Genomic DNA, 111,011 nt, shown 5'->3' on the forward strand with positions numbered 1-111,011 from the left:
ATCGCCGTGCCACCGCTCGCAGCCCCGGCCGCGCCGGAGCCTCCCCCCGGGGAGTCGTCGTCGCCCCCGCCGAGCGGCCCGGCCAAGCGTCCCCCGAGGCGCACCTCCGGCACCGACGACCCCGACCCGGACCGGACCCGCAAGCCGAAGTAACGACACGCCGACACCGGACACGCAAGACCGCTGTCGGACGCGCGACAGTCCGTCGGGGCGGCACCGCACCGCCCACCGCCGGACGCTAGTCTGCGCTGGCGAGGGGCGGTAGCTCAGCTGGTTAGAGCAGAGGACTCATAATCCTTTGGTCGTGGGTTCGAGCCCCACCCGCCCCACTTCGGGCAATGCGAAATATTGCCTCCAGGTCTGGCGCGCCACGACCGGGGCTTGCTGGGCTAGCCAGCAAGTCTGTCGACCTTGGTGCGTTCGATGGCCGAGACGCGTTCCTGGCGCACGCTCATGCGCTCACGACCTCCGCCTGCACGCTTCTCGATGCCGAGCCGGGGACGACCGGTGGGATGTTCCCCCTGGCGTCGCGCCCCGGCCCGTACCTACATCGAGACCCTCATATCCGCCGTCCTCGACGGCACCGGGCCTAACGCGTTCCCAGTACACGCTCCAGGGCGTCGGCCAGGAACGTGGTAGCCGCCTGCGGGTTCTCCGGAGCCTCGACGTGCCGGGCCGCGATGTACAGGTCGGGGCGGACCAGGAGTACCCCGCCGTCGTGGATCTCGCGCAGGTCCGCCCACGTGCCGTACGGGTCCTCGATCTCCTGGGCCGGGCCGACCACCACGGTCCGGATCGCCACGCCGAGGCTCGCCGACAGCGCCGCGGCCGCGTCCACCCAGGCCTGACCGCCGATCCCGGTCAAGACGGTGAACTGGCCGCTGCCTGCCAGGTCCAGGGTCGAGATCCGATGCCCGGCGCGGGTCACCCAGGTGTGTGGGAGTTTGGCCCCGGGCCACGTGGTCGGCTGCGCATACAACTCGGAGTCGCGCTCGTAGGCCGGCATGGGCGTGCCGTCCGGGATGACGGCGTCCGACGCGTAGCGCTGGTTGTGTTCGACGCCATGGGCGTTGAACTCGAACGACTTGTAGGCGATCGCTTCCCGTAACGCCGTCCGGATCTTTTCCCCGTCCGGCCCCGGCGCCTCTCGCAGTGCGAGCTGGCGCTCGAGCCGTTCCACGTTGCTGGTGTCGTCCACGTCGAGCGCCTCGATGATCCGGCCGGTGTCGGCGATGCTCTGGTTGGCCCGCTCGACGATCTGCCTAGCGATCGGTGCCCGCTCGGCGTCGTAGGAGTCCAGCAGCGATGGCCGGGCCAGCCCACGGACGACGTGGTGCAGCTTCCAGGCGAGGTTGTACGAGTCCTGGATGGACGTGTTGGAACCCAGGCCGTTGGTCGGCGGGTGTCGGTGCACGGCGTCCCCGACGCAGAACACACGTCCGTTGGCCAGCCTGCTGGCGAACTGGTGGTTGACCGTCCATGGCGAGCTCGACTTGATCCGCATCTCGAAGTCATCGGTGCCGACGAGCTGCACGGCCAACTGGCGGATGAAGTCGTCGGTGAGGTCCGGCGGCCCGGCCGCGACCTCGTAACCCCACATGAGCATCCACTCGGACCAGGGCTTGATCATTCGCAGGACGCCGAGCCCGACGCCTTCTTTCTCCGCCCCGGGCTGAAGCATCCAATACAGCACCGACGGGCGGTGGGCCACGAAGCGGGTCAGGTCTGCCTCGATGATGATGTTGAGCGCCCCGGCCACCGCCCCGGGGCCCTCGAAGGGCAGGCCGGCGTCGGCGGCGACCTTGCTGCGGGCCCCGTCGGCCCCGACGAGATAGAGCGACCTGACGTCGTACTCCGCGCCGGTCAGCCGATCGCGCACCCGAGTGGTGACGCCGTCGGCGTCTTGGACGTGGGAGAGATACTCCGTGTCGAACCGCACGCGCGCGCCCCGGGCCTGCGCCGCCTGCACGAGGATCGGCTCGGTGATGGTTTGCGGGGCGTCGACCATCGTGCAGGGACTAGCCAGCTGGTAGTCGGCATGGCGGCGGATGTCGGTACCCCACGACGAGACCCGGCCGAGTTCGGCACCGACGAGGCTGGTGCAGAACGTGGTGTTACCCATGAGCTCCCACGGTGTCGCCTCACGCATCAGGCGCTCTTCCAGCCCCATGTCCCGCAGGGTCTCCATGGTCCGCTGATTGGTGATGTGCGCCCGCGGGGTCTCGGAGAGCCGCCCGTACTTCGTCAGGATCGTGACGCGAGTGCCATAGGTGGCCAGGAAGAGCGCCGCCGCGGCGCCGGCCGGACCGGATCCGATTACCAACACCTCGGTGTCGACCGTGGGGACTACCGAATCCATGTGCTCCGCCTTCGGCGTCGAAGGGATCCTTGAGGGACCCGTCCGCAGGCCGACCGCTCTGCGGACATCTGTCCGCCATCGTTCGCCCGGGCCTGTGCCGATGTCAATAGCTGAGCGGCGGCGTTACGCGGTCGGGCGGCTCGCGGCGCCATCAGCTGCGATGCGCGCAGGCCTGCGTCTTCGCTGGTCCGCGCAGCGCTACACCCGTGGCGCTCATATCCCTTGGTCGTGGGTTCGAGCCCCACCCGCCCCACCACCAGGCAATACGTGGGGGTCCAGGCGTTCCCCGCCGAAACCGGCGACGATTTTGAGCCTGCCGCCGAGAGCCTGGACGGAGACAGCGAGCGTCCGCAGTGCGCTGGAGTCGACTGGCGCATTTCGGCGAGCCGATGAGCGCGCGGGACGTTGATAAGGGTCTCTGCGCCGGAGTCCGCCTCTCATCGTGCGCGGGCCGTCAATTGGGTCCACGGGGTGGTCCGGCCCGGTTTGAACACCGACAGCGCGGTCGCGGTCCAGAGGACGACGTCGTACAGCGCGAAGCAGACCAGCAGGCGGACGCCGACCGCGGTCGGATCGGCGGCGGTGCGGTCGATCAGCTCGGCGATCCACAGGTGTTGCACCCCGGCCACCATCGGCACCGCGAGCGCGAGCACGAATTTGATCAGCACCCACCAGTGTCGGAACAATCCCCAGCGGGTGAACAGCGAGACGACCAACCCGCTCAGGATCGTGAGCACCACCACCGGGATCACGATCACCAGGTCGAACAGGTGCATGATGCGGTAGACGTCGTGGCGCAGGACGTCGTCCGAGGTGGTCAGCCCGACGACGGCGAGCACGGTCATCGCCATCGCCAGGCCCAGCCAGCCAACCGACAGTCCCACGTGCACGGTCAGCGCGACCTTCCGCGTCCGCGGGCTCAGCCGTCCGGGTCGCGGCCGAAGCGCGACCACGATCGCGACCGACAGCATCAGCCCCAGCAGCGGCACGTTCGACGGCACGCTGAACACGAACTGCGCCGGGATCATCACCGCGTGGACGCCCAGCAGCACGCGCCTGCGCCGGAACAGCGGTGCCGCGGCGGCGAGCAGCGCGCAGACCGCCCCCACGGAGGCCAAGCCGTGGCCGAGCCGCCAGAGCCAGGCGGCGGCCGCGGCCGCATAAACGAGGTAGGCGATCGACAGCGCCCGGGTGATGGTCACGCCGGCTGACGCTACGAACGGCACGGCGCGGGGTCGTCCGGCGAACGAGGGCGGACCCTACATCTTTCGAGTGATGTCCACGCTCAGCCGGGTTCCTAGACTCCACGTTCATGGAGGCGTTCCGACGGCACCGGGCCTCCATGGTGGATGCCCTGCTGGCGTTGATCTGTGCGGTGACGCTGGTGCCGGCGACGGACTCGACGCTGTTCGGCGGCTCGCCATACGGCATCGACGCGGTGCCGCCGGTGCTCGTCGCCCTGGGCGTCGGAGCGGCCGCACTGGTGCGCCGCCGATACCCGCTCGTGCTGGCTGCCGTCGCGCTGGTGGGCTGGGTGCTCGCCGCCGCGTACCCGGTCGTCGTCCTCGCGCAGTACACGCTCGGGGCGCACGAGCGCTCGCGTCGTGTCGTGGTGGCCGCCACGGCGGTGGTGACGGTCGCGGTCGCCGTCCCGTTCCGCCGTCAGGGTCTCGACGCCGTCCTGCCGCTGAGCGTCGCGGTGTGCGTGGCGCCCGCGGTACTGGGGCTGTGGCTGGCGAGCCGCCGCGCCGTGCTCGCCGGGCTGCGGCACCGCGCGGAGCGGGCGGAGCACGAGCAACGGCTGGTCGAGGCTCGTGCCCGGGCGGACGAGCGAGCCAGGATCGCGCACGACATGCACGACGTCGTCACTCATCGGGTGAGCTTGATGGTGCTGCACGCGACCGCGGCGGCGGTGGCCGGCGAACCGGAGAAGGACCGGCTGGTGGAACGGATCCGCCTCATCGGACGGGAGGCGCTCGAGGAGCTGCGGACGCTGGTCGTCGTGCTGCACGACGACGAGGAAGCGCCGCGGGCGCCGCAGCCCCGGCTCGCGGACGTGGAGGAGCTGGCGCGGGAAGCCGGGGTTCGGTACCGGGTGACCGGGGAGCCCGGATCGTTGTCGGTGCTGGTCGAGCAGACCGCGTACCGCGTCGTGCAGGAGGCGCTGACGAACGTCCGCAAGCACGCGCCGGGAGCAGCGGCCGAGGTGCTGATCGCGCACGGCGACGTGCTGGGCGTCGTCGTGATGAACGGCCCGGCAGCGAGGCACCCGGAGCCGCTGCCCGGAGGGAATGGTCTGCTCGGCCTGCGGGAGCGTGTCCGGATCAGCGGCGGGTGGTTCCATGCCGGGCCCAGCGCCGGTGGATTCCGGGTGACGGCGCTGCTTCCGGTCGACGCATGATCGGGGTGCTGCTCGTCGACGACGAGTGGATGGTGCGCGCGATGCTGCGCACGATCCTGGAGTCGGCGGAGGATCTCACGGTCGTGGCCGAGGCGGCCGACGGTGCGGAGGCGGTCGTGCAGGCCCGACGCCATCGTCCGGACGTGGCGCTGGTCGACATCCGGATGCCCGGTGTCGACGGGCTCACCGCGGTGCGGCAGCTGCGCGGCGGGCCGAAGGTCATCGTGCTCACGACGTTCGACCTCGACGAGTACGTGCGCACCGCGCTGCGTGACGGCGCCGTCGGCTTCCTGCTCAAGGACGCCTCGGCCGACGAGATGACGACCGCGGTGCGCGCCGTGGCCGCGGGGGACGCCGCGCTCTCCCCGCGGGTCACGCGCCGCATGCTCTCGACGTTCGCCCGGCCGTCGCCGCAGGACCGGGCACTCGCCAGACTGGCGCCGCTCACCGGCAAGGAACGCGAGGTGCTGGCGACGCTCGCGACGGGACTGGCGAACGCAGACGTCGCGCGGCAGCTGCACCTGAGCGAAGCGACCGTGAAGACGCACGTCAGCCGCATCCTCACGAAGCTGGGGCTCACGAACCGCGTGCAGGCCGCGATCCTCGCGCACCACGCCGGGCTGGTCGACTAGGGGCCTGTCCTGCGAGTTGCGCTGCACCTTTCCGGAGCACTTCCTGCCCGACTCGGAACTACTCCGTCACTATTCCGAGTTAGCAGGATAACTCGGAATAGTGATACCCTTATTCCGAGTAGGAGGTGCCGTGACAACCTGGCCACCGCACCGGCGCGAGGTACGCCCGTGGCGGCAATCCCAGCGTGGCGGACCCAAGGCCGATCGAATCCTGTCCGAAGTCACGGTCTCCCTTCCGCCGGACATCGCCGGCCTGCCGGTGGTGAACGCGCTGCCCGCTTCGGCGATCGCCCAGGGTGAGGACGCGCTGCGCGAAATCGCCGCGCTCGACCAGGCCCACGGTGAGGACCTCGGGGCATTGGGAGTGCTGCTGCTACGCACCGAGTCCGTCGCGTCCTCGAAGATCGAGTCGGTCGAGGCGAGCCTGGACGACTACGCACGGGCGCTGCACGGAAGCCGGGCCAACGCCTCGGCGACGTCAATGGTCGCGGCCACTTCGGCGCTCGGAGCACTACTGACCGAAACCGACGGACGGAAGCGGATCGACGCCGATTCGTTGTTGGCCGCCCACGCCGCGTTGTTGGCCGACGATCCGGCCGAACGCGACTACGCCGGGCGCTGGCGCGACATGCAGAACTGGATCGGCGGCAGCGATCATTCGCCGCGGAACGCGCTCTTCGTGCCCCCGCCGCCGGATCTCGTCGAGTCGTACGTCGATGACCTGCTGCGGTTCGCCAACCGCGATGACCTGCCGACGCTCGCCCAGGCAGCGATCTCCCACGCCCAGTTCGAGTCGATCCATCCATTCACCGACGGCAACGGGCGCATCGGCCGGGCGCTGATCAACGCCATCCTGCGTCGGCGTCGAGCCACCACGCGGGTGGTCGTGCCCTTGGCGTCGGCGCTGGTGGCTCGGCGGGAACGATACTTCGACCACCTCGGCGCCTACCGGGACGGGGACGTGGAGCCGATCGTCCGGGACTTCGCGCTGGCTTCACGGATCGCGGCGGCCGAGTCGCGAACGACGGCTCAGCGACTGACGGAGATTCCACTGGAGTGGGCCGACGCCGTGGGACGGGTACGGGCGGGAAGCGCGGCGGCGAAGCTGTTGGCGATCCTGCCGGCGCGGCCGGTGGTCACGGCCGACGACGTCGCGGTGGCCACCGGTGCGCCGCTCAGCAGCGTCTATGCCGCGATCGAGCGTCTGGACACGGCTGGGGTGCTCCGTCCGCTGACCAATCGGAAACGTGACCAGATCTGGGGGGCAACGCTGATCCTCGAGGAGCTCGACGAACTCGGGGCCCGGATCGCCCGTGCCTGGGGCTGACCCGTACGCAGCGGAGCGGAGTTCGTCGTCGGAGAGGTGTGCGGTGGCTTGGTTGGAGCGTGTCGAACTGTTGGCGTCGGTGGCCGGGCCGTTCGATCGCTGGCTGACGCCTCGGCGTGAGATGTCGTGGGAACCGAGCGCTGCTCCGATTGACGGGCCGGTGGCGAAGCTCGGTGGGCAGCCATTCTGGGTTGACGAGCCGTTCTGGCCGGTGTCGCGGAGTTCCGGGGAACCGATGACGTTCATCGGCCAGTTTCCGTTGCCTGGATCGGGTATCGCGATGGCGTACCTGTTCCTCAGCGATGAGGACGGCACTTTTGATCTGGAAGGCGGCGAGAACGCGTTCCTGATCCAGCCGGGTGGGCGTGTGCCGCCGTTCGTGAGCGGCCAGGTTCGACGTACGGGTCCGACGTTGTGGCGGCGGGGCGCAGACTGGTTCGAACGGCACCCGGTGGAGTTACGTCTCGACCTGAAGGCTCCGGACGAGGCGGCGATTGCGACATTCGAACGGCAGGTCGTCCACCGTGACGCGGCGCTGAACGGTACGCCGATAGAGGAAGACGCCGATCTCCCGGAGCTGGGATGCCGCAACTATGTCGGCGGTGAGCCTCTGTTCTGGCAGCCGTGGACGCCTCCCGCGCTCGATGCCTCGTGGCGGTTCTTCTTCCAGTTGGACGGCGCCGAGGGATGGGGCGATGACGCGTTCGCGCTCAACTTCGGGGGAGGGACTGGATACGCCTTCCTCGACCCCGATCGGCGGGAGGGCCGGTTCTGCTGGGACTGTGTCTGACCGTCGGCGGCCTCCCGGCTCGGTGCGGCCCTTGCGTTGCCGCTACGGCGTGGCGTTGGTACTGCCTGGAGGTGGACGGACTCCGGCGGGTGAGGGGCGGGCGTCTACTCGAAGTTCCGCTGGGTGGGCCGGACGTCGAGGGCGTGCTGGGCCCCGGAAGTGCCGCGCTCCAGTCGGCGCATCGTCAGCAGCCGCAACTCGACCGGTGCCCCACGAGCAGAGCGGCTCGCCCGTGGATCCGGAGCGACTGCTGCGGTGCCGAAATCGGCTGGTGACCTCGTCGAGCGGAAATGTAGGGTCGCTGTCCGGCCGAGTCAGAGGAATTGCCGTTGACCACGAGGATGCACGAACACGAATTGTCGATCGACCAGGCCCTGGTCGAGCGGCTGGTCGCAGCGCAGTTTCCCCAGTGGGCGAACCTTCCGGTGCGGCACGCGTCATCAGCCGGCACCGACAATGCCATGTTCAGGCTCGGTGACACGATGGTCGTGCGCCTGCCCCGGATCGACTGGGCCGCGGGCTCGGTCGACCACGAACAGGCGTGGCTACCGGTGATCGGCCCGCTTCTGCCGGTGGAGACGCCAACGGTGCTGGGCATGGGCGAGCCGGCGCACGGCTATCCCTGGCGCTGGTCCGTCTACACCTGGCTCGACGGCGCGAACCCGACCGCCAAGACCTCACCGAGCCGCTCGTGCGCGATATCGCCGACTGCCTCAATGCCATCCATGCCCTCGACGTACCCGGTGGCCCGGTCAATCAGCGCGGCTTCAATTTTGAGGCGCGGGACGAGGTGACCCGAACGTCGATCTCCGAGATGGCGGGCATGGTCGACACCGCCGCGGTCACCGCGGTCTGGGACGCGGCCTTCACCCTGGAGCCCTGTGAACCTCCGGGGACCTGGATCCACAGCGACACTGCCCCCGGCAACCTGCTGGTGCGGGACGGGCGACTGGTCGGCCTGATCGACTTCTCCGGTGTCAGCCGCGGTGACCCGGCCGTCGATCTCGGCCTCGCCTGGAATTTGCTGCCCGCCCGGCTCCGCCCGGCCTTCCGGGACCAGCTCGACATCGACGACGCCACCTGGCTACGGAGCCGCGCGTGGTCGCTCTCGCAGGCCTGCCTGCAGCTGCCGTACTACCACGAGACGAACAAGCCCTTGGCCGCACAGGCGCGGTACGTGATCAGCGAGGTCCTCGCCGACGCCGCGACCGACTAGGGCTTGTCCTGTGAATCACGTCAGCCAGATCAGGGTCGCGGCGAGGGTGAGTAGCGCGCGGTAGAGGACGGCGCGTTTGGCATACCGGGTGGCGATCGCGCGGAACTGTTTGAGCCGGTTGAAGCAGCGTTCGACGAGGTTGCGCTGCCGGTAGATGACTGGGTCGAAGGCAGGCGGCCGGCCTCCGGCCGAGCCTTTCGCAGCGCGCCGGGCGACCTGATCGCGCCGCTCGGGGATGGTCACCGCGATCTTGCGACGCCGCAGCGCGGCGCGGGTTGAGGGATGAGAGTAGGCCTTGTCAGCCACGACTCGGTCCGGGCGCTTGCGCGGCCGGCCGGGCCCCGGCCGATGCACCGAAATCTCATCCAGCAACGGCAGCAACTGCGGGTTGTCGCCGGCCTGCCCGGCGGTCAGCCGGACGGCCATCGGCCGTCCCCGCCCATCAACCGCGAGGTGGATCTTGCTGCTCAGCCCGCCCCGGGACCGCCCGATCGCTTCATCGACCGCAGCGACCGCGACGCCCGCACGCGCGGCGCCGCGCTGATCGAGGCAGCCCCTTTTGTCGCCGCCTGGGGCCTGCGGGCTCCGGCGGCGTGCTGATGTGCACGAACGACGCTGGAATCGACGTGGAAGGTCCACTCGATCTCCCCGACCGCGTCGTCGTGGACCTGCACGTGTTCCAGGATCCGATCCCAGGTGCCGTCCGCGCTCCAGCGCCGCAGACGTTCATGCGCGGTCTTCCACGAGCCGTATCTGTCCGGGATGTCGCGCCACGGCGCGCCCGTGCGCAGCTTCCACACGATCGCGTTGAGCACCTGCCGGTGGTCTTTCCACCGCCCACCCCTACCCGCGCTGACCGGCAACAACGGCGCAATCCGTTCCCACGCCGCCTCAGTGACCTCGTCCCGACGAACCACCCGAGCATCCAACCAGGCCGGTCACCGATTCACAGGACAGGCCCTAGGTGCCGGTGCTGCCCGACTGCGTCACGTCGGTCGACGGTCCGATCTCCGGCCCCACCTTCTCCGCGAACGGTTCGGTGCTCGGAGGCCAGCGCCTAGGGCCTGTTTGAAAAGCTGGTCACCGTAGCCATTCGTTGATCGCGGCGATGTGCAGCGTCGTGAGAAAGCGGACGGCGAGTTTGTCGTAGCGAGTCGCGACCGCCCGGTAGCGCTTGAGGCGGTTGATCCCGCACTCGACCGCGTGGCGCTGCTTGTAGGTCTCGGCGTTGAACGTCGGTGGGCGGCCGCCGGCGCTGCCGCGACGTCGGCGGTGGGCCAACCGGTCGGCTGGTTCGGGGATGGTGGCGCGGATTCCGCGTCGGCGCAGGTAGACGCGGTTGGCGCGGGATCCGTAGGCCTTATCGGCTAGGACCCGCGCCGGCCGTGTCCTGGGCCTGCCGACTCGACCGGGGACACCGATCGCGTCGATCACCGGCTGGAACTGCGGCGCGTCTCCGGCCTGCCCGGCGGTGACCAGCAGCGACAGCGGACGCTGTCCGCCCTCGGCCGCGAGATGGATCTTGGTGCTCAACCCGCCGCGTGACCGTCCCAGACCATGGTCGTTGGGCTCTGCGGTGCACCCTCCCGGCGGTTGTTTCTGATCGACCCCCTTTTACGGGCGCCCGCGGCGTGCTGGTGAGCCCGGACCACGGTGGAGTCGACGGACACGTCCCAGGTGATCAGCCCCCGGGCCTGGGCGCGGGACTGCAGATCGGACACGATGCGCGCCCAGGTCCCGTCCCGCTGCCAGTCCCGGAACAGCGCATACGCGGTCTCCCACGGCCCATACCGTTCGGGCAGGTCCCGCCACGGCGCCCCGGTCCTCACCCGCCACCGGATCCCATCAATGACCTGCCGCCGCGAACGCGGCGGCCGACCACCCGGCTTAGCCGACGGCAACACCGCCGACAAGACTTCCCACTCCGCATTCGTCAGATCACCACGAGCCACGCATCACCCAACGAACGAAGCGCTTTTCAAACACGCCCTAGCCGGCGTGCTTCTCCTGTGACGTGACCATCCACAGGTGTCCGTCCGGGTCGGCGAAGGTTCCCCCGTATCCCCATGGCTGGCGGCCCGCGCCGGAAACGATCTCGGCTCCGGCCCGGTGGGCGCGCTCGAGAAACGCGTCCACGGCACCATCGGTCTCTGCGGGCAGATCGAGCACGCATTCGCTGATGCCTCGGCTAGCGACGTTCCGGTCTCCGATGACCCAGCCGAACCCACCAGTGGGAATCAGCATCAGGCGCACGCCCTCGTTGAGGGCGAACTGCAGGGGCTCCGGCACGCCGTCGTCGGCGACCTCGCCCACGGGCTCGAAGGCCAAGCCGTCGCGGTAGAACCGGAACGACGTCCGGCGGTCCGCGATCGGAAGGCAGATGGTGACGGGCGTGATGGTCATGAAGTTCTCCTAGGTGAGACGTTTCTACGCCACCGACGAACGGACGCCGTATCGGAGGACACAGGCCGACGGTTCGATCGGCGTGGTGACGGCTGACCGTTCGCCTCCTGGTGCTCCAACGAGGGCGTCGATCCGCTGGTGGAGCACGGCCGGGTTGGAACTCCACGACGACCAACGACCGGCCGCGGTCACTCCTCTGCCGCTGTCCGCGTCGGATCGGCGGCCTGATCCAACCCGTGCGGACGCGCCGAGGGCCGGGAAGCGTGTGCTTCCCGGCCCTCGGCTGTGCTGTGGTTCAGCTGCAGGGGTTGTAGTCCCAGCAGTCGTTGTACCGCTTCTTGTGGTGGCGACGACGGCGCGGCTTGCACTCGTTGTAGTCCCAGTCGTTGCACTGGTTGTAGTCGTAGCAGTCGCTCATGTCGTCCAGCCTCCGGTGTGAGTGTCGTTCGCGGGGTGTGTCCCCGTCCTGGAACCAGGTTCCCGCGAAGCGACGACCCGCTCGATCGCCGGCCCGACTCCAGGAACGTTCGGTTCGCAACACTCGCTCCTGCCGCCGCCCATGCTCTGTCGCCGGCGTTGACGATGCGGCCGAGCGAGGGGCGGCGGGAGGACTCCGGTCAGCCGTAGCTCGGATCGAGCCGCGTCGATGCGAGCACCCGCACCGCGTCGAGATCCGGGTGCTCGATCAAGGCGGTGATCGCCGCCTCGCTCCCACCGACGTAGGTGAGGTAACCGTCGATCTCGGTGGCGACGAGCCAGGCCCGGTCTGCGGGCCACCACAGGTTCGCGCACCGGAAATCGAGCGGTTCGGGCAGCACGGGCGCTGCGGCCACCGGGCCGGCGAGCAGGTGGTAGTCGCGGTGGGGAGCCCGCACCCGCGTGGGGCGGTCCCACAGTGCCTGTGTCTCATCCAGCCCCAAGCCGTCCCACAGGCAGAAGAACGCCTGGTCGGGGGTGGTCGTGAAAGCCGACAGCGTCTTCGCCAGCACGGCTGTCTCCCGGGCGTCCAATCCGCCGTCGGACGGACGGCCCCAGCGATTGGAGCCCGCGACGAGGTCGTCGAACCGGGTGTCGGCGGTGAGCGGTACACCTCGGGCCGTCGCGATCTCCGACCAGCGGTGGCGGCCGTCGTTCTCGGGGGCGTACGTCGGCGGCAGCACACGGGCGTATGCGGCGAACACCGGCGGCACCATCCCGGCGACCGTGAAGCGTGTCGACGACGGCGCCAGCGCTTCCTCCACCCAGGCCGCCGGACCGGCGTCGGACAGGAGCCGCATTCCCGGTGCCCAGGCCAGATTCATGACCTCATCCTTCCTGCGTCCGCCAGCGGAATCCCGCACGACGGGCGCCGGGGGAGCGGCGACGATGGCCACGTCGAACAAGTCCGCGCGCCGCACGGACGCTGATGGGCGTCGTGGCCCGCGAACTGCTCGGCGCGACCGGGCCGTCAGGTGACGGCGTCGACGCCGGTCAGGTTGGCCGACAGCGTTGCGATCAACTGACCACGCGGGCCTGCCGGCCCGCCAGCAAAGCCGGCCACAGCCGATTGATCACGACGAAATGCCCGAGGTGGTTCGTCGCGAACTGTGACTCCCAGCCGTTGCCCACGCGCCGCAGCGGTGGGGCCATGATCTCGGCGGAGGCGATCACCAGGTCCACCGCGGGCTGCGACGTGAGGAAGCGGTCGCGCGGACGATTTGGCCGCCCGAACCCCAGCGAACCCGGACCCAGGCCGGTGTTCCAGACTCTGCGAGGGGGCTACTCCCAGTAGCCCCCTCAGGGACCAGCCGCGCAGTAGCGTCCAGGTCATGGGCAGTTGTCCGACCCGGTGGGGGCACTCGGCCCTGCCGCCCGGTGCCGGAAACCACCGCACTGCGCCCACCGCTGCGCCGCATCCTGGACTCGACGACCACGATCCCCGCGATGGTGCTCAACACCTGCGGGACGGCCGACGTCGCCCGGTTCGTCTTCGCCGACCCGGCATCGCGAACCTTCTGGCACGATCGCTCGGGACACCGCCGGTCTGCTACGCGCGGAGGCCGGCCGCAACCCCCGCGATCACCGTCTCACCGACCTCGTCCGGGAGCTGGCCGCGACCAGCACCGCCTTCCGCGACCAGTGGGCGCTGCACGACGTCCGCGTTCCCTCATCGGGCGTCCGGCGCATCCACCATTCCGTCGTCGGCGACCTGGATCTGCCCTTCGAGACCACTCCGCTGGTGTTCGACCCCGGCCAGACGCTCCTGGTTCACCCCGCCGAGCCGGGTACCCCCACCGAAGACGCCATCACGATGCTGGCCAGCTGGAACGCCCCGCACCCCGTGGCCTACCGGTCGTAGGGATGCTCTCGCCCCCGTATAGGTCTCGTATAGACCCATCGCATTCCATTCTCGACGGCGATCGACATCGACGTTCGATGGGGGAAGCATGCGACGAGCGACCGTACTCCTCACCGCCTTCCTACTGCTCTGGACGGCCGGCGCCGTCCGGCCGGATCCCGCCACCGCCGCCCCGCCCCCTCTCACCGCGGCCAACGGGCGGAACTTCGCGGCCTGCAAGGACGGCCGGTGTGAGGTCATCGTCCGGACCGGTGACCGGCTTCCCACCTCCACCGGCACCGCCCGGGTCGTCGTCGGGCGGGGTGTCGTGCGGTTCACGGTCACCACCGCGAACACGTCGCTCATGGCCAGCGGCACGGCCGGCTCCCGGCTGCAGCTGAACCGGCAGGTGATCGTGGTGCTCAAGGTGACGCGCCTGCAAGCGAGAGTTCGGCTCTCGCGGGTCTGACCGCGGTCATTTGTTACGGGCTGAAGTCTTCCGTTGAACATTGCGTAACGTTTACGATGCGCGCCATGAATCCTTTATGGAGCGGGGCCAGAAGGAGCAAACGGACTGCCGTCGCCGCGTTCGTCACGGCGCTGATCGCGGTCGTCGGCAACATGTTCACCGCGTCGCCGGCCGCGGCCGCCTACGCCGACTGTTACAACTACCTGGGCACGATCTGCCTGGCCGACAACACCGACGTCACCGGGCAGATCTGGCGGCAGTACCCGAACCAGATCGGCAGCTGCCGGAACTTCAGCGCCGAAGGGTTCAACGACAAGGCGTCCTTCGCCTGGTTCAACATCCAGCGCCCCTCGTCGGCGCCGCGGCCGCACGTCGTGCTGTGGCGGCACGCCGGCTGCTCCGGCACGTCCGGCAACCTGGGTATGACGCTCGACCCGGGCCAGCAGTGGCACGGGGAACGTCAGACCAACGGCGAGTTCAACAACCAGATCAGCTCGATCAGCATCTCGTATTACTGATCCGCGAGGGCCTCGGCCGAGGTACCCGTACGCTGTCCGCATGCCGGGCTACCTTGCCGTTGACCTCGGCGCGGAGAGCGGGCGGGTACTCGCCGGGGCTTTCGACGGTGAGCGCCTCGAGGTCCGGGAGATCCACCGTTTCGCCAACCGGCCCGTCCGGGACGGCGACGACCTGACCTGGGACCTCAAGGCTCTGCACGAGGAGACGGTGCGGGGCATCGGGCGGGCGGCGGACCGGGTCGAGGACGTCCGCAGCGTCGGCATCGACGGCTGGGGAAGCGACTTCGGCCTGGTCGACGCGGACGACCGGCTGGTGGCCGCGCCCTGGCACCACCGCACGCCCCGGACCGCCGCGATGGTGGCGGAACTGCAGAAGGCGGTGGAGCCCCAGGCCCTCTACGACGTCACCGGCACGCAGTTCCTGCCGATCACGACCGCCTGCCAACTGCTGGCGATGCGTGGGAGCGGCGTCCTGGACCGCGCGGACCGGCTCCTGATGCTCCCGGATCTGATCGCGGGGCGCCTCAGCGGCGTTCGGCGCACCGAGCAGACGATCGCCAGCACCACTCAGCTCTGGGACATCCGCCGGGGCGAGTGGGCGGCCGGGGTGATCGACCACCTCGGCCTGCCGCGACACCTGTTCCGGGCCGAGGTGGTGCCCGCCGGGACCGCGCTGGCGGACCTGCGTACGCGTCCGGAGCGGCTCGCGGTGGTGGCGGTGGCCGGTCACGACACCGCGTGCGCCGTGGCGGCGATGCCGAGCACCGGCGACGACGTCGGGTTCGTCTCGTGCGGCACGTGGTCGCTCGTCGGGGTCGAGACCACGGCTCCGATCACGACGCCCGACGCCCGGGTGGCCGGCTTCACGAACGAACTCGGCGTCGGCGGCCGGTTCCGGTTCCTGAGCAACGTCAACGGGCTCTGGCTGCTCCAGGAGTCGCGGCGGGTGTGGGCGGGCGAAGGTCGCGACCTCGGCTACCCCGAGCTCACCGCACTCGCCGCCGGATCGGCCCCGTACCGCAGCCTCATCGACCCCGACCACCCGAGCCTGCTCTCTCCCGGCGACGTACCGGGCCGGATCGCCGCCCTGTGCCGGCTGACCGGGCAGCCGGTTCCGACCGGGCCGGCCGAGGTCACCCGGTGCATCCTCGACAGCCTCGCCTGCAAGTACCACTGGGTGCTGACGCGGGCGTCGGCCATCTCCGGGCAGCCGGTGCGGACGGTCCACCTGGTCGGCGGTGGCGCCGCGAACACGGTGCTCTGCCGGCTCACCGCCGAGCTGACCGGCCTGCCGGTCGTGGCCGGGCCGTACGAGGCCACTGCCATCGGCAATCTGCTGGTGCAGATCATGGCCGACGGGAAGCTGAGCGACCTGACCGAGGCGCGCGCGCTCGTCCGGTCCTCGGTCCCGCTGCGCCGGTACGAGCCGACCGGCGATTCCACGGGCGCGGACGACGCCTATGCTCGGTTCCGAGACGTGGTGACGCGTTTAGCCACCGAGACGCTGCGGGATGAAACAAATTGAAATGTTCTGCACTATCCTGGCTCTCGTGACGAGCGCTCGGGACCGGGACGACCGATGCTGATCGCCGAGCGGCGCAGCCGGATCCTGGCGCACGTGCGAGCCCGCGGCTACGCGTCGTTCCGGGAGATCGCCGAGGTGGTGGGCATCTCCGAGTCCACCGTCCGCCGCGACCTGCAGGCGATGGTGGCCGAAGGGCTGGTCAACGCGGTCCGCGGCGGCGTCGGCCGCGCGGAGACCGACCCGGCCCCGGAGAGCACCCGCCCGGAGAGCACCCGCCCGGAGTACGCCCGCACGCAGAGCGCCCGCACGCAGAGCGCCCGCTCAGAGAACCAAAGCCCGGAGAACGCCCGCTCAGAGAGCGCCCGCCCGGCGGTCGGTACCGCGCCGGCCGCGACCCTCGCCGACGACGGCCGAGCCGGTGAGCGCTCCGCCATCGCCCGGTACGCGTCCCACCTGGTCACCGACGGCAGTGCGATTTTGCTCGGGCCGGGTCGCTCGACGCTCGAGCTGGCCCGCAGGCTCACCGGCGTCGGGTCGCTGACCGTCGTCACCAACTCCGTCCCGGTCACCACGGTGCTGCTGGAGCACGAGCACGTCGAGCTGGTCATGGTCGGGGGCACGCTGCGCCGCTCGATCCAGGCCTTCGTCGGCCCGCTGACCGAGCAGGGCCTGCAGGGTCTACGTGGCGCCCAGGTCTTCCTCTCCGGCGACGGCGTCACCGCCGAACGTGGCCTGACCACGCCGAACGTGTTCGCGGCCGCGGCTGACATCGCGTTCGCCGCAGCCGGCAAGCAGGTCGTGGTGCTGGCCGACCACACCAAGATCGGTCAGGAGACGATGTGCCAGACCGTCCCGAGCGACCGGATCGACACGCTCGTCACCACCCCCGGTGCCGACCCCGCGGCGCTGGAGGACCTGCGTGCCGCCGGAGTGGACGTCGTCGTCGTCCCGCTCGTGGAATCTATTGACAAGTAATGGCGAGGAGCGACACGATCTGACTAGTTTCGAAAAGGAGCTAGTCAGAAGGGAACTCGCCTCATGGTCCAGTTCAGACGGCTCGGCGCTACGACGGCAGCGGCGGTCTTACTCGTCTCGCTCGGCGCGTGCACGAAGACCACGCCGAGCACGGCGTCGGCGGGCGAGGACGCTGACCAGCAGGTGCGGTCCACCGCGGGCAGCGGCGACGGCTGCACCGCCGACAAGTACAACGGCGGCGTCCCGAAACGCGACCTGAAGGCGATCACCGTCGGTTTCGCGCAGAGCGAGAAGGAAGCCAATCCCTTCCGGATCACCGAGACCGAGTCGATCAAGGCGGAAGCGGCCAAGCGCGGCATCAAGCTCATCACCACGAACGCGCAGTCGGACCTGAACAAGGAGATCGCCGACATCCAGAGCATGGTCGCTCAGGGTGCGCAGGCGCTGATCATCTCGCCGCTGAACTCCGAAGGCCTGGACCCGGCGCTCAAAGCGGCGCAGGACGCGAAGGTCCCGATCATGACGATCGACCGGCTCCTCACCACCAAGCAGCCCTGCGTCGACTACATCGGCTGGATCGGGTCGGACTTCGTCGAGCAGGGCAAGCGGGCGGCCGACGCGCTGATCGCCGCCACCGACGACCGGGGGGAGACCGCGATCCTCCTCGGCGCCTCCGGGGTGAACGTCACCGTCGACCGCACCAAGGGTTTCAAGGACCAGCTCGCCGCGAAGAACTCGAAGCTGACCGTGGTCGCGGAACAGACCGCCGACTTCACCCGGGAGAAGGGCCGGTCGGTCACCGAGCAGCTGATCTCGGCCAACCCGAAGCTCGCCGCGATCTACGCCGAGAACGACGAGATGGCCCTCGGCGCGATCGCCGCGCTCAAGGCGGCCGGAAAGAAGCCGGGCGACGTCAAGATCGTCACCATCGACGGCACCAAGGGCGCCGTGCAGGGCATCGTCGACGGCTGGATCTCCGGCGTGATCGAGTCCAATCCCCGGTTCGGGCCGCTGGCGTTCCAGGCGCTCGAGGACTTCTACAGCGGTAAGGGCGTCCCGCCGAAGACGATCATCGTCGACAAGGAATACACGAAGGACAACGCGTCCGCGGAACTCGCCAACGCGTACTGACCGATGACGCTGCACGTGGAAGCGGTAAGCAAGCGGTTCCTCGGAGTCCTGGCGCTCGACCGGGTCGACCTCGTCCTGCGGGCCGGCCGGGTGCACGCCCTGGTCGGCGAGAACGGGGCAGGCAAGTCCACGCTCATCAAGGTCATGACCGGAGTCCACCGGCCGGACGGCGGCCGGATCACCTACCGGGGCGAAGAGGTCGGGTTCGCCGCGCCCCGGGACGCCCAGGCCGCCGGCATCAGCACGATCTACCAGGAGCTCAACCTGGTCGCCGCGATGAGCGTCGCCCGCAATCTGTTCCTGGGCCGGGAGCCGCTCAACCGGCTGCGGCTCATCGACTTCCCGGCCATGCACCGCGAGGCGCAGGCCGTGCTGGGCCGCTACGGGGTGGCGGTCGACGTCCGCCGGGCGCTGGGGGAGTTCAGCACCGGGGTGCAGCAGATGGTGGCGATCGCCCGCGCGGTGTCCACCCGGGCGCGGGTCGTGATCATGGACGAACCCACGTCGTCGCTCGAGCCCCGGGAGGTCGACCGCCTCGCCCAGGTGATCGACCTGCTCCGGGCCGACGACGTCGCGGTCCTGTTCGTCACCCACAAGCTCGACGAGGTCTTCCGGCTCTGCCAGGACGTGACGGTCCTGCGCGACGGACGGCGGGTCTTCCACGGCGAGGTCGCCGACATCGACCGGCTCGGGCTCGTGGCGACGATGCTGGGCCGCCCGGCCGACGAGGTCCGTGCGCACGGCCTCACCAGCTTCGGCGACGGAGCCGGGGCCGGGCGGGGCGACGACGGTGTCGCCGTGCTGCGGGCCGACGACCTGACCCGCCGGGGCGCCTTGTCGCACGTCAGCGTCGACGTGCGACCGGGTGAAGTGGTCGGTCTGGCCGGGCTGCTCGGGTCCGGCCGGAGCGAGACGGTCCGGGCCATGTTCGGCGCCGAACCCGTCGACAGCGGCACGATCCTGGTCGGCGGGAAACCGACCGGTCGACGCTGGTCACCGGCCCGGGCGATCGCCGGTGGCATCGGCCTGGTCAGCGAGGACCGCAAGGTCGAAGGCATCGTCCCCGACCTGTCCGTGCGCGACAACCTGGTGCTCGCCGCCCTGCCCCGGCTGGCTCGCGCCGGCTTCGTCTCCCGCCGGCGGTGCGACGCGCTCGTCGACACGTTCGTCCGGCGGCTGCGGATCAAGATGACCGGTCCGGACCAGCCCGTCCGGGAGCTCTCCGGCGGCAACCAGCAGAAGGTGCTGCTCGCCCGGATGCTCTGCCTGAGCCCGCAGGTGCTGCTGCTCGACGAACCCACGCGCGGGATCGACGTCGGCGCGAAGGCCGAGATCCAGGCGCTCATCGACGAGCTGGCCGGCGCCGGTCTCGGCGTCGTGCTCATCTCGTCGGAATTGGAGGAGCTGGTGGAAGGGGCCACCCGGGTGTTCGTGCTGCGCGACGGCGCGGTCGTCGGCTCGCTCGCGGGCGACGCGATAAGCGAGCACCGCATCATGACGACGATCGCCGCCGCGGCCCGCGAGGAGGCGACGAGTGACTGAGTCGGCCGGGCTCACCCTCTCCGCGCGTCCGGCCCCGAGCCCCGGGAACGGCCTGCTCCGCAGGGTGCGCGATCATGGCGTCTACCTCGCGATCGGCGTGCTGCTGGTCTTCAACCTCGTGTTCACGCCCAACTTCGCGACCGTCGGCAACCTACGGCTCCAGTTGGTGCAGGTCGTTCCGATCGCGATCGTGGCGCTCGGGATGGCGCTGGTGGTCGCCACCGAGGGCATCGACCTGTCGGTGGGCTCGGTCATGGCCATCACGGCCGCGATCATCCCGCTCTACCTGGGCTACGGCCCGTGGCTCGCGGTCGCCGCCGGTCTCGCGGCCGGTGCCGTGGTCGGCGCGCTCAACGGAACTCTCGTCGCGTTCTGCGGAGTCCAGCCGATCATCGCGACGCTCGGCGTGCTGGTCGCGGGACGGGCGGCGGCGCTGGTGCTCGCGGACGGCCGGCTGGTCGAGATCTTCGACCCCACGCTCCAGACGCTGGGCAACGGCAGCCTGCTCGGCGTCCCCGTCACGCTGGTGATCCTCGCCGTGCTCTCGACGCTCGTCGTGGTCACCGTCCGCTGGTCGGTGGTCGGCCGGCGGCTGGTCGCGATCGGCGGCAACCGCGCCGCCGCCCGGCTGGCCGGTCTTCCGGTGCGGCGCACGCTGCTGACCGTCTACGTCGTCAGCGGCGCACTCGCCGCGCTGGCCGGAGTGCTGAACACCGCCCGGCTCGGGGCCAGCGACCCGTCGTTCGTCGGCCTGCTCATCGAGCTCAGCGCGATCACCGCGGTGGTGGTCGGGGGCACGCCGCTCTCCGGTGGCCGGATCCGGGTGGTCGGCACGCTGCTGGGGGCGTTGCTGATGCAGCTGATCGCCGCCACCGTGATCCAGCACGACCTGCCGGACTCGCTGGCCCGGATGATCCAGGCCGGCATCATCGTGGTGGCCGTCTACGTCCAGCGGGATCGGGGCGGCGCATGACGACGGTCCGCACCGGACGCCCGCCCGTCACCGGCGCCGGGCTCGCCTCGATCGCGCGCCGCGCCGGTGCGCCGCTCGTCCTAGTGCTGGTGCTGGTGATCGGCGCGACCGCGTTCGGCGACGGGTTCGCCGGGCCGCAGAACATCCGGAACGTCGCCCTGGACAGCTCGTACCTCGTGCTGATCGCGATCGGCATGACGTTCGTCGTCATCAGCGGGGGGATCGACCTCTCGGTGGGATCGGTCTTCGCGCTCGCCGGAGTGCTGGCGGCCATCGGTGCGCAGTGGGGTTCGCTCACCGCGCTCGTGCTGCCGCTCGTGGTCTGCGGGCTCATCGGTCTGCTCAACGGCGTGCTGATCGGCCGGGCCCGGATCGCGCCGTTCATCGTCACGCTGGCCACCCTGCTGTTCGCCCGTGGGCTGGCCTTCGCCGCCTCGCAGGAGGGCAACAAGGTCTACCTGATGCCGCCCGACCTGACCCTCACCCGCGTCGGCCAGGCCCGGACGCTCGGCGTCGGCACGCCGGTGCTCGTCGCGGTGGGGGTGTTCGCGGTGGGACTCGTGGTCCTGAACCGGACCCGCTTCGGACAGGCCGTCTACGCGATCGGCGGGTCACCGGAGTCGGCCGAGCTGATGGGGTTGCCGGTCGCCCGGATCCGGGTCTCGGTGTACGTGCTCAGCGCCCTGCTGGCCGCGCTCGCCGGGATCCTGGTCGCCGCGCAGACGTCGTCCGGGTTGCCGACGATCGGCGAAGGGCGGGAGCTGGAGGCGATCGCCGCGGTGGTGATCGGCGGCACGCTGCTCAGCGGAGGGATCGGCACGCTCACCGGCACGCTTGCCGGTGCGCTGCTGCTGAAGGTGATCCAGAACCTGATCAACCAGGTCGGCACGCTCAGCTCCTACTACCAGCAGGTCGTCAGCGGTGTGTTTCTGCTGCTCGTCGTCCTGATCCAGACGGGCCTGAGCCGCCGCGGGGCCGGCCGGGTGGACGAGGAGGTCACATGAGCCAGCAGGTGCGTGTCGCCGTCGTCGGGACGGGACCGTGGTGGGGACGTCAGCACGCGATCGCGTTCTCCACCCGCACCGACGTGCGGTTGTGCGCGGTCGTCGGCCGCACCCGGCCGCGGACCGAGGAACGGGCCGCCGAGTTCGGCGTGCCCGGTTACGTCGACGTGGACGACATGCTGGACCGGGAGAAACCGGATCTGGTCGCGGTGTGCCTGCCGAACGAGGGCCATTTCGAGCCGACGCTGCGGATCATCCGCGCCGGTTTCCCGCTGCTGGTGGAGAAACCGCTTGTCTTCGACCTCGACCAGGCCGACCAGCTGCTGGCCGAAGCGGCCGGCCGCGGGCTGTTCTTCGCGATCAACTTCAACCACCGGTACGCCAAGCCGGTGCAACTGGCCCGCGAGGCGGTGGACGCCGGTGCGCTCGGCCGGCTGACGTTCGCCACCTGGCGGTTCGGCGGGGAGGCCGGCACCAGCGCCCACCGGCACGCCAACCTGATCGAGACCCAGTGCCACGGGCTGGACATGCTCGAACATCTCTGCGGTCCGATCAGCTCGGTGATGGCGCAGATGACCGACGTCACGGACCGGGGCTGCTCCACGCTGAGCGTCGCGCTGCGGTTCGAGAACGGCGCGGTCGGGTCGCTGCTGGGCACGTACGACTCGTCCTACAGCTATCCCGACACGCATCGGCTGGAGCTGAACGGCCTCGACGGCCGGGTGGTCGTCGAGGACACCGTCCGCCGCTACACGTTCACCCCGGCCGGGCACGAGATCAGCAGCGTCTGGCAGGCCGGGTACTTCAACGACCGGGAGCGCCACTTCCACGCGACGTTCGACCGCCATCTCGACGCGATGCTGCCCGCGTTCGCGGCCGGTGAGCCGCCGCCCGTCCCGGCCACCGCCGGCCGCCGCGCGTTGCGGCTGGCCCACCGCATCATCGACTCGTTCGAAACCGGCACCCGCGTCGACACACCCCGGGATTGAGGCAGGAAAGGCGGGAGGCACGACATTGCTGTCGACGGCGGGGGCCGAGAAGCTGGGTCCGTGTCGATAGTGGTCCAGCGGCGTCTCGCGCTCACCGTCAGTGCCGCCGGGGCGATGATCGTCGCGCTGGACGGCACGATCCTGCTGATGGCGCAGCCCAGCCTGCAGCGCGACTTCGACGCGACCGTGGCCCGGATCCAGTGGACGAGCACCGCGTACCTGGTCGCGGTGGCCGCGCTGCTCGTCATCGCCGGACGCCTCGGTGACCGGTACGGGCATCCGCGCCTGTTCCTCGTCGGGGTGATCGGCTTCGGGGCCGCTTCGGCCGGGATCGCGCTCGCGTCGAGCCTGGGGTGGGTGATCGCCCTGCGTGCCGTGCAGGGCGGGTTCGGCGCCCTCCTGCAGCCCGCGACGCTCGCACTGCTGCGGCTGACGTATCCGGCCGACCGCCTGGGTACGCCGATCGCGATCCGCACCGGGGCGATCGCGGTGGCGGCGGGATCCGGCCCCGTCCTCGGCGGTTTCCTGGTGGCGCAGCTGGGATGGCGGGCCGCCTTCTGGGTCAACGTGCCGATCGTGGTCCTGATCGCCGCGCTCACCGTCGCCGTGCGGACGCCGGCCCCCGAACGTGACCACGCGTCCCGGCTCGACCTGACCGGCGCCGGCCTGCTCGCGACCGCGCTCGCGCTGCTCGTCCACGCGCTGGCCGAGGTGCCGGGGCGGGGCTGGGCCGCGCCGGCGACGCTGCTCGAACTCCTCGCCGTCGCGGGCGTCGTCGTGGTGCTCGTCCGGCACGAGCGCCGCACGGCGTCCCCGATCGTTCCGCCGGCCGTGGCTCGCTCCGCGTCGGTGATCGCCTCGGTGGTGCTGCTGCTGCTCATCAGCGCCGGCCTGTTCGGCGCCCTGTTCACCGGCACGTTCTACCTGCAGGACGTTCTGCGCCTCGACCCGTTCACCACGGGGTTGCGCGTGCTGCCGCTGACCGCGCTCATGGTGCTCGGCGCACCGGTCGCGAGCATCGCGCTGCGCCGGCAGGGTGCCCGGCGCACCGCGACCGTGGGCACGGTCCTGGTCGTGCTCGGCATCGCCGCGCTGTCCCGGGTCGGTCCGGATACGCCGACGCCCGGCCTGGCCGCCGCGCTGGCCGTCATCGGCGCCGGGTACGCCGCGGTGATGGTCACCGCCACCGGCACCGTGGTCGGCGACGCGCCGCCCGGTTACGCCGGCCTGGTCGGCGGGCTCAAACAGACCGCGATGAACATCGGTCCGACGGTGGGCACCGCCGTCGCCGCCGGCGCGATCGGCTCCAGGATCTCCACGATCGGCCCGGCGTTGCTCCTCCTGGGCGCGGTCGCCGCCCTCGGCCTCGGGCCCGCCTCGTGGCTCCCGGGCCGTCCACAGCCGTAAGTTGGCCATTTACATATGTAGATCATCGGCATATCGTTTCCATTATGGATGACCACGCGCTGGAGCGGCGATACGCGCGCGTCCTGCGGCTCTACCCGGCGGCCTATCGGCGCGACCGCGGATCCGAGCTGATGGCGACGCTGCTGGAGTCGGCGGGCGACCGAACGCGCCCCTCGGCGAACGAGGTCGGGAGCCTCCTGCTGGGCGCGCTACGCGCTCACGCCGGGCCGGAGCCCCGCAGTGTCCGGAGCAGCAGGCGGACGGTGTACCGGGTCGCGGCCCTCACGCTCCTGGTCTCGGCGGTCGCGAGCGCGCCGGTGCGGATCGCCGCGGACCTCGCGTCCGGCGCGCCGGTGAACCAGTGGCTCTTCGCCTACGACGTGCCCGATCTGGTCGCGTCGCCGCTCGTTCTGATCGCGCTCGTCGCCGCGCTGCGGGGCAGCTACCGCACCGCGGTGGCGAGCGCCGTCGGCGCGGCCGTCGTGAACGCCTCGTTCGTCGCGCTCACGTCGGCCGGGGCGAGCGGCGAGTTCCTTCTCCATCTCGGCGCCGCCGCGATGCTGCTGCCGCTCGTCGGCGAGGCTCCGCGCCCGGCGTCCGGCCTGCTCCGGTATCTGCCGCTGGCCCCGATCGTGCTGCTGATCGCCGATCGGGTCGCGCTCGGAGCCTCCTCCGAGGTCGCTGCGGTGCTGTACGTCGTCGGGCCGCTCGTGCTCAGTGCACTGGCCGCGCTGTGGGCGGCGGTGGACGAGCGGGTGGCGATGGCCTTCGGGCTCGTCCTCCTGTCCGAACTGCTGCTCCGGGCCGTCGTCCTGGCGGCATTCGTCGCCCAGGCCGGGATGCCGACGACCCCGGCGGAGATCGGCCGGCAGGCGGTCCTGGCGGCCGTCGGGCCCGCCTTGCTGCTGTCGGTCTCCGCCGTCGCCGTCCGTCGACGCGCTCTTCCGTGAGCGGCTCAGCGCCGGAGCTCGCCCCGCAGAACGCTGGTGGCCGAGTGACCGGGGTCGCCGTCGAAGGCCTCGGCCGAGATGTCGATGCCGCGCCACCCGGCTGGGTCCAGACCGGGTGGAAGAGGGAACCGGGCGACCTCACCGGGACGCACCGCGCCCATGGCCTGCATCCGGGTGGTACCCGGCACGAACATCCAGGCCTCGTAGAATCCGTTGGTCAGCGGGAGGTCACGGACGTCGATCTCGAGCGTGTAGCGCTCGCCGTCGCGGATCAGGCGGGCGTCGCCCGTTCCGCCACCGCCGCCGACCGGTGCCAGCGCGCTGGACGCGGCCACGGTGTCCACCGGGGTCGCTGCGGGCCGGATCGCCTGCCAGCCGAGCGTCGCACCGGCACCGAGGACGACACCGAGAACGCATGCCGCCGCGGCGGGCAGGAGGTAACGCAGCCGGCGTGGGGCCGCGGTCCTGCGTTCGACCCGGGTCTCCGCTTCGATCGCCTGCCACACCCGGAGCGGGGGCGGTGGAGGCTGCAGGTCGTCCGGGCCCACTTCCTTGCCCAGCTCGATGACGTCCTGAAATGCGCGGTAATCGGCGAGGCACGTCGGGCACTCGGCCAGATGCGCGCGTTCGTCGTCAGCTCCCGCGAAGTCTTCGTCCAGCGCGAGCAGCGGCAACCGGTCAGGATCGACGTGCTGCATTGTCCACCTCCTCCCACGACTGTCGTAACCGCTCGATACCTCGTCGTAGGTGGGATTTAACGGTGCCGAGCGGTAGCCCCGTCAATCCGGCGATCTGGGTGTGCGTGAGGTCGTCGAAGAAGGCTAGCTGGACGACCCGCCGCTGCTCCGGGACGAGTCGGGCCAGCTGGTCGGCGACGACCAGCCGGTCGAGTATGCGCTCCGGGCCCGGGTGGGACGGAACGGCCGGTTCGGTGGCCTCCACCACCTGCGCCAGGCGCGCGTCGCGCTGCATGGCCCGGAGCCGGTCGACGAGCTGGCGCTTGGCGATCCCGATCAGCCAGCCCGCCAGGCGTCCCCGGTCCGGGTCGAACGTGGCGCGCCCGCGCCAGGCGGCGACGAAGGTCGCTTGGGTCAGGTCCTCGGCGTCGCTGGGGCTGGGCAGGGCCTGACGCCCCAGCCGGTAGACCAGCCCGCCCCACCGTTCGTACATCGCTCGCAGCGCGCGTTCGTCGCCGGCCAGGAATCGGGCCGCGAGCGCCGCCTCGTCGTCGGATCCGGTGCGGTCGGAGTGCGTGAGCGCCAACCGGGGGGCCTGGGGACCGCTCGGCGATCCGGATGTGTCGGGTCCGGAGGCCTCGGACGGGGTCATCAACCGGCCTCCTCGACGGTTGTCATCCTCGGTCATCGTGTGGGTTCACCCATTGATCAGGCACCACGGCGGCGAGGGCCGCAACTCGACGGCGGGGCGGAGACTCGTGGTCGTCCGCCCCGCCGCGAGGATCAGGGCAGGTCGCTCGGGCGCAGGACCCGGTCGATGGCGTGCGCGATCTGCTTGTTGCCCTTGTTGACGTCGGCCACGACGACGCGCGGGTCGCGGTCGTTCCAGTCGGCGTCCACGAGGCGGATGGTCTTCTTCTTCCAGTGACCGTCGACGCACACCTGGATGGTCGCGCCGGCGGCGGTCTTGAGCTTCGCTCCGTTCGACTTCAGCGCGGCGGCCTTGTCGATCGTCGCGCCCGGGATCACGTGGTAGAGCAGCACGGCCTCCACCGTGTCGATGCCCAGCCCGGCGACCGCGGTGAACGCCTGGCGCTCGCTCGTCCAGTGGTGGGTGCCCTTGAGGTCGGCCACCAGCGCCTGGAACGCGGCGTCGGTCGGGACGAACGCCGTGAGCGGCGTCTTGCCGTCGGCCAGCACCTTCACCGGGCTGTTGGGCTTGGCCTTGAGAACCGCCTTGACCGCGGCGGTGAGGATGTCGAAGTCCTTGCTGTTACGGTCGAAACCGCTCTTGTCGGCGGTCAGGACCGCTACTAACGACTTGTTGCCCTTCGGCGTCGGCTTTCCGGTCGCAGCGGCCGGTGCGGCGGCAACGGCGGTGGCGAGCAGAGCGGCGGCCGTGACGGCGACCGCCTGAGTGCCGAGTCGGACGAGCTTCATCGCTGACTTCCTCCCGTAGACACGGTGGCTGGTTGCCACATCCACGTCTACGACCGGCACATCGGTAACGGATGCACCAGACGACGATCAATTTCGACGGGCCCGGCTATCTGCCGATCGGCAGATATCCGCCCGGGCGCGGAGCCGGGATCGTAAGGACATCGCCGCTCGAGGAGGCATCATGTCCCTGGAAACCGCTCACCGGCCCGTCTGCGCCGAGGCCGCTACGGTCCCGCCGCCCTCGACCCGCGCGGTGGTGGCGGCCTACGTGGCCGCGGCCGCGGCCACGGTCGGCTTCATCCCGCTGCACGCGATCTGGGCGCTGGGCATCCCGCTGTTCGCCGACCCCGACCTGTTCCGCCCCTGGTACGAGGACGGCGGCGGGACCTACCTGCTGACGCTCAACCTGCTGGCCCTCCTGCCGGCCGTGCTGGCCCTGGCCCTGGTCCGGCCCTGGGGCCTGTGCTTCCCGCGCTGGGTGCCGATCGTCCGCAGGCGCGGGGTGCCGCGCATGCTGCTGATCGTGCCCGGCGCCGGGCTGTCCGCCGCGCTGCTGGCCTACACCCTGTTCGCCGCCGCCCTGATGCCGTTCCAATGGAACGACCCGGCCGCCATCTTCGACCCGAGGACCGGCGTGTACGGCGTCATCCAGTTCTCGGTCTGGATCACCGGCCTGGCCATCGCCACCCGCTCCTACGCCCGGCGCACCCGTTAGGCGGTGCGTCACGGCGCCGGCTCGGACGTACCCGGGGCGTGCTGAGCGGGGTAGTCCTCGAGGGTCAGGTTCGTGGCCGGCCGGTCGACGATCTTCATCAGCGGCCCGAACAGCGACAGCGCCGAGAAGCCGAGGTTGCGGGCGACGATCCCCGGCTTCGTGCCGGGCGCGAGCAGGCGCCCGGCGTTGATCTTCTGCGAGACCGACGCGTAGTCCCGGTACGTGCTCTCGTACCGGGCGAACGCCGCGACGTGGTCGCCGCCCGCGCGGGCGAGTTCGCCGGCGAGGACGTACGCGCCGACGACGGCCAGCCCGGTGCCGAAACCGCCGAGCGCGTTGCCGTAGGCGGCGTCCCCGACCAGGACGACACGGCCGGCGGAGTAGCGGTCGACGGTGACGCGGCTGATCGAGTCCAGATAGAACTCACGTGCGTGCGGGAGCTCGGCCAGCAGCTCCGGAATCCGCCACCGGCCGCCCCGCAGAGCGTCGGCGAGGAACTGCTTCTGCGCGTCGGCGTCGCCGCGGCCGGCCGGTGACAGCGGCGCCGCGAACACGAAGAACGCGGACGCTTTGGGGCCGCCGAGAGCGGCCATGATGCCGGGCTCGTTGTACATGACCTCGTTGCCGTCGACGTCGAGGTCGGCGAGGGCGTAGTAGTAACCGAGGTGGCGGACGTAGTCCGACTCGGGGCCGAACGCGAGCGCCCGGACGTTCGAGTGGATGCCGTCGGCACCGACGACGAGGTCGAACGTCCGCGGGGCACCGTGTGCGAACGAGACGTCGACGCCGTCACCGGTGTCGGCGAGCGCGGTGACGGAGTCGCCGAAGACGTACTCGCAGGTCTCCGCGGTGAGGCCGTAGAGGATGTTCGCCAGATCGCCGCGCGGGACGTTGATCTCGCCGCCGGCGAACGCACCCGGGACCGAGCCGACCTTGCGGCCGCGAGCGTTGACCAGGATGCCGTCCTCGCTGGGGACGGCGGCGCGCCGGACGGCGTCGAGAATGCCCATCTTGCGTAGTATGCCCAGGTGGATGGGGCCTTTGAAGTCGACGGCCTGGCCGCAGGCACGGACCTGCGGGGCCTTCTCGACGACGGTGACGTCGAACCCGTAGCGGTGCAGCCAGTAGGCGAGCGCGGGTCCGGCGATGCTGGCACCGGAGATGAGGACGCGGGTGTTTGTCATCAGGCGTTTCCTGTCCGTGCGGTGGTGACGGAGCGGAAGGTGCGGTCGAGGTCGTCGAGCGCATCGGTGGCGTCGTGGATCAGGCGTGCGACGAGGGGGTCGGAGCGGTCCGACGCGAGCACGGCCGCACCGATCGCGTCGGTGATCGTCTGGACGACCGAGACCAGAGCGGCGGCGTGGGCCCGGGCCACGATCGTGGGCACCTCGGGGTCGGTGGCGGCGAGCGACGCGGTGATGGCGTCGGCCTGTCGTTCCCGTTCCTCCAGCGCGAACCGCCGGAGCACCGGGCTGACCAGGCACTGCGCCGGGAACTCCCCACGCGCGAGTTCCGGGGGCTCGAGCCGGAGCCGGTCGATGTCCTCCAGGACGAGCGGGCGGAGAGCGGCGGCCGGGCTCGTGCCGGTGGCCCGCTCGCGCACGACGCGGCCGTAGCGCTCCCGGATCTCCTCGGCGCGGTCGAGAACGAGGTCCTGCTTCGTCGGGAAGTAGTTGTAGATCGTCTGGTCGGACACCTCCGCGGCCCGAGCCACGTCGACGACCGACACCTCGTCGTAGCCGCGCGCCGCGAACAGGCCGGCGGCGACGTCGGCGATGCGCTCGCGCGTCTCAGCTTTCTTGCGTTCCCGAAGTCCCACGAATTTAGAGTAACTAAAACTTTTGGCGACGCCAAAAAAGTCGTCCGAGTAGCGGTCAATAGCTGGCCTCTACTGGGCCGATAGTGGTCTGTGGGTGGCCGGAGCGACCGGCGCCACCGGAACAGATGGAGCAGGCCCGTGTCCCTCGCTTTCGACGTCAACTGGCTCGCCGTCCTCATCGCGACCGTGGCCTGCACGGTCCTCGGCGGCCTCTACTTCGGCCTCGCCGTGTCGCGCCCGTACGCCGCGGCGATGGGTCGGGTCGGCCAGCCGGCCTGGAGGCCCCCGGCGTCCGCGCTCGCCGGTCAGACGGTGGCGACGCTGCTCGTCGTGATCACCAGCGCCGTGCTGCTGCGCACGCTCGACGTCCGCGAGGTCGGCACCGCGCTGCTGTTCGGCCTCGTCGTCGGCGTCGGTTACCTGGCCGCGATGGTGCTCAACATCGCGATCAACCCGAACTTCCCCCACCCGTTCCGCTACGCCCTGCTCAACGCCCCGTACTTCCTCGCCTGCAGCCTGCTCACCAGCACGGTGATCGCCCTGCTGGCCTAGGGGGGCGGGAACGGCTCGCGGAACGTGAAGGCCTTGGGGGACGCCCCTCCGGCCACCAGTGCGAGGCGTTCGCACGCCTCCTCCACCGTGGGGAGGTGGCCGGCGGGCACCCACCACAGCACCAGCGACGCCGGCAAGTCGTGCGGCCGGAACCAGTCGCGGCGGCGGCGCAGGTAGTCGAGGTGGGCGCTGCGGTACGAGAACGTGCGCAGCGCCTCGACCGAGTCCCAGACCGACATCGTCACGATCACGTCCGGATCGAGCGGTCGCACGGTCGTCGCGTCGCCCTCGGGGCCTTCGGCCAGCCGCCAGACGAAGCCGGGCGACGCGTCGGCGAGCGCGTTCATCGCGTCGAGGCCGGCGACGAACTCGGACATCACGGGGTCGGTCAGCGGGGCGCGGAGGCGGGCGACGTTGAAGTGGGCCAGACGGTGTGCGCTCGTCATGGCGACCAGCACACCAGATCGTCCTGTCTAACGTCAATCAGAATTGTTTTTAGAAACGACGACGCAGCAGCGGCCGGGAGCGGCGTCCATTCGCGCCGTCCAGTCGGTTCCGTCGAGCAGGCCGGAGATCAGCGCCAGGTTCATGCCGCACACCAGCGGCGGGAACTGTTCGGCCAGCCGGTGGAACGGGCAGTTGTTCAGCCGGAACCCGGTGGGCGTCTCCTCCGGCACGTAGCCGTGGGCGGTCAGCCGGGCGCGGACGTCCCCACCGGACGACGCCCGGCGGCCGTGTTCGCGGGCCACCTCGAAGAGCGCGGTGTCGGCCCCGCTGCGCTCCACCGACTCGGCCAGCAGCTCGGCGGCCGTCCGGTAGTCCCGGGGAGGTGCGCTCACCGCGTGCTCGGTGGCCGACACCCGGTACAGCTTCGCCGGTCGGCCGGCGCCCGGGCCCGAGCGCCCGTTGCGGCGGCCGTAGGACACCTCGAGCAACCCGGCGTCGACGAGTTTGTCGAGGTGGAACGCCGCAAGCGTGCGCCCGACGCCGAGGAGCTCGGCGATCTCGTCGCGCCCGAGCGGCCGGGCCCCGGCCGCCAGCACCGCCTCGTAGGCCGCGCGCCGGGTCGCGTCGGTCAGCGCGGTCAGCGCGTCCAGACCGGCGTCGGGTCCGTCCAGCGCTGTCACGCCGTCATCGTAGGCACGCTAGATGTGCGTCGCGTACACCTCGTCCGGCATCGCGACGTACGCGGTCCGCGGCCGCACCTCGGTCACGATCCCGCTGTCCAAGCTGTACAGCGCGGGCACCGCGGCGATCGTGCCGCGCCACACGGCCACGTCCACCAGCGGGGAACGCTGGCACAGCTGCTCGATCGTGTAGGCCGCGTGCAGCGCGCTGACGTCGGTCGTGTTCACCGCTCCGGCGTGCCGCGCGCGGAGCACGTTGGGGGTGATGCGCTCGGCGATGTCGCGGATGTAGCCGGGCGGCACCTGTCCCTCGTCGACGATCCGGCTCGCCGCGGAGACCGCGCCGCACTCCTCGTGGCCGAGCACGACGATCAGCGACACCCGCAGCACCTCGACCGCGAACTCGACCGACCCGATGACGGCCGAGTCCAGCGCGTGCCCCGCGGTCCGGACGACGAACAGGTCGCCGAGCCCCTGGTCGAAGAGGATCTCGGCCGGCACCCGGGAGTCCGAGCAGCCCAGCACCAGCGCGAACGGATTCTGTGCGCGGCTGATCGCGGCGCGGCGGGCTGCCCCGCGGTCGGCGTCGGCCGTGCTCCGGCCTTCGACCCACCGGGCGTTGCCCTGCAGCAGCCGGGACCATGGGGACGAGGCCACCGGTCCGATTTTGTACACGTCACCCTCCGGATCAGTCCAGGATCGCGCGGGTCACCGCGACCTGTTCGGTCAGTACGCCTCGGATGAGGCCCTGCGTCTGGTTGATCTCTTCGACCGCGGTGTGGATCTCGGCCAGCGACGCGGTGACCTCGTCGACCCGGGCCTGGATCGTGTCGACCTTGCTGCTGACGTCGGTCGTGGCCCGCTCGGTCTCGCTGGAGAGCTCCTTGACCTCGCCGGCGACGACGGCGAAGCCCTTGCCGGACTCACCGGCCCGAGCGGCCTCGATCGTCGCGTTGAGCGCGAGCAGCTTGGTCTGCGCGGCGATCGACTGGATCGCCCGCACCACCTCGTTGATCTCGGCGCTGGCCTGGCCGAGCACCGCGACCTGCTGGTTCGCCTCGTCGGCGAGGTGCTCGCTGCGCTCGGCGACGGTCGCGGCCGCGGTGACGTTGCGCTCGACCTCCGCGATCGATTCCAGCAGCTCGCGGCCGGCGTTCTGCAGCTGCTCGGCGGACGCGAACCGCTCCAGCGCCGATCCGACCAGGAACGCGGTGTTGCGCAGGGCGGCTTCCCGGCCCGGATACATGATCAGCGTCCGGGTCGCGAAGAAGTCCATCGTGCCGACGATCTCGCCGCCGACCCGCACGGGCAGGCAGACGCCCGATTTGACCCCGGCGGCCTGCGCGGCGGGCCGGCGGACGCAGTCGGTCATCTCCCCGAGGTCCTCGACGAAGTAGAGGTCGCCGCGGGCCCAGGTGCGACCGGACAGGCCGACGCCCTTCGCGAACGACGCCTGCCTGGTCACCTCGCGGAACTCCGGGCCGGCGTCACCGGACTCGATCGCGAACCGCAGCACCTGCTGGTCCTGGTCGAGCTGCCAGAACGAGCCGTACTGCCAGTCGAAGTATTGGCGGATCGTCTCCAGCGCGGTCCGGAGGGCCTGGTCCCGGCTCGTCGCCTGGGTCAGCTCCCGGATCACGTGCGAGACGGCCTCGACGTCCTGGGCGGCCTTCTCCTGCCGGATCGCCTCCTGCAGATGGGCCAGCGCGCGCGAGACGAGGTTCCCGACCGCGCGCAGGACCGTCAACCGGCCCGCCGACGGCTGCAGCTCCTCGGTGGCGAAGAAGTCCATCGTGCCGACGACGTGGTCGCCTTCCATCAGCGGGAAGCACACCCCGCTACGCACGCCGGCGCGCGCCGCGGCCGGAGCGCGCACGCAGTCGCTCAGATCCGCGATGTTCGGCACGAACACGAGGTCGCGGGCTTTCCACGCGCGTCCGGACAGGCCGACGCCCTCGGCGAAGGCCGCCTCCAGCGTGACCTTGCGGAACTCGTCGTTGACGCTGCCGCTCTCCTGCGCGAACCGGAGTTCGTGGCCGGACGGGTCGAGTTGCCAGTACGACCCGTACGCCCAGCCGAACAGCTCGCGGATCAGCGTGAGAGCAGCCCCGATGGCTTCGTTCGGGGTTCTGGCCTGCTCCACCGCCCGCATGATCGCGGTCAGCGCCTGTACGTCGGCCTGCGCCTCCGCCAGTTCGGCCTGCGGCTGCGCCGACCGGTCCGACGACGCTCTCCAGCTGAATCCCATGGGTGCCCTTCGCGAGAACGCCGTTTAACAGCCGACGTCCTCTTCGGCGGCGAACCCCTACATCTGAGGGTTGAACCGGGAGAACTCCGCCTCGCTCCAGCGCAGCCCGGCGGCGTTGTCGACCCGCACCACCCGGTCGACGGTGAAGTCGACGAGACGTTGCGCTCCGGGGACGCCTGCGGCGTGGGCCCGGTCCCAGTCGACGACCGCCGAGCCGGTGAGATGGAGCAGCGTGCCGGTGGTCCAGTCGGGCAGCAGGAGGCCGGCGCGCGGGTTGACCTCCAGGTTGCCGAACGTGTTGAACATCGAGTTGCCGGCGTAGTCGGGCCAGCGCAACCGTGTCGGACCCGACGCCAGGAGGAAGCCGGGATTGCCGCCGCGGTGCGAGGCGTCGGTGTTGCCGTCGAGGTCCGCGGTCGTGATGAAGAACGTGTCGGCCGTAGCGATGAAGTCCAGGTCCGCGGGGGTGAGCTCGGTACCGCGCCACGCGACGCCCGGCGCGCCCGGCGTGCGCGTCGGCACCCGGGCCTGGATGTACTTCGGGCAGTTGCCGTACACCTGCGCGAGCTCGACCCGCAGACCGGCGGGGGTGGGGTGGGCGGTGCCGTTCATCCGGACCCGGCGGCGCGTGTCGGGTTCGATCACGATCATGCCGACCGGGACCGGCTCGGTCAGGGCCTCGCGCAACGGGTCGCCGGGGCCGGGCGTCGCGGCGATCGTGAGCGTGGACGGTCCGTCGACGTCGAGGAAACCGGGCGGGCCGGTGAGCAGGGTCGCCCACGGGTCGCCGTCGCGGTCGGTCGCGCCGAGTACGAGCATCGGCTGCTCGGCCAGGAACATGCGTGCCCCGCGGGGGATCGCGGGGCGTTCGAGCATCGGGGCCAGGCGGGCGGCCTCGTGCAGCACGCCCGCGCGCTTCTGCGCGCTCAACTCGCCGCGGTGAAATGTCGTCATCGCCCGCTCCTCGCTCTAACCGGTGATGACAACTTTAGGAGTTAGTCGAGCGATCGGCAACCGATGAAAATCAGTTAACCGGTTAGGATCGACGTCATGGACCCCCGGCCGCTGCTCGGCGAACCCCTTCCGCTGGACCTGGTGAACACGCGGTGGACCGACGACCGGGGCGCCCACGACCTGCTGGAGCTCCCCGGCGGGCTGGCGATCTGGCTGTCCTCGGCCGGTCTGGCCGACACCGTGCCGGAGTCGCCGGAGACCCTCGACGCGCTGCGGGCGACCCGTGACGCGCTGGCGCGGGGAGACGCCGACCGGCTCAACGAGACCCTGCGCCACGGCCGGATCGGGCGCAGGCTCGGCCCGGACGGGCCGGAGAACGTGGTCGAGACCGACACGCCGGGCTGGCTCGCCGCCTGGCTGGCGGCCGAGCACTACCTGCGGCTGCTGGAACAGGACCCGTCCCGGATCCGCGACTGCGCCAACCCCGGGTGCACGCTGCGGTTCTACGACGTGTCCAAGGCCGGTGCGCGCCGCTGGTGCTCGATGGCGGCCTGCGGCAACCGCGCCAAGGCCAGGAGCCACTACGCCCGGCAGCACCGCCGGGCGCAGTGACCGGTCAGGAGACCGCGGTGCCCTCGAGTTCGACCAGCAGCGACGGGATCGCCAGCCGCGTCACGCCGAGCATCGTCGTGGTCGTCGCGGTGCCCAGCCGGGCCGGAATCATCCCGTAGTGCGCGAAGAGCAGGTCGACGTCGGTCGTGTACACGTTCAGCCGGACCAGGTTCGCGAACGTCATGCCGGCCCGGTCGAGTACGGCGGCCAGGTTGTCGAGGCTGAGCGCCAGCTGGGCCGCCATGTCGTCGTCGTGTTGCGGCTTGCCGTCGGCGCTCGTCGCGGTCTGCCCGGAGACGTAGAGCGTGCGGGTGTGCCCGGAGACGAGTTCACCCTGGTGGAAACCCAGCTCCGCCGACCAGGTCGACGGGTTGATCGCGGTGCGTTGGATGTTCATGAAGCCACGCTCCCAACAAAACACGACACCTTGTGTCGTGATTCGATGGCGACGTGCGTGCCGATCGGTTGGTCTCGTTGGTGCTCCTGCTGCGCCGGCACGGCCGGTTGACCGCCGAGACACTGGCCCGCGAGCTGGAGGTGTCCACGCGCACCGTGCTGCGTGACATCGAGGCGCTGTCCGCGGCCGGGGTGCCGGTCTACGCCGAGCGCGGGCGGCGCGGCGGGTTCGCGCTGCTGCCCGGCTTCCGTACCGAGCTCACCGGCTTGAACGACGACGAGGCGCTCGCGCTGCTGGTCTCCGGGGCGCGGCCGGGCGCGCGGGCGTTCGGCCTCGGCTCGGCGCTCGCGTCGGCCATGCGCAAGGTGGTCGACGCGCTGCCCGAGCACCAGCGGGGCGTCCAGCGGCTGCTGCTCGACCCGGAGATCGACCTGTTGTCGCGCCGGGCGGCGCCCGAGGAGATTCCGGGCCCGGTCCTCGCCGAGGTGCGTTCCGCGGTGCTCACCGGGCACAAACTGCGTATCCGCTACGCCGCTCGCGGCGCTGCCCCGCAGTGGCGCACCGTCGACCCGATCGGTCTGGTCACCGTGCGTTCCCAGGGTTACCTCCTGGCCACGAGGGACGGCGCCGACCGCACCTATCGCCTGTCCCGGATCGACGCCGCCGAAGAGCTCCCCGAGGTCGCGGAGCGGCCGGATCACGTCGATCTGGACGCGGTGTGGCGGGAGCGCAGCGCGCGCTTCCGGGCCGGCGGTGACGTCGTCACGGTGCGGCTGCGGATCGACCCGGCCCGCCGCGAGGAACTGGCCGGAACGGCACTGACCGTCGACGACGAACGAACCGAGGACGGCGGCTGGGTGCGGCTGGAAGCCACGTTCCAGGATTCGCGGCACGCCGAATGGGCACTCTGGCAGCTCTCCACCCGGGCGGAAGTACTCGCCCCGCAGCGGCTCCGCGCGGTTCTTCACGATCGGGCCGCTGCACTCTTGCATTTCTACGGTAGCGTAGGTTACGGAAGCGTAACCAGAAGCAGCAGGGAGTTGCCGGAATGACCGATCAGCTGACGACAGCCGGCCTGCTCCTCGAACTCGAGCCGGTCGTCGAGACCAACCTGAACCGCCACCTGGCCACGGCCAAGGAATGGTTCCCGCACGAGTACGTCCCGTGGAGCCAGGGCACCGACTTCGACGGCGTCCTCGGAGGTACGGCCTGGTCCGAGGAGCAGTCCACGCTCAGCGACGTCGCCCGCACGTCGCTCATCGTGAACCTGCTCACCGAGGACAACCTGCCCAGCTACCACCACGAGATCGCGCAGATGTTCGGCCGCGACGGCGCGTGGGGCACCTGGGTGCACCGGTGGACCGCCGAGGAGGGCCGGCACGGCATCGCGATCCGCGACTACCTGCTCGCGACCCGCGCCGTCGACCCGATCGCGCTGGAGCGCGCCCGGATGGTGCACATGGGCACCGGCTTCGAAAACGCCTATCTGGACGACACGGTGCTGCACGGCATCGCGTACGTGTCCTTCCAGGAGCTCGCCACCCGGGTCTCGCACCGCAACACCGGCAAGATCAGTGGGGACCCGATCTGCGATCAGCTGCTGGCCAAGGTCGCCGCGGACGAGAACCTGCACATGATCTTCTACCGCAACCTGCTCGGCGCCGCGTTCGAGCTGGCGCCCGACGCGGCGATGCGAGCGGTGACCGACGTGGTCAAGACGTTCCAGATGCCCGGTCACAGCATCGAGAACTTCGGCCGCAAGTCGGTCCAGATCGCGATGGCGGGCATCTACGACCTACGGATCCACCACGACGAGGTGGTCATCCCGGTGCTGCGTAACCTCAAGGCGCTGGAGACCACGGGCCTGTCCGACGACGGCGAGAAGGCCCGCGACGAGCTGGTGGAGTTCCTCGCCGAGCTCGACCGCCAGGCGACCCGGTTCAGCGAGCGCCGCGACAAGATCGCCGCCAGGAAGGCCGCCCGCTCAGCCTGAGGCCCGCACCGCCCGGCCGGGGAACGCGTCCCGGAGCAACTGCCCGTCGGCCACGACCGGCTCCCCGTTCACGAGCACGTGGACGAAGCCGGTCGAGGGCCGCACGGAGTGCTGGTACGTCGCTGCGTCGGTGACCAGCTCCGGGTCGAAGACCACCACGTCGGCGTCGCAGCCGACCTGGAGCCGGCCCTTGCGGCGCATCGCCGGCGCGGCGTTCTCCAGCACCCGGGCCGGCAGCACCGTGCACTTCGCGAGCACGTCGGTGAGCGGCAACGTGTCCCGCGCGATGCGCAACGTGCGGCCGTACGTCCCGGCGCTGCGCGGGTGGGTCCGCGCGAACGCCGGCGGCGGCCACTGCATCGGGTCGTACGGGTGGCCGTCCTCGATCACGAACGGAACCGCGTCGGACGCGACGACCGCGTGCGGGAGCGCGGTGAACCGCGCGAGCCGGTCGGCCGACTTCACCTCGTCGAACATCCGGATGAACGCCAGCCCCGACGGGTCGGAAGCGCGCAGCTCGAGCAGCCGCTCCACCGAGGCCACGGTCTCGCCGGTGCGGGCGTAGACGACGTCCTGGGGCGTGCCGGTCGCACCGAGGACGTGCAGCCGATCGGGGTGGAAGTAGTCGGCGCCGATCGAACTCATGCCGGTGCCGTACGGGTACACCTCACTCGTGACGTTCGCGCCCTCGGCCCGGACGGTCTCGACCAACGCCTGCACCCGGTCGAGGTGGCGCGTCGACGTGGAGTTGATGTGGCAGTAGTGCATGTGGGCGCCGGTCTCGCCGGCGACCCGGGTGATCTCCTCCGCGCCGTCGACGGCGACGTCCGGGTCCTGCTCGACGAGCGGCCGCGCGTGCGTGAACGTGGGCACTCCGGCCGCGGCGGCGAGCCTCGCGATCTCGAGGTATTCGCGGGGGTCCGTCGCGGCCGCGTAGCCCAGCAGGATGCCGATGCCGAGCGCGCCGTCGGCGAGTTCCTTCTCCAGCAGACCGAGGATCGTCGGCAGCGCGGCCGGACCGCGCCAGGCCGACGACCCGAGGTCCTCGAGCGGCCCCGTCGAACCCTCGCCGAGGGGTGAGCCGCCGGCCACGTGCATACGGATCCGCGCCCACGACGCCGAGAAGCCGTAGTTGATCGGGCGCCCCTCGGCCGCGGCCCGCGCGTAGGCCGCCGACACCGGCGCCGCACCGGCCTCGAGCTCCAGCGCCGTGGTGACGCCGTCGAGCGCCTGGAGGCGGCACTCGGCGATCGCCTGGCCGTGGCTGTGCAGGTCGATGAACCCGGGGGACACTACGAGCCCCCGCGCGTCGATCCGCCGCCGGCCGGTGAGCTCCGCCGCGGAGACCGCGACGATCCGATCACCGTCGATGCCGACGTCCCGGATCCCGTCGAGGCCGGTCTCGGGATCGACGACACGACCTCTGCTGATCACTAAATCAAAACTCACACCGTGGACCGTATCGGTCAGCCTCTAGGGGGCCGGGGTCGAGCGACCCCAGCCCGCGTGGCGGGTGGCGTCGCTCAGCAGGGGCAGGACGCGGTAGGGGATCGGCGTCGAGACCGTGAACGTCGACGTCGTCTTGCGCACCCCCGCCAGCCGCACGATCGCCGCGGTGAGCCGCTGCAACTCCTCGAGCGAGGCGATCGCGACGTGGACCAGCAGGTCCTCGCGCCCGGCCTGGATCCGGACCTCGAGCACTTCGGGCAGTTCCCGGAGCCCGTCGATGATCGTCGGCATCTCCCGCTGATCGATCTCCAGGCTCACCAGGGCCTGCACCGGCAGCCCGATGACCGACAGGTTGATGATCGGCTGGAAGCCGACCAGGATCCCTTCCTCCTCCAGGCGGCGGAGGCGGTGCTGCACGGTCGTCCGGCTCACGCCCAGCCCGGCCGCGAGCTCGGCCACCCCGGCGCGGGCGTTCGTCATCAGCCGCGACAGCAGCTCGACGTCGAGGCGGTCGATCGTTGCCATTCCGCCAACCTCCGGATCGCCCGCTGCGCGCTTATCACGTCACTGTGACTAGTTGTCTGCCGATCAGTTGACGATATCGCTGAGCATATCGAGACTTTGCGTGTCGCGTCGCCAGCATTCCCGGCCGAATGCCCTTCGTTCTGCTCATGCGGAGATCCCGCCTCTGAGCAGGGCGTTCGGGCCCGCACCACCAGGGAGCACACGATGATCCAACTCCTCACCCCCGACGGCGTCCTCGACCGGAGCCACGAGCTCGACGTCGATCTCGCCCGGACCCTCTACCGAGACATGGCCCGGGCTCGCCGCCTCGACCAGGAAGCGCTCGCGCTCCAGCGGCAGGGCGAACTCGCGCTGTGGCTGCAGTCGTGGGGACAGGAGGCGGCCCAGGTCGGTTCGATGCGCGCGCTCGCCGACGAGGACTGGGTCTTCCCCTCCTACCGCGAACACGCGGCCGCCCTGGTCCGGGGCATCACCCCGACCGAGCTGCTGACCCAGTGGCGCGGCTCCACCCACGCGGGCTGGGATCCCGCCGCCTACCGGTTCCACTTCTACTCGCTCGTCCTCGGCACGCAGACGCTGCACGCCACCGGCTACGCGATGGGCACGAAGCTCGACGGCCGCAGCCAGGTCGTCGTCACGTACTTCGGCGACGGAGCCGCCAGCCAGGGCGACGTCAACGAGGCGTTCAACTGGGCCGCGACCAGGAGCCTCCCGGTCCTGTTCATCTGCCAGAACAACCAGTGGGCGATCTCGACCCCGACCGCGCTGCAGTACGGGGCGCCGCTGCACCAGCGCGCGGCCGGCTTCGGCCTGCGCAGCTACCACGTCGACGGCAACGACGTCCTCGCCGTCCACGACGTCACCCGGCGCGCCGCGGCGAGCGTCCGGGCCGGCGAGGGGCCGGCGCTCATCGAGGCGGCGACGTTCCGGATGGGCGGGCACTCCACGTCCGACGACCCGAAGCGCTACCGCGACCAGGCCGAGGTCGACGCCTGGGCGGCGAAGGATCCGCTGATCCGGCTGCGCACGCTGCTGGAACGGTCCGGGGTCCGGCCGGCGTTCTTCGCCGACCTCGACGCCGAGCTGGGGGCGTTCGCGCTCGAGGTCCGCGCCGCCTGCCACGCGATCGAGGGCGGCGACCTCGAGGAGCTCTTCGGCTACACCTACGCGGAACCCCATCCCACGGCCGAACACGAACGCGCCGCCTACCTGGAGCGCTCGGCATGACCGTGACCACGCTCGGCAAAGCACTCAACGCCGCACTCCACCGCGCGCTGACCGACGACGCCAAGGTGCTCGTCATGGGCGAGGACGTCGGTGCGCTCGGGGGTGTCTTCCGGGTCACCGACGGCCTGCAGAAGGAGTTCGGGGCCGACCGTGTGCTCGACTCCCCGCTGGCCGAGTCGGCGATCGTCGGCACCGCGATCGGGCTCGCGCTGAACGGCTACCGGCCGGTCGTCGAGATCCAGTTCGACGGCTTCGTCTATCCGGCCTTCGACCAGATCGTCTCGCAGCTCGCGAAGATGCGGGCCCGGTCGCGGGGCACGGTGACGCTGCCGGTCGTCGTCCGCATCCCGGTGGGGGGAGGAATCGGCGCGGTCGAGCACCACAGCGAGTCCAACGAGGCCTACTTCGCGCACACGGCCGGGCTGCGCGTGGTCTCCTGCTCGCACCCGGCCGACGCGTACCGCCTGCTGCGCGCCGCGATCCGTTCCGACGACCCGGTGATCTTCTACGAGCCCAAGCGGCGCTACTGGGACCGGGGCGAGGTCGACCTCGACGCCGAGCCGGCGTCGCTCGATCGGGCCCGCGTCCTGCGGACGGGCACCGACGTGACGCTCGTGGCGCACGGACCCTCGGTCGGGGTCGCGCTCGAGGCGGCTGACGCCGCGGAGTGCTCCGTCGGGGTGGTGGACCTGCGGACGCTGTCGCCGTTGGACACCACGACGCTGCGCCGCGCGGCCGAGGCGACGGGTCGCCTCGTCGTCGTGCACGAGGCGTCGACGTTCCTGGGTATCGGCGCGGAGATCGCCGCCGCGGTCACCGAGGCCTGCTTCTACTCGCTGGAGGCGCCGGTGCTGCGGGTCGGCGCGTACCACCTGCCGTACCCACCGGCGCTCGTCGAAGACCAGTTCCTTCCGGACGTCGATCGTGTCCTCGACGCCATCGACGCATCACTGTCGTTCTGAGGAGTACCGATGAGCTTCTTGCGGGATCTCCGGGATCGGGACTTCGAGCAGCTGGTGGTGTGCCGCGACCCGGCCACCGGTCTCGAGTCCGTGATCGCCATCCACGACACGACGCTCGGACCCGCCCTCGGTGGCGTCCGGATGCGGAGTTACGCCGACCCGGAGGACGCGGTCCGGGACGCGATGAACCTCGCCCAGGCCATGACCTACAAGTCCGCGGTGGCCGGGCTGGAACTCGGCGGTGGCAAGAGCGTCATCAACGCACCGGCGGACTCCCCCCGGCGCGACGACCTGCTCGCCGCTCACGCGCGGTTCATCGCCTCGCTCGGCGGCCGGTACATCCCGGGCGCCGACATGGGCACCGGAGCGGCGGACATGGACCTGATCGCGCGGTACGTGCCGAGGGTCTCCAGCCGCCGGGACCCCTCGCGGTTCACCGCCCGGGGCGTGCTCCGTGCGCTCGACGCCGCGGCGTCGTGGGCCGGTGTGCCCGTGCGCCGGGTGGCCGTGCAGGGCCTGGGGAAGGTCGGTTCGCACCTGGTGGAGCTGTTGCGGGCCCGGGGTGTCGACGTGGTCGTCGCCGACGTCGACGCATCGCGGGTGCGCGGCCTGGACGCCGTCGGAGTCGACGAGATCCTCGCGGCCGACGTCGACGTCGTGTGCCCGTGCGCCGCCGGAGGTGTGCTGACCGAGGCGGTGATCGACCGGCTGAAAGCCCGGGTCGTGGTGCCGGGTGCGAACAACGCCCTGGCCGCGGACGCGGACGCGGCCATGCTCGCGGCGCGGGGCATCGTGTTCGTCCCGGACTTCGTGGCCAACGCCGGCGGGGTCATCGCCTGCGAGGCCGAGGTGAAGGGCACCGACGACGCGATCGAGGCGAAGATCGACGCGATCGGCGCCACCACCGAGTCCATCCTGGAGCGCGCCTCCCGGCACGGCACCGACCCGCTGACCGAAGCCAGGTCCCTGGCGGCCCGGCGCCTCTCCACCCACCGCCCGTACTTCCCGGCGGGTGACGCCACCCGGTGACCGCTCGATCCGGACTACACAAGGGCACGTAGGTACAAGTCGTGTACCATCACGGCATGAGCATCGATCCTTACGGTGACCGGGCCGTCTACAAGCAGTTGAGTGATCTGTTGGCGGCCGGTATCAGGAGTGGTGAATACCAGCCGGGAACGCCGATCCCGTCGGAGAGCAAACTGATGACGCGGCACAACGTCGCGCGCAACACCGTGCGTCTGGCGATGGGCGTACTACGCGAACGGGGCCTGGTCGTGACCCGCCACGGACGGGGCACGTTCGTCTGCGGCGAGGAGAACGACCAGGAGCAGGATCAGCCCAGCACCTCGCGGAGCCGGGCCGCGAACTCCTCGGGCTTGCCCGCGTAACCGTGCTCGCCGCCGAGGAACCCGCCGTGGTGGCTCGGGAACACGACCGCCTCCTGGCCGAGCAGGGCGGCGGTCGCCCGGGCCGTCCGCGCGGTGTAGGTGTCGGCGGACTCCTCGCCGACGGCGATCACGATCCGCGTCGGCGCCGCGGCGAGCAGCCCCGCATCCGGGCGGTAGTCACTGACCGCCCAGGAGTTCTTCGAGAGCAGCGGGTCGTCGCGCGCGCCGTCGTCCACGTCGGGCATGCCGAACGCAGCCGGGTCCGGGGCCGGTTGCGTGAAGTACTCGTCGGTGAACTCGCCCTGCCAGGACGTCATCACGATGAACGCGGCCATCCCCGCGCCCGAGCCGCGGGTCTCGTAGGCCTCGTTGAACGCCGCCCGTGCCCGCTCCACGGCCGCGGCGTCGGGAAGCACCGCGTTGATCGGTGGCTCGTGCGCCACCAGCGTCACCACGTCACCGGGGAACCGGGACACCAGTTCCAGCCCGGTCACCGCGCCTCCGCTGCTGCCGAACACCTCCACCGGCCCGGCACCGAGCGTCTCGATCAGCAGGTGCAGGTCGGCCGCCTGCTGCTGCGGGGTGTTGTCCAGACGCCCGTCCGAGCGGACGCTCCGCCCGAGCCCGCGGGGGTCGTAGGTGACGACGGTGCGGTCGGCGAAGTGCTGCGCGAGTGAACCGAAGCCCTCGGCGCTCATCGGCTGACCGATCATCAGCAGCACCGGCCGCCCGTCGGCCGGGGGGAGCGGCCCCCGCACGTCGTAGACCAGATCGACGCCGGGCGCGGCAAGCGTGCGTGTCTCGAGCGTGCTCATAGCGCTCACCCTAGGACGCCGAGGCCTCAGAAAGCGTCACGGGCGGCCGATCGGATCACTGTGCGCCCGCTGGCCGTCGGAATCGGGCTGTTCGCACTCGTCGGTGCGGTTCGCAGCGGATGGTTCGCCGAGGGCGACACCTTCTGGCAGATCCAGACCGGCACCGAGATCCGGCACCAGCGCACGGTCTTCCTGACCGACACGTTCTCCTGGTCGGTGGCCGGTCGGGCCTGGCACCCGAACTCCTGGCTGTTCGACGTTCTGCTGTCGCTGGCCTGGACCGGCGCCGGGCCGGTCGGGCTGGCCCTGTTCACGCTCGGTTGCATCACGCTGGTGGGTGCGAGCGTCGCCGTCACCGCGCGGTCGCTGGGGGCGCGGGTGCACGTCACGACCGCGCTGCTCGTCGTCCCACTGCTGCTGTGGCTGAGCGCCCGCCCGCAGACGCTCACCTACGCGCTGCTCCCGCTCGTGCTCCTGCTGGCCGGGCGCCTGCTGGACCGGACCGGGTGGGAACGCCTCGCCGGTCTGGCCGGGCTGTACCTGCTCCTGACGCTCTGGGTGAACCTGCACCTGGCCGCGCTCGCCGCGATCCCCGCCGTCGCGGCCGGCCTCACGCTCGCCCTGATCGCCGCCCGCCGCCGGTCGAATCCAGCGTCGATGCCCACCGCCGCCGCGATCGTGGTCGTCGTCGTCCTGGGCTGCCTCACCTCGCCGTTCGGTGTCGACGTATTGGCCTCCGCGCTCGCCACCCGCGACGCCTCCACCGCGCTGATCCCCGAGTGGGCACCCCTCTGGCGCACCTCCTGGATGGCCGTGTTCACCTGGACCGGCGCCGCGGTCGCGGTCGGCCTCGCGCTCGCGGCCTGGCGGCGGCGCCCGTCCGACCCGCTGCTCGCGGTCGTCGCCGGAGCGTCGGCGATGCTGCTCGTCGCCGGGGTCGAGGCGGCCCGCTTCTCGCCGATGGCGCTCGTCGTCGCGATGCCGGCGGCCGCGGCCTGGGCGACCGGCGTCGACTGGAACGGCGGCTCCGGCCGGCGACGCGTCGCGTTCCTGGCCCGCGGGACCTCGATCGGGCTGGTCGTCGCGCTCGTCGCGCTCACCGTCGTGCGCCTGCCGGAGTACGGACGCCCGGCGCCCGACAGCTACCCGGCCGACACCACCGTCGACGCCGTCCCGGCCGGCTGCCGGCTGCTCAACGAGTACGACGACGGCGGCTACGTGATCCTGCGCCGAACGGCCGACGGGGTGCGCGTGGCGATGGACGGACGCAACGACGTCTACGGCGCCGCGCTCGTCGCGGACCTGCTCGAGCTCGCCCAGGGGCGCCCCGGCGCGCTCGCCGAACTGGATCGCGACGGCGTGCGCTGCCTGCTGCTCGACCCACGCCGCCCGCTGGTGACGCAGGCGCGCGCGGCCGGCTGGCAGGAGGCGGCCGCCGACGACAACCGGGTGCTCCTGCTGAGTCCGACGTCACAGTCAGGCTAAGGCGAGGCTTACCTAAGATGGGGGTGCGCAACGCTCGGAAAGGGAATCATCATGGACCGCCCTCTGCGGATCGCCGTCGTCGGAGCCGGCCCGGCCGGCATCTACGCCGCGGACCACCTGATCAAGGCGTCGGAGACGGCCACGGTCGACATCTTCGACCGGTTACCCACCCCGTACGGGCTGATCCGGTACGGCGTCGCCCCGGACCACCCGCGGATCAAGGAGATCGTCACCGCGCTGTTCCGCGTGCTCGACAACCCACGCATCCGCTTCCTCGGCAACGTCGGGTACGGCGTCGACGTCAAGGCGGACGAGCTGCGCCGCTTCTACGACGCCACGGTCGTCGCCACCGGCGCGGAGAAGGACCGGGCGCTCGACATCCCGGGCATCGACCGGCCCGGCAGCTTCGGCGCCGCGGCGTTCGCGTCCTGGTACAACGGCCACCCCGACGTCCCGCGCGACTGGCCGCTGCACGCCGAGAAGGTCGCGGTGATCGGCGCCGGGAACGTCGCGGTGGACGTGGCGCGCATCCTGGCCAAGACCGCCGACGAACTGCTCGGCACCGAGATCCCCGACAACGTCTACCGGCGGCTGCGTGAGAGCCCGGTCACCGACGTCCACCTGTTCTCCCGGCGTGGCCCGGCGCAGGTCAAGTTCACCCCGCAGGAGCTGCGCGAACTCGACTCCTCGCCGAACGTCGACGTGATCGTGCACCCGGAGGGCATCGAGTTCGACGAGGGCAGCTACGCCGCGATGCGCGCGACGCGTCACGTCAAGATGTGTGTGGACATCCTGCAGAACTGGGCCGTGCGCGAGCCGCGTGGCCGGGCGCGCCGGCTGCACCTGCATTTCCTGGAGGCGCCGGCGGCGGTCCTGGGGGAGGAGCGGGTCGAGGGGCTGCGTACCGAGACCCAGGAGCTCACCGGCGACGGCTGGATCCGCGGCACCGGCCGGTTCACCGACTGGGACGTTCAGGCCGTCTACCGGGCCGTCGGGTACCTCAGCGAGGCGCTGCCCGACGTCCCGTTCGACGCCGCGAGCGGCACGATCCCGCACCGGGCCGGGCGGGTGCTCGACCTGGACGGCGAGCCCGTCCCGGGCCTGTACGTCACCGGCTGGATCAAGCGCGGCCCGGTCGGCCTGATCGGCCACACCAAGGGCGACGCCGGAGAGACGATCACCAGCCTGCTGGCCGACGCTCTGCCGCCCGCCACCGAGCGCGACCGGGACGCCGTGCTGGCCCACCTCGACGCCCGCGACGTCGAGTACACGACCTGGGTCGGCTGGCAGCGGCTCGACCAGCACGAGATCGCGCTCGGCGCACCGCACCGCCGGAAGCGGGTCAAGGTCGTGCCCCGCGACGAGATGATCGCGGTCAGCCGAGGCCCAGTGCCCGCGCGCGGCTGACCGCCTCCCGTCGCGTCCGCACACCGAGCTTGTCCAGCGCCGCGGCGACGTGCGTGTCCACGGTGCGCACCGACAGCACCAGCCGGTCGGCGATCTCGGCGTTGGTCAGGCCGTCGGCGAGCAGCCGGACGACGTCCGCCTGGCGATTGGTGAGGCCACCCGGGTTGCTCCGGGTGGCCGGCTGGGGGCCGCGGGGAACCCGGGTGACGCCGAGCTCGCGCAGCCGGGCCCGCAACCGCCCGGCGAGCGGGGACGCGCCCAGCTCGTCGGCGGTGCGCAGCCCGGCCAGGAGCGCGTCGGGGTCGGACGTGAACGCCGCCGCGAGCGCCGCCGCGTACCGGCACCCGGCCTGCTCCCACTCCGCGGTGGCCTCCCGCCACGCCCCGGCCGACAGCAGCGCGAACGGGCCGCCGGAGACCGTGACCGGCACCCCGCCGGCATGTAACCAGTACTCAAGCTCGGCCAACCCCGGTGCCCGGCCGAAGCCGCGCAAGCGCCGGTAGACGTCGGCCGCCTCGGCCGCGGCCCGCGGCAGGTCGCCCCGGAGCCAGGCGCTCTCGAGCAGCGCGGCGCCCGCGGGACAGACGTGCTGCGGCTCCGCCAGTTCCTGTGCGTGGTCCCAGGCCTCCCGGAGGAGTTCCTCGCCCCCGTCGCGCCCGCTGCGGACCCGGACCAGACCGGCGACGATCCGGGCGTGGCACCGCACGATCGGTTCCTCGGCGTCCAGCAGCGACCGGGCTTCGTGGTCGGCCAGCTCCCACTCGCCGCGCAGCAGCCGGACGTCGATCCGGGAACCACGCAGGTAGCGCTCGTGGCCGAGCAGTTCGGCGTCGGCGGCGAAGGCGATCCCGGCATCCAGGTGGTGCAGGGCCTCGTCCAGACGCAGGTCCTCGATCAGCGGCGAGGCCAGGTTGACGTAGGCGCGGCACGCCTGCTCGGCCTCGCCTGCGGCGAGCGCGACCTCGAGGCTCTCCTCCAGGTGCGCCTGGCCGTCGGGCCAGATGCACGTGCCGAGGGTGTTCAGCGCGTGCGAGAGCAGCCCGGCGTCGTCGAGTGCCCTGGCCATGCCCGCGACCCGTTCGGACAGCTGGATCGCGTCGCGGATGCGCCCGGCCAGCATGTGCAGCTGGGCCTGGTTGCTCAGCGCCACCGCGAGCGCGTGCTCGTCCCCGGCCGATTCCAGCAGCTCGATCGCCTCCGCGCCGCAGCGGTCGGCCTCCGTGCGTGAGCCGGCCCACCAGTGCATCCGCGACAACAACCGCAGGCTAATCCCCAGCGCCGGCCGGTCGCCCCGGGCGCGGCGGCGCCGGACGGCGTCCTCCTGGGCGGTCACCGCCTCCTTGGCCCGGCCGGCGGCCTGGCACTCGATCGCGTACGCCTCCACCAGGTCGGCCTGCTCGTCCGGTGGGTAGGCCGCGAGCCGGTCGAGCACCAGCCGGTAGTGCGCGACCGCGGCACGGTGGGCTCCGCCGGCTGCGGCCACCCGCGCCGCCACCGGGCCGAACCGGAGGATCGGGTCGTCCGCGCCGGCCTCGGCGGCGTGGTGGACGATCCGCGACACGTCGACGTCCCGGTGGTCGAGCAGCGCCGCGAGCACGGCCCGGTTGGCGGCGATGCGGCGCGCGGCCGGCAACGAGTCCAGCACGGCCCGGCGCGCCAGCTCGTGGCCGAACGCGACCCGGACCGGCGAGACGGTGAGCACACCCTGCTGCTCGGCGTCGGCGAGCGCCTCGACCCCGCCCGGCACGACCGCCTCCACCAGCCACGGCTCGGCCGCCGACGGGATCACCGCGAGCTGCTCGACCACCCGCCGGGTCACCGGCGACAGGTGGGACAGCCGCCCGCGGACGGCCTCGGCGACGCTCCGCGGAACCGTGCCCGCGTCTCCGGAGGCGAGCACCTCGGTGACGAAGAACGGGTTGCCCGACGTCACCGCGAACACCTCCGCGGTGTCCAGCCCGGTGTGCGCCCCGAGCCGGCGCACCGCGTCCGACGAGAGCCGGGCCGGGCGCAGGCGCTGGGCGTCGGCCGCGGCCCCGACGAGTCGACGCAGCGCCTGGTCGTCGGTGTTCCGGTAGGTGAGCACCAGGGCGGAGGGCAGACGACGGATCCGGCGTACCAGGAACCGCAGGACGTCGAGCGTCGCCTCGTCGGCCCAGTGCACGTCCTCGACGACGAGCACGGTCGGCCGGGTCAGCTCCGCGAGCAGGGCGTCGAAGACGCGGCCCCGGTCACCCGACTCCAGCGCCTCGGTGAGAGCGGTCGACACGCTGCCGATCAGGTCACGCAACGGCCCCAGCACCCGGGGCGTCGCCAGGTCGTCGCAGTACCCGACGAGCAGCCGCGTCCCGGCCGGGAGAACGTCCGGCAGCGCGTCGACGAGCGTCGACTTCCCGATACCGGCCTCACCGGCGATGAGCACGACCGAACCGGCGCCGACGGCCCCCAGCGTGGAGAGCTCGGTCTCGCGTTCCAGGATCGGACCGGCCACGCGACGATCCTCCCCGATCTCGGTACTCCGGACCACCGACCTCGGTAGCCGCCACGGAATCGGCCGGGCTCAGGTCTCTCTACAACGGAGACATGCCTCGCTACGTGTCACAACTCGATCCCCGCGGGCCGTTCGACGGTCTGCCCGACGTCCGGCGCCTGCTGGTCCTGCGCGGCGCGCGCCGCGCCGGGTGGCCCGCGCCCCGGAGCCCCGGACGGCTCGCCCGCTACCGCGCGGCCGTCGGCGCGGTCTCGTCCCGGACGCTCCGCCAGTAGTGGCCGACGGCCTTCTCCACCCGCCCGACGGGCATCGCGTACGCGCCCAGGTCCAGCACGCGCAGCGCCTCGGAACCGCGGACCGGGCGCAGCGCGCTCGGCCGGGCGACGCCGGGGGCCAGGGAGACGAACAGCGTCCGGCTGCGGCGCCACCCGACCGGGCGGATCTCGGCCACGGCCAGGTCGGCCCACGCCAGTTCGGCGTCCGCAGTGCTCGAACCGGTGGCGTCGATCCGGACCGGACGGTGCCGGAACTGCGCGACGGCGGAGACCAGCGACCCGACGAAACCGGCGACGCACCCGACCAGCACGGCCCACGCGGTCGCGTTCCGGGCGTCGTACAGGACCACCTCGAGCCCCGCGGCGGCGAACGCGGCGCCGATCAGCAGCCGGCCGCCGATCCGCACCAGCGCGTGACCGATCCGCGCCGTCGAGCGGACGACCAGCCGGTCGGGTTCGAACCCGAGCTGAGCCCGGTCGAACGCCCGCGCGGTCACCTGGCTGCCGAACCCGAACACCCCCGCGCCGGCGACGAGCACCACCCCGAAGAGGACGAGCGACCCGGTGTCGGGCAGGAGCTGGTGCCGCTCGCCGAGCACGAACAGCGTCGCGGCCAGGCCGAACAGCGCGAACAACACCGTCGACCCGCCGGCGAGCATCACCGCGAGGCCACGCAGCGCGATCAGCCACGGCCGGGACGCGATCGTGACCCCGGGCGGCTTCACCTCGGCGACCGCTGCGGGCTCCGCGGGCACCGTGTGGAGCGCGCCCTCGGCCACCACGATCTCCGGGTGGTCCAGCACGGTCGGCACGATCCCCAGCCGCCGGTGCAGCAGCGTGGCCACCAGCGGCACCCGGGTCGAGCCGCCGACCAGGAACAGGCCCGCGACCCGGCCCGGGGACGCGTCGATCGCGGCGGCCGTCACGTCGACCGAACGTTCCAGCAGTGGCCGGGCCGCCGCCTCGAACCCCTCCCGGGTGACCCGCACGTCGCGGTCGAGCGACGGGATCAGCACCTCGGCCGACGAGCGGCGCGACAGCGACTCCTTGGCCGCGCGGGCGTCGTCCCAGAGCTGCCGGAACGCCCGGGAACCGGGATCGAACGACACGCCGGTCGCCGCCACGACGAGCGCGTCCAGGTCCACTCCGCCGAGGTCGTCGAGCCCGTCGTACGCGAGCGTCTCGAACGCCGACGAGACGACGCTGACGTCGAACGTCCCGGCGCCGAGGTCGTACACCACGATCGACTGCCCGTCGGGGATCCGGCCGCCCTGAGCCCGCACGTGGTAGGCCGCCGCGGCGACCGGTTCGGGTACCAGCGCCGGCGCGGGCAGGCCCGCGCGCACGGCGGCGTCGACGAGCACCGCGCGCCGGACGGCGCCCCAGGACACGGGGAACGTCAGGACGACCGAACCCGGGGGCGCACCCGCCGTCCGGGTGGCCTCGTCCCAGACGACGCGGAGCGTCGCGGCGATCGCGGCGGCGATCGAGATCTCCCGCTCACCCAGCAGCAGCGTGCCCTCGTCGATCCGCCGTTTCGGGGTGGGCTCGTAGCACTCCGGGCGCACCCGGGCCGCGCGGACGGCCTCCGGCCCGGCCCGCACCGTGCCGTCCGGCTCGAGGTGGACCGCCGACGGGAGGAGCGGCGAGCCGTCGAACAACAGCGGACGGATCCGCTGGTCGGGCCACCGCAGCAGCGCGACCGTGTTCGAGGTGCCGTAGTCGACGGCGAGCGTCGTACCCGACACGGCGGGCAGCCTATCGCTGCCGATCAAGCGGCCGGAACGGCACACTGAGGCCCATGCGCCTCGACCCGGTCGCGCTGTTCCACGACGCCGCCAGGAACGTTCCGGCCTACCGGCACTTCCTGGCCGAGCGGGGCGTGGACACCGCGAGCATCCGCACACTCCTGGACTACGCCGCGCTGCCGGTGGTCACGAAGGAGAACTACGTCCGGGCGTACCCGCTGCCCGAGCGGTGCCGCGGCGGCTCGCTCGACGGCTGCGACACGGTGGCGCTCTCGTCGGGCTCGTCCGGCCAGCCGACGGTGTGGCCGCGCCGGCTCGTCGACGAGCTCGCCGCGACCGAGCGGTTCGCCGAGATCTTCCGGACCTTCGGCGCCGACGAGCACCGCACGCTGGCGGTGATCTGCTTCCCGCTCGGCAACTGGGTCGGCGGCATGTTCACCGCGGCGGCCTGCCGTCACCTGGCGACGCAGGGCTTCCGACTCACGGTGGCCACGCCCGGCAACGTCGTCGACGAGATCCTCCGCGTGGTCGACGCGCTCGGGCCGCTCTACGAACAGGTCGTGCTGCTGGGGTATCCGCCGTTCGTCAAGAACGTCGTCGACCGCGGTTCCGGCTGGCCAGACCGGCGGCTCAAGCTCGTGTTCGCCGGTGAGGTCTTCAGCGAACGGTGGCGCGACCTGGTCGCCGGGCGCGCCGGTATCGCCGACCCGGTCACCCACACCGCCGCTCTCTACGGCACCGCCGACGCCGGGGTGCTGGGCATCGAGACGCCGTCGAGCGTCCGGCTCCGCCGTGAGCTGAGCAGCACCACGTTCGCCGGTGGCCGGCTCCCGACGCTCGTGGAGTACGACCCCGGTCACCGGTACTTCGAGACCGACGGCGACGCGCTGCTGTTCACCGCGGACGGCGCGGTGCCGCTGATCCGCTACGACATCGGCGACGAGGGCGGGATACTCCCCGGCAACCTGGTCTACGTGTTCGGGCGCCGGCTGTTCGCGGTGTCGCTCTACGGCGCGAACGTCTACCCGGAGAACGTCGCCGAGGCGCTGGAGGCCGACGACGTCGTCGGCTGGACGACCGGCCGGTTCGTGCTGCGCACCCCGGAGAGCGACGACGGCGACCGCTACCTGGACGTCACCGTCGAGCTCGCTCCCGGTCACGGCGGCGAGGGTCGCGAAAACCGGGTGGCCGAGGCGATCCGGGCCTACCTGCCCGGGGTGAACAGCGAGTTCGCGCACTACGTCCCGGCGGCCAGGCAACTGCCGACGGTGCGGTTCCGCCCGATCGGCGACCCGGACAACTTCCCGCTCGGAGTGAAGCACCGCTACTCTCGGTGATCGAGAACCCGAAGCGGGGGTCGCGTCGTCTCCCTGGGCGTGAACGGTGTGACAGAAGCTGAGCTCGTGCGCCGGGTCGCCGACGGCGACCGCGCGGCGTTCGACGAGTTGTACCGGCGCACCGCGCCCTGGTTGGCGGTGCGGCTGCGCCGTCGCTGCGCCGACGACGACCTCGTCGCCGACGTGCTCCAGGAGACCTACCTGGCGGTCTGGCGGGCCGCCGGCAGCTACGCGGGCTCGGTGACCGAGGGCAGCGCGGTCGGCTGGCTCTGGACGATCGCCGCCAACCGGCTCGTCGACGCGTTCCGGCGGCGCGCCCGCCAGGAGCGGGTGCCTGCTGTCCCGCTGGTGCCGCGCACCGCGCCGGCCGCCGAGGACGAGGTGATGGCGACCCGCGTCGACCAGGACCTGGAACAGGCGCTGCTGCGCCTGCCCCCGGAGCTGCGTCAGGTGTTGCAGGCGATGGTGCTCGACGGCCTCTCGGTCCGGCAGACGTCGGTGCTGCTCGGCATGCCCGAGGGAACGGTGAAGACCCGCGCGCGGCGGGCCCGGATCGCGCTGCGGGAGGCGCTCTCATGACCCATCCGACCCCCACGATCCTCACCCGCTACGCGCACGGCGGCAACGGGCTCGACGACGCCACGCTCTGGTCGGTCGAGGTCCACCTCGACGGCTGCGCGGACTGCCGCGCGCACCTGGCCACCCCCGCCACCGCGGACCTGCTCGATCGGGTCGCCGCCTCGCTGGACCAGGCGATCCGGACCGGTCCGGCGCCGGCCCCGTACCGCCGTCCGGCCTTCACCGTCCACCGGCGCTGGCTGGCCTGGACGCTGCTGCCCTGGCTCGCGATGACGATCGCCGTGGTGACCTGCGCGGTGGCGCTCGACCGCGTCGCGCCGAGTCTGCCGTCGCTCGTGCTGCTGCTCGCTCCGGTGGCGCCGCTGCCCGGCGTCGCGGCGTCCTGGAGCCGTCGCTTCGATCCGGTCTGGGAGCTGATCGTCACCACGCCGTCGGCCGGGTTGGCGATGGTGCTGCGCCGCACGCTCGCCGTGCTCGTCGTCGTCCTCCCGGTTCTGCTGGTGGCCGGCCTGAGCACCGGCACCTCGCTGGCCCTCACCCTGCTGCCGTGCCTGGCCTTCACCGCGGGCACGTTGGCGCTCGGCGCGTTCGTCGGCGTGCGGCCGGCCGCGATCGGGCTCGGCCTGGCCTGGTCCGGGGCCGTGCTCCTGCCGAGCCTGGCCAGCGAATCCCTCTCCCCGCTCCTCCGGCCGGGCAGCACCGCCCTGTGGGCGGTCGCCGCCGTGGCGTTCGCCGCGCTCGTCCCGCTCGTCGCGACCCACTTCCGCCGCCTGCGCAGCGGCGCGTGAACCCCCAGGAAAGGAACGACCCCATGCGTCCGGTGAGCGCGGCCGAAACGGCCCCCACCCTCGTCCCGTGGCTCGTGCGGGCGGAGAGTCTCCGCGTCCGCGCCGGCAAGCACCTGGCCGTGGACGGCCTCGACCTGACCCTCGACACCGGCGTCCATGGGCTGCTCGGCCCGAACGGCGCCGGCAAGACCACGCTGATGCGTGCGCTCGCCACGGTCGTGAAACCCGCCGGCGGCACGCTGACGCTGCTCGGCGCGTCGGTGGACGGCCGGGCCGACCTCCGCGAGGTCCGGCGCGGCCTGGGCTACCTGCCGCAGCAGTTCGGTTTCTACCCGCGGTTCACCGTCCGCGAGTTCGTCGAGTACATGGCCTGGCTCAAGGAAATGCCCAAGGCGGCCATCCCCGACGCCGTGCAGCGCTCGATCGACCGCGTCGGCCTCACCGCGAAAGCCGACGCGAAGATGAAGACGCTGTCCGGGGGCATGCTGCGCCGGGCCGGCATCGCGCAGGCGATCGTGAACGAGCCGCAGCTGCTGCTGCTCGACGAACCCACGGTCGGCCTCGACCCCGAACAGCGCCTCGACTTCCGCGATCTGCTGCGTGACCTCGGCCGCGACAGCTGCGTCCTGGTCTCGACGCACCTGGTCGAAGACGTCGTCGCGGCCTGCACCGACGTCATCCTGATGAACGAGGGCCGGCTCCTGTTCCAGGGCAGCCCCGACGACCTCGTCGCCCGTGGCGGCCCGAACGACGCCGGTGACAGCCCCGCCGAGCGCGGCTACTCCGCCCTCCTGCGTCAGCACCGGAGCAACGCATGAGCCGCATCCTGGGTATCGAACTCCGACGCTCGGCCGCGTTCGGCGCCGCGCTGCTGATCGCGGTCGCCGGCTCGATCGTCCTCCAGGCGACCTCGGGGCGCTGGTCGTCGGGCTGGATGGCGCTGGTCATGGTCCAGCGTGAGTACCTCATCGTCGTGGTACCGCTCACGATGGCCGCCGGGGCCTGGCAGTCCTATCGCGAGCACCGCGCGAACGTCGCCGAGCTCTTCGCGACCGTGCCCCGGCCGCGTCCGCTGCAGGTCGTCCCGGTGCTGATCGCGACCGGGCTGGCGGCTCTGGTCGCGTACCTGGTCGCGCTGGCCGCGGCGGTGCCACGGATCATCGACACCGCGAGCTACCTGCCGGCCGCCGCGTTCGTGGTGGTGGCGGTCGGCGTGCTCACGATGGTCGTGGCGTTCTGGCTCGGGCTGGGGCTCGGGCGGCTGCGTCCGGCGCTGGCCACCGCACCGGCGGTGGCCGTGGCGGGGTTCGCGCTGCTCGGCTTCGGGCCGCAGTTGTTCTCCGACGAGGCGCCCGCGACGGCGTTCTTCCCCGGGTCCGGCATGGGTACGTTCAGCGCCTACGACACGATCAGCGGGCGGATCAGCGCCACCCAGACCGTGTGGCTGGTCGCTCTGGCCGCGGCCGCGTTCGTGCTCTTCGCGGTCCGCCACCGCCGGTTCGCGGTGGCCGCGCTCGTGCCGCTGGTGGTCGGCGCGACGCTCACCGCGTTCGCGATGCCGACCGATGACGCCTACGACCGGGAGAAGCTCGACCCCGTCGCCCAGCAGCTGGTGTGCACCGAGGACGCCGGCCCGCGGGTCTGCGTGAGCCGGGCCAACGAGTCGCTGCTGCCCGAGGTGACGCCGAAGGCGCGGCACGTGCTGAAGCTCCTGGCCTCCACGCCGATCGTCGAGGCGCACGAGGACACCTCGACGTTCTTCCCGATGACCAAGCCGGCCGAACGGCCCGACACCGTGCTGATGAACGTCCAGGTCGACCGGCACGGGCACCTCGCGTTCCCGGGACGACTCGAGCTGCAGATGCTGACCGGGGTGTTCGGCGGCCCGGTGCGGTGCGGGGACAGCCGGAGCTACACGGCCGGCACGGTCGCGGCGTTCTGGTTGCTCGGCCGCGAGCCGGCCACCGGCCTCGACGGCATGGAATTCGAGGATCCCGAGTCCGTCCAGCTCTACCGCGACCTCAGAGCACTGCCGAAGGCCGAGGCCGACGCCCGGGTCGCCGCGGTGTACCCGGCCGCCGAGAAGTGCCGGGACACGCTGCCGATCCTGACCGGCGGCGCCCGGTGAGGTGGCTCGTGCTCTACGCCCGTTCGCGCCGGGTGCCGATGGCGCTCGGCGCGGCGGCCGCGGGCACGTTCCTGAGTTGGCTGATCGCGTCGACGACGAGCGATCAGGACCCGGTGGGCAGCACGGCTCTCCTGTTGGCCGTCCTCCTGCTGATCGCGATCGCGACCGCCACGCTCGGCGGCCCCGACGCCAGCCTCGACCGGACGGCCGCGCGTCCCTGGGCCCGGCTGCGGGCCTCGCACCTGATCGTGGTCCTGGGCTGCGTGACGCTGCTGCTGCAGGCCACCGAGGTGACCGGTACGCGGTTCGGGCCGATCGGGTTCGTGGTCCGCAACGCGGGTGGCCTGCTGGGGCTGACCGCACTGGGGGCGGCCGCGGTCGGGGCCGCCCGCGCCTGGATCCTGCCGCTGGGGTGGACGCTTCTCGCGGCGACGTTCCCGGGCCACGGCCGGGTCGGCGAGGCGCTGACCTGGCAGATCCAGTCCCCGGGGAGCCGACCGGCCACGGTGGTGGCCGCGGTGCTCGGGCTCGCCGGGCTGGTGGCCTACACGCTCCGCGGCCCGCGCCCCGGCACATCGCCCGAGAACCCTTAGTTGCCCACTGCCAGTTGCGCCATCATCGGGGTGGGGTAGCGGTCGCCGCGGGCCGAACCGGCGGGGACGGCCCGCTCGATCGCGGCCAGGTCATCGGCGGAGAGCTCGAGTTCGAGCGCCGGCAGCGCCTCGGCCAGGCGCTCGCGCGTGCGGGCGCCGATCAGCGGCACGATGTCGGCTCCCTGAGCGGCCACCCAGGCGATCGCCAGTTGCGCGGTCGTGCAGCCCTTCGCGTCGGCGACGCGGCGCAGCGCGTCGACGAGTGCGAGGTTGTGGGCGACGTTCCCGGCCGAGAACCGGGGCATCAGGTTCCGGTGGTCGCCGGCGGTGCCGGGGCGCCAGTGCCCCGACAGCAGGCCGCGGCTCAGCACGCCGTACGCGGTCAGACCGATCCCCAGCTCGCGCAGCACCGGCAGCACCTCGGCCTCCGCCCCGCGGGAGAGCAGCGAGTACTCGATCTGCAGATCGGCGATCGGCGTCACGGCGTGCGCCCGGCGGATCGTCGCGGCGCCGACCTCCGACAACCCGGCCGACCGCACGTACCCGGCGTCGATCAGGTCCCGGATCGCCCCGACCGTGTCCTCGATCGGCACCGCCGGGTCCAGCCGGGCCGGCCGGTAGACGTCGACGTACTCGACGCCCAGCCGGCTGAGCGAGTGACTCAGGAAGTTCTTCACCGACGCCGGGCGGCCGTCGAACCCGAGCATCGTGCCGTCGGGGTCGCGCAGCGCCCCGAACTTGACGCTCAGCACGTAACCGTCCCGTGGACGGCCCCGCAGCGCGGAAGCCAGCAGCAGCTCGTTGTGTCCGTTGCCGTAGAAGTCGGCGGTGTCGACGAAGGTGATGCCCGCGTCCAGCGCCGCCTGCACGGTGGCGATGCTCTCCGCGCGGTCGCTCGTTCCGTAGGCGTCCGACATGGCCATCGCGCCCAGTCCGAATGTGTTCATGACGCCGACCCTGCCCGCGGCGGTGGAACCCCGAAATCGGAGCGTTCATCGTGGGAGCGCCGCTCCCTGGCTCGTCGGCCCTCGCCGGGGGAGCATGGCCACATGCAGCGTGAACAGCTCGCCGACTTCGTGCGCCGCCGCCGCGAGGCGATCCGGCCGGCGCAGGTCGGGCTCGCCGACGGCCCGCGCCGGCGCACCGGTGGCCTGCGCCGCGAGGAGGTCGCGATGCTCGCCGGCATGTCGGTCGACTACGTCGTCCGGCTCGAGCAGGGGCGCAGCAGCCAGCCCTCGCCCCAGCTGCTCGGTGCGCTGGCCCGCGCGCTGCGCCTCTCCGACGACGAGCGCGACCACCTCTTCCACCTGGCCGGCCAGCCGCCACCCCCGTCCGACGGGGTGGCCCGCCTGGCGCGCGCCGGCCTGCTGCGCCTGCTCGACCTGCTCGGCGACAACCCGGCGATGGTGATCTCCGACCTGGGGGAGGTGCTGGCCCAGAACCGCATGTCGACGCTGCTGGTGGGCGACCAGACCGGCCACAACGTGCTCCTCCGGTGGTTCGCTGAACCCGCCGCCCGCGCCGCGCACACTCCCGCGGAGCAGGAGCGCCACTCGCGCCAGCACGTCGCCGACCTGCGCGCGGCGGTGGGCCGCCGGGCCGGTGACCCCGAGGTGGCCGGGCTCGTCGCCCGGCTCGAGGCCGTGAGCGCCGAGTTCCGGCAGCTCTGGTCCGAGCACGAGGTGGCGGTCCGGCGCGCGGACCGGAAGACGCTCGTGCACCCGCGGGTCGGTCCGCTGCTGATGGACTGCGAGACGCTCGTGACCCCGGACCTGGGCCAGCAGCTGGTGGTGCTGACCCCGGCCGACGCCGACGCCCGCGAGCGCCTCGACCTCCTGCGTGTCGTCGGGCTGGAGGAGTTCCCGGCTCAGGCCGAGATGTGAGCGAGCAGCTCCTCCCGGCTCACCCGCGTGCCCGACCAGCTGAGCACTCCCCGGGTGAGCACGTGGAAGCGGTCGGAGAGCGCGAGCAGCTCGTCGATGTCGTCGGAGACGACCAGCACGGCCGCACCCGCGTCCGCCCGTTCCCGGAGCAGGTGGTGGATCTGGGCCTTGGTCCCGACGTCGACCCCGGCCGTCGGCTGGTCGACGATCAGCACGTCTGGCGCCGCCGCCAGCGCTTTGCCCAGCACCACCTTCTGCTGGTTGCCGCCGCTGAGCGTGCCCGCGGGCGCGTCGATGTCGGCCGGCGAGATCCGCAGGTCCGCGACGAGACCGCGGGCCAGCCGCCGGACCGGACGCCGGCGCACCACCCCCCACCGGCCGAGGCCACGAGACAACGCGGTCAGCGCCAGGTTGCGCATCACCGAATGGCTCAGGCAGAGACCCTGGTGCCGCCGGTCCTCGGGGATGTGGACGACGCCCGCCGCGACTGCGGCCCGCGGCCCGGCGAAACGCGTCGGCCGGCCCCGCAACTCGAGCCGCGCGGGGGCTGCCCCGCTCAGCGCGCGACACAGGCGGGTCCGTCCCGAGCCGACCAGCCCGGCCACGGCCGTGATCTCGCCGGCCCGCAGCTCCACGTCCGCCGCCGTACCGCGGAGCGCGAGCACGACCGGGCGGGCGTCGTCGGCGCGGTGCGCGGCCCGCTCCGCGGTGAGGGTCTCCCGCAGTTCGTCGCCCACCATCAACGCCGTGATCTGCCCGACCGACAGGGCCGCGGTGGGCGCCGACGCGACCACCCGTCCGTTGCGCAGCACGGTCAGCTGGTCGGTGACCTCGCGGACCTCGTCGAGGAAGTGCGAGATGAAGATCATCCCGACGCCCCGGTCGGCGAGCGAGCGCACGACCGCGAACAACGATCGGCGTTCGGCCTCGGAGAGGCGGGCGGTCGGCTCGTCGAGCAGCAGCACCCGGACGTCGGCGGCGAGCGCTTTGACGATCTCGATCCGCTGCCGGACGGCGGGGCCCAGCTCGGCGACCCGGGCGGTCAGCGGGGCGCCGATCTCCACCTCGACCGACTCGAGAAGCGTCCGCGCCCGGGCTTCGGTGCGGCGCTGCCGGTATCCCCACCGGCCGGGCTCGCGTCCCAGCAGCAGGTTCTCGGCCACCGTGAGCTGGGGCACCAGGCTGAACTCCTGGTGGATGACGCCGATGCCTTCGGCTCGGGAGGCGCGTGGATCGGACAGCGCCGCGACCCGCCCGTCGACCGTGATCCGGCCCTCGTGATCGGGGTAGAGCCCGGAGAGGATCTTGACCAGCGTCGACTTGCCGGCGCCGTTCTGCCCGACCAGGCCGTGGACCTCACCGGCACGCACCCGGAGGGTCACGTGGTCCAGGACGGTCGTGCCGCCGAACCGCTTCGAGACGTCGTCGAGTACCAGCACGTCAGCCCCACTCGGCGGGGTTGGCGGCCACGTTGGCCCTGGTGATCGCCGGCAGCGGGATCAGCGACTCCTTCGGTACGTCCTTCCCGGTCAACTTCCGCCAGGCGAAGTCCGCGGCGCGTTGTCCCTGCAGCACCGGGCTCTGGTCGACGGTGCCGTACAGGGCACCCGACTTGATCGCGGCTTCGACCTGCTTGGAGTAGTCACCGGCGATGAAGACGACGTCGTCCCGGCCGTTCTTGCGGGCGTACTCGGCGCCGACGTACATCTGCGGCCCTTCGGCGACGATCGCGTCGATCGTGCCCCGGGGGTACTTGCTGAGCAGGTCCTGGGTGACCGCGAGGTTCCGGCTGTTGTCGAACCCGTCCGACGGTGTCGCCACGATCCTGATCCCGGGGTGGGACGCCAGCACGGATTTCATCCCGGCGAGGCGCTGGACGGTGGGGGAGTCGCCGGGCGGGCCGAGGACGATCGCCACGTCACCGCCATTCGGCAGGGCTTCGACCAGCAGCTTCGCCTCGCCCTGCCCGTACTGGTAGTCCGAGCAGCCGACGTAGCTGACCAGCTCGGCGCCCTCGTCGAGCTTCGCGTTGAGCGCGATCACCGGGATACCGACGCGGTTGGCGTGCTTGATCGCCGGGATCACCGCGGTCGGGTTCGACGACACCACGACGATCAGGTCGACCTGCTTGGCGATCAGCGTCTCGATGTTGGCGGCCTGCTTGGCGTTGTCGAGTTCGCCGTTGAGGATCACGGTCTTCATGCCGTGCTCCTTCGCCCGGGCGGTGAACGCGTCGTCCATCACGGCCAGGAACGGGATCGTGGTCGAGGCCTCGGCCAGACCGATCGTGTGGTTCTCGTCGGCGTCGACGACGTCGCAGCCGGCCACGGTGGCGGCGGCGAGGACGGCGGTGGCGCTCAGGAAGGTACGGCGTCTCATGGTGTGACCTCTCATCCGACGAGGGCGGTGGGACGGGACGGTTCGGCGGGGTTCCCGGCGCGTCGGCCGGGCGTGCGGCGGCGGTTGTACTGGTCGAGCACCACGGCGACGAGGATCACCAGGCCGGTGATCGCGGGCTGCCAGTACGGCGAGACGTTCAGCTGGTTGAGCCCGTTGGCGATGACGCCGAGCAGCAGGGTCGCCGCGAACACGTCCTCGATCCGGCCGACCCCGCCGGTGAGCGCGACCCCGCCCACGACGCAGATCGCGATCGCGTTCAGCGGCCAGGCCTGCGCGGCCGAGGGCTGGCCGACCTGCGTCTGGCCGAGCAGCAGCAGGCCCGCCGCGCCGGCCAGCACGCCCCCGGTGGCGAACGCGAAGATCTGCACGCGCTGCACCGGAACCCCGGAGAGGTGGCTGGCCTCGGCGTTGCCGCCGACGCTGTAGACGTAGTGCCCGAACTTCGTGCGGGTCAGCACGAACCAGGTCGCGGCCAGGACGGCGACGAACACCAGGAAGAGCGTCGGCACGCCGAGCACGCGTCCGGTCGCCGCGGTGGTCAGCAGCGCCGGTGCCCCGACGTGGGACTGCGCGTCGGTGACCGTGAACAGGACGCCCGACACGATGTTGCTCATCGCGAACGTGGCGACGAACGCGTTGATCCGGACCTTCGCGATCAGGTAGCCGTTGGCGAATCCGAGCGCCAGACCGACGAGCAGCCCGGCGACGAGCGTGAGCGGGCCGCCGACGTGTGCGGCGACGATCGCGCCCACGACGGAGGCGGAGGCGCCGACGGCACCGACCGAGAGGTCGAAGCCGCCGGAGATCATCATCACGGCCATGCCGCAGGCGACGATCCCCAGCAGCGAGGTCTGCTCCAGGACGTTCTGCGCGTTGAGCACGGTCCGGAACGTGGGCGAGGCGATCGCGAGCAGCAGCGTGACGGTGGCGAGCACGAGCCAGAGGCCGAGGCGGCGCAGTCGGGTCATGGTCAGCGACCTCCGAGGGGGTGGACGGGCTCCGGCCGGCCGGTGGCCGCCGAGGTCGACGCGGCTTCGGCCACGGCGAGGGAGCGCAGGGCGGTCCGGTCGGGCGGGCGCCGTTCCCGGATCGCGTCGACGAAGTCCGCGAGCAGCAGCGCGTCGAGATCGAGGTAGGGCGCCGACGCGGTGCGCGTCGCGTCGTAGCCGGTGAGTTCGTCGGCGAACGGATCGAAGTGGACGCTCCCGCCGCTGCCGTGCAGGGTCAGCGACAGGCCGCCCCAGCGGGGGAAGCCGGACGGTTCGCTCCAGCTGCAGTCGATCGAGGCGACGAACCCGTCGGCGTGGGTGACGACGAGCAGCCCGCCGGTCTCGGCGTCGCCCCCGGCGCCGGCCACGATCCGGTTGGCCTGCGCGTACACCTCGACCGGCGGAGCGTCGACCAGCGCGGTCAGCAGGTCGGCCAGGTGCACGGTGTGGTCGAGGATCGCGCCGCCGCCGGACGCGGTGTCGGCGAACCAGCCCCCGGGCGCGATGCCGGTGTTCACGCCGACCGCCGAGTAGAGCCGTCCCGGCCGACCGGCCCGCAGCGCCGCGAGCGCCGGGTGGAAGCGGACCGGGTACGCGGTCGCCAGGTGGACGCCCGCGCGTTCGCAAGCGTCGATCATCGCGACGGCGTCGGCCACGTTCGTCGCCAGCGGTTTCTCGCAGAGCACGTGGACGCCGGCCGCGGCGGCGCGCTCGGTGAGCTCACGGTGCCGGTGGTTCTCGGCGCAGATCACGACGCCGTGCGGAGCCCAGGCCAGGAGCTCGTCGAGCTCGGCGACGCGCAGCTCGACATCCGGTCGTCGGCTGAGCGCGGCGGCGTAGGACGCGCTGTGCGGATGGGCGGTGGAGGCGATCCCGATCCGGATCGTCATGCCGCGACCTCCTTCGGATCGACCGGCCGGTTCTCGCGGACCGACCGCACCGCGGCGAGCGCGACGTCGAGCGCGGCCAGGCTGTCCTCGGGAGTCACCCGGGCGGGTGCCCCGGTGCGGAGCGCGGTGACGAAGTCGGCCAGCTCGGCGCGGAACGGCGAGCCGGTCGCGTCGAAGGCCGGTAACAGGGCGTCGGCCGGTGGTTCCGGCTCCCAGCGCAGCGGGGCGGTGTCCCGCGAATCGTGGTCGAGGCCGCCGGAGCTGCCGCGGATCGCGAACGACGTCCGGAACGCGGTGCCCGGCCGACCCCACTGGCCGGTGACCTGGGTGAGGGCGCCGCTCTCGTGGCGCAGCAGCGCGTGGCCGGTCCAGGGTGGTCCGCCGGTGAGCCGGGCGAAGACGTCGACGACCGGCCCGGCGATCCACCGGGCGAAGTCGAAGTCATGGATCATCTGGTCGACGAGCACGCCGCCGGAGCGGGCCGGGTCGGTGAGCCAGGGCGCCGAGGGCGTCATCGTGGTCCGGCTCAGGCGCGTGACCGCGACCCGGCCGACCGTGCCCTGCTCGGTCACCAGCCGGTGCGCGGCCGCGTACGCCGGGAAGTAGCGCACGACATGACCGGGGAAGAGGCGGACGCCGGCGTCGCGGCACGCGTCGATCAGCCCGGCCGCGGTCCGGTGGTCCAGCGCCAGCGGCTTCTCGCAGACGACGTGCAGCCGGCGGGCCGCGGCCGCCAGCACGATCGGTGCGTGGGTGGGGGTGGGCGTGCACACGTCCACCACCTCGACGCCGTCGAGGCACTCCTCGAGCGTGTCCACCGCGGTGCCGCCGTAGGCCCGGGCCAGCGCCGAGGCGCCGTGCGACGAGTGGATCCGGACGTGTGCGCCCAGTGAGGTCCAGGCGGCGACGTGCGGCCGGGCGATCGCTCCGGCCCCGATCACGGCGACTCTCATGCGGCCTCCTAGTTTGATAAAGAAATTGCTTTTTCAAATTGGCGAGCACTGTAAGCGCGGTTCGGAGGGGAGCGCAAGAGGGTGGTTGGTACCGTGCCGCTCGTGACCACCTGGCCGTTCGGCGACGACGCCGGAGCCACGGCACCCGCGGTGGTGGGCGTGGGGGACCTGCGTACGGCCAACGCGGCGGCCGTACTGGCGTCGATCCGGACGGCGGAGGACCCGCCCCGCGTCGCCGAACTGGCCAGGAGCACCCGGCTGTCCCGCCCGACCGTCGAGCTGATCGTCAACGACCTGCTGACGAGCGGTCTGGTCGAGGAGGAGCAGGCACCACCGGCGCGCGGTGTGCAGTCACCCGGCCGGCCCGCCCGCCGGTTGCGGTTCCGGCCGCGGGCGGGGTACGTCGTCGGGATCGACGTCCGGAGCCGGTCGCTGGCGGTGGGCCTCGCGGATCTCGACGGCGAGACCGTGCTGATCCGGCGCCGTACCGTCCGCCGGGACCTGACCGGCGCGGCTCGGGCGCGCGCGGTGGTGGAGGCCGTCCGCGCCGCACTGGCCGAGGCCGGCGTCGACGCGCACCGGGTGTGCGCGGCCACGGTCGGCACGCCGGGCTGGGTCCAGGACACCACCCGGCTGCGTTACGTCGACAACCTGCGCGACTGGGCCGACGTCGACATCGCGGCGATCCTCGGCGACGAACTGCGGTGCCCGGTCGCGGTCGACAACGACGCCAACCTGGCCGCGCTGGGCGAGCAGTGGCGCGGGGGCGCCGCCACCACCGGCGAGATGGTCTTCATCCTGCTCGGCGAACGTCTCGGCGCCGGGATCATCACCGGTGGCCGGCTTCTGCGCGGGCAGCACGGCGCGGCCGGCGAGATCGGGTTCATGATCTTCCCCGACGGCAGCCCGCTGGCGGCCCGCGCGATCGGCGAGCCCGGCGTCGGGCGTCCCGGCATCGAGCCGAGCAGCATCTACAGCGACGCCGCGATCGTCCGGGGCGCCGCCGACGGCGACCCGGACGCCATCCGCGCGCTGGAACTGGTGGGGGAGCGGCTGGCCGACGCGCTGGCGCCGGTCCTGCTCGCGCTCGACCCCGCAGTGGTCGTCCTGGGCACCAGCCTGTTCGCGCTCCCGGACCTGGCCACCGCGTGCGAGTACGTGCTGCGCGCGGCGGAGCGACGTGCGCCGGCGCTGCTCGTCGACCCGCCCGGCTGGCGGCTGTCGACGCTCGGCGACGACGCGATCCTGATCGGCGCGGTCCGGTTCGGGCTCGCGGCCGTCGAGCGGGTGCTGCGCACTCGTCCGACGGAGCTCGGGCTCAGCCCGGTTCGCTGAGCTCCGGCACCGGTTCGGGCTCGGGTCGGGGCTCGGCCTCCGGCGGACGCCGGTCGTCGGCGCGCGCGGCCCGCGTCAGGGCGTCGCGCATCGGTCGGGTGCACATCAGACGTTCGCCCGTCGCGCCCGGTACGGCGCGGTGACGACGATCGACGTGCCGCGGTGGAGCTGTCGCCAGTCCATCGGTACCTCCGGGAAGACGCGGGTTGATGCCGGTCACGCTAGGTGCGCGCGACCGGCCCGTGCTTCTCGATTCCTGACCGGTTAGAGGCCGAGGCGGGCGAGCTTCTCGTCGTACTGGATCTCGATGTCGGCGAGGTCGGCATCGGCGGCCCAGATCGCTTCGAGCGACGCCTTGGTCGCGTCGTCGAGCGCGTCGTAGCGGTCCCGCCAGGTTTCCGCTCCGTCGGTCCAGTACCCGACGGCTTTGTACGCCCCGGCCGGCAGTCCCAGCTCGCGGCGTAAGTACTTGCGGACGTTACGCATCTCGCGGGTCTCGCCGGCCACCCAGACGTAGCCGGTGCCGTCCGGGCGTGGCATCGAGCGCACGCACTGCTCGAGCCGGCTCGCACCGTGCCCGTTGCCGCCGTGCAGCCAGGTGATCTCGGTACCCGGCCGGACGTCGAGCGGGATGTGGTGTTCCGGGCCCGGGACCTCGAGGACCGCGCGCGTCCGCACCCCGGAGGGGGTGTTCTCGAGCAGCCGCGCCGCGGCCGGAAGGGCGGCGAAGTCCGCGACGAGCAGCTGCCAGGCCAGGCCGGCAGGCGGGTCGTACATGCCGTCGGGGGTGTTGATGCCGACGAGGTCGCCGGGGGCGGCCTTCCGGGCCCACTCGGCGGCGACACCACCGTCGTGGACGACGAAATCGATCGAGACCTCGGTGGTGACCGGGTCGAAGGCACGCACGGTGTACGTGCGCATCGTGTCCAGATCGATCGACCCGTAGTCGAGGTGACCGTCGGTGACCGTGGGGAGGATCGGTTCGCGCTCCCCGCCGAGCGGGAAGATCAGCCGGACGTACTCGTCGCCGACGCCCGTGGTGGCGTAGCCGGCGAGCCCGCGGCCGCCGATGACGACGCGACGCAGGGCCGGGGTGAGGTCTTCGGTGCGGACGACTTCGCCGGTCCACACACGCATGGGCAGCGTGGTTCCGCTCATGTGCTTAGGTTAGGCTAACCAGCCTCTTCGGGGCTACGGTCGCCGCTTTTGTCGGCCGGCGCCGGGGCGTCGTCCGCACGCAGCGGGACCTCACGGAACGTGAGCAGTGCCAGCACGATCGCGCCCAGCACGAGCGCGATGTCGGCCACGTTCCCGACGAAGAACCCGTTGTAATCGATGAAGTCGACGACGTGTCCCCGCGCGAACCCGGGCTCCCGGAAGAGCCGGTCACCCAGGTGCGAGGCCGCGCCCCCGAGCACCGCGCCGAGCGCCAACGCCCAGCCCAGCGACGTCACCCGCCGCGCGTAGTACAGGATGCCGACGACCGCGGCCGCCGCCGCGATCGCGAACACCCACGTCATCGATTCGCCGATGGAGAACGCGGCCCCGGGGTTGTAGACCAGCCGGAAGTCGATGAGCGGCGGGATCACCTCGATCTCACGCCCGTCCGAGAGCGTCCGTTCCGCCCAGTACTTGGTCGCCTGATCGACCACTAGTACAACTGCCGCCCAGACCAGGAACCACCGATAGCGCGATCTCACGGTCCCGACGATACGGTCGCCGCCCTCCACCGTCCGGAGGCCCCTGGGCTACTTCTGCGACATGCCGGCGTCCACCGGGAGGGACACCCCGGTCAGGAAGCGGCCGGCGTCGGAGGAGAGGTACATCAGCGCCTCGGTGACGTCGTCGACGTCCACCCACGGGATCGGCAGCATGTTCATCGGGGTGGCGGCCTCGGCGAACTCCTCGCGCGAGACGTCCGGCCCGCCGAACAGCGCCCTGGTCTCGGTGTTCTGGATCATCACGGTGTCGACGTTCGTCGGGTGGACGGTGTTGACCCGGATGCGGTGCGGCGCGAGTTCGTTCGCCAGCGACCGCGCGAGGCCGACCAGGCCGTGCTTGGCCGCCGAGTAGTGGGGGAGGTTCGCCATGCCCTTGAGCCCGGCGGTCGAGCTCGTGAACACGATCGAGCCGCCGTCGCCCTGCCGGATCAGGTGCGGGATCGCGGCCTGCGCGGTGAAGAACTGCCCGGTCAGGTTGACGTCGATCATCGTCCGCCACATCTCCTCGGACATCTCCGCGGCCGGGGCGAACGTGGCGATGCCGGCGTTCGAGCTGACCACGTCGACGCGTCCGAGCTGCGCGACGCCCTCGTCGACCGCGGTGAGCAGACCGGCACGGTCACGGATGTCGACGACCGAGGCGACGATCCGCCGGTCCAGCGCCTCGACCAGCCGGACGGTCTCGTCCAGGTCGGCCCTGGTCGCGCCGGGGTAGCCGACCGTCTCGACGTCGTGGGCGACGTCGACCGCGATGACGTCCGCGCCCTCCTGGGCGAACCGGATCGCGTGGTTGCGCCCCTGGCCGCGTGCGGCGCCGGTGACGAACAGGACCTTGCCTTCGAAACGTCCAGCCATGTGGCTTCATCTCCTCAGCTCACGGCAATTATGTCACTGAGTGCAGGAATCGCCACGTCACGAACGGGGGGGCTGCGCCGTCCTAGCGGTATGAGATCGATGCGCGTCGGGCTGGTCGTCCTCGCCGTCCTCGACGGGACCGTGGGCGCCTGGCAGTACTTCTTCCCCCGGTCGTTCTACGACGACTTCCCGACCGTCTCGAACGATCCGCCGTACAACGAGCACCTGATGGCCGATGTCGGCGGGCTCAACCTCGCGATCGTCACCGTGCTGGTGATCGCCGCGGTCGTCCTCGAGTACCGCCTGGTGATGGCCGCGCTGGCCGGCTTCGGCGTGTACTGCGGCACGCACTTCGTCTATCACGTGACGAACTTCGAGGGGTTCGGAGTCCGGGACGCGGTGGCAGTGGGCACCGGGCTCGGGATCGAGTTCGTGCTGACGATCGCGCTGCTGTTCCTGGGCTACCACCTGCGGACCCGCTCGCTGAGGCGGGCACGCTCCGATCCGTTCTGAAGCGTGCTCGCCTCCGCCGAGCGGTCAGGCGGTCGGGCGGGCGGCATCGCCGTAGAACTCACCCGGGTCGCGGGAGAGCGAGGCCTTGACCCCGGCGCTCCACTCGTCGACGACGACCTCGAGCGCCCCGGCCTCGACGCCGTCGAGCACGGTCCGCACCACGTCGGCCGGCGGTGTCTTCGGCATGTCGAGACCCGCGGCCATGTCGGTGTCGGCCAGCCCCAGGTGCACGCCGGAGACGAGGATGCCGCGGGGTGCCAGCTCCAGCCGGATCGAGTTGGTCAGGTTCCAGGCGGCGGCCTTCCCGGCGGAGTACGCCCCCGAGCCGGGGTAGGCGAACCACGACAACGCCGAGAGCATGTTGACGATCGCGCCACCCCCGTTGCGCTCCAGCACCGGGGCGAACGCGCGCACGGTGTGCAGCGGCCCGTAGAAGTTGGTCTCGAGCTCCCGGCGGATGTCGGCCAGGTCACCCTGGAGCAGCTCGGTGCCGGTCGAGATGCCGGCGTTGTTCACCAGCAGCGTGACGTCGCCCGCCACCGCCGCGGCGGCCTCGATCGATGCCGGGTCGGTGACGTCGATGCGCAGCGTCTCCACGCCGGGGATGTCGATGCTCTCGGGCGTGCGCGCGGTCGCGTAGACCTTCGTCGCCCCGCGCTCGAGCAGCTGGGTGGCGAAGTGTCGGCCGAGGCCCCGGTTCGCGCCTGTGACCAGGGCAACTGCGCCAGCGATCTTCATGATTCCTCCGTCGGTTCGGTTCTGCCGCTACGCTAAAACCTGACGTTGACGTCAGAGGCAAGTGTTGTGGGAGAGGTCTCAGCCGTGCGTATCGGAGAGCTCGCGTCGAAAGCCGGGGTCAGCGTGCGTGCGCTGCGCTACTACGAGGAGCAGCACCTGCTGGCGTCCGAGCGCACGCCCAGCGGCCAGCGCGTCTACGCGGCCTCGGCGGTGGACCGCGTCCGCTTCATCCAGCAGCTCTACGCCGCGGGGCTCCCCAGCAAGGCGGTGCTCGAGATCCTGCCGTGCGTCCACACCGGCGTCGTCACGCCGGAGCTGATGGCCCGGCTCACCACCGAGCGCGACCGCATCGACCACCAGATCGCCGAGCTCACCGCCACCCGCGACCGCCTCGACGGCGTCATCCGCACCACGATCGCCTACCGGGACACCCAGCAGCCCTGCTCGGCCTAGAACAGCGCCATCTGGTCCGGCGAAGGCTCCCGCCGGGCCCGCACGGTCCGCGGGTACTTCGGCGGCTCCGACTGCGCGCCCTTCTCCGGGGGCTCGGGGGGCGGAGTCCGCCCGGTCAACGCCCACAGCGACGGCCCGAGGATGATTCCGCGCCCGGCCAGCGCCTGACGCATCACGCCGTACGAGAGCGGCAACCGGGCCGAGTCCAACGGCGGCAACTCCAGATCGGCACGCATGCGCATCAGCCGCCGGTTGACCGCCACCCGCTCCCGCGCCTCGTCGGTCGCGAGACTGCGCGCCGCCACCTCACCCACTACGGCACGCACGTCGTCGAACCCGGCCGCCCACGCGGCCTCCACGCTCCCGAACGTCCCCAGCAGCCGCGCGGCCAGGATCGTGCCGAACCCCCGCACGCCCGGCAGGTTGTCGGACGGATCGCCGCGCAATGCCGCCAGGTCGCCGTAGAGCGCCGGCGTCACCCCGTAGAGCTCCTCCAGCGACGCGGGCGTCATGAGCACCGCCTCGTCCAGGCCGCCGTTACGCAGCCGCAGCACCGAGGTCTGCTCGTCGATGAGCGCGAACGCGTCCCGGTCGCTCGTCACGAGTACCGAGCGCCACCCACCACCGCGTGCCGACGCCGCCGCGCTCGCCAGCACGTCGTCGGCCTCGAAGCCGCTCGGCACGACCGTGCAGAAACCCGCCTCCCGGAGCAGGTCGGGCGCCGCCGTGATCTGTTCCGACAGATCCGCGGCCTTCTCCGGCCGATGCGCCTTGTACTGCGGGTAGTCGACCTGCCGGGTCGAGCGCTCGGAACAGTCGAACCCGACCACCACCGCGTCCGGCCGCAGCTTCGCCGACGCCCGCGCGACGTAGCCCACCAGACCCTTCAGCGCCCAGACCGGCCGGTCGTCCGAGTCGAGCAGTTTCCCCGTCGCGGCCGCGTGGTAAGCGCGGTGCAACAGACTGTTGCCGTCGAGCACGAGCAGCAGCGGTGGGGAAGACACGCACCCAGCCTAGGAGGTCCGGGATGACCTTGCGGGCGGTGCGGAGAGCGATCACCGCCGGCTTCCTCGCGACCGTGCTGCTCTTCGGCGGTCTGGTCGGCGACGAACGGCTCGAGACCCGGCGCCCTCTCGGCTTGGACCCCACCCAGCTGACGCCCCGCGACGACCGGCTGGCCCGCGAACTGCTGGCCGCGGTGAACGAGCGCAGCTTCGTCGACCTGGTCGACGTCCGCTTCCTCGGCCTCCCGCTCCCACCGGTGTTCGGCCTGGTGCCGAATGTGGACACGACGGTGATCGAGCTCGACGCTTCGGGCCGGCCCGTCGCCGCCGCGACCGTGTTGCTCAGCGCCCGCTTCCGCGACGGACTGATCATCCCGCTCGACGAGAACCTCACCACTGACGCCGTCCGCTGGCGCCGCTGGGACGACACCGCGTGGAGCGGCAACGCCGGCCAGGGCAGCGTCGACCTCCACCCGGGACACACGGGCGCACCGGTCGACTTCATGTCGCCCTACCCGGCCTCCGTCTTCAAACTCATGGTGACGTTCGGCGTGCTGCGCCTGGTCGACCAGGGCCGGGTGGAGCTCGACGAGCCGTACACGTACGCGCCGGACGGCGAACCCAGCCCGATCTGCGAAGGAGCACGCACGGCGCCGGTGCGCACCTTCCTCGACGAGATGCTCACGATCTCGTCCAACCCGTCGGCCTGCGCGATGGTGCGCCTGCTCCACCAGCACCGGGCGATCCCGCGCTTCGACGACCTCGGCCTACCGACGCTGCGCCTCGGGGGCACCGACCCGCGTACCGGCGGGAACTGGACCAACGAGATCACGATGACCTCTCCGGACACCGCGAAGCTGCTGCTCCTCCTCGTCGGAGGACCGGGCACGCTGTGGCGGACGCCGGAGGGGAAGCCGGTCACCCGTGACGTCCTCCGCCCCGCCTCGCGGGCCTTCTTCCTCCGGACGCTCGGCGAGCAGGGCCTGAACCAGGTGCTGTCCACGACGAACTGGTGCGACCGTCCGTACCCGGCCGCGGGCATCCCTCAGCTGACCCCGGTCCGCTGGACCGATCCGACCGACGGCACGGTCCGGTTACCCGAGCACCGCTACGGAGAGGACGTCCGCCCGTGCAACGAGGCCGCCGAGGTCACGTTCGCCCACAAGACCGGTCTGGCCGAAACCGCCGGCGGTGACGCCGGAATCGTGCGCTCGCTGCCGGGTAAGCCGTGGCGCCACTACATCGTGGTGGTGCAGACGAATCTCGGGAGCCGATTCGTCGATCCGGCTCGGCCGAAGGACCCACCCGGGGTCGATCCGGTCGAGTACTCGGAGAAGTTCGGCGAACTGGGCCGGGCGATCGACGTCGCGGTCACCGCTCACCACTACGCGGGCACCGTGACCCCGCGTTCGTGACTGTCTGTTCTTCTCCGTCTACGCCGCGCGTAGCACGGCATGCGGCAGGATCTGCGCCCTGACCCGAGCTGACCAGCGAAAAGATAGGTGACGGACCGGAGTTGTTCACTGTGTGTCCACCGCCACGGTTAATCGGTTTGCGCAACCGCCGATGTGTCGCGTAGATTTCACAAGGCCCGCAGGGGAGACGGACACGCACCGGACGCGCAAGCGAACGGGTGGACGGCCCGCGGGGAAGCAGCTCGAGCCACACCGGCCGGAAGGTCGGGGCGAAATGCTGCGCCGGGCGAAGCGGCCGATTTGGCGCCGCGAGAACGACCGGATACGCTGGAAAACGCAAGACGCCGAGCGATTTAGTTCGGCGGTAAGGCCCCGATAAGGAAACAGAGCGAATTTGGTTCTGGAAATCGGATCGGGTACAGTAAGAAACGCAGGACAAGCCCTGAGTGAGGCTCGAGAGAGCGGATCCGGTGCGCGTGTGTTGTTTGAGAACTCAACAGTGTGTTTAAAAGTTAGTGCCAAGTGTTTGACCTCGGCTCACTATTTTTGGTGGGTTCTAGGTTCCTTTGGTTGGACTGACTAGCCCCTGCCAACGTTGGGGTGATGTTGGTTCTGCTAGGTAAATGGATTCTCTAAGGGTATTGGCACCGTTGCCTTCGCCGGCTGGTGCTGATGAAAAACCTTGATGGAGAGTTTGATCCTGGCTCAGGACGAACGCTGGCGGCGTGCTTAACACATGCAAGTCGAGCGGAAAGGCCCTTCGGGGTACTCGAGCGGCGAACGGGTGAGTAACACGTGGGCAATCTGCCCCTCGCTCTGGGATAACTCCGGGAAACCGGGGCTAATACCGGATACGACCACTTTAGGCATCTTCGGTGGTGGAAAGTTTTTCGGCGAGGGATGAGCCCGCGGCCTATCAGCTTGTTGGTGGGGTAATGGCCTACCAAGGCAGTGACGGGTAGCCGGCCTGAGAGGGCGACCGGCCACACTGGGACTGAGACACGGCCCAGACTCCTACGGGAGGCAGCAGTGGGGAATATTGCGCAATGGGCGAAAGCCTGACGCAGCGACGCCGCGTGAGGGATGACGGCCTTCGGGTTGTAAACCTCTTTCAGCAGGGACGAAGCGCAAGTGACGGTACCTGCAGAAGAAGCACCGGCCAACTACGTGCCAGCAGCCGCGGTAATACGTAGGGTGCAAGCGTTGTCCGGAATTATTGGGCGTAAAGAGCTCGTAGGCGGCTTGTCACGTCGACTGTGAAAACCCGGGGCTCAACTCCGGGCCTGCAGTCGATACGGGCTGGCTTGAGTGCGGTAGGGGAGACTGGAATTCCTGGTGTAGCGGTGAAATGCGCAGATATCAGGAGGAACACCGGTGGCGAAGGCGGGTCTCTGGGCCGTAACTGACGCTGAGGAGCGAAAGCGTGGGGAGCGAACAGGATTAGATACCCTGGTAGTCCACGCCGTAAACGTTGGGCGCTAGGTGTGGGACCCTATCCACGGGTTCCGTGCCGCAGCTAACGCATTAAGCGCCCCGCCTGGGGAGTACGGCCGCAAGGCTAAAACTCAAAGGAATTGACGGGGGCCCGCACAAGCGGCGGAGCATGCGGCTTAATTCGATGCAACGCGAAGAACCTTACCAAGGCTTGACATACACCGAAAACTCGTAGAGATACGGGGTCCTTCGGGGCGGTGTACAGGTGGTGCATGGTTGTCGTCAGCTCGTGTCGTGAGATGTTGGGTTAAGTCCCGCAACGAGCGCAACCCTCGTTCCATGTTGCCAGCACTTCGGGTGGGGACTCATGGGAGACTGCCGGGGTCAACTCGGAGGAAGGTGGGGATGACGTCAAATCATCATGCCCCTTATGTCTTGGGCTGCACGCATGCTACAATGGCCGGTACAGAGGGCTGCGAAACCGTAAGGTCGAGCGAATCCCAAAAAGCCGGTCTCAGTTCGGATCGGGGTCTGCAACTCGACCCCGTGAAGTCGGAGTCGCTAGTAATCGCAGATCAGCAACGCTGCGGTGAATACGTTCCCGGGCCTTGTACACACCGCCCGTCACGTCACGAAAGTCGGTAACACCCGAAGCCCGTGGCCCAACTCTTCGGAGAGGGAGCGGTCGAAGGTGGGACTGGCGATTGGGACGAAGTCGTAACAAGGTAGCCGTACCGGAAGGTGCGGCTGGATCACCTCCTTTCTAAGGAGCACTCGGCACCGGTCCTCTTTTGAGGCGGTGTCCAGATGCCGTTTATCGAGCGCGACCTTGTTCATGTAGGGATGAGGCAAGTTTCGATGCGGTTGCTCGGGTGGATCACTAACTAGTTCGAGTGCATGGATGTAGAGGGTCGTTTAGTACAGCATCTTTGGGTGCAGGAACGGGGCCGGCTAGATCGATGGCTTGTAGAACACACTGTTGGGTCCTGAAATAACACACGCAGGGTGCTCTTTGCTGAGCGGCGTTGTGGGATTTCAGCCGGACCATTCCACACCACATCGACGGACACTGGGTTTTGGGTGTTTGGGCTGGTGGTGAGCGCGGGGTGGGTGCTGGTCGTTGTTTGAGAACTGCACAGTGGATGCGAGCATCTTATCTTTGTGGTCAAGTTGTTAAGGGCGCACGGTGGATGCCTTGGCACCAGGAGCCGATGAAGGACGTGGGAGACCGCGATAGTCCTCGAGGAGCTGTCAACCGAGCTGTGATTCGAGGGTGTCCGAATGGGGAAACCCGGCAGCAGTTATGTGCTGTCACCCGCACCTGAACACATAGGGTGTGTGGAGGGAACGTGGGGAAGTGAAACATCTCAGTACCCACAGGAAGAGAAAACAAGAGTGATTCCGTGAGTAGTGGCGAGCGAAAGCGGATGAGGCTAAACCAGTGACGTGTGATACCCGGCAGGGGTTGCGTCGTTGGGGTCGTGGGACGGCTATTCGTCAGTCTGCCGGCTGATGGGGAAGTAAGAAAATCATGTGGTTAGTCGAAGGTTCTGGGAAGGACCGGCGTAGAGGGTGAGACTCCCGTAGACGAAAACCTGTGATCTTCCTTTAGTTGTTCCCAAGTAGCACGGGGCCCGTGAAATCTCGTGTGAATCTGGCGGGACCACCCGCTAAGCCTAAATACTCCCTGGTGACCGATAGTGCACTAGTACCGTGAGGGAAAGGTGAAAAGTACCCCGGGAGGGGAGTGAAATAGTACCTGAAACCGTGTGCCTACAAGCCGTCGGAGCAGATCTTCGGAGATGTGACGGCGTGCCTTTTGAAGAATGAGCCTGCGAGTTAGTGGTACGTGGCGAGGTTAACCCGTGTGGGGTAGCCGTAGCGAAAGCGAGTCCGAATAGGGCGTGTGAGTCGCGTGCTCTAGACCCGAAGCGGAGTGATCTATCCATGGGCAGGGTGAAGCGCCGGTAAGACGGCGTGGAGGCCCGAACCCACCAGGGTTGAAAACCTGGGGGATGACCTGTGGATAGGGGTGAAAGGCCAATCAAACTCCGTGATAGCTGGTTCTCCCCGAAATGCATTTAGGTGCAGCGTTGCGTGTTTCTTGCCGGAGGTAGAGCACTGGATGGCCTAGGGGGCCCACAAGCTTACTGAAGTCAGCCAAACTCCGAATGCCGGTAAGTGAGAGCGTGGCAGTGAGACTGCGGGGGATAAGCTTCGTAGTCGAGAGGGAAACAGCCCAGATCTCCAGCTAAGGCCCCTAAGCGTGTGCTAAGTGGGAAAGGATGTGGAGTCGCAGAGACAACCAGGAGGTTGGCTTAGAAGCAGCCACCCTTTAAAGAGTGCGTAATAGCTCACTGGTCAAGTGATTCCGCGCCGACAATGTAGCGGGGCTCAAGTACACCGCCGAAGCTGAGGCATTGACACGTATAGTCTGGTTTGAATTCCTGCGGGACTCTTATTGGATGTGTTGATGGGTAGGGGAGCGTCGTACGACGGAGGAAGCTGCCGAGTGATCGAGTGGTGGACGTCGTGCGAGTGAGAATGCAGGCATGAGTAGCGAATGACGGGTGAGAAACCCGTCCGCCGAATGACCAAGGGTTCCTGGGCCAGGCTAATCCGCCCAGGGTGAGTCGGGACCTAAGGCGAGGCCGACAGGCGTAGTCGATGGACAACGGGTTGATATTCCCGTACCCGCGAAGGATCGCCCATGATGAACCTACTTTGTGCTAACCACCCAAGCCGGCCGATTCCTTCGGGAAGGAGCTGGGGAGGCTGGGATCCCGGGTGGTAGTAGTCAAGCGATGGGGTGACGCAGGAAGGTAGCTCATCCCGGTGAATGGTGGTGCCGGGCTAAGGGTGTAGGACGAGGCATTGGTAAATCCGTGCTTCATATAGTCTGAGACCTGATGGGGAGCCGTTGTGGCGAAGTGAGTGATCCTATGCTGCCGAGAAAAGCCTCTAGCGAGATCCGAGCGGCCCGTACCCTAAACCGACACAGGTGGTCAGGTAGAGAATACCAAGGCGATCGAGCGAACTGTGGTTAAGGAACTCGGCAAAATACCCCCGTAACTTCGGGAGAAGGGGGGCCGGAGACGTGATCCCACTTGCTGGGGGAGCGTTGTATGGCCGCAGAGACCAGGGGAAAGCGACTGTTTACTAAAAACACAGGTCCGTGCGAAGTCGTAAGACGATGTATACGGACTGACGCCTGCCCGGTGCTGGAACGTTAAGGGGACCGGTTAGTCCGTAAGGGCGAAGCTGAGAACTTAAGCGCCAGTAAACGGCGGTGGTAACTATAACCATCCTAAGGTAGCGAAATTCCTTGTCGGGTAAGTTCCGACCTGCACGAATGGCGTAACGACTTTCCTACTGTCTCAACCACAGGCTCGGCGAAATTGCACTACGAGTAAAGATGCTCGTTACGCGCGGCAGGACGGAAAGACCCCGGGACCTTTACTATAGCTTGGTATTGGTGTTCGATTCGGCTTGTGTAGGATAGGTGGGAGACTGTGAAGCGGGCACGCCAGTGTTCGTGGAGTCATCGTTGAAATACCACTCTGGTCGTATTGGATGTCTAACCCGGGCCCCTGATCGGGGTCGGGGACAGTGCCTGGTGGGTAGTTTAACTGGGGCGGTTGCCTCCTAAAATGTAACGGAGGCGCCCAAAGGTTCCCTCAGCCTGGTTGGCAATCAGGTGTTGAGTGCAAGTGCACAAGGGAGCTTGACTGTGAGACTGACAGGTCGAGCAGGAGCGAAAGCTGGGACTAGTGATCCGGCACTGGCTGGTGGAAGCGGTGTCGCTCAACGGATAAAAGGTACCCCGGGGATAACAGGCTGATCTTCCCCAAGAGTCCATATCGACGGGATGGTTTGGCACCTCGATGTCGGCTCGTCGCATCCTGGGGCTGGAGTAGGTCCCAAGGGTTGGGCTGTTCGCCCATTAAAGCGGTACGCGAGCTGGGTTTAGAACGTCGTGAGACAGTTCGGTCCCTATCCGCCGTGCGCGTTGGAGATTTGAGAAGGGCTGTCCCTAGTACGAGAGGACCGGGACGGACGAACCTCTGGTGTGCCAGTTGTTCCGCCAGGAGCATGGCTGGTTGGCTACGTTCGGAAGGGATAACCGCTGAAAGCATCTAAGCGGGAAGCCTGCTTCGAGATGAGGTCTCCCACCACCTTGAGTGGTTAAGGCCCCCGAGTAGACGATCGGGTTGATAGGCCGGATGTGGAAGCCTGGTAACAGGTGGAGCTGACCGGTACTAATAGGCCGAGGGCTTGCCCACAAAGTATGACGTTGAAAGTAAGTAGTCGCATCCACTGTGTGGTTCCCAGACCACGAACAGCATTGGTTTCTGTTCAGTAGGTCTGATCAGGTTCCGGTGGTTATAGCGAGGAGGAAACGCCCGGTCCCATTCCGAACCCGGAAGCTAAGCTCCTCAGCGCCGATGGTACTGCACTGGTGATGGTGTGGGAGAGTAGGACGCCGCCGGACTTTTCTTCGAGAAATGCCGCTGCCCATAGAAGGGCAGCGGCATTTTTTGTGTTCCGACCCATCTCCCGATCGGATAGGTCTGAGCTCAAACTGTCGTTGGACGAGATGCCAACCCCGGCGCACGCTCGAACCATGCGAACAAGGCACCACCTTGGGTTCTGGCTCATCGCCGGCGCGTTCCTCACCGCCATGGCGTTCTCCACCGTGCCGACCCCGCTCTACGTCCTCTACCAGCGCCGAGACGGCTTCTCGTCGTTCGTCGTCACGGTGGTGTTCGCGACCTACGCGGTCGGCGTCGTGATCAGCCTGCTCCTCGCCGGGCACATCTCGGACCGGGTCGGGCGCAAGCGCGTTCTCCTGCCGGCCCTGGGCCTCGAACTTCTCGCGGCGCTGATCTTCCTGTCCTCGGCCGGGCTCCCCGAGCTGCTGCTCGCGCGCTTCGTGTCCGGGCTCGGCGTCGGCATGATCGCGGCGACGGCGACCGCCTACTTGAGCGAGCTCCACGCGCTGAGCCGCCCCGGTGACGGGACCGGCCGGTTCGAGATGGTCTCGACCGCGGCGAACATCGGTGGGCTCGGCGTCGGACCGCTGGTGGCCGGTGCGCTCGCGCAGTACCTGCCGGCGCCCCTGCACACGCCGTACCTGTTGTTCGCGGTGTTGCTGGTGCTGGCGATCATCGGGGTCGGGTTCACGAAGGAGACCGTCGACCTGTCGTCGGAGCGGCCGGCCTGGCGTCCGCAGCGGATCGGGATCACCGGCACCGACCGGCGGGCGTACCTCGCGGCGGCGGTCACCGCGTTCACCGCGTTCGCGGTCTTCGGGCTGTTCAACTCGCTCGCGCCGGGGTTCGTCGCCGGAACGCTGCACCACCCGAGCCGGCTGCTCGCCGGCGTCGTCGTCTTCGTGGTGTTCGGGGCCGCGGCCACGGCCCAGACGCTCACCAGCGGTCTGCGTCCGGCGGCGCGGTTCGGGCTCGGTGTGAGCGTCGAGGCGCTCGGGCTGCTGGTGCTGGTCGCCGGTATGGCCACCGGGAACCTCGCGGGATTCCTGGTCGGCGGGGCGCTGGCCGGTGCCGGCAGTGGCGTCGTGTTCAAGTCGGCGATCGGAGCGGTCATCTCGTCGGCGGCCCCGGCCGCCCGCGGTGAGGCGCTGGCCGGCTTGTTCCTGATCGGCTACCTGGGGCTGATCGTCCCGTCGCTGGCCCTCGGCGTCACCACCCGGTTCGTCGACGCCACCACGGCGATGTACTGGTTCACCGGTGCGCTGCTCTTCCTGCTGGCCACCGGCGCCTGGCTGCACGGCGCCGAGTCGCCCCGCCGCCTGGTGACCACGTCAGGGAGTGTGCTGGGGAAGTAGGGCCAGGAAGGCCCGCGCGGCCGCACTGGGTCGGCGGAGCGTGGACGTGGCGGCGGAGAGAGGCCAGCGCATGTCCGCGTCCGTCACCGGCAGGGACCGCAGGTCGCTCCGCCCGGGGATCAGGAAGCGGGGGAGCAGCGCCACCCCCATGCCGTGGCGGACGAAGTCGGCGCCGGTAGCGATGTTCACGATCTCGATCGACACCGAACGCTGCAGCCCGGCGGCGGCGAACGCGCGGTCGGTCACCGCGCGGTTGCCGTAGCCGTCCGGGAAGTCGACGAACGGCTCGTCGGCGAAGTCGGTGAGCCGCACCGACTCCCGGGCCGCGAGCGGGTGCGCGGCCGGCACGACGAGGTCCAGCGGCGCGTCGGCGAGATCGCGCAGTGCGATGCCGGGCGGCGCGCCCCCGGGCATCGACACGAACGTGACGTCGAGCTTTCCCTCGGTGAGCGAGTCGACGAGCCCCGCCGACCCGGACGGTGCCGCGCTGAGCCGCAGGTGCACGGCCGGGTGGCGGCGGTGGTAGTCGGCCATCAGCGCGGGCAGATCGATGAGGTCGATCGCGGTGAGCGTGCCGATCCGCAGCGTGCCCCGGATGCCCCCGCGGACCTCCTGCACGGCCTCGCGGGCGTCGCGAGCGGCGTCCAGGGCCGCGCGGGCCTTGGGCAGGAACGCCGCACCGGCGTCGGTGAGCTCGATCTGCCGGCCGGACCGGTCGAACAGCGCGGCCCCCAGGTCCTTCTCGAGCGCCTTGATCGCCGACGACACCCCGGACTGCACGATCCGCAGACGCGTGGAGGCCTTCGTGAAGCTCTGCTCCTCCGCGACCGCGACGAAGAACTCCAGGTGACGCAACTCCATGCGCCGACTATCTCAGCCGCGCGGACCGGCGTCGGCAACGAAGACGGCCGCCGTACGGGCGGGCACCGTGAACGCGCCCGAGCCGACCACGAACGACGCGGTGCGGACCACCGGGTCCGGCCCGGACGCCTGCACCGGGTGCAGCGCGAAGTCCGCCCCGGCTGCGGCCGGCACGAACTGCGTGGTCGCGAACGGCGTCGCGTTGAACACCACCACGAGCGCCGTCCCGGTGGAGCCCGGACGGTCGTCGATCATCATCACGATCACCCCCGGCGCCGACGCCGGGAACGACACCGAGCCGGGGTCGCGCAGCCGGAACAGCGGCGTCGACGCACGCAACCGCAACAGCGTCTCGGCGGACGCAGTCGCGGCCTCGACGTCCTCGGCGGTGGGACGCAGCGCCGCGTCGGCGAGCAGCGGGCGCGCGTACTTCCACCACGCGGCGTTCTTCGCGGCCGGCGGCAGACCGCGGCCGAAACCATGTGTCACCCCGGTCGGGTCGTAGACGTTGAACCAGTCGCCGGAGTTGTAGCTGTCGGCGTCGAACGACTTGCTGCGCAGCGACTCGACCCCCGCGTGCCAGAACGTCAGCCCCGGCCCGACCGCGGTCAGCGCCAGCGCCAGCGTGTTCATCCGGATCCGGTCGGCCATGCTCGTCGTCGGCGGCAGCTTGTAGGTGAGCGCGTCGTACAGGGTGAGGTTATCGTGCGCGTCGACGTAGGTGACCGCGTCGGCGTTCGTCAGCCCGCTCCGGATCCGGTCCTGCAGCGCGGACAGTTGGTCCCGGGACGACGGCGACACCCCGTTCGGATCGGTGAACAGACCGCTGGCGAAGCCCTGGACGCGCGGGTCGTCGTCGAACGGGGAACCGCCCCGGACGGCGTCACGCAGCGAGTCGTCGAACGTGCTGACCCCGGTGCCCACCATGTTGGCCTGCGAGGCGTTGACGAACAGCGCGTTGCCGGCGACCTCGCCGAAATCCCAGCCCTCGCCGTACAGGAGCCCGTCGTAGCGCTCCCGGAGCTCCACCAGCAGCGCCCGCGGGTGGTGGCCCATGAGGTCGAACCGGAACCCGTCGACGCCGTAGGCGCGCGCCCAGGTGAGCACCGAGTCGATCAGGAGCTTGCCCGCCATCGTGTGCTCGGTGGCCGTGTTCGGGCAGCACGTGGACGTGTACACGACGCCGGTGTCGTCGAGACGGTGGTAGTAGCCGGGCACGATCCGGTCGAGGTTGTTGGTGCCACCCTGTCCGGCGGTGGCCGTGTGGTTGTAGACGACGTCCAGAACCACACGCAGCCCGACGCGGTGCAGCGCGTCGACCATCGCGCGCACCTCCGCGGTGCGGGCGTCGGGATCGACGGCGTACGAGCCCTCCGGAACCGTCCAGTGCAGCGGGTCGTAGCCCCAGTTGAAGCCGTCCTCGTCGGCCACCGCGGTGACGCGTTCCTGCTGCTCGGCGCCGTCGGGAGCGAAACCGTGCAGATCGCCGGGTCCGGCCGAGCGCACGTCGTCCACCGAGGAGAAGTCCGCCACCGGCAGCAGGTGCACGGTGGTGAGCCCGGCGCGCGCCAGCCGGGCCAGGTGGGTCATGCCGACCGAGTCGGGGTGGGTGAACGCGAGGTAGGTACCGCGGTGCTCGGGCGGCACCGACGTGTCGCCGATCGAGAAGTCGCGGACGTGTAGTTCGTAGATCGCCCGGTCGGGGCCGGGCGGCGACGGGGTGCCGGTCCACTCACCGAGGTCGACCAGCCGGCTGTGGGTCGAGTTGACCGCTAGACCGATCGAATACGGATCGGTCACCCGGTTGTGCTCCACCCGCCCGGTCTCCGGCACGAACACCTCGACGTCGAACCGGTAGTCACGGTCCTTCCACGTGGGCTCCCCGGTCACGGTCCAGACGCCGTCGCCGTCCCGGCGCATCGGGTGGACCCCGTCGCCGATCCGGACGGCGACGCTCTTCGCGGTCGGGGCCCACAGCGAGAGCGACGGGACGCCGTCGCGCCAGACCGGGCCGAGCGTGCGTGTCGCGGCCCCCGCGTACAGGTCGTCGAGCACACCGGCGATCTGCACGCCGGTCGCGTCGACGAGTTCGTCGTCGGCGTCGTAGGCGGCGACGACCAGCTGGCCGGTCAGCAGCTCACGCACCGGCAGGTCGGGCACCCGCAGGCCGGGGAGCAGGTCGACGCCGGTGCCGCCGGTGACGCGGCCGCCGGTCACCGCAAGGCCGCCGCGCGGAGCGGTGTGCAGGCGTACGCGGTCAGCCGGTCTCCAGACGATCCGGTCGGTGGAGATCCAGCGGGCCGCGGCGCGGGCCAGATCGACGTCCATCACCCTCGGTGCTACCCGTTCAGCGGCGGAAGAAGTATTCCCGGGAGCCGGTCGTGCCGAGCAGGATCAGCACCGCGATCGCGGCGACCGACGGACGGTGGTCGAACACGGCTGCCAGCACTGCGCCGACGAGCGCGTACGCCGCGGCCATGACGTACGCGACCCGGTTGCCGCGGAGCAGCCCGGCGGCGATCAGCGCGGCGCCGACCACACCGAGGCCGAGCGTCGCGGCGGTGGCCGAATCGCGCTCGGTGACGTGCAGGAGCGCCGACAGTGCGAACACCATCGCCTGCAGGCCGACGAGGGCCGCGGCCCAGAGCACGTAGGTGGGTTTGTGGTCGCGCCGCTTGTACATCAGCGCGGCCGCGAGGGCGGACTGGTCGTTCATGGCTTCTCCAAGGACCGGAACGGGGTGCTTTCCAGCCTGCGTTCCGTCCCGGCGCCGGTCCGTCCCTCCGCCGACCTCGGGGGTGTCACCGCCCGAACAGTTCCCCGGCCAGGCGTTCGAGTACCCGGAGGACGTCGGAAAGCGACTCGGCGAACGGCTGCACGAGCACCTCGTCGGCGCCCGCTTCCCGGTGCGCGTGCAGCCGCGCGGCGATCGCGGCCTCGTCGCCCCAGGCGAGCAGGTCGTCGACCAGCCGGTCGCTGTATCCGGCCACGAGGTCGTCGTCGCCGTACCCGAGCCGCCGGTAGCTGCGGACGTACGGATTGTCCGCGGCCGGCATCCGCCCGAACACCGCGCGGAGGCGGGCGCGGGCGGCGTCCGGGTCGGTCTCCAGCACCGCGGCCTGGTGCGGTACCACGAGCGCTCCGGGCCCGACCGCGTCCCGGGCGACCCGGGTGTGCGCCACCGGTTGCAGGAACGGGTGGACCCCGTCCGCGCGCTCGGCGGCCAGCCCGAGAGCTTTCGGCCCGAGCGCCGCGAGCACCCGGGGGTACCGGACGTCCGGCAGCAGCGGAACGGCGTCGAACTCGTCGAGGTAGGCCCGGAGCGCGCTCGGACCGGCCGCGCCGCCGAGGCCGAGCACGTACCGGCCGGGGAAGGCCTCGGCCAGTGTGGCGGCGGCACCGCGCATCGTCGCCGGACCACGGGCCGCGACGTTCGCGATGCCGCTGCCGACGACCAGCCGGTCGGTCGCGGCGAGGGCGATCGCATGGTGGCTGAAGATCTCCCTGGCCGGCGCGACCGTGGCCGCGGCCGGGGCGGGTTCGCCGGTCCAGAGCGAGTGGTAACCGAGCTCCTCGATTCGCGCGAACGCCGTCCGCTGCTCGGCGATCGTCGAAGTGAGGAACGGAGCGGGGGCCAGCCAGACGCCGATCACGGTCGCCTCCTAAACGGGGAATGTCTCCGGTTAAGATACGGAGACAGTCCCCGGTTAGCAAACGGGTTGCGCCGCGAGGTAGGAACGGGGCATGACAACACTTGGCGTCGTTTTCCGTCCTCAAGTACCCCCGGAGCGGCTGCGCGCGGTGGCCCGTGCGGCGGACGACGCCGGCCTCGAAGAGCTCTGGCTCTGGGAGGACTGCTTCTGGCAGAGCGGTATCGCCGGAGCCGCGGCGGCGCTGTCGGCGACCGAGCGGCTGCGTGTCGGCATCGGCCTGATGCCCGTCCCGTTCCGTAACCCGGTCCTGGCCACGCTGGAGGTGGCCACCCTCGAGCGGATGTTCCCCGGCCGCTTCCTGCCGGGCTTCGGTCACGGCGTCCAGGACTGGATGGGCCAGGTCGGCGCACGGGCGGCCTCGCCGTTGACCCTGCTCCGCGAGAACGTCGACGCGATGCGCGCGCTGCTGCGGGGTGAGGAGCTCAGCGTTTCCGGCCGGTACGTGAAGCTGGACAAGGTCAAGCTCGACTACCCGCCGGAGCAGGCGCCGCCGATCCTGGTCGGTGCGGTCGGGCCGAAGACCCTGCGGCTGGCCGGCGAGCACGCCGACGGCACGATCCTCGACAGCCAGAAGACGGTCTCCGACGTGCGGGAGGCGGTCGCGATGATCGGCGAGGGGCGGGCCGCGGCCGGTCGCACCGACCCCCACTCGATCGTGTACATGGGCGTGGCGGTGACCGGTCCGGATGCCGAGGCCCGGCTGCAGGCCGAGCTCGACTACTGGAAGTACGACCCGGCGTCGGGGCTCGGGGTGGCCGGCGGCGCCGAGGCGTTCGCGGCCGAGGCGGCCAAGTTCGCCGGGGCCGGCGCGGACACGATGATCTTCCAGCCGCCCGCCGACGAGCCCGACCTGGAAGGGTACGTCCGCTTCGTGGCGCAGGAAGTTCGTCCGCTGGTTGGATGATTCTTCGAACGTCTGTGCGATGATCGCTGGGTGTCCTCGGAGGCGAGCATCCTGCATGCCGATCTCGACGCGTTCTACGCGTCGGTCGAGCAGCGGGATGATCCGCGCCTGCGTGGGCGCCCGGTGATCGTCGGCGGCGGGGTCGTTCTCGCCGCCAGTTACGAGGCGAAGGCCTGCGGCGTCCGTACCGCGATGGGCGGGCGGATGGCGCGGGCGCTGTGCCCGCAGGCGATCGTCGTCCCGCCGCGGATGAGCGCCTACAGCGAGGCCAGCCGAGCGGTGTTCGAGGTGTTCCGCGACACCACCCCGCTGGTCGAGGGCCTCTCGATCGACGAGGCGTTCCTCGACGTCGGGGGCTTGCGCAAAGTGAGCGGTTCGCCGGCCGACATCGCGGCCCGGCTGCGTGTCGCGGTACGCGAGCGGGTCGGGCTCGCGATCACGGTCGGGGTCGCGCGCACCAAGTTCCTCGCGAAGGTCGCGAGCGGCGTCGCGAAGCCCGACGGGTTGCTCGTCGTGGAGTCCGGCACCGAGCTGGCGTTCCTGCACGAGTTGCCGGTGGAGCGGCTCTGGGGCGTCGGGACGGTGACGTCGGCGAAGCTGCGGGCGCGGCGCATCGTCACGGTCGGGCAGGTGGCGCGGCTCGGCGAGGCGTACCTCGTGTCGGTGCTCGGGCAGCATGCCGGGCGGCACCTGCACGCGCTGGCGCACAACCGTGATCCGCGGCCGGTGGTCGTGGGGCGTCGGCGGCGTTCGATGGGCGCGCAGCGGGCGCTCGGGCGGGGGCCGCACGGCACGCCGGATCTGGAGGCCGCGCTGGCGGGGCTGGTCGACCGGGTGGGTCGCCGGATGCGGAAAGCGTCGCGGTCCGGGCGCACGGTGACGTTGCGGCTGCGCTTCGACGACTACACCCGCGCTACCCGGTCGCACACGCTCACCCGGCCGACGTCGGCGACGGCGGTGTTGCTCGGCGCCGCGCGTGATCTGCTCGCGGCCGCGCTGCCGCTGATCACCGAGCGGGGTATCACGCTGATCGGGGTCGCGGTCGGCAACCTCGACTCGCAGGGGGAGCAGCTGCTGCTGCCGCTGGAGGGCCCCGACGACGGTGGGCTGGACTCCGCGCTCGACGCGGTGCGGGAGCGGTTCGGCTCGTCCGCGGTCACGCGGGCCACGCTGCTGGGGCGCGGCGAGGGCGTTGCGGTTCCGCTGCTGCCGGACTGAGCTGCGTCTTCGGCGTCCGGTCCGGCGGGTCGGGGACGAATCGCGGGCTCGGCGGGGAATCCGTTGTGCTCGGGCCTATTCTCAGTGTGTGGCCACGCTTCCGGAACCCACCTCGCGCCCGGATACCGACCCGGCCTCCGGCCGGCTCTCGGCACCGGTATCACCCGCCCCGCCGCCCGAAGCCCCGCAGGCACCGGTAGCCTCGTCGTCGTTCGCCGCTCCCGAGCCGTCGGCTCCCGCCGCTCCCGAGGCGTCAGCTCCGCCCGCTGCCCCGGAGCCGCAGGCGGCGCCGGCGCCCGCCTTCGAGCCGCTGGCGGCCGAGCCGTTGGCTCCGCCGGCCCCGGCCTTCCCGGAATCGGCCACCGCTCCGTCGGCGCCGGGCGCGGAGGCGGCGGTTCCCCCGGCGCCCACGTCGGGCCCGGGCGCCGGGGCGCCGGGGCGGATGGACATGCGTGCGTCCAACACGGACCGGGAACGGGTGGCCGCGGCCCTGCACGAGGCCGCCACCGAAGGCCGCATCGACCTCCACGAACTCGACGCCCGCCTCGCGCAGGTCTACTCGGCCCGCACCTACGGTGAGCTGATCCCGCTCACCCGGGACATCCCGATGCCGCGCGCGGAGTTCACCCCGGAACCGACCACGAACACCGCCGCGCACCCGGTGCTCCCGCCCTCCACCTGGGCGGCCGCGGTGATGAGCGGCTTCAAGCGCTCCGGTCCATGGACCGTGCCCGAGAAGTTCGAGTGCATCGCCTTCTGGGGCGGCGGCGAGGTGGACCTCCGGGAAGCCGTGTTCACCAGCTCCACGGTGACGATCCGCGCGGTGGCGATCATGGGCGGCATCGAGATCACCGTGCCGGAGAACGCGACCGTGCACGTCAACGGCATCGGCATCATGGGCGGTTTCGACGACAACGCGACCGGGCCCGGCGTACCCGGCGCCCCGGTCATCATCGTCACGGGCCTGTCGTTCTGGGGCGGCGTCGACGTGAAGCGCAAGCCTCCGAAGGCCGAGATCGAACGCCGCCGCCTGGAACGCAAGCGCCTCAAAGCCGACAAGCGAAACCGCCGCGACCTCGACGACTAACTGAACCGGGGCGCGGAAGCACCGGTCAGGTGACCGGCGGGGACCTTCCGGCCGGCCAGCACCAGGAGCAGGTCGGTGGCGTGGCCGGAGAGCGGTTCGCCGTCGCCGACGCTCCAGTCCAGGTCGTCGGCGCACAGCCGGACGCCGGTCAGGTCGACGCCGAAGTACTTCTGGCCGTGCTCGACGTCCCAGGCGTCCAGCACCGCGCGCACCGTCGGTTCCGGCACGGGCCAGTCCACGCCGAGCGGCACCATGACGTCGAGCGCGTGCACGGTCTCGTGCGTGAGCGTCGTCGGGTACCCGGTGCCCGGTGGCTTCCACGGGTGGTGGACGTTGTCGCGGATCGACGCGGTCAGCTCGGCGCTGGAGAGCGCGGCGGCGTCGGCGGCCGCGCGGCGGTCGTTCAGCCGGTGGAAGTTGAAGCCCGCCAGCGCGAAGTGCCAGAAAAACCGGCCGGCGGGGTAGCGGAACTCCATCGCGACGTGCGCGATCACCTCGCGGACGCGCCAGCCGTCGCAGAGCGTCGGGGCGTCCCAGCTCGCTTCGGGGAGCGACGTGAGCGTGTCGGCGAGCTGTACTCGCTGCGCGGCGATGAGGGTGCGGATCATCGGGGGGACATCCTTTCGGAGTGCGGTCTTCACCCCACCGACGAACGGCCACCGCCCACCGAGGACAGGCGCCGCCGGAGAAATTTCCGCTCCGGTTCGGTCGCGGCCTTCCGGATCGCCTCGCGGTAGGCGTCGGCGGCTTCGGTCGTGCGGCCCAGACGCCGGAGGAAGTCGGCGCGGACGGCCGGGTGGAGCGGGTAGTCCGCGAGCGCGTCGCCGAGGTCGTCGAGGAGCGCGAGCCCGACCCGCGGACCGTAGGCCATGCCGACCGCGACCGCCTGGTTGAGCGCGACGACCGGCGAGGGCACCTGTTCGCGCAGCGCCCCGTAGAGCACCGCGATCTGCCGCCAGTCCGTGTCCGCCGCGGTCGGCGCCGTCGCGTGGCACGCCGCGATCGCCGCCTGGATGACGTACGGCCCGGAGCCACCGGCGGTCTCGAGAAGGCGTTCGGCTTCGGCGATCCCGGCGGCGTCCCAGGTGGAGCGGTCCTGTTCGTCCAGCGGCACCAGCTCGCCGTCGGCGTCGACCCGCGCCGACGAGCGGGAATCGTGGAAGAGCATCAGGGCCAGCAGGCCGGCGGCCTCGGGTTCGTCGGGCATCAGGTCGCGCAGCAGCCGGGCCAGCCGGATCGCCTCGCCGGTCAGCGGGCGGCGCACGAGTTCGGTCCCCGCGGTGGCCGCGTAGCCCTCGGTGAACAGCAGGTACAGCACCGCGAGCACGGCCGGCGTCCGCGACGGCAGGAGATGCGCGGGCGGCACGCGGTACGGGATACCGGCGTGCTTGATCTTCTGCCGCGCGCGGACCAGACGCTTGGCCAGCGCGGCCTCCGAGGTGAGGAAGGCCCGCGCGATCTCCGGCACCGACAGGCCCGCGAGCGTCCGCAACGTCAGCGCCACCCGGGCGTCGAGGGCGAGCGCGGGATGACAGCAGGTGAACATCAGTCGGAGCCGGTCGTCGGCCACGTCGTACCCGGCCGGTTCGTCGACCGGTTCCCGCGCCAGTTCGCGGAGCTTGGTCGCTCCGACGGCCTCCCGCCGCAACCGGTCGATCGCGCGGTTGCGGGCGGTCGTGGTGAGCCACGCGCCGGGGTTGCGCGGCACCCCCTCGGCGGGCCACCGCGCCAGCGCCTGCGCGAACGCGTCCTGCGCGGCCTCTTGGGCGAGCTCCCAGTCCCCGGTCACCCGGATGAGCGTGGCGACGATCTGCCCCCACTCCTCGCGGAACGCGCGCTCGACGGCGTCCGCGGTCACAGGAGCGGCCGCACCTCGATGGAGCCGTACGTGGCCGCAGGGTGTTTCGCGGCGATCTCGAGCGCCTCGTCCAGGTCGGCGCACTCGATCAGGCAGAACCCGCCGATCTGTTCGCGGCTCTCCGCGAACGGCCCGTCGGTCAGCAGCGTCTCGCCCTCGCGGACGCGGACGGTGGTCGCGTCCATCGGCGGGTGCAGGCCGGCGCCGCCGACGAGCACACCGCGGGCGAGCATCTCGGCGTCCCAACCGCCGCACCCGTCGTTCGCGTGCCCGGCGGCGGTCTCGTCGCCGGCGATCAGCAGGACGTACTTCATTTTCGACCACCTATCGCCAGGCGAAGACCGGCTGTTCGAGGTGCGCCACCGAGGTGGGGCGTCCGTGCAGCGCCACTTCGCGGAACTGGTAGAGCACCGCGGCCGTCGGCGCGTGGATCAAGCTACCCACCAGCGGCAGCTGGATCACCGGATCGTCGGACTCGGGGATCCGCAGGTAGCGCGGTTCGACGTCGAGGTCGGCCAGCGGGATCGTGTACAGCTCGGCGACCTCGGCCGGGTTCGGCACCGGCGGCGGAACCACGCCGAGCGCGAGGACGACCGGGGTGATCACGTACCCCGACCGGGTGGCGTAGTCGTCGAGCGTGCCGATGCAGGTCGACCGGTCCGCGAACACGCCCAGCTCCTCGCCGAGCTCGCGCAGCGCGGCGTCCACCGCGTCCTCGCCCGGGTCGAACCGGCCGCCGGGCAACGCGAACTGGCCCGGGTGGGCGCGGAGTTCCGAGGTGCGGCGGGTGAGCCAGATGGCCGGCCGGTCCCCGGCGATCGCCAGCGCCACGGCGGCGCGGCGCAGCCCCTCGGACGGGAGGGAAGTGGGGCGAAAGGCGCGAACGTTCAGGAGAATCGCGTCCACATCCATGATGTCTAGACACTACGTCAACCGAAGTGGACAGTCGGATACTCTGCTCGACCATGGATGCTGACACCAGCGCGCAGCTGGACACCGGCACGCCGCATCCGGCCCGGGTGTACGACGCGTTGCTCGGCGGCAAGGACAACTTCGCCGCCGACCGCCAGGTCGCCGACGCGATCCGGGCCAACCCCGCCGGGGAGATCGGCCCGCTCGCGAACCGCGACTACCTGCGCCGGGTCGTCACGTTCCTGGCCGGCGAGGTGGGCATCGACCAGTTCCTCGACGTCGGCACCGGGCTGCCCACGTCGCCGAACGTCCACGAGGTCGCGCAGAGCGTCAACCCGGCCGCGCGCGTGGTGTACGTCGACAACGACCCGATCGTTCTCGTGCACGCCCGCGCGCTGCTCGTCGGCGGCACCACCAGCTACGTCGACGCCGACATCCGCGACCCGGAGACGATCCTCGCCCACGCGCGGGTGACCCTCGACTTCCACCGGCCGGTGGCGCTGCTGCTGCTCGCGATCGGCCACTTCCTGGACGACGAGGACGACGCCTACGGGGTGGTCCGGCGTCTGGTGGACGCTCTACCGCCGGGTTCGTACCTCGCGATGTCGCACCTCACCGGCGAGTTCCAGCCCGAGGAGACGAAGAAGACCGAGGCGATGTACAAGGCGCAGGGCATGACGCTGCGTGCCCGGACCAAGGACGAGTTCACGCGGTTCTTCGACGGCCTGGAGCTGGTGGAGCCGGGCGTGACGCTCACCCACCGGTGGCGGCCGGACGCGCTGGACCGCGTCCCCGCCGACACCCCGGGGGAGCAGGCACCCGGCTACGGAGCCGTCGCCAGGCGCTAGGTGGGCCGTGTCCCGCGGATCCGGACCCGGCCGCCGGCCGCCGGCCTAGAACTTGTCGCGCCAGCTTCGCTTCGGACGCCAGCCGAGGAGCCGTTCGGCCTTGGCGCAGTCGATCCCGCTGGCGTCGGGGCGCGTGACCGGACGCAGTTCCGTCGGCGCATCCGGGTACACCGCGCGCCAGGTCGCGTGCAGGTCCCGGCCGCCGATCGTGTCCGCGGCTGCGATGTAGAGCACCTCGTGACCGGGGACGTCGGACTCCGCGGCCAGCACGATCGCGTCGCCGAGGTCGTCGGCGTCGACGTAGGACCAGCCGGTGAGGCTCTGTGCGTCCGGGTCCTCGAGCATCGGACCGAGGTTGAGCGGGTAGCTGGCGTCGTTCTGCACCCAGGTGGGGCGCAGCGACAGGATCTTGACGTCGGAGCGCTGCACGGCCGCGTCGCACAGCTGCTCGCCGAAGAACTTCGAGAGCCCGTACGGGTCGTGCGGTGTGCACGGGTGCTCTTCGTCCAGCGGCAGGTACCGCGGGTAGGCCGGACGCTCGGCGAAGTGGAAGCCGGTGGCGGTCTCGCTGGAGATGTTCACCAGGCGGGGCACGCCCCAGCGCACGCAGGCCTCGACGACGTTGAACAGGGCGCCGATGTTGTTGGTGAAGACCGTGGCGGGCGCGTGGCTGCCGGGCGCCGGGATCGCGGCGGCGTGGACCACAGCGTCGTAGCGGCCGCCCTTCGGTCCCTCGCCCGCGCTGATGCCCCCGACCAGCGCGTACGCGTCGCCGGCGGCGCCGAGGTCGGCGGTCACGTACGGCACGCGGTCGACCGGAGCGGCGTCCGGAGCCGGTCGGTTGAAGCTCGGTGGCGTCAGGTCCGACGCGGTGACGTCGTGCCCTGCGGCGACGAGCGCGGCGACCGCGGCGGCGCCGACTTTGCCTCGTGCGCCGGTTACCAGAATCCTCATGTGTTACCCCCTAGGAATGCGCCTCGTGATCATGGCCGATACGCACGTGCCGAAACGCGCCCGGGACCTTCCGTCCGCTCTCTGGGCCGCCGTCGACGACGCTGACCTGGTGATTCACGCGGGCGACTGGGTGGATGCCAGGCTCCTGGACACGCTCGGGGAACGGAGCGCGCGGCTCGTCGGTGTGTACGGCAACAACGACGGACCGGCGTTGCGGGCACGGCTGCCCGAGGTCGCCCGGCTCACGCTCGACGGCCTGCGCCTCGCGGTGGTGCACGAGACGGGGGCGGCGGCCGGCCGGGAACGCCGGTGCGCGGCGGCCTACCCCGACACCGACGTGCTCGTTTTCGGGCACTCGCACATCCCGTGGGACACCACCGCGCCGAACGGCCTGCGCCTGCTCAACCCCGGCTCACCCACCGACCGGCGTCGGCAGCCCTACGCGACGTTCCTGACCGCGCGCGTCGAGGACGGGGTGCTCACCGCGATCGACCTGCACCGCGTCGAGCGGTGAGCACCCCGGGCGGCCCACCGGATCAGGCCGGGTTGCGCCAGGCGCGTCCGTGCCGCCCGATCAGGCGATCGGCGTCCGACGGCCCCCAGGACGCCGCCTCGTACGTCGGGATCGGGCTCTTGTCGTTCGCCCAGTGCTCGATGATCGGGTCGACGATGCGCCAGCACTGCTCGACCTCGTCCGTCCGGATGAACAGCGTCGCGTCGCCGAGCAGGGCGTCCAGGATCAGCCGCTCGTAGGCCTCCGGCGACTCCTCCTGGAACGTCTGGTCGTACGAGAAGTCCATGCTCGCGGTACGCACCCGGAACGAGTGGCCCGGCACCTTCGCGCCGAACCGCAGCGAGATGCCCTCGTTGGGCTGGATGCGCAGGATCAGCGCGTCGGCTTCGAGCTCGGTGAGCTGGTTGCCGGGGATCGGCAGGTGCGGGGGACGTTGGAACGTGAGCGCGACCTCGGTGACCCGGGCCGGTAGCCGCTTGCCGGTGCGGACGTAGAACGGCACGCCCGCCCAGCGCCAGTTGTCGACGTCGAGCCGGAGCGCGGCGTAGGTCTCGGTCCGCGAGAGCGGGTCGACGCCCTGCTCGTCGCGGTAACCGGCCATCAGCTCCTCGCGGGTGCCGCCCCGGGTGTACTGACCGCGAACCGCCACGTCGGCGACGTCCCGGTCGGTGGGCAGCCGGATCGCCTGGAGCAGCTTGACCTTCTCGTTGCGCAGCGCCTCGGCGCCGAACGAGGCCGGCGGCTCCATCAGGGCCAGCGCGAGCACCTGGAGCACGTGGTTCTGGACGATGTCACGCATCGCGCCCGCGGTCTCGTAGAAGCTGCCCCGGGTGCCGACGCCGAGCGTCTCGGCCACCGTGATCTGCACCGAGTCGACCCAGGACCGGTCCCAGATGGGCTGGAAGATCGAGTTCGCGAACCGCAGCGCGAGGACGTTCTGGACGGTGTCCTTGCCCAGGTAGTGGTCGATGCGGAAGACCTGGGGCTCCTCGAACGCGCTGTGCACGGTCGCGTCGAGCTGCCGGGCGCTGTTCAGGTCGCTGCCGTACGGCTTCTCGATGACGAGCCGGGAGAAGCCCTCCTCGGTGCGCGCCCGGTTGAGGCCGGCGAGCGCCAGCCCGTTGATGATCGGGCTGAACGCCTGCGGCGGCGTCGAGAGGTAGAACAGGTGGTTGCCACGGGTGCCGCGCTGCTGGTCGAGCTCGTCGAGCAGCGTCGCGAGGGTCTTGTACGTCTCCGGGTCGTCGTAGCCGCCGGAGACGTAGCGCAGCCCGCCGCCGGCCAGTTGCTGCAGGTCACCGAGCCCGTTGCCGCCGAGGATCGACTCCTGGAACTGCTCGTCGCTCATCGGCGTCCGCGCGACGCCCACCAGCGCGAACTCCTGCGGCAACCGCCCGTGACGAGCCAGGCTCGCGACCGCAGGGATCAGCTTGCGCCGAGTCAGGTCACCCGACGCACCGAAGATCACCAGCGTCGACGGCGGCGCGCTCCGGTCGTTCGAGTAGTGCGGACCGATGTCCATCGTCTTTGAACCTCTCCGGCGTGGTCTTTATCGATGCAATCGATAGGTGCGTTGAACGTATTCCTGCGTTGTGAACCACGGACGACTGGCGCGTTCGGTTGAACACCGCACCGAACCGCCTGGGAGGCTGCTTCCCGTGCCGGCCCTCCTGACCTTCGTTCGGACGCTACCCGGGGCGACATTTCTGGGGAGCGTCGCCGTGTTGCTCGTCACGACGGCGCTGGCCGTCTCCGGGGCGCCGCTGGGCCCGGACCTCGCCGCGGCACGCGCGCTGTCCCGGGGCGACGGACCGGCCGCGCTGGTGACCCAGCTCGGCTCGGGCGCGGTGCTGTACCCGGTGCTGGTCCTGGTGGCGTTCGGGCGCCGAGCCGGCGGGGCGTCGTGGCGGAGCGCGGTGCTGCCGATCGTGATCCTCGCGGCCGCGCAGACGCTGGAGGCGGTCACGTTCGTGACGCTGGCCCGCCCTGGCCCCGGCGGCGGCACGGTGTCGTTCTCGTCCGGCCACGCGATGGCCGCGGTGCTGGGCTGGGGCCTTCTCGCGCGGGAGTTCCGGCGCCGTGTCGGTTACCTGCTGGTCGCGATCGTGGCGCTCGTCGTCGGGCTCAGCCGCGTGGCGCTGGAGGTGCACTGGCTGAGCGACGTCGTCGCCGGGTGGGCGTTCGGGGTTCTCGCCCTGGTGGTGAGCCGCTGGGTGGTGGTTCCCGACGTCGCCCCGAGCCCGCGGCTGACGTCCTCGCGGTGGGCGTGGGCGCTGCCGGCCTTCGCGGTGTCGGTACCGGTGGTTCCGCTGTTCACGGTGCCCGGCGACGACCGCATGAAGGACCTGCTCGTCTACTACGGCGCGGGTTCGTTCGCCGGGACCGGGTCCGACGTCTACGAGTTCCGCACGGTGTTCGACATGCCGTTCACCTACCCGCCGTTCGCGGCCCTGCTCAGCGAGCCGCTGTCGCGGGTGCCGCTGGGGCTGCTGCAGGTGCTCTGGGCGGTGGCGTCGCTGGCCGCGCTGGTGGGGGTAGCGCGGATCGGGATGCGGCCGGTCGTCGAGCGGATCGGGTTGCCGGTGACGCTCGCGGTGCTGCTGGTCTCGGCGCCGGTCCGCAGCCATCTGCGGTTCGGGCAGGTCGGGCTGTTCCTGGTGCTGCTGGTGGCCGCCGACCTGCTGCGCGCACACCGTCGTCGGGGCGGAGGGCTCGGCGTCGCGATCGCGGTGAAGCTGACGCCCGCGGTGTACGGGCCGTGGCTGCTCGTCACCCGGCAGTGGCGGGCGTTCTGCTGGGCCGTCGGCGTATCGGTCGCCGCCACGGTCGCGGGGCTGCTGCTGCTCTGGCCGAGCGCGGAGGAGTACCTCTGGCGCGCGCTCTGGGACAGCGACCGGTTCGGCGCCAACGACGTGGTCGGCAACCAGTCGGTACGCGGGATGCTGCTGCGCAGCGGCCTGCCGGAAGTGCCGCTGCTCTGGCTCGCGTCGGCGCTGGTGCTCGTCGTCATCGGGACGTACGGCGCGTGGCGGTTGGAGCTCAGCGGAAATCGCCTGGGTGCGGTGGGGGTGCTGGCCGCCTTGTCGGTCGCGGTGTCCCCGACCTCCTGGGTGCATCACCTGGTGTGGTTCGTGCTGCCGCTCGCGGCCCTGGTGGCGGCGCGCCGGTACTGGTTGTCGCTCGCCTGGGCGGTGGTGCTCACCGTGAGCCTGCCCTCGATCGGCGCGTCCGGCCTGCGCGCGGGTACCGCCCACCCGGCCTTCTGGCATCTGGTGATCGACGCCCAGGGCCTCACCGCGGTGGCGACCGTGCTGTTCCTGCCCCTGCTGGTGCGGTCCCGCTCCGATCGCGAGCTCGAACCGGCCGTGCCCGGCCGCGGCGAGGTTCGCCGGAGCGCAGCGGTCAGCGAGCGTCGATCACCGCGGTAGTCGGCCGGTGGCCGCGACGAGCTGGTCGAAGGGCGGCGCGTCGGCCGCGACCCGCACGCGTGGGCCGAAGAGCCCGGGGATGCCGTCCGGGCTGCCCTCGACGGTGGCGCTCACCCAGGCGTAGGCGCTCCCCACCGCGTCGGCCAGGGCGGGGTCGTCGCCGGGATAGCGGCGGCCGAGCGCGACGGCCAGGTCCCATCCGTGCACGAGCACCTCGTTGAGCGCGACCGCCCCGGCCTGGTCGCCCGGCAGGTCGAGACCACCGGCGCGGGTGGCGCCGGTCCAGGCCTCCGGGGCGGCCCAGGCGTCGCCGAGGGCCACCAGCCGAGCGGGGATCCGATCGCGCCAGTCGTCGCCGAGCTGCGACGAGTCCGGAGCGGGCGGCGGGCCCGACGTGCCGAGACCGGTCTTGGTGGCCGCGTCGGTGAACGCGCCGGCCAGTGAGTCGAGGTGAACCAGCAGCTCGGCGATCGGGATGCCGCCGGACGGCGTCCGCTCGCCGAGCTGGTCGTCGCGGACGTCGCGGACGAGACCGGCCAGGATGTCGGTGGCGGGACGCAAGTCGGTGACCATGCGTCACCTTGGCACAAATCCGCTGGCGCCGGGAGCTACCCTCGAGGTGGTCGAAATTCCGACGAACGAGAGGAGCCCGCTGTGTCCACGCGTGCCGTCCTCCGGTCGCCGTTCGACGTGATCCTCGTGTCTCCGGCCCTTCCGGCGTTCCAGCCGCGCGGCTGACGCCGTCACGCCCGCTCGCCGGGCGTCCACATTGCGCAGTTCACGGAGCCCAGCCATCGAAGGCCCTTCACCATGCGCACCGTCCGAAATCTCGGCATTCTCGCCCACGTCGACGCCGGCAAGACCACGATCACCGAACGGATCCTCTATGCGACCGGAACCACCCACAAACGCGGGGAAGTGCACGACGGAACCACCGTCACCGACTTCGACCCCCAGGAGCGCGACCGCGGGATCACCATCTTCTCCGCCGCGGTCAGCTGCGTCTGGAACGACCACCGGCTGACGCTCATCGACACGCCGGGCCACGTCGACTTCGCGGTCGAGGTGGAACGGGCGCTACGCGTGCTCGACGGCGCGGTCGCGGTGTTCGACGGGGTCGCCGGGGTGGAGCCGCAGAGCGAATCGGTCTGGCGGCAGGCCGATCGGTACGGCGTGCCGCGGATCGCGTTCGTCAACAAGCTCGACCGGGCCGGCGCGGACTTCGACGCGACGGTCGAGTCGATCCGGACGAAGCTCGACGCGGTGCCGCTCGTCGTCCAGCTGCCGATCGGACGCGAGGACGGGTTCGCCGGTGTGGTCGACCTCGTCGCGATGCGTGCGGTGCGCTGGCCCGAGGAGGACGGGCCGGTCGTCGGACCGGTGCCGGACGGGCTGCTCGCGGACGCGGCGGCCCGGCGGCGCCAGCTCGTCGAAACCGTCGCCGAGCGGCATCCGGCCGCGCTCGCGGAGTTCCCGGACGTGTCCGACGCGACGCTCGTCGCCGCGCTGCGCGACCTGACCCGCGCCGGAGCGGGCGTGGTCGTGCTCGGTGGGTCCGCGTACCGCAACCGGGGCATCGAGCCGCTGCTCGACGCGATCGTCGCCTACCTGCCCTCGCCGTCCGGAGAGGCGGCGGCACCGCTGGCCGCGCTCGTGTTCAAGGTCGCGGTCACCGCGACCGGCCGGCTCACGCACGTCCGGATCTACTCCGGGACGCTGGAGAAGGGAGACACCGTGCTGGACGCCGCAACCGGACGCACCGAACGGGTCGGCCGGATCCTGCGTGTGCAGGCCGACCGGCACACCGAGGTGCCGCGCGCGGCCGCCGGGGACATCGTCGCGCTCGTCGGTCCGAAAGCCGCCGCGACCGGGGCGACGCTGTGCGCGCCGGACGCTCCGCGGCTGCTCGAACCGGCGGCGTCGGTCGACCCGGTCGTCTCGGTGGCGGTCGAAGCCCGCCGGGGCGCCGACACGCAACGGCTGGCCACCGCACTGTCGCGGCTGGTCGCCGAGGACCCGGCGCTGCGTGTCCGTACCGATCGCGAGACCGGCCAGACGCTGCTGTCCGGGATGGGGGAGCTCCACCTCGAGGTCGCGGTGGAGAAGATCCGCCGCGATTCGGGGCTGTCGCTCGGTGTCGGGCGGCCGCGGGTAGCCCATCGCGAGACGGTGGTGACCGGGGTGTCCGGGTTCACCTACCGGCACGTCAAGCAGGACGGCGGCGCCGGACAGTTCGCGGTGGTGACGTTCGACGTCGAGCCGGGTGCGGACGGTTTCTCGTTCGAGTCGGCGGTCGTCGGCGGCGCCGTGCCACGGGAGTACGTCCGGGCGGTCGAGGCCGGCTGCCGGGACGCGCTGGCCGAGGGACCGGTCGGTGGGTCGCCGGTGATCGGCGTCCGGGTCCGGCTGGTCGACGGCGCAACGCACGCCAAGGACTCGTCGGAGCTCGCGTTCCGAACGGCGGCCGAACGCGGTCTGCGTGCCGCGCTGCGCGCGTGCGTCGTGTCCGTGCTCGAACCCGTCGTCGAGATGACCGTGACGGTGCCCGCCGATGCCGTCGGCGGCGTACTCGGGGACCTCGCCGCGAGGCGGGGGCGGGTCGTGGACTCGGTGGCCCGGGGCAGCACGATCGTGGTGACCGCGGTCGTTCCGCTGGCCGAGCTGTTCGGGTACGCGACGAAGCTGCGTAGCCGGAGCCAGGGCCGGGGCACGTTCACGTCCCGCCCGAACGGTTACGCACCCGCGGCGTGAGGTGGTGGCCGGGGCGTCCTCGCGACGCCCCGGCCTTCCGTCACCGGAGCAAGCGGAGATCCTCGGTGGTCACCGTTCGGCGGCGCACCAGCAGGTGCGCGACCTCGTAGTAGTCCGGCAGCGTCAGCTCCCGCCGTCGTTGCGCCTCGTCGTCGGGGCCGGGCACCGGCGCGAAGACCCGAATGCCTTTGTGGACGGTGGTCGGCGCGGCCGGCAACCCGAGCTCCCGCTCCTCCAGCTGTTTGCGGGCCGCGACGCGGTCACGCAGTTCCGGGAGCTCGGTGAGGTACAGCTCGCAGAGCCGCCGGACGTGGTCGCGGATCTGGTTGCGGGTCCGGCCCGGCAATCGCCGGTGCACCTCCTCGTAGGAGGCCGGCAACCGGCGCCCGCGGATCAGCGGCTCGCAGAGCGCCGCCGCGACCGGCCGCAGCTCCGGGGGAACGGGCGGCATCGTGGTCGTCGGCCGGTCGTCCCGCACCGCGGGCAACGCGGGCTCGGCGCGTTGCTGGGCCACGACGAGCACACATCCGTCCGGCCCGTGGACGTAGGCGAGCTCACCGGGGACCGACTGCGCCGCGCCCGGGTCGCGGCGCGCCGGATCCCGCGGTGGCAACGGCGGTAGCGGCGGCATCCCCGGCTGGGTGATCCACAGCTCGTGTTTGTCGGACAGGTTGCGGACCCAGAGTTCCCCCTCCATCCGCCAGATCGTCCCGGCGACCCGGGATAGTGACTCTCCGTTGATCGCGGAGAAAATGATCAGGTCGCACTCGTCGTCGCGTCCGAACGTGATCCGGTCGCCGTCCCGGGCGAACGTCCGGACTTCGTCCGGTTCATAGAAGTACCAAACCGCTAATACGGGATCCTCTCCCATGATCAACCCCCCACAGGTGTTCCCCCATTTTGCGCTTCGGAGGCAAGTGGGAAATCACCCAGTGTGGTCAGCGGGGGCGCCAGCGCTTCCAGAGCGCGGCGGCGGTGGCGCGGACCTTGCCGTCCCAGATCAGTTCGACGTCCGCCGTGATCTGCGGTTCGGTGGCCGACGTGACGACCGCGCGCAGCTCGACGGTCTCCTTCAGCGGCGCCGGCCGCAGGTAGCGCACGTCGAGCCCGGCCGTCACGTACGACAGCGGCACGCCCGGCAGCGGCGGCCACCCTTGCCGCTCCGCCTCGAGCATCACCGCCGCGGCGCTGTGGCAGTCGAGCACCGTCGAAATGATTCCGCCGTTGAGGAATCCGAGACCGTTGTCGTGCTCGAGCCAGGGCGTGAACTGAGCGGTGACGTATCCGTCGGCCGGATAACTGCGCAGTTTGAGGCCCCTGTCGTTCCCGTGGCCGCACCCGAAGCACGGAAGGTCGGGATAGAGGCGTTCCTGGATGCTCTCGGTCATGAAAGACGACGGTAATTGAATTGTCGCGGGTGTTCCCGCTGCTTACCGTGGTTTCCGACAGCCCTTCATTTAAAGGACTTTTCGGATCCCACGGAAGGAGACCCGGTGGACGTCCTCGTTCTGAACGCCGATCTCGGCCCGCTCCACCGGGTCAGCTTCCGGCACGCCGTGCGGATGCTGGTCCGCAGAGTCGCCGAGGTGCACGAATCGCATCCCGGTCGGCTGGTGGGAAGCTACCCGGCGCCCCGGGTGGTGCGGCTGGTCACCTACGTGGTGACGCGCTGGCGGCACAGCCGCGGTCCGGGCTGGTCGCGTCCGGGTGTGCTGGTGCGTGACCGCCGGTGCTGCGCGTACTGCGGACGTCCGGCGTCCACCGTCGACCACGTCCTGCCGCGCTCGCGCGGTGGTGCCAACAGCTGGGCGAACACGGTCGCGGCCTGCGGGCCGTGCAACCACCGCAAGGGCGATCGGACCCCGGCCGAGGCCCGGATGCCGCTGCGGTTCGCGCCGGCCGCGCCCACCTGGGCCGCACTCGGGATCTGACGGGCCCCCGGAGGGGTGGGGCCCTACGCCGTAGCCGAGCACGAATCGCGGGGCACGGCCTAGGCTCTTCCGATGTGACCCGCGCCCCCGGTGACCTGCTCGTGCACCTTCGCCGAGCCCGGGACCACGCCGACCGGCACTACCGCGAGCCTCTCGACCTCGAGAGGCTCGCGGCGGTGGCGGGCCTGAGCAAGTACTACTTCGCGCGGATGTTCGCCGCCACGTACGGCATCACGCCGGCCGCGTACGTCTCCCGCCGCCGCGTCGAACGCGCTCAAGACCTGCTGCGCGCCACGAACCTCACGGTCACCGAGGTGTGCGCCGCGGTCGGCTTCGCCAGCCTCGGATCGTTCTCCAGCCGGTTCCGGGAGATCGTGGGGGAGACGCCGAGCGAGTTCCAGCGCCGCTGGGCGGCCACCGGCGCACCCCACATCCCGGGGTGTTTCGTCTTCATGTGGGGGCTGGCCGAGACCTCCGCAAGCCAGGAGAAGCGCCCGGACGCCGACGGCTCCTAGCCTGGTCCCATGATCACAAACATCGCCATCACCAGCGTATTCGTGAAGGACGTCGACGCGTCCAAAGCCTTCTACCTCGACGTGCTGGGTTTCGTGGAGAACGCTGACATCACGCTCGCCGACGGCTCCTACCGGTGGTGCACGGTCAGCCACCCGAGCCAGCCCGAGCTCGCCGTCCACCTCACGGTGCCCGGTCCGCCGCACTCACCCGAGATGGTGGCGGCGATCAACCGCGCTCTCGACGAGGGCGGCATGCACGGCCTCGGCCTGAACGTCGACGACTGCCGCAAGACCTACGATGACCTGCGCGCGAAGGGCGTCGAGTTCATCCAGGAGCCCGAGGAACGGCCCTACGGCGTCGAGGCCGTCGCCCGCGACAACTCCGGCAACTGGATGGTGCTCGTCGAACACAAGGCGTTCAGCCCGGCCGACTTCGGGTAACTTCCTGTTCCGTGCGGAACCTTGTGGTGGTCATGGGCGTGACGGGCTGTGGGAAGAGCACGGTCGGGAAGCTCCTCGCCGAACGGTTGGGCGTCGACTTCGCCGAAGGTGACGACCTGCATCCACAGGCCAACATCGACAAGATGACCGCCGGTCACCCGTTGACCGACGAGGACCGGTGGCCCTGGCTGGCCAAGATCGCCGACTGGCTCGCCGATCACGCCGCCGAGGGCGGCGTGATCCCGTGCTCCTCGCTCAAGCGCAGCTACCGGGACCGGTTGCGGCAGGGCGCTCCGGACGTCTGGTTCCTGCACGTCGACGTCGATCGCGACACGATCGTCAAGCGGGTCTCCGAGCGCAAGGGCCACTTCATGCCGGCGACGCTCGTCGACTCGCAGTTCGCCACGCTCGAACCGCTCGTGGCCGACGAGGCCGGAGCGCCGATCGACGGCACGCAGACGCCCGAAGAGATCGTGGAAGACGCCCTGCGCCGCTTGAATGGCTGACATGGAGCTCGACGGGGTTTCCCTGACCAACCTCGACCAGCCGCTCTTCGACGGCGCCGACGCGACGAAGCGCGACCTGGTCGAGTACGTCGACGCCCTGCACGAGCGGATGATCACGCACCTGCGCGACCGGCCCCTCTCGGTGATCCGGGTGCGGCCGGGCCAGCAGCCGTTCATGCAGAAGAACGTTCCGAAGTACACGCCGGAGTGGGTGCCGACGGTCGAGCACTGGGCCGAGTCGTCGCACCGGCAGATCTCGTACGCGCTGGCCAACGACCGCCGTACCCTGCTCTGGTTGGCCAACCAGCGGGCCATCGAGTACCACCCGGCGCTGGTGCGTGCCGGGCAGTGGCACACCCCGACGCACCTGATCATGGACATCGACCCCCCGGAAGGGCGGCCGTTCGGTGTCGCGGCGGCGGCCGGGCTCCTCGTCCGCCGTGCGCTGGAGGACCTCGGGCTGACCGGGGCCGTGAAGACCAGCGGGGCGAAAGGGCTGCACATCTTCGTCCCGCTCGACGGTTCGTCCGGGCCCGAGGACGTGGCCGCCGCGACCAGGGCGCTGGCGGCCCGGGCCGCCCGGCTCGACCCGTCGCTGGCCACGACCGCGTTCATCCGCGAGGACCGCGGCGACAAGGTGTTCCTCGACTCCACCCGGGCCGGCGGCGCGACCGTGGTGGCCGTGTACAGCCCGCGGATCCGGCCGGGTGTCCCGGTGTCGTTCCCGGTCGCGTGGGACGAGCTGGAATCGGTGACGCCGGGCGATTTCACGCTACGCACTGCTGTGGGCCGGTTGGGTGAACTGGATCCGTGGGCCGAGGCGATGCCCGCGCCGCAGGCGTTGCCGGCGGATCTGATCGCCGAGGGACACACGATCCCGATCGCCCGCGTGCAGGCAATGCACGAGGGGAAGCGCCGCAAACGAGCGGCTGAGAAAGGTGCTGAGCCGGGCGTCTGAGCGGGCGGGTCCGGGGTTGGAGCCGGGACGCTCGCGGGGGGACGGGCCGACCGCGTCCGGCGGTCGGTGGTGAGGATTGTCGGGCGTGCTCGGCCAGGGCGAGCGTCCACGCCGGGTTGTCACCATCGTTCATCGCTCGGCGTAATCGAACGGACGCGCCCGCTTCAGGGGTGCCGGAGCGGTGCTGCTGCTGCAGGGACGCCGTACGGGCGCCGTCGCCGTCGCCCCAAGGCGTGGTGAGGGGCGTCTCGGGCTTCGGCGGGCCTTGAGCTAGGCCGTGTCCTGCGGATCTCGCTCGCAGCGAGGCACCGCTCAGGCGTCGTCGGGCAAGGCGGAGGAGCATCCGGCTGCCGCTGGCTAGTGGGCAGTTGTTGTATCCGGATGGTCCGGCAACTCGGCCTGGCGGCGGCTGAGCGGAGCCGCGGCCGAGCACGGATTCGCAGGACACGGCCTGCGGGTGAACTGGATGCTGGCCCGGCTCCGGGCGAAGGGTTGACCGAAGTCGTCGCGTTGCTTTCCGGGGCTACGGCGAGGCCGATGACGGTGGGTGTAGGCGCAGCGTCCGGCGTAGGTAGTGGTTCGGCCGGACCCGAGGAACGTGATCGAGGGGATGGCCGGAAGTCGACCCGTGTCTTCGATGACTGTGGGCATGCGCACGGGTTGGTGGGGCCGGCGGTTTCGCTCCCGTGGCGGGCGGTTTGCGGTGTTTATGGGCGGGAATTCCGGTTCTATGACTGCTCATGATCTCGACCTCGAAGCGGTCGACTTTCTGCTCAATCAGCACGCGCAGATCCGGGCGGGCCTGCGTGAAGTGGCGGGTGCGCACGGCCCGGCGAAGGCGGCAGCGTTCGCGGATCTGCGTCGGCTGATCACCGTGCACGAGACCGCGGAGCAGGAGGTGTTGCACCCGCGCATGCGTGAGCTGGTGCCGGGACCGCCGGATGCCGGTGCGCGACCGGCTCGAGAGCGGGAGTCTTCGGCAGCGGAGTCGTCCGCGCCGGGGTCGTTCGGGTCGGGGTCGTTCGGGTCAGGGTCGTTCGGGTCGGGGTCCTCTGCGCCGGCCGGTGCGGCTTCGGCGGCGGCGCGGCTCGATGTGAACTCCCTGCTCGGGCAGGAGCGGCACGGCACCGAGCTGCTGGCGGAGCTCGACCGGCTCGACCCGGCGTCACCGGAGTTCGACAAGCGCTTCACCCGGCTGGCGGTCGAGATCATCGCGCACGCCGACCACGAGGAGCTCGAGGAGTTCCCGGTGGTGCGCGAGCGACTGGACCTCGACGAGCGGCTACGCATGGGCCACGCACTACGGGTGGCCGAAGCCGCCGCCCCACGCCATCCCCAACCCGCCGCCACCCCGGCCTCGGTCGGCGCGATCGTCGACCGAGTCCGCACCGCCCTCCGCGACGTCTTCACCTCCCACTAACCGCCCAACCAGCCCTCTCCGCCGTCGCGTAGGCCACTTGATCCGCCGCCGTGCTCACTGACGCACCCCCCATGGCCCCGGCCATCCCGAGTCGCGCACGCCAGTTGATCCGATGGTCGCGTACGCGGACTTCCGCCCCGGCAACCCCTCCTCTTCCACGTTGTGCACGCGGGCGCACGCCGGTCTCGTCCGTACGGTGGGCGCTGACTCGTCCGGCGTTGGGCACGCCAGATGGGTCGGCTTCATGCGCGCCGGCTGTATCGGCGTCGTGCACGGCAGTTGAATCGGCGTAGTGCGCGCCGGTGGAATCGGTGCGGGGCTATTCGGCGTCGTGGACCACCAGGGCTACCTGGACTCGGTTGGTCAGGTCGAGCTTCGTCAGGATCCGGGTCATGTAGGCCTTCACGGTGGCTGTGCTCATCAGGAGTTCGCGCCCGATTTCGCTGTTCGTGCGGCCCAGGCCGACCAGCGCCGCCACTGCTCGTTCGCCGTCGGTGAGGCGCCCGAGCAGGCGTCGGGCCTCGTCGCGCCGGGGGTCGCGTTCCGGCTCCGCGGCGAAGGCCATCACCCGCCGGACCACGGCCGGTGACAGTATCGGCTCGCCCGCGGCGACCTGCCGGATCGAGCGGGCGATCTGCTCCGGGGGCGTGTGCTTGAGCAGGAACCCGCTCGCACCCGCGCGCATCGCGCGGCGGATGTGCCGGTCGGTGTCGAACGTGGTCAGCACGATCACCTCGGGCGGATCACGGCGCGCGCGGAGCTGTTCGGTCGCGGTGAGCCCGTCGATGAGCGGCATCCGGATGTCCATCAGCACGACGTCGGGGTGCAGGCGGTTGACGGCGGGAAGCACGTCGGCGCCGTCGCCGACCGCGCCGACGACCGTCAGGTCGTCGAACTGGCCCAGCATCATCTCCAGACCGGCGCGGACCAGCGCGTCGTCGTCCACGATCAGCACCGAGACGGTCACGGCGCACGCTCCGGTACCCACGCGCACAGGCGGAACTCGCCCGACCGGGTGCGGCCGTGCTCGAGCGTGCCGCCGAGGAGCTCCATGCGTTCACGCAGGCCGATCAACCCGCTGCCGGCCCCGGGCAACGCCGCCCCGTTCGCGGCGCCGACGGGGTTGGTGATCTCCACGGCCAGGCCGCCGTTCCGCTCGGCCAGCACGACGCGAACCGGTACGTCGGGCGCGTGTTTGCGTGCGTTCGTCAGCCCCTCCTGAATCACCCGGTAGACGTGCCGCCCGGCGCCGTCCGCGGCCGCGGTGAACTCCGGCCGCTCGAGCGTGACCTCGGTGCCGGCCTCGCGGGACTGCTCGACCAGCGCGGGGACGTCGGCGAGTGTCGGCTGCGGACGGTCGGCGTCGGCGTCGTCGCTGCGGAGCATGCCGATGACCTCGCGCAGATCCTCCAGCGCCGCGTAGGCGGACTCGCGGATCACCCCGGCGGCCCGGCGTTCGTCCTCCGGTGCGCTCTTGCGGACCTCCAGCGCCCCGGCGTGCACGGCCAGCAGCGAGATGCGGTGGGCGAGCACGTCGTGCATCTCGCGGGCGATGCGTTCGCGTTCGGCGTGCCGGGCCTCGTCGACGCGCAGGCGCTGGCCCTCCTCGGCCTCGCGGGCCCGCACCTGCCAGGACTCGACGAGGAGCCGCTGCGACCGCACGAGCTTGCCGCTGGCCACGACGGCGGCGTCGATAGCCACGACCGCGACGATCGCGACCGGGTACTCCGGGTCGTGGCGCGCGATCGCGGTGAACGCCCCGACCAGGAGGAACAGGTGCAGGCCGACGACCGCGAGCGTGGCGGGCCAGCGGCAGCGCCGGGCGACCACCCCGAGCGCGACCGCGGCCGGCCCCATCGAGAGCGTCGAGACCGTCATCAGCGGGATGAGCGCGATCGCGATCGGTATCGTCCAGCGGCGCCGGGCGACGACCATCGCGGCGACGGCGAGGAGGCCGACGACCACGTCGACGACCGGGCGCGCCGGCTTCTCGTCGGCCAGGAAGAACAGCCCGACGACGACCGACAGCACCGCCAACCCGAGGTCCGACCGCCATCGCATGGGTTCACCGTAGGCGGGGGGTGTGACGCTCCGCCGCGTCCGAGCGGCGATCTGTGGATAGACCTTGGTCGACGCCTAGCGCTCGTCCGCGGGGCGGGAGTCCCAGCGCCAGCCGTCCTTGCGGTCGGGGTGGCCGGGCAGCGAGCCGCGGCCGGTGGCCCAGAGCAGCGCCGGCCAGGGTTCGGCCTCCGGCGGCGCGTCGGGGAACAGCCGGTGCAGGGCGCGGGCGCACAGGTCGGCCGGCGGCTCCCAGGGCCGCTGCAGGCCGCGGGCGAGATCCTCGCCGTGCACGAGCGTCTCCACGACCCCCATCGCGGCGAAACCCTCCGGGTCGGAGAGCCCGAAGCTGTGATGGGCGCGCCGGTCGGGCGGAGCGTCGCGGACCGCGCTCCCGAGGAAGACCCCGCACACCTCGAGCGCCTGCAACAGCCCGGCGGTGCCCGCGTTGGCCTGGAGGAACAGGCTGTTGGCCGGACCGCCGTCGCGGGCGGAGTGGTAATCGAACGGCACCAGGTCGTCCCGCGGTGGATTCGACGCGGCGACCTGGATCGCGTACGTGAACAGGTCGTCGATCAGGTGCTCCAGCGTTTCCCAGCAACTCCAGCGCAGGCCCCCGGCGGGTACCCGCCAGGCGCTGTCGGGCACGTCGGCGAAGGCCCTCCGGAGCAAATTGACGCTGAGGGACACGTCGTTTCCGGTGACGGGTTCCATGGGCGGGACTGTACGTGCTGATCCCCGTTTCGGTGGAGGCCTTTTTCGAACGTAAAGGTGAGCTTCAGGAGGCTCTTCGCAGTGACGACACCGGCGACGGGACACTCGCCCCGTGCTCATCTACGTCACCGCGATCACCGCGAGCCCGGGCCGCATCTGGAACGCGTTGATCGACCCCGCGCGCACCGCCCGGTACTGGGGGCACCACAACGTCTCCACCTGGACGACGGGCGAGCGCTGGGAACATCGCCGGGTCACCGACGGCGGCGCCGAGACGGTGGGCGAGGTGCTGGAGATCGACCCGCCGCGCCGGCTCACGCACAGCTGGGCCCGGGCCGGTGAGGAGCACGACCCGGCGCGGGTGTCGCGTGTGACGTTCGACCTCGAGCCGGTGGGGCCGCGGGTGCGGCTCACGCTCACCCACGAGGGCCTGCCCACCGACCAGGTGGCCGGGGTGGGCGCGGGATGGCCGTTCGTGCTCGCGAGTTTGAAGGCCTATCTCGAAACCGGATACCCTCATCTCGCTCGGTGAGATACCTATCGCGTCCGCAAATTCGTGGTGCGAAATGAGGCGTCGAAATGCGTCATTGTTATTCGACTCCGATTCGGCGTAGTGCGGCGAGTGATTCGCGTCGGTCGCACTCGATACGCGCATAGGCCACGGCCTCGGCCATTCGCTCATTACCCGAGGTGACCGCGCGAAAGAGTTGCCCGTTACCGGCGGCCGGATCGGGGGAGTCGGGTTCGGTGGTGAGGTAGAACAACCAGGTCATTCGGCCGGACACCGGGCGCATCAGCGTCGTCATCAACGCATTTCCGGTGAGCTCGACGATCGCGTCGTGGAAGCCGGCCCTGGCCTGGGCGACCTGGTAGGCGTCACCGTCCGTGGCCTCGGCCCTGGTGCGTTCGAGCGCGGCGGCCAGCGGCGCGGTGTCGGCGCCGGCGGCGACCTTGCGGGCCGCGTACACGGCCGCGCCGACCTCGAGGTAGAGACGCAGGTCGAACAGGTCGTCGGCGGCCGCGACCGACCACGTGGAGACCACTGTGCCCCGTCGGGGCAGCGTCCGGACGAACCCGTCCCTCTCGAGTAACGGCACCGCCTCGCGCAGCGGTACGCGGGACACCGCGAGTTCCTCGGCCAGGCGTTGTTCGGCCAGGCGGGAGCCCTGTGCGTACTGGCCTCGGATAATGCCCTCGCGGAGGGTGGCATAGATCTGCCGGGAGAGAGATTCCGGCTTCGACAGCGATCCGGTGGGTTCAGCCATCGCATTCCTTGCGAGCATCCGGGCGCATGTCTCTACTATCCCGGATTCCGAATCAGACGCGACCATCGGATTGGGTACGAGCGACCCCATACCTCGGGGGTAGAGGTATTCGATACCTCGGCGGGACGCTGGCCGGAGGGATAAGGCGCACGCTCGGTACCGGACGGATCGACCGGCCGTTTTGCCGATCAACGAGGTGCGTGATGGTGCAACAGTCTTTGGTTCGAACTGATACAGGAGTGTCGCCGGGTGCGGAGCGGCCGCCACGGGTGGTGCGTGCGGCCACCGTGGCGTGGGTGGCCGCCGTGGCCGCTGGGGCCGTCGAGGCGCTGGGAATGTCAGTGGCGTGGGCGCTGGGTGAGGTGCCCGGCCTGAGCGGCGGATCGCTCGCGGCCGGCCTCGGGGTGCGAGCGGTCGTGTACACGGTCGTGCTGCTCGTCGTCGCGCGGTTCTGGCGCGGGCGGAACTGGGCGCGTCTCACGCTGGCGGTGGGGTTGGGCGTCGTCGGGATGCTGTCGCTCGTCCTGGAGCCGGTCAGCTGGCTGGCCGACGGCCACTCGCTCGCGGACGCGCTCAGCGAGGGCGGCCTGGCGCTCGCGTTGACGATCGCGATCAGGGCGCTGCACGTCGCGGCGGTGCTGGTCGGGCTCGCGCTGATGTTCCGCCCGGAGGCTAACCGGTACTTCCGGGACGCCCGGCGAGGGCTTCGCGCGCGTGGGTGAGGAACGCGGCCGCGGCGGGGTTCGTGGGGCCGGACGCCCGCCAGGCGAGCGCGAGCTGGCCGCGCAGCGCGGGTTCGACGATCGCGATCGGACGGACACCGTGGGGTGGGGGCGTGACGACCGACGCCGGCAGGACGGCGAGGCCGAGCCCGCGGGCGGCCAGCTCGGCGAGGAGGAACGGATCGCTGGCCTCGAACGCGATCGACGGCGCGAACCCGGCGGCCGCGCACGCGTCCTCGAGCCGCGACCGGATGCCGGTGCCCTCCGGGAGGCTGATCAGCGGCGACGCACGCAGTTCGGAGAGCGCCAACAGGTCGCGTCCGGCCAGCGGATGGTCGGCCGCGACCACGCCGACCAGGGGTTCGTCGGTGACGAGCTGGGTGGCGAGCCCGGGTGGGGCGGTGCTCGGGAGGCCGATGATCGCGGCGTCCAGGGTGCCGGCGCGGACCGCGAGCGTGAGCTCGTCGGAACCGTCCTCGGTCAGCGTGACCTCCACCGCCGGATACCGCCGGTGGAACTCGGCGAGAATGCCGGGCAGCCCCAGCGGCCCGCAGGACGTGATCATCCCGAGCGCGACCCGGCCGCGGAGCAGACCGGTGAGCTCGTCCACGGCCTGCCGGGCCGCGTCCACGGCCGCGAGCGCCGCCCGCGCGTACGGGACGACCGCGGTGCCGGCCTCGGTGAGGCGGACCGACCGGCCCGAGCGGTCGAGCAGCGGCTGGCCGAACTCCCGCTCGAGCCGGCGGATCTGGGCGCTCACCCCGGGCTGAGCGACCCGGACCCGGTCGGCGGCCTTGGTGAAACTGCCGGCGTCGACGACCGCGAGGAAGTACGCGAGCTGACGAAGTTCCATAACCGCTGATTCTAGAAGCGAGAAGAAACTGCTCTTTGACGTCTGGATGCGGGCGCGGAACGGTGGGGACATGACTACCGCTGCTACCCCCGAAGACCTGGCCCGGCTGTTCGTCGAGCGGTGCAACGCGAACGACGCCGACGGAATCGCCGCGCTGTACGAGCCCGACGCGGTGCTCGGGTACCCCGCCGGATCGACCACCGTCGGACGGGACGCGATCCGGGCGCTGTTCGAGAAGGCCGCGCCGATGATGCCGGAGATGACCGTCGAAGAGCCGCGGCCGACGCTGTACTTCGGCGACCTGGCGCTGACCGCCACCCGTCCCGCCGACGGCACCGGGGGCCGCGCCCAGGTGGCCCGCCGCCAGCCGGACGGAACCTGGCTGCGCATCCTGGACCGGCCCGAAGCCTAGGCTTCAGCGCGCTTGATCAGCGCGTAGACGAGGGTGACGAAGCTGGCGGTGGAGAGCACCGCTCGCACCACGTTCCAGCGCACCCAGGACGTTTCGAAGGCGGCCCGCACGGCGTGGAGGTCGGTGATGCGTGCCGGGTCGCCGGCGCGGTCGAGCTGGTCGTTCAGCGGCACGTTTATCGCGAACGTGATCAGCAGCGTCGCCACGTAGAGCACGACGGCCACCGCGATCCACAGCGCCACCGCCCGGGTGCCCGCCCGCCACTCGACGACCGCGGCGAGCACGGTGAGCAGCAGCGCGCCGCCGAAGCTGAACGCGAACCACCCGTTCAGGATGGCGACGTTGATCCGCTGCATGGCGTCGACGAAGGATCGGTCGTCGGCCTGGCGCAAGCCGGGCATGACCGCGATCGCGAACGAGTAGAACAAGCCGGCCGCGAGACCGGACGCCGTCGTCGCGGCGACCAGCGTGATGTTCCTGAACAGCATTTCCGCCTCCGTGCACCGTGGACCGTTGTGGTCTCCAGTGAACGGCCGGACGCCGGTCGCCGACCATCGCCGCGCAGCTCACGCACATGCGCGAGCGTCCACGGCCCTAGCCGAACGCCTTCTTCGCGGCGGCCGAGCCGTCACGGGCGGCCGCGAGGAAGCCGAAGGTGCCCTGGTCGCGGAACTCGGTGGCCGCGTCGACGGCGGCCTTGAGGGCCGCGAAGGCGAAGCTCCCGCCGACCGAGACGCGGCTGACGCCGAGCTCGGCCAGCTCGGCCACGGTCGGGCCGGACGGACGGGCGAGCACGTTGACCGGCCGGTCGACCGACGTCACCACCGCGCGGATGTCCTCGGCGGTGGTGAGCCCGGGCGCGTAGAGCACGTCCGCGCCCGCCTCCTGGTAGGCCTGCAACCGGGCGATCGTGTCGGCCAGGTCGGTGCGGCCGTACAGGTAGTTCTCGGCCCGCGCGGTGAGCACCAGCCGTACCGGCCCGGCGTGGGCCGCGTTCGCCGCGGCGGCGATGCGTTCACCGGCCAGGCCGAGGTCGTAGATCGGGGCGTCGTCGCGTCCGGTGGCGTCCTCGACG

The 111,011-nt window shown here is 71.1% G+C and carries 111 protein-coding genes, 1 tRNA gene, 3 rRNA genes and 2 pseudogenes (2 of these 117 only partly in view); 62 read left to right on the plus strand and 55 right to left on the minus strand.

Going from position 1 to position 111,011, the window contains the following annotated elements:
• On the plus strand, positions 1-153 hold the end of the coding sequence (locus CRYAR_RS08195; protein ID WP_035849549.1) for a hypothetical protein. Its footprint begins 999 nt before the window's first position; 153 of the gene's 1,152 nt are visible here — the last part of the coding sequence; its start codon lies beyond the left edge, outside the window; it ends in the stop codon at positions 151-153.
• A 102-nt stretch (positions 154-255) separates the two neighbouring features.
• Positions 256-329 (plus strand) — tRNA-Ile (locus tag CRYAR_RS08200).
• 260 nt (positions 330-589) lie between these two features.
• Here CRYAR_RS08200 and CRYAR_RS08205 read toward each other — a convergent pair.
• Both CRYAR_RS08205 and CRYAR_RS45055 read right to left on the minus strand, forming a co-directional pair.
• Positions 590-2,359, minus strand: coding sequence for an FAD-dependent oxidoreductase (locus CRYAR_RS08205; RefSeq protein WP_035849551.1), 1,770 nt, complete (start codon positions 2,357-2,359; stop codon positions 590-592).
• Positions 2,360-2,796: 437 nt separating this feature from the next.
• On the minus strand, positions 2,797-3,561 hold the full coding sequence (locus tag CRYAR_RS45055) for a hypothetical protein (protein ID WP_051569923.1): 765 nt from the start codon (positions 3,559-3,561) through the stop codon (positions 2,797-2,799).
• A gap of 110 nt (positions 3,562-3,671) precedes the next feature.
• Here CRYAR_RS45055 and CRYAR_RS08215 point away from each other — a divergent pair, with 110 nt between their 5' ends.
• The 5 genes and pseudogenes from CRYAR_RS08215 (at position 3,672) to CRYAR_RS48525 (ending at position 8,725) form a co-directional block, all read left to right on the plus strand.
• On the plus strand, positions 3,672-4,760 hold the full coding sequence (locus CRYAR_RS08215) for a sensor histidine kinase (protein WP_211247333.1): 1,089 nt from the start codon (positions 3,672-3,674) through the stop codon (positions 4,758-4,760).
• On the plus strand, positions 4,757-5,392 hold the full coding sequence (locus CRYAR_RS08220; RefSeq protein WP_035849555.1) for a response regulator: 636 nt from the start codon (positions 4,757-4,759) through the stop codon (positions 5,390-5,392). The genes CRYAR_RS08215 and CRYAR_RS08220 overlap by 4 nt, the downstream gene beginning before the upstream one ends.
• 130 nt (positions 5,393-5,522) lie before the next feature.
• Positions 5,523-6,719 (plus strand): Fic family protein, encoded by a 1,197-nt coding sequence (locus tag CRYAR_RS08225; protein ID WP_035849557.1) that lies wholly within the window; start codon positions 5,523-5,525, stop codon positions 6,717-6,719.
• 43 nt (positions 6,720-6,762) lie between these two features.
• Positions 6,763-7,509: a hypothetical protein gene (locus CRYAR_RS08230; protein WP_063725679.1), complete on the plus strand. Its 747-nt coding sequence runs from the start codon at positions 6,763-6,765 to the stop codon at positions 7,507-7,509.
• Positions 7,510-7,991: 482 nt separating this feature from the next.
• A pseudogene (locus CRYAR_RS48525) lies at positions 7,992-8,725 on the plus strand (aminoglycoside phosphotransferase family protein).
• Between the two features lie 15 nt (positions 8,726-8,740).
• Here the strand turns inward: CRYAR_RS48525 and CRYAR_RS45060 are convergent.
• The 6 genes and pseudogenes from CRYAR_RS45060 to CRYAR_RS46895 form a co-directional block, all read right to left on the minus strand.
• Positions 8,741-9,642, minus strand: a protein-coding gene (locus CRYAR_RS45060) for an IS5 family transposase (RefSeq protein ID WP_425389363.1) whose coding sequence is annotated in 2 segments (ribosomal slippage) — positions 8,741-9,276 and positions 9,276-9,642 — 903 coding nt in all. Because the reading frame shifts where the segments join, the coding sequence is not laid out codon by codon here.
• 163 nt (positions 9,643-9,805) lie between these two features.
• Positions 9,806-10,677 (minus strand): IS5 family transposase gene (locus CRYAR_RS45065; protein WP_169744990.1). Its coding sequence is split into 2 segments (ribosomal slippage): positions 9,806-10,288 and positions 10,291-10,677, totalling 870 coding nucleotides; the frame shifts between segments, so codons are not numbered across the junction.
• 37 nt (positions 10,678-10,714) lie between these two features.
• A complete protein-coding gene (locus CRYAR_RS08260; protein WP_157017500.1) occupies positions 10,715-11,128 on the minus strand; it encodes a VOC family protein in 414 nt (137 codons plus the stop codon).
• Positions 11,129-11,423: 295 nt separating this feature from the next.
• The gene (locus CRYAR_RS50105; RefSeq protein ID WP_281174558.1) at positions 11,424-11,546 is read right to left on the minus strand and encodes a hypothetical protein; all 123 of its coding nucleotides are present in this window, start codon (positions 11,544-11,546) and stop codon (positions 11,424-11,426) included.
• Positions 11,547-11,745: 199 nt separating this feature from the next.
• Positions 11,746-12,429, minus strand: a complete 684-nt coding sequence (locus CRYAR_RS08265) for a hypothetical protein (protein ID WP_211247336.1) — start codon at positions 12,427-12,429, stop codon at positions 11,746-11,748.
• 196 nt (positions 12,430-12,625) lie between these two features.
• Positions 12,626-12,814: pseudogene (locus tag CRYAR_RS46895) on the minus strand (oxidoreductase); the annotation flags it as partial.
• 142 nt (positions 12,815-12,956) lie between these two features.
• On the opposite strand from CRYAR_RS46895, the gene CRYAR_RS45070 reads away from it, so the two are divergent.
• The 12 genes from CRYAR_RS45070 (at position 12,957) to CRYAR_RS08325 (ending at position 24,928) form a co-directional block, all read left to right on the plus strand.
• Positions 12,957-13,466 (plus strand): MmyB family transcriptional regulator, encoded by a 510-nt coding sequence (locus tag CRYAR_RS45070; RefSeq protein ID WP_169745168.1) that lies wholly within the window; start codon positions 12,957-12,959, stop codon positions 13,464-13,466.
• A gap of 88 nt (positions 13,467-13,554) precedes the next feature.
• On the plus strand, positions 13,555-13,914 hold the full coding sequence (locus CRYAR_RS08275) for a hypothetical protein (RefSeq protein ID WP_051569924.1): 360 nt from the start codon (positions 13,555-13,557) through the stop codon (positions 13,912-13,914).
• Positions 13,915-13,979: 65 nt separating this feature from the next.
• Positions 13,980-14,432, plus strand: a complete 453-nt coding sequence (locus CRYAR_RS08280; protein ID WP_035849564.1) for a hypothetical protein — start codon at positions 13,980-13,982, stop codon at positions 14,430-14,432.
• Between the two features lie 40 nt (positions 14,433-14,472).
• Positions 14,473-15,957: a rhamnulokinase gene (locus tag CRYAR_RS08285; protein WP_051569925.1), complete on the plus strand. Its 1,485-nt coding sequence runs from the start codon at positions 14,473-14,475 to the stop codon at positions 15,955-15,957.
• A gap of 54 nt (positions 15,958-16,011) precedes the next feature.
• Positions 16,012-16,932 carry a DeoR/GlpR family DNA-binding transcription regulator gene (locus CRYAR_RS47960; protein ID WP_035849565.1) on the plus strand — a complete coding sequence of 307 codons (921 nt, stop codon included), beginning with the start codon at positions 16,012-16,014 and terminating at the stop codon, positions 16,930-16,932.
• Positions 16,933-16,995: 63 nt separating this feature from the next.
• The gene (locus CRYAR_RS08295) at positions 16,996-18,063 is read left to right on the plus strand and encodes an ABC transporter substrate-binding protein (RefSeq protein ID WP_035849566.1); all 1,068 of its coding nucleotides are present in this window, start codon (positions 16,996-16,998) and stop codon (positions 18,061-18,063) included.
• Between the two features lie 3 nt (positions 18,064-18,066).
• Entirely contained in the window at positions 18,067-19,605 is a 1,539-nt protein-coding gene (locus CRYAR_RS08300) for a sugar ABC transporter ATP-binding protein (RefSeq protein WP_035849567.1), read from the plus strand.
• The gene (locus CRYAR_RS08305) at positions 19,598-20,578 is read left to right on the plus strand and encodes an ABC transporter permease (protein WP_035849569.1); all 981 of its coding nucleotides are present in this window, start codon (positions 19,598-19,600) and stop codon (positions 20,576-20,578) included. Before CRYAR_RS08300 ends, CRYAR_RS08305 begins: the two co-directional genes overlap by 8 nt.
• Positions 20,575-21,582, plus strand: coding sequence for an ABC transporter permease (locus CRYAR_RS08310; protein WP_035849571.1), 1,008 nt, complete (start codon positions 20,575-20,577; stop codon positions 21,580-21,582). Before CRYAR_RS08305 ends, CRYAR_RS08310 begins: the two co-directional genes overlap by 4 nt.
• On the plus strand, positions 21,579-22,571 hold the full coding sequence (locus CRYAR_RS08315) for a Gfo/Idh/MocA family protein (protein WP_035849574.1): 993 nt from the start codon (positions 21,579-21,581) through the stop codon (positions 22,569-22,571). Before CRYAR_RS08310 ends, CRYAR_RS08315 begins: the two co-directional genes overlap by 4 nt.
• A gap of 114 nt (positions 22,572-22,685) precedes the next feature.
• Positions 22,686-23,978, plus strand: a complete 1,293-nt coding sequence (locus tag CRYAR_RS08320) for an MFS transporter (protein WP_051571961.1) — start codon at positions 22,686-22,688, stop codon at positions 23,976-23,978.
• 44 nt (positions 23,979-24,022) lie between these two features.
• Complete coding sequence (locus CRYAR_RS08325; protein WP_035849578.1) at positions 24,023-24,928, plus strand: hypothetical protein; 906 nt, start codon at positions 24,023-24,025, stop codon at positions 24,926-24,928.
• A 5-nt stretch (positions 24,929-24,933) separates the two neighbouring features.
• On the opposite strand, the gene CRYAR_RS42860 is transcribed toward CRYAR_RS08325, so the two are convergent.
• From CRYAR_RS42860 to CRYAR_RS08340, 3 genes are all read right to left on the minus strand, one after another.
• Positions 24,934-25,626, minus strand: a complete 693-nt coding sequence (locus CRYAR_RS42860) for an anti-sigma factor (protein WP_051569926.1) — start codon at positions 25,624-25,626, stop codon at positions 24,934-24,936.
• Positions 25,607-26,257, minus strand: coding sequence for an RNA polymerase sigma factor (locus CRYAR_RS08335; RefSeq protein ID WP_084700247.1), 651 nt, complete (start codon positions 26,255-26,257; stop codon positions 25,607-25,609). Before CRYAR_RS08335 ends, CRYAR_RS42860 begins: the two co-directional genes overlap by 20 nt.
• A 131-nt stretch (positions 26,258-26,388) precedes the next feature.
• Positions 26,389-27,045, minus strand: coding sequence for a fasciclin domain-containing protein (locus tag CRYAR_RS08340; protein ID WP_051569927.1), 657 nt, complete (start codon positions 27,043-27,045; stop codon positions 26,389-26,391).
• A gap of 181 nt (positions 27,046-27,226) precedes the next feature.
• Between CRYAR_RS08340 and CRYAR_RS42865 the strand changes: the two genes are divergently transcribed.
• The gene (locus CRYAR_RS42865; RefSeq protein WP_051569928.1) at positions 27,227-27,760 is read left to right on the plus strand and encodes a hypothetical protein; all 534 of its coding nucleotides are present in this window, start codon (positions 27,227-27,229) and stop codon (positions 27,758-27,760) included.
• A gap of 8 nt (positions 27,761-27,768) precedes the next feature.
• On the opposite strand, the gene CRYAR_RS08350 is transcribed toward CRYAR_RS42865, so the two are convergent.
• Positions 27,769-28,944, minus strand: a complete 1,176-nt coding sequence (locus tag CRYAR_RS08350; RefSeq protein ID WP_035849586.1) for an FAD-dependent monooxygenase — start codon at positions 28,942-28,944, stop codon at positions 27,769-27,771.
• A complete protein-coding gene (locus CRYAR_RS42870; RefSeq protein WP_051569929.1) occupies positions 28,944-29,579 on the minus strand; it encodes a TetR/AcrR family transcriptional regulator in 636 nt (211 codons plus the stop codon). The genes CRYAR_RS08350 and CRYAR_RS42870 overlap by 1 nt, the downstream gene beginning before the upstream one ends.
• 138 nt (positions 29,580-29,717) lie before the next feature.
• On the opposite strand from CRYAR_RS42870, the gene CRYAR_RS08360 reads away from it, so the two are divergent.
• Entirely contained in the window at positions 29,718-30,131 is a 414-nt protein-coding gene (locus tag CRYAR_RS08360) for a DUF1761 domain-containing protein (RefSeq protein WP_035849587.1), read from the plus strand.
• Here the strand turns inward: CRYAR_RS08360 and CRYAR_RS08365 are convergent.
• The 5 genes from CRYAR_RS08365 to CRYAR_RS08385 are packed head-to-tail and all read right to left on the minus strand — an operon-like array spanning position 30,128 to position 34,460.
• Positions 30,128-30,577, minus strand: coding sequence for a DUF3291 domain-containing protein (locus tag CRYAR_RS08365; RefSeq protein ID WP_035861358.1), 450 nt, complete (start codon positions 30,575-30,577; stop codon positions 30,128-30,130). The two genes, CRYAR_RS08360 and CRYAR_RS08365, sit on opposite strands and share 4 nt — an antisense overlap.
• Positions 30,578-30,610: 33 nt before the next feature.
• Positions 30,611-31,249 carry a helix-turn-helix domain-containing protein gene (locus CRYAR_RS08370; RefSeq protein WP_035861360.1) on the minus strand — a complete coding sequence of 213 codons (639 nt, stop codon included), beginning with the start codon at positions 31,247-31,249 and terminating at the stop codon, positions 30,611-30,613.
• Between the two features lie 27 nt (positions 31,250-31,276).
• Positions 31,277-31,924: a carbonic anhydrase gene (locus CRYAR_RS08375; protein WP_157018602.1), complete on the minus strand. Its 648-nt coding sequence runs from the start codon at positions 31,922-31,924 to the stop codon at positions 31,277-31,279.
• A gap of 22 nt (positions 31,925-31,946) precedes the next feature.
• Positions 31,947-33,506 (minus strand): GAF domain-containing protein, encoded by a 1,560-nt coding sequence (locus CRYAR_RS50110; protein ID WP_035849589.1) that lies wholly within the window; start codon positions 33,504-33,506, stop codon positions 31,947-31,949.
• A gap of 57 nt (positions 33,507-33,563) precedes the next feature.
• A complete protein-coding gene (locus CRYAR_RS08385) occupies positions 33,564-34,460 on the minus strand; it encodes a pyridoxamine 5'-phosphate oxidase family protein (protein WP_035849592.1) in 897 nt (298 codons plus the stop codon).
• A gap of 96 nt (positions 34,461-34,556) precedes the next feature.
• Here CRYAR_RS08385 and CRYAR_RS08390 point away from each other — a divergent pair, with 96 nt between their 5' ends.
• A complete protein-coding gene (locus CRYAR_RS08390) occupies positions 34,557-35,072 on the plus strand; it encodes a CGNR zinc finger domain-containing protein (RefSeq protein WP_035849593.1) in 516 nt (171 codons plus the stop codon).
• A gap of 4 nt (positions 35,073-35,076) precedes the next feature.
• Here CRYAR_RS08390 and CRYAR_RS08395 read toward each other — a convergent pair whose 3' ends face one another.
• Entirely contained in the window at positions 35,077-35,463 is a 387-nt protein-coding gene (locus CRYAR_RS08395) for a Rid family hydrolase (RefSeq protein WP_035861365.1), read from the minus strand.
• Positions 35,464-35,522: 59 nt separating this feature from the next.
• Here CRYAR_RS08395 and CRYAR_RS08400 point away from each other — a divergent pair, with 59 nt between their 5' ends.
• Entirely contained in the window at positions 35,523-36,521 is a 999-nt protein-coding gene (locus CRYAR_RS08400; protein ID WP_051569931.1) for a helix-turn-helix transcriptional regulator, read from the plus strand.
• On the plus strand, positions 36,518-37,462 hold the full coding sequence (locus CRYAR_RS08405; protein ID WP_035849595.1) for an acyl-ACP desaturase: 945 nt from the start codon (positions 36,518-36,520) through the stop codon (positions 37,460-37,462). Before CRYAR_RS08400 ends, CRYAR_RS08405 begins: the two co-directional genes overlap by 4 nt.
• Here the strand turns inward: CRYAR_RS08405 and CRYAR_RS08410 are convergent.
• Both CRYAR_RS08410 and CRYAR_RS08415 read right to left on the minus strand, forming a co-directional pair.
• The gene (locus CRYAR_RS08410; RefSeq protein WP_035849597.1) at positions 37,454-38,911 is read right to left on the minus strand and encodes an amidohydrolase family protein; all 1,458 of its coding nucleotides are present in this window, start codon (positions 38,909-38,911) and stop codon (positions 37,454-37,456) included. The genes CRYAR_RS08405 and CRYAR_RS08410 overlap by 9 nt on opposite strands.
• A gap of 24 nt (positions 38,912-38,935) precedes the next feature.
• Positions 38,936-39,436 (minus strand): Lrp/AsnC family transcriptional regulator, encoded by a 501-nt coding sequence (locus CRYAR_RS08415; protein ID WP_035849599.1) that lies wholly within the window; start codon positions 39,434-39,436, stop codon positions 38,936-38,938.
• Positions 39,437-39,640: 204 nt separating this feature from the next.
• On the opposite strand from CRYAR_RS08415, the gene CRYAR_RS08420 reads away from it, so the two are divergent.
• Genes CRYAR_RS08420 through CRYAR_RS08435 form a run of 4 tightly spaced genes read left to right on the plus strand, consistent with a single transcriptional unit; the run spans position 39,641 to position 43,016 of the window.
• Positions 39,641-40,663, plus strand: a complete 1,023-nt coding sequence (locus CRYAR_RS08420) for a thiamine pyrophosphate-dependent enzyme (RefSeq protein ID WP_035849601.1) — start codon at positions 39,641-39,643, stop codon at positions 40,661-40,663.
• A complete protein-coding gene (locus CRYAR_RS08425) occupies positions 40,660-41,625 on the plus strand; it encodes an alpha-ketoacid dehydrogenase subunit beta (protein ID WP_035849604.1) in 966 nt (321 codons plus the stop codon). Before CRYAR_RS08420 ends, CRYAR_RS08425 begins: the two co-directional genes overlap by 4 nt.
• Positions 41,626-41,634: 9 nt before the next feature.
• Positions 41,635-42,654 carry a Glu/Leu/Phe/Val dehydrogenase dimerization domain-containing protein gene (locus CRYAR_RS08430; protein ID WP_035849607.1) on the plus strand — a complete coding sequence of 340 codons (1,020 nt, stop codon included), beginning with the start codon at positions 41,635-41,637 and terminating at the stop codon, positions 42,652-42,654.
• 56 nt (positions 42,655-42,710) lie between these two features.
• Complete coding sequence (locus CRYAR_RS08435; protein WP_084701798.1) at positions 42,711-43,016, plus strand: GntR family transcriptional regulator; 306 nt, start codon at positions 42,711-42,713, stop codon at positions 43,014-43,016.
• Here CRYAR_RS08435 and CRYAR_RS08440 read toward each other — a convergent pair.
• Entirely contained in the window at positions 42,962-43,831 is an 870-nt protein-coding gene (locus CRYAR_RS08440) for an alpha/beta fold hydrolase (RefSeq protein WP_035849611.1), read from the minus strand. The two genes, CRYAR_RS08435 and CRYAR_RS08440, sit on opposite strands and share 55 nt — an antisense overlap.
• A 60-nt stretch (positions 43,832-43,891) precedes the next feature.
• Between CRYAR_RS08440 and CRYAR_RS08445 the strand changes: the two genes are divergently transcribed.
• Positions 43,892-45,316 carry a hypothetical protein gene (locus CRYAR_RS08445; RefSeq protein ID WP_035849613.1) on the plus strand — a complete coding sequence of 475 codons (1,425 nt, stop codon included), beginning with the start codon at positions 43,892-43,894 and terminating at the stop codon, positions 45,314-45,316.
• 51 nt (positions 45,317-45,367) lie between these two features.
• Entirely contained in the window at positions 45,368-46,723 is a 1,356-nt protein-coding gene (locus CRYAR_RS08450; protein ID WP_035849615.1) for an FAD-dependent oxidoreductase, read from the plus strand.
• Here CRYAR_RS08450 and CRYAR_RS08455 read toward each other — a convergent pair.
• Positions 46,692-49,214 (minus strand): ATP-binding protein, encoded by a 2,523-nt coding sequence (locus tag CRYAR_RS08455; RefSeq protein WP_035861370.1) that lies wholly within the window; start codon positions 49,212-49,214, stop codon positions 46,692-46,694. The genes CRYAR_RS08450 and CRYAR_RS08455 overlap by 32 nt on opposite strands.
• 92 nt (positions 49,215-49,306) lie before the next feature.
• On the opposite strand from CRYAR_RS08455, the gene CRYAR_RS45075 reads away from it, so the two are divergent.
• A complete protein-coding gene (locus CRYAR_RS45075; RefSeq protein ID WP_035849618.1) occupies positions 49,307-49,489 on the plus strand; it encodes a hypothetical protein in 183 nt (60 codons plus the stop codon).
• On the opposite strand, the gene CRYAR_RS42875 is transcribed toward CRYAR_RS45075, so the two are convergent.
• Positions 49,441-51,237 carry an Hsp70 family protein gene (locus CRYAR_RS42875; protein ID WP_051569932.1) on the minus strand — a complete coding sequence of 599 codons (1,797 nt, stop codon included), beginning with the start codon at positions 51,235-51,237 and terminating at the stop codon, positions 49,441-49,443. The two genes, CRYAR_RS45075 and CRYAR_RS42875, sit on opposite strands and share 49 nt — an antisense overlap.
• A gap of 53 nt (positions 51,238-51,290) precedes the next feature.
• Here CRYAR_RS42875 and CRYAR_RS08470 point away from each other — a divergent pair, with 53 nt between their 5' ends.
• The 6 genes from CRYAR_RS08470 to CRYAR_RS08495 are packed head-to-tail and all read left to right on the plus strand — an operon-like array spanning position 51,291 to position 56,662.
• Positions 51,291-52,574 (plus strand): phenylacetate--CoA ligase family protein, encoded by a 1,284-nt coding sequence (locus tag CRYAR_RS08470; RefSeq protein ID WP_035849620.1) that lies wholly within the window; start codon positions 51,291-51,293, stop codon positions 52,572-52,574.
• A gap of 48 nt (positions 52,575-52,622) precedes the next feature.
• Positions 52,623-53,153 carry an RNA polymerase sigma factor gene (locus CRYAR_RS08475; protein WP_245620420.1) on the plus strand — a complete coding sequence of 177 codons (531 nt, stop codon included), beginning with the start codon at positions 52,623-52,625 and terminating at the stop codon, positions 53,151-53,153.
• Complete coding sequence (locus CRYAR_RS08480) at positions 53,150-53,941, plus strand: cupin domain-containing protein (protein ID WP_035849625.1); 792 nt, start codon at positions 53,150-53,152, stop codon at positions 53,939-53,941. Before CRYAR_RS08475 ends, CRYAR_RS08480 begins: the two co-directional genes overlap by 4 nt.
• A gap of 23 nt (positions 53,942-53,964) precedes the next feature.
• Positions 53,965-54,759, plus strand: a complete 795-nt coding sequence (locus CRYAR_RS08485; protein ID WP_035849628.1) for an ABC transporter ATP-binding protein — start codon at positions 53,965-53,967, stop codon at positions 54,757-54,759.
• The gene (locus tag CRYAR_RS08490) at positions 54,756-56,069 is read left to right on the plus strand and encodes an ABC transporter permease (protein WP_035849631.1); all 1,314 of its coding nucleotides are present in this window, start codon (positions 54,756-54,758) and stop codon (positions 56,067-56,069) included. Before CRYAR_RS08485 ends, CRYAR_RS08490 begins: the two co-directional genes overlap by 4 nt.
• An 8-nt stretch (positions 56,070-56,077) precedes the next feature.
• Positions 56,078-56,662, plus strand: a complete 585-nt coding sequence (locus CRYAR_RS08495) for a hypothetical protein (protein WP_211247339.1) — start codon at positions 56,078-56,080, stop codon at positions 56,660-56,662.
• Here the strand turns inward: CRYAR_RS08495 and CRYAR_RS08500 are convergent.
• Positions 56,659-57,609 carry an aldo/keto reductase gene (locus CRYAR_RS08500; RefSeq protein ID WP_035849637.1) on the minus strand — a complete coding sequence of 317 codons (951 nt, stop codon included), beginning with the start codon at positions 57,607-57,609 and terminating at the stop codon, positions 56,659-56,661. The two genes, CRYAR_RS08495 and CRYAR_RS08500, sit on opposite strands and share 4 nt — an antisense overlap.
• 102 nt (positions 57,610-57,711) lie before the next feature.
• Between CRYAR_RS08500 and CRYAR_RS08505 the strand changes: the two genes are divergently transcribed.
• Positions 57,712-58,545, plus strand: coding sequence for a helix-turn-helix transcriptional regulator (locus tag CRYAR_RS08505; protein WP_035849639.1), 834 nt, complete (start codon positions 57,712-57,714; stop codon positions 58,543-58,545).
• Here the strand turns inward: CRYAR_RS08505 and CRYAR_RS08510 are convergent.
• Genes CRYAR_RS08510 through CRYAR_RS08530 form a run of 5 tightly spaced genes read right to left on the minus strand, consistent with a single transcriptional unit; the run spans position 58,530 to position 63,777 of the window.
• Positions 58,530-59,984: a sugar ABC transporter ATP-binding protein gene (locus CRYAR_RS08510; protein WP_051569934.1), complete on the minus strand. Its 1,455-nt coding sequence runs from the start codon at positions 59,982-59,984 to the stop codon at positions 58,530-58,532. The two genes, CRYAR_RS08505 and CRYAR_RS08510, sit on opposite strands and share 16 nt — an antisense overlap.
• Before the next feature lies 1 nt (position 59,985).
• Positions 59,986-60,924 (minus strand): sugar ABC transporter substrate-binding protein, encoded by a 939-nt coding sequence (locus CRYAR_RS08515; RefSeq protein WP_035849641.1) that lies wholly within the window; start codon positions 60,922-60,924, stop codon positions 59,986-59,988.
• Positions 60,925-60,935: 11 nt separating this feature from the next.
• A complete protein-coding gene (locus CRYAR_RS08520; RefSeq protein WP_051569935.1) occupies positions 60,936-61,913 on the minus strand; it encodes an ABC transporter permease in 978 nt (325 codons plus the stop codon).
• Positions 61,914-61,915: 2 nt separating this feature from the next.
• Complete coding sequence (locus CRYAR_RS08525) at positions 61,916-62,824, minus strand: Gfo/Idh/MocA family protein (RefSeq protein WP_035849644.1); 909 nt, start codon at positions 62,822-62,824, stop codon at positions 61,916-61,918.
• Entirely contained in the window at positions 62,821-63,777 is a 957-nt protein-coding gene (locus tag CRYAR_RS08530; protein WP_035849646.1) for a Gfo/Idh/MocA family protein, read from the minus strand. Before CRYAR_RS08530 ends, CRYAR_RS08525 begins: the two co-directional genes overlap by 4 nt.
• Positions 63,778-63,879: 102 nt before the next feature.
• Here CRYAR_RS08530 and CRYAR_RS08535 point away from each other — a divergent pair, with 102 nt between their 5' ends.
• The gene (locus CRYAR_RS08535; protein WP_169745012.1) at positions 63,880-65,112 is read left to right on the plus strand and encodes an ROK family transcriptional regulator; all 1,233 of its coding nucleotides are present in this window, start codon (positions 63,880-63,882) and stop codon (positions 65,110-65,112) included.
• 264 nt (positions 65,113-65,376) lie between these two features.
• Here the strand turns inward: CRYAR_RS08535 and CRYAR_RS08540 are convergent, their stop codons facing one another.
• The 3 genes from CRYAR_RS08540 to CRYAR_RS08550 are packed head-to-tail and all read right to left on the minus strand — an operon-like array spanning position 65,377 to position 67,688.
• The gene (locus tag CRYAR_RS08540; protein WP_211247340.1) at positions 65,377-66,270 is read right to left on the minus strand and encodes a siderophore-interacting protein; all 894 of its coding nucleotides are present in this window, start codon (positions 66,268-66,270) and stop codon (positions 65,377-65,379) included.
• Positions 66,271-66,284: 14 nt separating this feature from the next.
• Positions 66,285-66,812, minus strand: coding sequence for a signal peptidase II (lspA, locus tag CRYAR_RS08545; protein WP_063725885.1), 528 nt, complete (start codon positions 66,810-66,812; stop codon positions 66,285-66,287).
• Between the two features lie 48 nt (positions 66,813-66,860).
• A complete protein-coding gene (locus tag CRYAR_RS08550; protein ID WP_035849649.1) occupies positions 66,861-67,688 on the minus strand; it encodes a mycofactocin-coupled SDR family oxidoreductase in 828 nt (275 codons plus the stop codon).
• Between the two features lie 90 nt (positions 67,689-67,778).
• Between CRYAR_RS08550 and CRYAR_RS08555 the strand changes: the two genes are divergently transcribed.
• A complete protein-coding gene (locus CRYAR_RS08555; RefSeq protein ID WP_063725681.1) occupies positions 67,779-68,201 on the plus strand; it encodes a hypothetical protein in 423 nt (140 codons plus the stop codon).
• A 24-nt stretch (positions 68,202-68,225) separates the two neighbouring features.
• On the opposite strand, the gene CRYAR_RS08560 is transcribed toward CRYAR_RS08555, so the two are convergent.
• Positions 68,226-68,939 carry an SDR family oxidoreductase gene (locus CRYAR_RS08560; protein WP_035849651.1) on the minus strand — a complete coding sequence of 238 codons (714 nt, stop codon included), beginning with the start codon at positions 68,937-68,939 and terminating at the stop codon, positions 68,226-68,228.
• A gap of 84 nt (positions 68,940-69,023) precedes the next feature.
• Between CRYAR_RS08560 and CRYAR_RS08565 the strand changes: the two genes are divergently transcribed.
• Positions 69,024-69,392, plus strand: a complete 369-nt coding sequence (locus tag CRYAR_RS08565) for a MerR family transcriptional regulator (protein ID WP_035849654.1) — start codon at positions 69,024-69,026, stop codon at positions 69,390-69,392.
• Here CRYAR_RS08565 and CRYAR_RS08570 read toward each other — a convergent pair.
• Positions 69,389-70,396 (minus strand): 5'-3' exonuclease, encoded by a 1,008-nt coding sequence (locus CRYAR_RS08570; protein WP_035849657.1) that lies wholly within the window; start codon positions 70,394-70,396, stop codon positions 69,389-69,391. The two genes, CRYAR_RS08565 and CRYAR_RS08570, sit on opposite strands and share 4 nt — an antisense overlap.
• Positions 70,397-70,419: 23 nt before the next feature.
• Here CRYAR_RS08570 and CRYAR_RS08575 point away from each other — a divergent pair, with 23 nt between their 5' ends.
• From CRYAR_RS08575 to CRYAR_RS08595, 5 genes are all read left to right on the plus strand, one after another.
• The gene (locus CRYAR_RS08575) at positions 70,420-71,811 is read left to right on the plus strand and encodes a serine hydrolase (RefSeq protein WP_051569938.1); all 1,392 of its coding nucleotides are present in this window, start codon (positions 70,420-70,422) and stop codon (positions 71,809-71,811) included.
• A gap of 682 nt (positions 71,812-72,493) precedes the next feature.
• Positions 72,494-74,008: ribosomal RNA gene (locus tag CRYAR_RS08580) — 16S ribosomal RNA — on the plus strand.
• Between the two features lie 400 nt (positions 74,009-74,408).
• Positions 74,409-77,528 (plus strand): 23S ribosomal RNA (locus tag CRYAR_RS08585).
• A gap of 92 nt (positions 77,529-77,620) precedes the next feature.
• Positions 77,621-77,737: ribosomal RNA gene (gene rrf, locus CRYAR_RS08590) — 5S ribosomal RNA — on the plus strand.
• The 16S, 23S and 5S rRNA genes sit together here, the layout of an rRNA operon.
• 132 nt (positions 77,738-77,869) lie before the next feature.
• Positions 77,870-79,093: an MFS transporter gene (locus tag CRYAR_RS08595; RefSeq protein WP_211247341.1), complete on the plus strand. Its 1,224-nt coding sequence runs from the start codon at positions 77,870-77,872 to the stop codon at positions 79,091-79,093.
• On the opposite strand, the gene CRYAR_RS08600 is transcribed toward CRYAR_RS08595, so the two are convergent.
• From CRYAR_RS08600 to CRYAR_RS08615, 4 genes are all read right to left on the minus strand, one after another.
• Complete coding sequence (locus tag CRYAR_RS08600; RefSeq protein ID WP_035849660.1) at positions 79,070-79,954, minus strand: LysR family transcriptional regulator; 885 nt, start codon at positions 79,952-79,954, stop codon at positions 79,070-79,072. The two genes, CRYAR_RS08595 and CRYAR_RS08600, sit on opposite strands and share 24 nt — an antisense overlap.
• A gap of 12 nt (positions 79,955-79,966) precedes the next feature.
• Positions 79,967-82,282: an alpha-1,6-glucosidase domain-containing protein gene (locus CRYAR_RS08605; RefSeq protein ID WP_051569940.1), complete on the minus strand. Its 2,316-nt coding sequence runs from the start codon at positions 82,280-82,282 to the stop codon at positions 79,967-79,969.
• 19 nt (positions 82,283-82,301) lie between these two features.
• On the minus strand, positions 82,302-82,670 hold the full coding sequence (locus CRYAR_RS08610) for a hypothetical protein (protein ID WP_035849663.1): 369 nt from the start codon (positions 82,668-82,670) through the stop codon (positions 82,302-82,304).
• 85 nt (positions 82,671-82,755) lie between these two features.
• Positions 82,756-83,607 (minus strand): TIGR03620 family F420-dependent LLM class oxidoreductase, encoded by an 852-nt coding sequence (locus CRYAR_RS08615; protein ID WP_035849666.1) that lies wholly within the window; start codon positions 83,605-83,607, stop codon positions 82,756-82,758.
• 91 nt (positions 83,608-83,698) lie between these two features.
• Here CRYAR_RS08615 and CRYAR_RS08620 point away from each other — a divergent pair, with 91 nt between their 5' ends.
• The 3 genes from CRYAR_RS08620 (at position 83,699) to CRYAR_RS48530 (ending at position 86,876) form a co-directional block, all read left to right on the plus strand.
• Entirely contained in the window at positions 83,699-84,571 is an 873-nt protein-coding gene (locus tag CRYAR_RS08620) for an LLM class flavin-dependent oxidoreductase (RefSeq protein WP_035849669.1), read from the plus strand.
• A gap of 30 nt (positions 84,572-84,601) precedes the next feature.
• Entirely contained in the window at positions 84,602-85,789 is a 1,188-nt protein-coding gene (gene dinB, locus CRYAR_RS08625) for a DNA polymerase IV (RefSeq protein WP_035849673.1), read from the plus strand.
• Positions 85,790-85,877: 88 nt separating this feature from the next.
• Positions 85,878-86,876 (plus strand): DUF1707 SHOCT-like domain-containing protein, encoded by a 999-nt coding sequence (locus tag CRYAR_RS48530; RefSeq protein WP_211247342.1) that lies wholly within the window; start codon positions 85,878-85,880, stop codon positions 86,874-86,876.
• Here CRYAR_RS48530 and CRYAR_RS08635 read toward each other — a convergent pair.
• Genes CRYAR_RS08635 through CRYAR_RS08650 form a run of 4 tightly spaced genes read right to left on the minus strand, consistent with a single transcriptional unit; the run spans position 86,873 to position 89,646 of the window.
• Complete coding sequence (locus CRYAR_RS08635) at positions 86,873-87,484, minus strand: maleylpyruvate isomerase family mycothiol-dependent enzyme (RefSeq protein WP_035849677.1); 612 nt, start codon at positions 87,482-87,484, stop codon at positions 86,873-86,875. The two genes, CRYAR_RS48530 and CRYAR_RS08635, sit on opposite strands and share 4 nt — an antisense overlap.
• A gap of 29 nt (positions 87,485-87,513) precedes the next feature.
• A complete protein-coding gene (locus CRYAR_RS08640; RefSeq protein WP_035849679.1) occupies positions 87,514-88,734 on the minus strand; it encodes an RNA polymerase sigma factor in 1,221 nt (406 codons plus the stop codon).
• Entirely contained in the window at positions 88,731-89,048 is a 318-nt protein-coding gene (locus CRYAR_RS08645) for a YciI family protein (protein ID WP_035849681.1), read from the minus strand. Before CRYAR_RS08645 ends, CRYAR_RS08640 begins: the two co-directional genes overlap by 4 nt.
• A 10-nt stretch (positions 89,049-89,058) precedes the next feature.
• Entirely contained in the window at positions 89,059-89,646 is a 588-nt protein-coding gene (locus CRYAR_RS08650; RefSeq protein WP_035849684.1) for an NUDIX hydrolase, read from the minus strand.
• A 53-nt stretch (positions 89,647-89,699) separates the two neighbouring features.
• Between CRYAR_RS08650 and CRYAR_RS08655 the strand changes: the two genes are divergently transcribed.
• On the plus strand, positions 89,700-90,494 hold the full coding sequence (locus CRYAR_RS08655; protein WP_035849686.1) for an SAM-dependent methyltransferase: 795 nt from the start codon (positions 89,700-89,702) through the stop codon (positions 90,492-90,494).
• 45 nt (positions 90,495-90,539) lie between these two features.
• Here the strand turns inward: CRYAR_RS08655 and CRYAR_RS08660 are convergent, their stop codons facing one another.
• Positions 90,540-91,448 (minus strand): NAD-dependent epimerase/dehydratase family protein, encoded by a 909-nt coding sequence (locus CRYAR_RS08660; protein ID WP_035849688.1) that lies wholly within the window; start codon positions 91,446-91,448, stop codon positions 90,540-90,542.
• Between the two features lie 16 nt (positions 91,449-91,464).
• On the opposite strand from CRYAR_RS08660, the gene CRYAR_RS08665 reads away from it, so the two are divergent.
• Positions 91,465-91,962: a metallophosphoesterase family protein gene (locus CRYAR_RS08665; protein WP_035849690.1), complete on the plus strand. Its 498-nt coding sequence runs from the start codon at positions 91,465-91,467 to the stop codon at positions 91,960-91,962.
• A gap of 22 nt (positions 91,963-91,984) precedes the next feature.
• Here the strand turns inward: CRYAR_RS08665 and zwf are convergent, their stop codons facing one another.
• Positions 91,985-93,484, minus strand: a complete 1,500-nt coding sequence (zwf, locus tag CRYAR_RS08670; protein WP_035849692.1) for a glucose-6-phosphate dehydrogenase — start codon at positions 93,482-93,484, stop codon at positions 91,985-91,987.
• A gap of 199 nt (positions 93,485-93,683) precedes the next feature.
• Here zwf and CRYAR_RS08675 point away from each other — a divergent pair, with 199 nt between their 5' ends.
• Positions 93,684-95,390, plus strand: coding sequence for a glycosyltransferase 87 family protein (locus CRYAR_RS08675; protein WP_157017506.1), 1,707 nt, complete (start codon positions 93,684-93,686; stop codon positions 95,388-95,390).
• Here the strand turns inward: CRYAR_RS08675 and CRYAR_RS08680 are convergent.
• Positions 95,379-95,963, minus strand: a complete 585-nt coding sequence (locus tag CRYAR_RS08680) for a TIGR03086 family metal-binding protein (RefSeq protein ID WP_035849696.1) — start codon at positions 95,961-95,963, stop codon at positions 95,379-95,381. The two genes, CRYAR_RS08675 and CRYAR_RS08680, sit on opposite strands and share 12 nt — an antisense overlap.
• Positions 95,964-96,200: 237 nt before the next feature.
• On the opposite strand from CRYAR_RS08680, the gene fusA reads away from it, so the two are divergent.
• Entirely contained in the window at positions 96,201-98,141 is a 1,941-nt protein-coding gene (gene fusA / locus CRYAR_RS08685; RefSeq protein ID WP_051569941.1) for an elongation factor G, read from the plus strand.
• Between the two features lie 40 nt (positions 98,142-98,181).
• On the opposite strand, the gene CRYAR_RS08690 is transcribed toward fusA, so the two are convergent.
• Together CRYAR_RS08690 and CRYAR_RS08695 are read right to left on the minus strand one after the other, a co-directional pair.
• Positions 98,182-99,012, minus strand: a complete 831-nt coding sequence (locus tag CRYAR_RS08690; protein ID WP_035849700.1) for an FHA domain-containing protein — start codon at positions 99,010-99,012, stop codon at positions 98,182-98,184.
• Positions 99,013-99,079: 67 nt separating this feature from the next.
• The gene (locus CRYAR_RS08695) at positions 99,080-99,529 is read right to left on the minus strand and encodes a PaaI family thioesterase (protein WP_035849702.1); all 450 of its coding nucleotides are present in this window, start codon (positions 99,527-99,529) and stop codon (positions 99,080-99,082) included.
• A gap of 105 nt (positions 99,530-99,634) precedes the next feature.
• On the opposite strand from CRYAR_RS08695, the gene CRYAR_RS08700 reads away from it, so the two are divergent.
• The 6 genes from CRYAR_RS08700 to CRYAR_RS08725 all read left to right on the plus strand — a co-directional run bounded on the left by CRYAR_RS08700 (position 99,635) and on the right by CRYAR_RS08725 (position 103,912).
• Positions 99,635-100,072, plus strand: coding sequence for an HNH endonuclease (locus CRYAR_RS08700; RefSeq protein WP_035849704.1), 438 nt, complete (start codon positions 99,635-99,637; stop codon positions 100,070-100,072).
• Positions 100,073-100,146: 74 nt separating this feature from the next.
• Entirely contained in the window at positions 100,147-100,587 is a 441-nt protein-coding gene (locus CRYAR_RS08705; protein ID WP_035849706.1) for a helix-turn-helix transcriptional regulator, read from the plus strand.
• A gap of 9 nt (positions 100,588-100,596) precedes the next feature.
• Positions 100,597-101,028: a VOC family protein gene (locus CRYAR_RS08710; RefSeq protein ID WP_035849708.1), complete on the plus strand. Its 432-nt coding sequence runs from the start codon at positions 100,597-100,599 to the stop codon at positions 101,026-101,028.
• A gap of 32 nt (positions 101,029-101,060) precedes the next feature.
• Positions 101,061-101,534, plus strand: coding sequence for a gluconokinase, GntK/IdnK-type (locus CRYAR_RS08715; RefSeq protein ID WP_035861403.1), 474 nt, complete (start codon positions 101,061-101,063; stop codon positions 101,532-101,534).
• Positions 101,527-102,492, plus strand: a complete 966-nt coding sequence (locus CRYAR_RS08720; protein WP_035849711.1) for a DNA polymerase domain-containing protein — start codon at positions 101,527-101,529, stop codon at positions 102,490-102,492. The genes CRYAR_RS08715 and CRYAR_RS08720 overlap by 8 nt, the downstream gene beginning before the upstream one ends.
• 730 nt (positions 102,493-103,222) lie before the next feature.
• Entirely contained in the window at positions 103,223-103,912 is a 690-nt protein-coding gene (locus CRYAR_RS08725) for a hypothetical protein (RefSeq protein ID WP_035849713.1), read from the plus strand.
• Positions 103,913-104,231: 319 nt separating this feature from the next.
• Here the strand turns inward: CRYAR_RS08725 and CRYAR_RS08730 are convergent, their stop codons facing one another.
• The 3 genes from CRYAR_RS08730 to CRYAR_RS08740 all read right to left on the minus strand — a co-directional run bounded on the left by CRYAR_RS08730 (position 104,232) and on the right by CRYAR_RS08740 (position 106,684).
• Positions 104,232-104,879, minus strand: coding sequence for a response regulator transcription factor (locus CRYAR_RS08730; RefSeq protein WP_211247343.1), 648 nt, complete (start codon positions 104,877-104,879; stop codon positions 104,232-104,234).
• Entirely contained in the window at positions 104,876-105,973 is a 1,098-nt protein-coding gene (locus CRYAR_RS08735; protein WP_051569942.1) for a sensor histidine kinase, read from the minus strand. Before CRYAR_RS08735 ends, CRYAR_RS08730 begins: the two co-directional genes overlap by 4 nt.
• 75 nt (positions 105,974-106,048) lie before the next feature.
• Entirely contained in the window at positions 106,049-106,684 is a 636-nt protein-coding gene (locus CRYAR_RS08740) for a maleylpyruvate isomerase N-terminal domain-containing protein (protein ID WP_035849715.1), read from the minus strand.
• A 112-nt stretch (positions 106,685-106,796) separates the two neighbouring features.
• Here CRYAR_RS08740 and CRYAR_RS08745 point away from each other — a divergent pair, with 112 nt between their 5' ends.
• Complete coding sequence (locus CRYAR_RS08745; protein WP_035849717.1) at positions 106,797-107,216, plus strand: SRPBCC family protein; 420 nt, start codon at positions 106,797-106,799, stop codon at positions 107,214-107,216.
• A gap of 58 nt (positions 107,217-107,274) precedes the next feature.
• Here CRYAR_RS08745 and CRYAR_RS08750 read toward each other — a convergent pair whose 3' ends face one another.
• Positions 107,275-107,949 (minus strand): GntR family transcriptional regulator, encoded by a 675-nt coding sequence (locus CRYAR_RS08750; RefSeq protein ID WP_035849719.1) that lies wholly within the window; start codon positions 107,947-107,949, stop codon positions 107,275-107,277.
• A gap of 305 nt (positions 107,950-108,254) precedes the next feature.
• On the opposite strand from CRYAR_RS08750, the gene CRYAR_RS08755 reads away from it, so the two are divergent.
• Complete coding sequence (locus tag CRYAR_RS08755) at positions 108,255-108,671, plus strand: hypothetical protein (RefSeq protein ID WP_211247344.1); 417 nt, start codon at positions 108,255-108,257, stop codon at positions 108,669-108,671.
• Here the strand turns inward: CRYAR_RS08755 and CRYAR_RS08760 are convergent.
• Entirely contained in the window at positions 108,622-109,524 is a 903-nt protein-coding gene (locus CRYAR_RS08760; protein WP_035849720.1) for a LysR family transcriptional regulator, read from the minus strand. The two genes, CRYAR_RS08755 and CRYAR_RS08760, sit on opposite strands and share 50 nt — an antisense overlap.
• Positions 109,525-109,594: 70 nt before the next feature.
• Between CRYAR_RS08760 and CRYAR_RS08765 the strand changes: the two genes are divergently transcribed.
• Positions 109,595-109,936, plus strand: a complete 342-nt coding sequence (locus CRYAR_RS08765) for a YybH family protein (RefSeq protein ID WP_035849722.1) — start codon at positions 109,595-109,597, stop codon at positions 109,934-109,936.
• Here the strand turns inward: CRYAR_RS08765 and CRYAR_RS08770 are convergent.
• Together CRYAR_RS08770 and CRYAR_RS08775 are read right to left on the minus strand one after the other, a co-directional pair.
• A complete protein-coding gene (locus CRYAR_RS08770) occupies positions 109,933-110,424 on the minus strand; it encodes an anthrone oxygenase family protein (protein ID WP_035849724.1) in 492 nt (163 codons plus the stop codon). The genes CRYAR_RS08765 and CRYAR_RS08770 overlap by 4 nt on opposite strands.
• A 106-nt stretch (positions 110,425-110,530) precedes the next feature.
• Positions 110,531-111,011, minus strand: partial view of an isocitrate lyase/PEP mutase family protein gene (locus CRYAR_RS08775; protein WP_035849725.1) — the 3' portion only. The gene runs 350 nt beyond the window's last position; only the last 481 of its 831 coding nucleotides appear in the window; the start codon falls outside the window, past its right edge — the gene reads right to left on this strand; the stop codon is at positions 110,531-110,533.

The sequence above is a fragment of the Cryptosporangium arvum DSM 44712 genome, assembly GCF_000585375.1.
Lineage (GTDB): Bacteria > Actinomycetota > Actinomycetes > Mycobacteriales > Cryptosporangiaceae > Cryptosporangium > Cryptosporangium arvum.

Excerpts from the sequence above, each read along its gene's own strand:
- CRYAR_RS08325 (WP_035849578.1), top strand. The coding sequence starts at position 24,023 with ATGGATGACCACGCGCTGGAGCGGCGATACGCGCGCGTCCTGCGGCTC.
- CRYAR_RS08620 (WP_035849669.1), top strand. The coding sequence starts at position 83,699 with ATGACAACACTTGGCGTCGTTTTCCGTCCTCAAGTACCCCCGGAGCGG.
- CRYAR_RS08740 (WP_035849715.1), bottom strand. The coding sequence starts at position 106,684 with ATGGAACCCGTCACCGGAAACGACGTGTCCCTCAGCGTCAATTTGCTC.
- CRYAR_RS08725 (WP_035849713.1), top strand. The coding sequence starts at position 103,223 with ATGACTGCTCATGATCTCGACCTCGAAGCGGTCGACTTTCTGCTCAAT.
- CRYAR_RS08310 (WP_035849571.1), top strand. The coding sequence starts at position 20,575 with ATGACGACGGTCCGCACCGGACGCCCGCCCGTCACCGGCGCCGGGCTC.
- CRYAR_RS08560 (WP_035849651.1), bottom strand. The coding sequence starts at position 68,939 with ATGAAGATCGCTGGCGCAGTTGCCCTGGTCACAGGCGCGAACCGGGGC.
- CRYAR_RS08385 (WP_035849592.1), bottom strand. The coding sequence starts at position 34,460 with ATGACGACATTTCACCGCGGCGAGTTGAGCGCGCAGAAGCGCGCGGGC.
- CRYAR_RS08500 (WP_035849637.1), bottom strand. The coding sequence starts at position 57,609 with ATGAACACATTCGGACTGGGCGCGATGGCCATGTCGGACGCCTACGGA.
- CRYAR_RS08425 (WP_035849604.1), top strand. The coding sequence starts at position 40,660 with ATGACCGTGACCACGCTCGGCAAAGCACTCAACGCCGCACTCCACCGC.
- CRYAR_RS08655 (WP_035849686.1), top strand. The coding sequence starts at position 89,700 with ATGGATGCTGACACCAGCGCGCAGCTGGACACCGGCACGCCGCATCCG.
- CRYAR_RS08430 (WP_035849607.1), top strand. The coding sequence starts at position 41,635 with ATGAGCTTCTTGCGGGATCTCCGGGATCGGGACTTCGAGCAGCTGGTG.
- CRYAR_RS08350 (WP_035849586.1), bottom strand. The coding sequence starts at position 28,944 with ATGACAAACACCCGCGTCCTCATCTCCGGTGCCAGCATCGCCGGACCC.
- CRYAR_RS08420 (WP_035849601.1), top strand. The coding sequence starts at position 39,641 with ATGATCCAACTCCTCACCCCCGACGGCGTCCTCGACCGGAGCCACGAG.
- CRYAR_RS08525 (WP_035849644.1), bottom strand. The coding sequence starts at position 62,824 with ATGACGATCCGGATCGGGATCGCCTCCACCGCCCATCCGCACAGCGCG.
- CRYAR_RS50105 (WP_281174558.1), bottom strand. The coding sequence starts at position 11,546 with ATGAGCGACTGCTACGACTACAACCAGTGCAACGACTGGGACTACAAC.
- CRYAR_RS08600 (WP_035849660.1), bottom strand. The coding sequence starts at position 79,954 with ATGGAGTTGCGTCACCTGGAGTTCTTCGTCGCGGTCGCGGAGGAGCAG.
- CRYAR_RS08405 (WP_035849595.1), top strand. The coding sequence starts at position 36,518 with ATGACCGATCAGCTGACGACAGCCGGCCTGCTCCTCGAACTCGAGCCG.
- CRYAR_RS42865 (WP_051569928.1), top strand. The coding sequence starts at position 27,227 with ATGTCCCTGGAAACCGCTCACCGGCCCGTCTGCGCCGAGGCCGCTACG.
- CRYAR_RS08450 (WP_035849615.1), top strand. The coding sequence starts at position 45,368 with ATGGACCGCCCTCTGCGGATCGCCGTCGTCGGAGCCGGCCCGGCCGGC.
- CRYAR_RS08265 (WP_211247336.1), bottom strand. The coding sequence starts at position 12,429 with ATGAATCTGGCCTGGGCACCGGGAATGCGGCTCCTGTCCGACGCCGGT.
- CRYAR_RS08715 (WP_035861403.1), top strand. The coding sequence starts at position 101,061 with ATGGGCGTGACGGGCTGTGGGAAGAGCACGGTCGGGAAGCTCCTCGCC.
- CRYAR_RS08750 (WP_035849719.1), bottom strand. The coding sequence starts at position 107,949 with ATGGCTGAACCCACCGGATCGCTGTCGAAGCCGGAATCTCTCTCCCGG.
- CRYAR_RS08635 (WP_035849677.1), bottom strand. The coding sequence starts at position 87,484 with ATGATCCGCACCCTCATCGCCGCGCAGCGAGTACAGCTCGCCGACACG.
- CRYAR_RS08770 (WP_035849724.1), bottom strand. The coding sequence starts at position 110,424 with ATGCTGTTCAGGAACATCACGCTGGTCGCCGCGACGACGGCGTCCGGT.
- CRYAR_RS08605 (WP_051569940.1), bottom strand. The coding sequence starts at position 82,282 with ATGGACGTCGATCTGGCCCGCGCCGCGGCCCGCTGGATCTCCACCGAC.
- CRYAR_RS45075 (WP_035849618.1), top strand. The coding sequence starts at position 49,307 with ATGCCTCGCTACGTGTCACAACTCGATCCCCGCGGGCCGTTCGACGGT.
- CRYAR_RS08665 (WP_035849690.1), top strand. The coding sequence starts at position 91,465 with ATGCGCCTCGTGATCATGGCCGATACGCACGTGCCGAAACGCGCCCGG.
- CRYAR_RS08505 (WP_035849639.1), top strand. The coding sequence starts at position 57,712 with ATGCAGCGTGAACAGCTCGCCGACTTCGTGCGCCGCCGCCGCGAGGCG.
- CRYAR_RS08690 (WP_035849700.1), bottom strand. The coding sequence starts at position 99,012 with ATGGGAGAGGATCCCGTATTAGCGGTTTGGTACTTCTATGAACCGGAC.
- CRYAR_RS08335 (WP_084700247.1), bottom strand. The coding sequence starts at position 26,257 with ATGACCCCGTCCGAGGCCTCCGGACCCGACACATCCGGATCGCCGAGC.
- CRYAR_RS08320 (WP_051571961.1), top strand. The coding sequence starts at position 22,686 with ATGATCGTCGCGCTGGACGGCACGATCCTGCTGATGGCGCAGCCCAGC.
- CRYAR_RS08765 (WP_035849722.1), top strand. The coding sequence starts at position 109,595 with ATGACTACCGCTGCTACCCCCGAAGACCTGGCCCGGCTGTTCGTCGAG.
- CRYAR_RS08720 (WP_035849711.1), top strand. The coding sequence starts at position 101,527 with ATGGCTGACATGGAGCTCGACGGGGTTTCCCTGACCAACCTCGACCAG.
- CRYAR_RS08595 (WP_211247341.1), top strand. The coding sequence starts at position 77,870 with ATGCGAACAAGGCACCACCTTGGGTTCTGGCTCATCGCCGGCGCGTTC.
- CRYAR_RS08415 (WP_035849599.1), bottom strand. The coding sequence starts at position 39,436 with ATGGCAACGATCGACCGCCTCGACGTCGAGCTGCTGTCGCGGCTGATG.
- CRYAR_RS50110 (WP_035849589.1), bottom strand. The coding sequence starts at position 33,506 with ATGGGATTCAGCTGGAGAGCGTCGTCGGACCGGTCGGCGCAGCCGCAG.
- CRYAR_RS08440 (WP_035849611.1), bottom strand. The coding sequence starts at position 43,831 with ATGAGCACGCTCGAGACACGCACGCTTGCCGCGCCCGGCGTCGATCTG.
- CRYAR_RS08220 (WP_035849555.1), top strand. The coding sequence starts at position 4,757 with ATGATCGGGGTGCTGCTCGTCGACGACGAGTGGATGGTGCGCGCGATG.
- CRYAR_RS08680 (WP_035849696.1), bottom strand. The coding sequence starts at position 95,963 with ATGGTCACCGACTTGCGTCCCGCCACCGACATCCTGGCCGGTCTCGTC.
- CRYAR_RS08660 (WP_035849688.1), bottom strand. The coding sequence starts at position 91,448 with ATGAGGATTCTGGTAACCGGCGCACGAGGCAAAGTCGGCGCCGCCGCG.
- CRYAR_RS08575 (WP_051569938.1), top strand. The coding sequence starts at position 70,420 with ATGACCTTGCGGGCGGTGCGGAGAGCGATCACCGCCGGCTTCCTCGCG.
- CRYAR_RS08260 (WP_157017500.1), bottom strand. The coding sequence starts at position 11,128 with ATGACCATCACGCCCGTCACCATCTGCCTTCCGATCGCGGACCGCCGG.
- CRYAR_RS08735 (WP_051569942.1), bottom strand. The coding sequence starts at position 105,973 with ATGCGATGGCGGTCGGACCTCGGGTTGGCGGTGCTGTCGGTCGTCGTC.
- CRYAR_RS08540 (WP_211247340.1), bottom strand. The coding sequence starts at position 66,270 with ATGAGCGGAACCACGCTGCCCATGCGTGTGTGGACCGGCGAAGTCGTC.
- CRYAR_RS08515 (WP_035849641.1), bottom strand. The coding sequence starts at position 60,924 with ATGAGACGCCGTACCTTCCTGAGCGCCACCGCCGTCCTCGCCGCCGCC.
- CRYAR_RS42860 (WP_051569926.1), bottom strand. The coding sequence starts at position 25,626 with ATGCAGCACGTCGATCCTGACCGGTTGCCGCTGCTCGCGCTGGACGAA.
- CRYAR_RS08340 (WP_051569927.1), bottom strand. The coding sequence starts at position 27,045 with ATGAAGCTCGTCCGACTCGGCACTCAGGCGGTCGCCGTCACGGCCGCC.
- CRYAR_RS08365 (WP_035861358.1), bottom strand. The coding sequence starts at position 30,577 with ATGACGAGCGCACACCGTCTGGCCCACTTCAACGTCGCCCGCCTCCGC.
- CRYAR_RS08710 (WP_035849708.1), top strand. The coding sequence starts at position 100,597 with ATGATCACAAACATCGCCATCACCAGCGTATTCGTGAAGGACGTCGAC.
- CRYAR_RS08485 (WP_035849628.1), top strand. The coding sequence starts at position 53,965 with ATGCGTCCGGTGAGCGCGGCCGAAACGGCCCCCACCCTCGTCCCGTGG.
- CRYAR_RS08470 (WP_035849620.1), top strand. The coding sequence starts at position 51,291 with ATGCGCCTCGACCCGGTCGCGCTGTTCCACGACGCCGCCAGGAACGTT.
- CRYAR_RS08760 (WP_035849720.1), bottom strand. The coding sequence starts at position 109,524 with ATGGAACTTCGTCAGCTCGCGTACTTCCTCGCGGTCGTCGACGCCGGC.
- CRYAR_RS08390 (WP_035849593.1), top strand. The coding sequence starts at position 34,557 with ATGGACCCCCGGCCGCTGCTCGGCGAACCCCTTCCGCTGGACCTGGTG.
- CRYAR_RS08315 (WP_035849574.1), top strand. The coding sequence starts at position 21,579 with ATGAGCCAGCAGGTGCGTGTCGCCGTCGTCGGGACGGGACCGTGGTGG.
- CRYAR_RS08480 (WP_035849625.1), top strand. The coding sequence starts at position 53,150 with ATGACCCATCCGACCCCCACGATCCTCACCCGCTACGCGCACGGCGGC.
- CRYAR_RS08215 (WP_211247333.1), top strand. The coding sequence starts at position 3,672 with ATGGAGGCGTTCCGACGGCACCGGGCCTCCATGGTGGATGCCCTGCTG.
- fusA (WP_051569941.1), top strand. The coding sequence starts at position 96,201 with ATGCGCACCGTCCGAAATCTCGGCATTCTCGCCCACGTCGACGCCGGC.
- CRYAR_RS08275 (WP_051569924.1), top strand. The coding sequence starts at position 13,555 with ATGCGACGAGCGACCGTACTCCTCACCGCCTTCCTACTGCTCTGGACG.
- CRYAR_RS08650 (WP_035849684.1), bottom strand. The coding sequence starts at position 89,646 with ATGGATGTGGACGCGATTCTCCTGAACGTTCGCGCCTTTCGCCCCACT.
- CRYAR_RS08300 (WP_035849567.1), top strand. The coding sequence starts at position 18,067 with ATGACGCTGCACGTGGAAGCGGTAAGCAAGCGGTTCCTCGGAGTCCTG.
- CRYAR_RS08435 (WP_084701798.1), top strand. The coding sequence starts at position 42,711 with ATGAGCATCGATCCTTACGGTGACCGGGCCGTCTACAAGCAGTTGAGT.
- CRYAR_RS08280 (WP_035849564.1), top strand. The coding sequence starts at position 13,980 with ATGAATCCTTTATGGAGCGGGGCCAGAAGGAGCAAACGGACTGCCGTC.
- CRYAR_RS08490 (WP_035849631.1), top strand. The coding sequence starts at position 54,756 with ATGAGCCGCATCCTGGGTATCGAACTCCGACGCTCGGCCGCGTTCGGC.
- CRYAR_RS08520 (WP_051569935.1), bottom strand. The coding sequence starts at position 61,913 with ATGACCCGACTGCGCCGCCTCGGCCTCTGGCTCGTGCTCGCCACCGTC.
- CRYAR_RS08285 (WP_051569925.1), top strand. The coding sequence starts at position 14,473 with ATGCCGGGCTACCTTGCCGTTGACCTCGGCGCGGAGAGCGGGCGGGTA.
- CRYAR_RS08205 (WP_035849551.1), bottom strand. The coding sequence starts at position 2,359 with ATGGATTCGGTAGTCCCCACGGTCGACACCGAGGTGTTGGTAATCGGA.
- CRYAR_RS08530 (WP_035849646.1), bottom strand. The coding sequence starts at position 63,777 with ATGAGAGTCGCCGTGATCGGGGCCGGAGCGATCGCCCGGCCGCACGTC.
- zwf (WP_035849692.1), bottom strand. The coding sequence starts at position 93,484 with ATGGACATCGGTCCGCACTACTCGAACGACCGGAGCGCGCCGCCGTCG.
- CRYAR_RS47960 (WP_035849565.1), top strand. The coding sequence starts at position 16,012 with ATGCTGATCGCCGAGCGGCGCAGCCGGATCCTGGCGCACGTGCGAGCC.
- CRYAR_RS08555 (WP_063725681.1), top strand. The coding sequence starts at position 67,779 with ATGAGATCGATGCGCGTCGGGCTGGTCGTCCTCGCCGTCCTCGACGGG.
- CRYAR_RS08645 (WP_035849681.1), bottom strand. The coding sequence starts at position 89,048 with ATGAAGTACGTCCTGCTGATCGCCGGCGACGAGACCGCCGCCGGGCAC.
- CRYAR_RS08695 (WP_035849702.1), bottom strand. The coding sequence starts at position 99,529 with ATGACCGAGAGCATCCAGGAACGCCTCTATCCCGACCTTCCGTGCTTC.
- CRYAR_RS08610 (WP_035849663.1), bottom strand. The coding sequence starts at position 82,670 with ATGAACGACCAGTCCGCCCTCGCGGCCGCGCTGATGTACAAGCGGCGC.
- CRYAR_RS08295 (WP_035849566.1), top strand. The coding sequence starts at position 16,996 with ATGGTCCAGTTCAGACGGCTCGGCGCTACGACGGCAGCGGCGGTCTTA.
- CRYAR_RS08550 (WP_035849649.1), bottom strand. The coding sequence starts at position 67,688 with ATGGCTGGACGTTTCGAAGGCAAGGTCCTGTTCGTCACCGGCGCCGCA.